Here is a 115,343-nt window from a genome sequence, read left to right on the forward strand (position 1 = left end):
GCAGGAGTGGGGCGTCCTCGTCTTCCTCGTCATCACCCTGATCATCGTCGACTACGTGTACTTCTCGAAGCGCGCGATCCCCGGCAAGTACCTCGTCCCCGGCCTCATCTTCCTCGCTGTGTTCCAGATCTACGTGATGATCAACACCGCCTACGTGGCCTTCACCAACTACGGCGACGGACACAACGACGCCAAGGAACCGGCCATCACCCAGATCCTGAAGACCTCGGATCGCCGGGTGGAGGGCACCCCGGAGTATCAGGTCACCGTCTTCGACCGCAACGGCCAGCTCGGCTTCGCGATCGTGGAGGGAGACCAGGCCCGGATCGGCGACGCCGAGACCCCGCTGGCAGACGCTCCGGATGCCGTCGTCGACGGTGATCGGGTCACCGAGGTGCCCGACGCCACGGTGCTCGCGCTGGCCGACATCCAACAGCGCCAGAACGAGGTGCTGGACCTGCGCGTCAGCGTGTCCGACAACCCGGACGACGGCTGGCTCAGGACGGACAACGGGGCCAGGGCCTACATCGCCAAGTCGCTGTTGGCCTACGACGAGGCCGCAGATACGTTCACCGACGCCGACGGCAAGGTCTACACGGCAGACCCAAGCCGTGGCCTGTTCGTCGCCGACGACGGAAGCAGCCTCTCACCGGGCTGGCGCGTGGTCGTGGGCTTCGACAACTTCGCCGCCATGTTCACCGACGCCCGGCTCGCGGGCCCGTTCCTGTCCTCACTGGTGTGGACGTTCGCCTTCGCCATCCTGTCTGTGCTCACCACGTTCGCCTTCGGGCTACTGCTGGCGGTGGTGTTCAACGACCCGCGCATCAAGGGGCGCACCCTCTACCGGGCCCTGTTCATCCTCCCGTACGCCTTCCCTGGCTTCCTGGCCGCGCTGGTGTGGCGCGGTCTGCTCAACCAGGAGTTCGGCTTCATCAACCAGGTCCTGCTGGGCGGTGCGAGCGTCCCGTGGTTCACTGACGGAAACCTCGCCAAGCTGGCCATCCTCGGGGTCAACCTGTGGCTGGGCTTCCCCTACATGTTCCTCGTCACCACCGGCGCCCTGCAGTCCATCCCCCAGGAGCTCACGGAGGCGGGCATCATGGACGGCGCCAGCCCGCTCAGGCGGTTCTGGAGCATCACGCTTCCCCTGCTGCTGGTGTCGGTAGCGCCGCTGCTCATCGCGAGCTTCGCGTTCAACTTCAACAACTTCTCGCTCATCTACATGCTCACCGGCGGCGGACCGAACTATCCGGGTGCCCCGGTGCCTGTCGGCGAGACGGACATCCTGATTTCGATGGTCTACGCCATCGCCTTCGAGGGTGGCAACCGGCAGTACGGCCTGGCCAGCGCCATGTCGATAGTCATCTTCCTGGTGGTCGGCTTCATCTCCTGGCTGGGATTCAGGCAGACCCGCAAGCTTGAGGAGATCATGTGATGGCCAAGAAGCTAGCCAACGGCGACAACGACACCCGTCTTCGTGGCGGCCGGTGGTGGAAGGAGGTCGGCTGGAGGCACGTCTTCGGGATCATCGTCATCATCTACTGCGTGTTCCCGCTGCTCTACGTGCTGTCGGCCTCGCTCAACACGAACGGATCCATCACGGGCTCCCTGCGGCTCTTCACGAGCTTCACCACCGAGCACTACGCCGAGCTGATGACCACTGACTATCCGAAGTGGGCGCTGCACTCGCTCTATGTCAGCGGACTGACGGCCATCGGTACGGTCCTCATGGGCGCGGCTGCGGCCTATGCGTTCAGCCGATTCCGGTTCAAGGGGCGCCGCGCCAGCCTGACCGCGCTGCTGATCATCCAGATGTTCCCGCAGATGCTGGCCTTCGTGGCCATCTTCCTGCTGGCGCTCACGCTGGGGGAGATCTTCCCGTTCCTCGGCCTCGGTTCGCACCTCCAGTTGATCGCCATCTACCTCGGCGGCGCGCTGGGAGCGAACACGTTCCTGATGTACGGGTTCTTCAACACCATCCCGATCGAACTCGACGAGGCCGCCAAGATCGACGGCGCCACGCATGCCCAGATCTTCTGGGGCATGATCATGCGCCTGGTCACGCCGATCCTCGCGGTGGTGGGTCTGCTCAGCTTCGTGGGCTCTTACGGCGAGTTCATCCTGGCCCGCATCGTGCTGGCCAGGCCCGAGAACTACACGCTCGCCGTGGGCCTGTACGTCTGGGGCTCCGACGAGCGCAACGCCCCGTGGTCGCTGTTCGCGGCCGGTGGCGTGCTGGCGGCCATCCCGATCATCGCCTTGTTCATGTACCTGCAGAAGTACATCGTCTCCGGCCTCACGGCTGGTGGCGTCAAGGGCTGATCGAAGGCTCTACCGATCCACGCCGGTGTGCGGGCGACCCGATGGGTCGCTCAGCCCACCGGCGTGGTCGCGTCTCGAGGCTCGGCGCCCGTATCCGGCTGGAGTGCCAGGTGGCACAGCCGGGGGCCGACGTCGATCCGACCCGCCGCCATCCCGCTCGCGCTCGCCTCGAGGTAGCCGTCGACGAAGCCCTGATGGATGGCGCACACGATCGGGAGCTCCCTGAGGCCCACCTCGGCCCGGAACGGGCAGCGCGTGAAGGTGAGCTGGTTTCCGACGGCGACGGTCCCGAACCCCCGCTCGGCGAGATGAGCCACCAGCCCCTCGACGGGTTCGGTGTCCTCGGGCTCGTCATCGACCATCGAACCGCCCCAGGAGCGCCCCGCCTGCTCGGCCAGCCGCGACCCGTCCGGCAGAGTGGCCACGAAGTTCTGGATCAGCACCTCGGTGAGCTCCATCAGGTGTGAGTTGCTGACGTTGGGGGAGTCGCTGGTGGCGGCGAACAGCAGCGGCGGGCGCCCTGCCTGCCCGAGCGGAGCCGCGGCGCTGACGGCGTAGCCCGCATCGCGCAGCCCTTCCAGGTGGAATCTGGCGGAGTTGCGGTGCAGCCCCAGCTGGTCCGCGACCTCGGCGACCGCCACCGGGCCTGCGGCGGATTGCAGCAACGCCAGCACGCGCGTGCGGGTGGGGCCGAGCCCGTGGGGTTCGCTGGTCACTGATCCAGTTTCGCATGCTCAGGGCACCCCTCCCGGGTCGGGGTAGCATGCGCCCATGCAGGAGTACCGATTGCTGGACAGCCACGGGAGGGTCGCACGCGACGTCCGCGTGTCCTTGACCGACCGCTGCAACCTGCGCTGCACCTACTGCATGCCCGCAGAGGGCCTCGCCTGGCTGCCCGTCGAGGAGACCCTCACCGACGACGAGGTGGTGCGCCTGATCCGCGTGGCCGTCGTGCGCCTGGGGGTGGAGCGGGTCCGGTTCACCGGGGGAGAGCCACTGCTGCGGCCCGGGCTGGAGCGCATCGTCGCTGCCGCGTCGGCAATGGAGGGTCCCGGCGGGCGCCCTGAGTTGGCACTCACCACCAACGGGCTTGGCCTGGACAAGCGCATCGCGGGGCTCAAGGCCGCCGGCCTGGACCGGATCAACATCTCGCTGGACTCGCTGGACCCCGTCCGCTACGCCCGGCTCTCCCGCCGCGACAGGCTGCACGACGTGCTGACCAGTATCGAGGCCGTCGACGCCGCCGGCCTGCGCCCGCTGAAGGTGAACTCCGTGATCATGCGCGGCGAGAACGAGCCGGACATCGTGCCGCTCGCAGCGTTCTGCCTGGCGAGGGGCTACCAGCTGCGCTTCATCGAGCAGATGCCGCTCGGTCCCAAGCATGAGTGGGACAGATCACAGATGGTCACCTCCCGGGAAATCCTCGATGCGCTGGAGACCCGCTTCCGCCTCACCCCGCTGGACGAGCCCCGAGGCGCGGCCCCCGCGGAGCTCTGGCGGGTGGACCCGGACGCCGAGCAGCCGGGCGGCACCGTCGGCGTGATCGCCTCGGTGACCAACCCCTTCTGCGCCGCCTGCGACCGGACGCGGCTCACCTCGGACGGTCAGGTCCGCAACTGCCTCTTCTCCAGGACGGAGACGGACCTGCGCGCAATCCTGCGCGGGGGCGGCTCGGACGACGACATCGTCGCGGCCTGGGCGGGCGCCCACGCAACAAAGTCGCGGGCCCACGGCATCGATGACATCGGGTTCGTCCAGCCCGCCCGCACGATGAGCGCCATCGGAGGATGACTCCCGAATCGCCCAGGGGCCGCTGCGCGATCGTGCTGGGCGGGGGGCGCTCGTCGCGGATGGGCACGGACAAGCTGGAGCTCACCGTCGGGAACCGTTCGCTGCTGCAGCGCGCCTGCGATGCCTCCCTCGGCTGGGCCGACCAGGTGATCGTCGCCTCACCCGTCCGCGCCGGGTTCCCGGACCAGCGCATCGTCTTCGTGCTGGAGGATCCTCCCTTCGGTGGCCCCGTGGCAGGCATCGCGGCGGCGGTGGCCGCCCTTCCCGGCGAGGCGGAGGAGGTGCTCCTGCTGGCGGGTGACCTGGCAGATCCTCACGCCGTCGTGGGAGCGCTGCGCGCGGCGCCGATGGGGGTCGACGGTGTGGTGCTGGAGGACGAAGAGGGCTGGCCCCAGCTGCTGGCGGGGCGTTACCGCGCGGCCGCTCTGAGGCTCGCCGTTGGCGGTGCTCCAGCCCTGCGCGACGTGTCCGTCCGTCGCCTCCTCGGGACTTTGGATCTGGCCCGGGTGGCAGCCCCGCCAGCCCTCGTCCGAGACGTCGACACCCCTAGCCAGGCGCGACTCGCCGGCGCTGAATTTCGCAACTACGACGGCGCGTAAGACTTTTTTCCGAGAAGTTTGGACGTACCGCTCTCCGGCATGGAAAGCTGACGCCCATGAGCACCGATTCCGCGCGCGTTGACGGCCCCGCCTCCGATGCCCTGCTGAAGCTTGGCCGCTTCTTCACCAAGTGGGACCAGACCGACGACGGCCGCGCCGTCTTCCGCCAGGGTGGCCGCGCGGGAGACGTCTTCTACCGCGACCGCTGGAGCCACGACAAGGTGGTCCGCTCCACGCACGGCGTCAACTGCACCGGCTCCTGTTCCTGGAAGGTCTACGTCAAGGACGGGATCATCACCTGGGAGTCCCAGCAGACGGACTATCCCACCACCGGGCCTGACCGGCCGGAGTATGAGCCCCGCGGATGCCCCCGTGGGGCCGCCTTTTCGTGGTACACCTACTCGCCCACCCGGGTCCGCTACCCGTACGGCCGCGGCGTGCTCATCGAGATGTACCGGGAGGCGAAGAAGCGCCTGGGCGATCCGGTGGCCGCCTTCCGTGAGATCTCCACCGATCCGGTCAAGCGCCGCCGCTACCAGCAGGCCCGAGGCAAGGGCGGATTGGTGCGCATCTCCTGGGAAGAGGCCCTGGAGATCTCCGCCGCCAGTTACGTCAACACCATCAAGTTCTACGGCCCGGACCGCTGCGTCTCCTTCTCGCCCATCCCGGCGATGAGCATGGTCTCCCACGCCATCGGCACCCGCTTCACGCACCTCATCGGCGGCGCGATGACCAGTTTCTACGATTGGTACGCGGACCTCCCCGTCGCCTCCCCGCAGGTGTTCGGAGACCAGACCGACGTGCCGGAGTCCGGCGACTGGTGGGATTCCACCTACCTGATGATGTGGGGCTCCAACGTGCCCGTCACGCGCACCCCGGACGCGCACTGGATGGCCGAGGTCCGCTACCGCGGCACCAAGGTGGTCACCGTGGCGCCGGACTACGCGGACAACGTGAAGTTCGCCGACGAGTGGCTGCCCGCCCAGGCCGGCACCGATGCCGCGCTGGCCATGGCCATGGGGCATGTCATCCTCAAGGAGAACTTCGTCGACAAGAAGGTCGAGTACTTCGACGACTACGTCAAGCAGTACACGGACCTCGGCATGCTGATCACCCTGGTGGATCACCCCGAAGGCCATGGGCTGGTGCCCGGCAAGTTCCTCACCGCCGCGGACCTGCCGGCCACCGCAGAGGTCTCCGACGCCGCCTTCAAGACCGTGGTGTGGGACGACGCCACCTCCAGCCCTGCGGTGCCCAACGGTTCCATGGGCTACCGCTACTCCGAGGACGGGGCCGGTCTCTGGAACCTGGACCTCGGCGAGATCCGACCCGCGCTCAGCCTCATCGAACAGGCCGACGCGCAGAAGGTGGAGATCTCCCTGCCGTGCTTCGAGGACCCGAAGGGGGAGGGCAGCATCATCCACCGCGGTGTCCCTGCCCGCGTGGTCGAGGGCAAGCTCGTCACCACAGTCTTCGACCTCATGCTCGCCCAGTACGGCGTGGGCCGCGACGGCCTCCCTGGCCAGTGGCCTGCCGGGTACGACGACGCCACAGTTCCCTACACCCCCGCCTGGCAGGCGGAGATCACCTCCGTGCCCGCCGAGGCGTGCCTCCGCATCGCCCGTGAGTTCGCGGCCAACTCGGAGGAGTCGAAGGGCCGCACGATGATCATCATCGGCGCCGGCATCTGCCACTGGTTCCACGCGGACGTGACCTACCGCGCCATCATCGCGCTGCTCATGATGACCGGCTGCATCGGCAAGAACGGCGGCGGCTGGGCGCACTACGTGGGCCAGGAGAAGTGCCGCCCCATGACGGGCTGGTTCAACATGGCCAACGCCACGGACTGGTCGCGGCCCCCGCGCACCATGATCGGCACCGCCTACTGGTACATGCACACCGATCAGTGGCGCACCGACGGCTTCTCGGCTGACCGGATCAAGTCCCCGCTGTCCACCGGCAGCCTCGACGGCACCCACTCGGCGGACGCCATCGCGCTGTCACACCGCCTGGGCTGGATGCCGTTCTACCCGCAGTTCGACGCGAACCCGCTGGACCTGGCGGACGAGGCGATCGCTGCCGTCGGACGCGGCGAGTACGAGACCCCGCAGGCCTACGTGGCCGCCAGGCTCAACTCCGGCGAGTTGAAGAGCGCCGTCGAGGATATCGACGCGCCCGAGAACTGGCCGCGCACCATGATCCTGTGGCGCTCGAACCTGTTCGGCTCCTCGGCCAAGGGCAACGAGTACTTCCTCAAGCACCTCCTCGGCACCCACAACAACGTGATGGAGAACGGTCACGGGGCTGACCTCCGCCCGGATGTGGTGAAGTGGCACGACGAGGCCCCTGAAGGGAAGCTGGACCTGCTGATCACCGCGGACTTCCGCATGACCAGCTCCACGCTGCTCAGCGACATCGTGCTCCCTGCCGCCACCTGGTACGAGAAGTACGACCTCAGCTCCACGGACATGCACCCCTTCGTGCACGCGTTCACGCCCGCGATCGACCCGCCGTGGGAGACCAAGAGCGACTTCGACGTGTTCGCCGAACTCGCGATCAAGCTCTCCGAGCTGGCCAAGGGACGCCTGGACACCCGCAAGGACCTGGTGGCGGTTGCGCTCCAGCACGACACCCCCGGCCAGATCGCCCAGCCGGGCGGCCATGTGCCCGACTGGCGAGGCACCGACCTGGAGGGTGTGCCCGGGAAGAACATGCCGGTGCTCGCCGTCGTTGAGCGCGACTACACGGCGATCGCGGACAAGCTGCTCACCGTCGGCCCGCTGGCGGAGAAGCTGGGCTTCACCGTCAAGAACATCACCTACGACGTGGGCCACCAGGTGACCAAGCTCGGCAAGCTGCACGGGGTGTACCCCTCCGGCCCGGCCGCAGGCCGCCCCGCCATCAACACCGACCAGCGGCTCGCCGAGGCCATCCTGATGTTCTCCGGCACCACCAACGGAGAGTTGGCCACGCAGGGCTTCCGCGACCTGGAGCGCAAGACCGGCCGCAGACTGGCGGACCTGTCTGAGGGGTCCGAGGAGAAGCAGATCACCTTCATCCAGACCCAGCAGTCGCCGCAGCCCGTCATCACCTCCCCGGAGTGGTCGGGGTCGGAGACCGGCGGCCGCCGCTACGCCGCGTTCACCATCAACACCGAGCGGCTCAAGCCATGGCACACGCTGACCGGGCGGATGCACTTCTTCCTGGACCACGACTGGATGGCCGACGCAGGCGAGCAGCTGCCGATCTTCCGGCCGCCGCTGGACATGGGCCGCGACTACGGCGAGCCCGAGCTCGGACCCAACGGTGAGAAGGCCATCACGCTGCGCTACATCACGGTGCACAACAAGTGGTCCATCCACTCCGAGTACCAGGACAACCTGTTCATGCTCAGCCTCGGTCGCGGCGGGCCGCAGGCCTGGCTCAGCGTCGCCGACGCCGCGAGCATCGGGGTCAGGGACAACGACTGGATCGAGCTGACCAACGCCAACGGAGTGTTCGTGGCCCGCGCCGTCGTCACGCCGAAGCTGCCGGACGGCATCTGTTACGTGCAGCACGCCCAGGAACGCACCATCGACGTGCCGAAGTCCGAGGCCACCGGCAAGCGCGGCGGCATCCACAACTCGGTGACCCGGATCCTTCTCAAACCCACCCACCTCATCGGCGGCTACGCACACCAGGCGTACGCCTTTAACTACATCGGCCCCACCGGCGTTCAACGAGACATCGTGTCGACGGTGCGCCGCCGCTCCCAGGAGGTCCAGTACTGATGGCCAAGCAGCGACGCGTGATGGCCCAGGTGGCCATGGTGATGAACCTCGACAAGTGCATCGGCTGCCACACCTGCTCGGTCACCTGCAAGCAGGCCTGGACCAACAGGGCCGGCACCGAGTACGTGTGGTTCAACAACGTGGAGACCCGCCCCGGGCAGGGCTACCCGCGCACCTACGAGGACCAGGAGAAGTGGCAGGGCGGCTGGGTCCGGACCAAGTCGGGGCGCCTCAAGCTGCGCTCCGGCGGCCGGTTCAAGAAGCTGCTCAGCATCTTCGCCTCCCCGGTGCAGCCCGAGATGAGCGACTACTACGAGCCGTGGACCTACGACTACGAGAACCTCATCCAGGCACCGCTCGGCGACGACTTCCCCGTCGCGCGGCCCAAGTCCCTCATCACGGGCGACGACATGGCCATCAAGGCCTCCGCCAACTGGGACGACGCCCTGGGCGGCATCCACGAGACCGGCCATGACGACCCGATCGTGAAGAAGCTTCGCGAGGACGCCAACCTGCAGATCAAGTTCGAGTACGAGAAGACCTTCATGTTCTTCGTGCCCCGGATCTGCGAACACTGCCTCAACCCCTCCTGCATGGCCTCCTGCCCCTCCGGCGCCATCTACAAGCGCTCGGAGGACGGCATCGTCCTGGTGGACCAGGACAAGTGCCGCGGCTGGCGTCAGTGCATCACCGGCTGCCCCTACAAGAAGATCTACTTCAACCACCGCTCCGGCAAGGCCGAGAAGTGCACCATGTGCTACCCCCGCCTCGAGGTGGGACTGCCGACGGTGTGCTCCGAGACCTGCGTGGGCCGGCTGCGCTACATCGGCATCATCCTCTACGACCCCGATCAGGTCACCAAGGCCGCCCTCGTCGACGACAAGGACCTGTACCAGGCCCAGATGGACCTGATGCTGGACCCGAACGACCCGCAGGTGATCGCCGATGCGAAGGCCAACGGGATCCCTGGCGACTGGCTGGCCGCCGCCCAGAAGTCACCCGTGTACGCCCTCATCAAGCACTTCAAGGTGGCGCTTCCGCTGCACCCTGAGTACCGCACCATGCCGATGGTCTGGTACGTGCCCCCGCTCTCCCCGGTGGTGGACCTGCTCAAGGCACAGGGCCACGACTCCGAGGCCGGCGGCAACCTGTTCGGTGCCATCGACACCCTCCGCATCCCCGTCGAATACCTCGCTGAGCTGTTCACCGCGGGAGACGCCGACGTGGTGACGGGCGTGCTGCAGAAGCTGGCCGCGATGCGCTCCTACATGCGCGACGTGACGCTCGGCCGAGAGCGGCAGCCCGAGCTGGCGCACGCCGTCGGCATGGAGCCCGCGGCCCTGGAGCAGATGTACCGGCTGCTCGCCATCGCCAAGTACGACGAGCGCTACGTCATCCCCAAGGCCCACGCCGAGCAGGCGCACAACCTGGAGGAGATGGGCTGCTCGCTGGACTTCGAGGGCGGGCCGGGCGCCGGGGGAGAGGGGCCGTTCGGCACCTCTTCAGGGCGCGTGGTCCCGGTGGCGATCGAGAGCTTCGCCGACGCGAAGGCCCGCCAGCTCGACGCGAGCGGAGCATGATGTCAGCGGTGGTGTTCCAGGCGGCCGGGCTGCTGCTCGGCTACCCGGACGAGGAGCTGCTGGATCGGCTCCCGGTGATCGAGGCCGCCGTCGCCGAGGCTGGTGCGGGAGAGTACTTCGCGCCCACCCTCGCGCACCTGCGCAGCATGCCGATCATGGAGCTGCAGAGCTGGTACGTGCAGGAGTTCGACCTGTCACGCCGGCACGCGCTGCACCTGACCTACTGGACCGACGGCGACACCCGCCGCCGAGGCGAGGTGCTGGCCGCCATCAAGCAGACCTACCGGGACTCCGGCCTCGTGGTGGACCTGGCCGGTGAGCTGCCGGACTACCTCCCGATGGTGCTCGAGTTCGCCGCCGTGGGGCACCCCCAGCTGGGGTTGGGGCTCCTCAACGCCTACCGGGCCAGCCTCGAGCTGCTCCGCATCGGCCTGGCGGAGGACAAGCTCCCGCAGTCCGGCGTGGTCGCGGCCGTCTGTGCCGCGCTCGGCGGGCCCTCGCCGCGCACCCGCTCCGAGGTCCGGGACCTGCTGGGCGGCCCGCCCACCGAGACCGTCGGCCTCGATCCCACCTTCCTGCCCTACCCGCAACTGCAAGGGAGCACGCGATGAACATTCTGCTCTGGGGAGTCCTGCCCTACGTGGTGCTGCTGATCCTCGTGGGTGGGCTGATCTGGCGCTACCGGTTCGATCAGTTCGGCTGGACCACGCGCTCGTCTCAGCTCTACGAGTCCAGGCTGTTGAAGATCGGCTCGCCCATCTTCCACTTCGCGCTCATCGCGGTGCTCATGGGCCACATCGTCGGCCTGCTGATCCCCAAGGCGTTCACGGACTGGATCGGCATCGATCAGCACACCTACCACGCCGGCGCCCTCTACGGCGGCGGGCTGGCGGGCGTCGCCCTGATCGTCGGCCTGGCCATGCTGATCTGGCGGCGGAGGTCCACCACGGCGGTGTTCAAGGCCACCACGTGGAACGACAAGATCATGTACCTGGTGCTCGCCACCGTGATCGGGCTCGGCATGGTGGCCACGCTCACCGGAGACACCACCCCCACGGGGGAGGAGCACAACTATCGCGAGACGGTATCGGTGTGGTACCGCTCCCTGTTCGTGTTCCAGCCCGACGTGGAGGCGATGGGGGCCGCCACCTGGCAGTTCCAGACCCACGTCGTCATCGGGATGCTGCTGTTCGCGATGATCCCCTTCACCCGCCTGGTGCACGCCTTCTCCGCACCGTTCCACTACCTGTTCCGCCCCTACATCGTCTACCGCTCGCGCGACGACTCGTCGCGTCGCTCCGAGACGGTCAAGGGTCGCGGCTGGGACCCCGTGGGTACCCCCGACAACAAGCGCGCCCAGCGCTGAGCTCCCTGCCGCCTTCCCCCTAGAGAGACACCCCACACGTGAGTAAGCACCTCATCGAGGTTGAGCCCGTCCACGAGACGGGCAAGGGCGCCGGCCGCGTCATGATCATGTCCACCCTCGCGTTCACGCTGATGTTCGCGGTGTGGCTGATGTTCGGCATCCTCGGCGTCCCCATCCAGAAGGAACTCGGCCTCACCGACGTGGAGCTGTCCTGGATCTCGGCCCTGGCCGTCCTGAACGGCTCGATGTGGCGGCTCCCGGCCGGCATTCTGGCGGACCGGATCGGCGGCCGGAAGGTCACGCTGTTCCTGCTGTTCGCCACCGCGCTGCCCGCCTTCCTGGTCTCGAAGGCCGACAGCTACGGGCTCCTGCTCGTGCTGGCCTTCCTCGTCGGCTTCGCGGGCAACCTGTTCTCCGTCGGCACCGCCTGGAACGCGGCCTGGTACTCCCGCAAGCGCCAGGGCCTCGCCCTGGGCGTCTTCGGTGCGGGCAACGTGGGCGCGTCGGTGACCAAGTTCATCGGCCCCCCGCTGATCGCAGGGACGGCGGGGGCCACCTTCGCGTTCGGCATCGAGGGCGGCTGGCGCCTGGTTCCGGTGATCTACGCCGTGCTGCTGGTCATCGTAGGGGTGGCCGTGTGGGTGATCGTGCCGCGCGTGGATCGCGCGCCCGGCACCAGCCGGAGCGTCCGCACCATGCTGCTGCCGCTCAAGCACATGCGGGTGTGGCGGTTCAGCCTCTACTACGTGGCGGTCTTCGGCGCCTACGTGGCGCTGTCGGCGTGGCTACCCAAGTACTACGTCGACAACTTCGACGTTGACCTCACCACCGCGGGTCTGCTCACGGCCACCTTCATCTTCCCGGCCTCGCTCCTGCGTCCCGTGGGCGGCTGGCTGTCGGATCATTTCGGCGCCCGTAGGGTCATGTACTGGACGTTCGCTCTGATGCTGCTCACCAGCGGAATCCTCATGATGCCCAACGGCCACATCGTCATCGAGCACGCCGACGGCTCCCAGACCGAGCACCTCGCCTACAGCCTCAGCCTCTGGATGTTCGCGGTGCTGGTGTTCCTCCTGGGCTGCGCCATGGGCCTGGGCAAGGCCGCGGTGTTCAAGCACATCCCCGAGTACTTCCCGGAGAACGTCGGCTCGGTCGGCGGCCTCGTCGGCACCCTCGGTGGCCTCGGCGGGTTCGTCCTTCCGCCGCTGTTCGCCTACACCAAGCTGTGGTCGGGGTTCCCCACGTCCACCTTCTTCGTCCTGTTCCTCCTCACCGTCATCTGCGCGGTGTGGATGCACCTCACCATCGTCAAGATGCTGCACGACAAGTCACCCGAACTCGCCGGCACCATCGAACTTCCCCTTGAGGAGTCCGCAGTATGAGTACCAAGAAGTTCGAGACCAAGGGCGACTGGCTCCAGGCCTGGGACCCGGAGGATCCGGAGAAGTGGGACAGCAGACTCGCCTGGAACACCCTCACCATCACGACCTTCACGCTGACCCTGGCCTTCGTGGCCTGGTTCCTCCCCAGCGCCATCGTGCCCAAGCTCAACGCGCTCGGCTTCGACTTCACCAAGGAGCAGCTCTACTGGATGGCCGCCATGCCCGGCCTGTCCGGCGGAATCCTGAGGCTCGTGTGGATGGTGCTGCCGCCCAAGATCGGCACCCGCAAGATGGTGACCCTGACCACCCTCCTGCTCATCCTGCCGGTCCTCGGGTGGGGCTTTGAGGTCACCAACCCTGACGTGCCCTACTGGCGGCTCTTGGGTCTGGCGTTCCTCTCCGGCATCGGCGGCGGTGCGTTCTCCGGATTCATGCCCTCGACCTCGTACTTCTTCCCCAAGCGCCTCCAGGGCACCGCGCTGGGCCTGCAGGCGGGCATCGGCAACTTCGGCGTGTCGCTCGTGCAGCTCATGACGCCCTGGCTGATCACCTTCGGCATGTTCGGGTTCCTCGGCTCGCAGCAGATGTCGTTCGCGGGCAGGGACCCCGTCACGGTCTGGTACCAGAACTCGGCGCTGGTCTACATCCCGTTCATCATCGTCGGCGCCATCTGGGCCTACATCGCGCTGCGGTCCGTGCCGATCAAGGCCAACATCAAGCAGCAGTTCGACATCTTCTCCAACCAGGACACCTGGTGGATGACCATCCTCTACATCATGACCTTCGGCACCTTCTCCGGGCTCGCGGCCCAGTTCGGCCTGCTGATGCTCAACCTCTACGGGGCGGGCAACGCCGCCATCGTCGAGGGCGCTGGGGCCACGGCCACGATGCTCGTCGACGGCTACACGCTGCCGGATCCGGTGAAGTTCGTCTTCCTCGGGCCGCTCGTCGGTGCCGGGGCCCGTATCGTGTTCTCGCCGCTGACTGACCGGATGGGTGGCGCCATCTGGACGCTCATCTCCGGCATCGGCATCCTGGGCTCGATCCTCTTCACGATCCCGGCGCTCACACCGGACACCTCCAGCGCTGCCGCGCTGCAGGGCGGGTTCAACCAGTTCCTGTGGGGCATGCTGCTGATCTTCCTGTTCTCCGGGATCGGCAACGCGTCCACGTTCAAGCAGATGCCGATGATCTTCGAGAAGCGGCAGGCGGGCGGCGTGATCGGCTGGACCGCGGCCATCGCGGCCTTCGGACCGTTCCTGTTCGGTGTCGGCCTGACCATCATGAGCCCCACGATCTTCTACGCGATCGGCGCTGTCTGGGCCGTGATGTGCATCGCGATCACCTGGTTCCGGTACGCCCGCCCAGGCGCGCCGAAGCCCAGCTGACCCCCCGCGTTAGGGTGTGCGTGTGAAGCAACTCGCAGGGGTGACGGCCGACGACGTCGACGTCGACGCGCTGACGGCGTTCGTCTCCGATGACCGCGCGGGAGCCGTCGTCACGTTCGGCGGCATCGTGCGCAACCACGACCACGGGGTGGCGGTCACGGGCATCGAGTACGTCGGGCATCCGACGGCGGAGGCCGTGATGCGGGAGATCGTCGCCGAGTTCGAGGGCCGAGAGGGCGTGCACGCGATCGCGGCGCAGCATCGCGTGGGCACGCTGGGCATCGGGGGGGTGGCGCTGTTCGTGGCTGTCGCGGCGTCCCACCGGGCGCAGGCGTTCGGTTGCGCGTCGGACCTGGTGGAGCGGGTCAAGGAGCGGCTGCCGATCTGGAAGAAGCAGTTCCTCGCCGACGGCACCCACGAGTGGTCGCAGTGCCCGTGAGGAGTGGCCCGACGTGCTGAGCGTCGAGGAGTACCTGGGGCGGGTGCTGGCGTTGGCCTCGCTCCTGCCAGCCGAGGCGACGCCCGTCGGTGAGGGTCGCGGACGGGTGCTGACGGAGGACCTGACGGCGCGGGTGGCGGTCCCCCCCTTCGACAATTCGGCCATGGACGGGTTCGCGGTGCGCGCCGCCGACGCGACGCCCGGGGCCGTCCTCAGCGTGGTCGGCGACATCCCTGCCGGCGCCACTTCCACGCCGACGGTGGGGCCCGGGGAGGCGGCCCGGATCATGACGGGCGCGCCGATGCCACCGGGGGCGGACGCCGTCGTCCCGGTGGAGGCCACCGACCAGCCGATGGGCGCCGCACCGCTGCCCGATCGCGTTGTCGTCAGCGAGGCAGCGGTGCCGGGCCGGCACGTGAGGCGGGCGGGTGAGGACGTGCGCGCGGGAGACACCGTCCTGCCCTCCGGGACCGTGTGGGGGGCAGAGGCCGCGTCCGCGGCGGCGTCGATCGGCTTCGGGTCAGTGCCGCTGCGTCGGAGGCCGCGTGTCGCGGTGCTGTCGACCGGCTCCGAGCTTGCGCCCGCCGGTGAGCCACTCGGCTTCGGCCAGATCCCGGACTCCAACTCGATCCTGCTCGCCGGCCTCGTGGAGAGGTTCGGCGGCCGGGTCGTCCTGCGGCGATCGGTGCCCGACGACGGCGCCCAGTTCGCGCGGGTGCTCGACGAGGCCTCCGCCGCCGCGGACGTGGTGGTCACCTCCGGCGGGGTGTCCGTGGGGGCGTTCGAGGTGGTACGGCAGGTGGTCGAGGGCGAGATCGAGTTCGTCAAGGTGGCGATGCAGCCGGGCAAGCCGCAGGCCTGCGGCGCACTGCGTGACCGTGACGGGCGCCCCGTGGCCTTCCTGGGTCTGCCCGGCAACCCCGTCAGCGTGTTCGTCTCGGCCTGGGCGTACCTGCGCCCGCTGCTGGCCGCGTTTCAGGGCCTTCCCACACTGTGGCCGTCCACCCAGCTCCCCGTCGCCGAGGGGTGGCACAGCCCGCCGGGGCGTCGGCAGTACACGCCGGTGCGCATCGTCGACGGCGCGGTGCAGCCCTCGCACCGGCTCGGCTCAGGCTCCCACCTGGTGGCCTCGCTCCACCTGGCCGACGGCCTCGCCGTCGTTCCGGAGCTCGTGGAAGCGGTCAGCCCGGGCGATGTCGTGGCGGTCCACGGCCTCACCTGACCTGAGGAGTGACGCCGGGTGCCGGCTGCGACACCCGACGTCACTGCCTGCCGCGCTCGGCGGTCAGGCGGCGGGTTGGTCCATGGATCGGCCCGTCTCGAGCAGGGTCTTGAGCCCCGACAGTGCCCACGGCCATCCACCGCCACCGGTGCCCGGATCCGCGCCGCCCGTGACCTCGGCGAGCAGCTGCGGGTTGTTCGTCACGTCGTGGGTGAGGACGACCTGTGTCAGGCCGCCCGGGTATTCGGTGAGCTCCCAGGTGACGCGGGTTGCCTCTGCCTCCGGGTACCAGGCGGGCGCCCAGTCCAGGACGAGCCGTCGCGGCTCGTCGATCTCCACCACTGAGCCGTTGACCGCAACCTCGCCCATCCCCATCTGCTTCATTTCGTCGGTGGTGAGGTTGCGGTACACGCCCCCGGGTCGGGGGTCGATCTCGACGTCTCCGCCGTAGCCCCAGCGAGACGTGTACTCCGATGTGGTGATGGCGTCCCAGATCTTCTGCGCCGGGGCGTTGATGTAGATGCTGTAGATGACGGTGTTGTTCATGGTTCAGCCTTTCGAAGGGTCGTCCTCGACGACGTGTTTGAGCTGCAGCAGCACGGAGGCGATGCCCGCTCGTTCGGTGTACTTGCCGATCCACCGTTCGTGGATCTGTTGGATCGGGACCGGGTTGAGGTGGTGGAGCTTCTCCCGGCCTTGCCTTCGCGTGGTGACGACGCCGGCGTCCTCCAGGATGCGGAGGTGCTTGGCGACGCCGAACCGGGTCATCTCCGCCCGGGTCTGGACGAGGTCCGTCAGCTCCGCGAGCGAGCGGCCGTCCCGCTCGAAGAGCGCGTCCATCAGCAGCCGGCGGATGGGATCCGCCAGCGCCTTGAACACGAGGTCGTCGTCCATACCGCGACAATATGTGACCGATAGGTCACCTGTAAAGCCCCGGGTTGGCCCCGGTCATGGAACCTGACACGCTTGCGCCATGGAGTTCACGCACCTTGATGCCCGCGGCGAGGCCCGCATGGTCGACGTCACCGCCAAGCAACCCACGGTCCGCTCGGCCACCGCCGTCGCCTCCGTCCGTTGCTCGGCGGAGGTGGTTGAGGCGTTGCGCACGGGAACAGTGCCGAAGGGCGACGTGCTGGCCGTCGCCCGGGTCGCGGGGATCGCGGCGACGAAGAGGGTCCCGGATCTGCTGCCGCTGGCACACGTGATCGGCGTGCACGGCGCCGTCGTCGACCTGTCGATCGTCGACGAGGGGGTCGCCATCGAAGCGACGGTGCGGACCGCGGACCGGACCGGCGTCGAGATGGAGGCGCTGACGGCGGTGACTGTCGCGGCGTTGGCGGTGGTGGACATGGTCAAGGGCGTGGACCGTTCGGCCGAGATCGTGTCGGCGCGGATCACCGCCAAGAGCGGGGGGCGCTCAGGCGACTGGAGCCGGCCCGCGGATTCCTGATTACTGGCTGGAGGGCCGATTGAGGTCGTGATCAGCGCCGTCGAGCTGGTCGACGATGTGGACGAGCAGCGGGGCCAGCACTGAGAGTGCGTCGCGGGCCCCACCCCGGGAGCCGGGGGCGTTGTAGACGAACGCGCGGTTCTCGTTGTGGTCGATCACCCCGGCCAGGCCCCGGGAGAGCCACGACAGCGGAGTGTTCGCCGCGCCCAGGCTGCGGACGGCCTCCGCCACCCCCGGCACCTCGTAGGTGAGCAGGGACCGGGTCGCCTCGACGGTGACATCCCGCGGGCCCACTCCCGTCCCGCCCGTGGTGATGACCACGCGGGCGCCGTCGGCCACCGCGAGCCGGATCTCTGTGGCGATCACCTCGGCCTCGTCCGGCACGATGACCGGCTCCGTCACCTCGAATCCCAACTCCTTCAGCGCGCGACGGATGATCGGGCCCGAACGATCCTCGTAGACGTTGCCCGAGGCGCGATCCGAGCAGGTGATGACGGCGGCTCTGTGACTCATGGCCCCAGCCTATTCCGGCGCGAAGGCCGACAGGACCAGACCCACCGATCCGCAGGAGCGGAGTGTTAGGGTCAAGCATGACGCAGATGCGGATCTCGGCGGCGGCAAGCCTTCTGGGGGTGAGCGACGACACGGTCCGTCGCTGGGTTGAGGCCGGCCGTCTGCCGGCCAGCGCCGACGAGCAGGGGAGACGGGTCGTCGACGGCGCCGCGCTGGCCGCGCTCGCCCAGGAGCTCGCCGATGGAGGGCTGGACGACCTGGACGGGGGAGCGGGGACGCGATCAGCGCGCAACCACCTCACCGGGATCGTGACGAAGGTGACCTCGGATCTGGTGATGAGCCAGGTGGAGCTGCAGTGCGGCCGCTACCGCATCGTCAGCCTGATCTCCACCGAGGCGGTGCGGGAACTCGGGCTCGAGGTCGGCTCGGTGGCCACCGCTGTCATCAAGGCGACGAACGTGTCGATCGAGGGGCTCAGGTCGTGAACAGGTCCGCGGCACTGCTCGTCGCCGCGTTGGCACTCACGGGCTGCGGGCAGCCTTCGTCGACGAGCCCGGTCGTGTTCGCAGCGTCATCCCTGAGTGAGGTGCTGCAGGACGTGGGCGCCGAGGCCACCTTCAGCTTCGACGGCTCATCCGGGCTGCTCGACCAGCTGGCGGGTGGAGCCCCGGCCGACGTGTTCGCCTCGGCCGACCGCGCGGTGATGCAGCGCGCCGTCGACGCGGGTCTCCTCGCAGACGATCCGGTGATGTTCGCCACCAACCGGCTGGTGATCGCCGTGCCGCGAGGCAATCCGGCCGGGGTGACGGGATTCGACGAGTCGCTGAATCGCGGGAAGCTCGTGGCGTGCGCGGTGGAGGTGCCGTGCGGGGCCGCCGCACACAGGCTGGCCGACGCGGCCGGGCTGGAGCTCCGTCCCGTCTCCGAGGAGAGCAGAGTGGCCGATGTCCTCGGCAAGGTCGCCTCCGGGGAGGCCGACGCCGGCCTCGTCTACGCTACCGACGCCGTGGCCTCGACCGCCGTGGAGAGCATCGAGATCGCCGGTGCCGGCGGCGATCCGAACACCTACTGGGTGGCGGTGGTGGCCGACGCGCCCCACCCCGCCGCGGCTGAGGACTTCGTCGACGGGCTGACCGGGCCCTGGCAGGAAGACCTGCGCGCGGCCGGTTTCGGGCCGCCGCAGTGACCGCAGCGGCCCTCCCGCGCTGGGCGTGGGCGCCTTTCGCCGCTGCGATGGCGGTCCTCGTCGTGCCGCTGGTCGGCCTGTTGGTGCGGGTTCCCTGGGGGAGGTTGGGTGAGCTGCTGGGCTCCGAGCGGGCCCGTGACGCGCTGGCGCTCAGCCTCGGCACCTGCCTGGCCAGCACCGTCGTGGTGCTCCTCCTCGGCGTCCCGACGGCGCTCGTGCTGGCGCGGTCGCGGGGCCGGTGGGTCGGCGTGGCGCGGACCGTCGTGGCGGTGCCGATGGTGCTGCCGCCCGTCGTCGCGGGGCTTGCGCTGCTCGCCACCCTCGGGCGGCGCGGCCTCATCGGCGCGCCGCTGGGGGTGCTCGGGATCGAGATCGGCTTCACGACCGCCGCCGTGATCGTGGCGCAGACCTTTGTGGCCCTGCCCTACCTGGTGGTCTCGCTCGAGGGCGCCTTGCGCTCCGCGGGCACCGACTACGAGCGGGCCGCCGCACGGCTCGGCGCACGCCCCACGCACGTGTTCGGGCGGGTCACGGTGCCGTTGGCCACCCCCGCGATCCTGTCTGGCACCGCGCTCGCATTCGCCCGGGCGCTCGGCGAGTTCGGCGCCACCCTGACGTTCGCCGGGTCCCTGCAGGGCGTGACCCGCACGCTGCCGCTGGAGATCTACCTGCTGCGGGAGTCCGACGCCGAGCTGGCCTTGGCGTTGGCGCTGGTGCTGTTGGGGGTCGCGGCTGTCGTCGTGAACGTGTCGATGCGGACGGGGCGCACCGATGCCTGAGGCCATCCGGGTCGACGCGGCGGTCGCGGACCGTGGCCTGGCCGTCGAGGTGGGCATCCCCGAGGGCGCGACTGTCGCGGTGGTGGGCCCCAACGGCGCGGGCAAGTCCAGCCTGGTCCAGCTGCTCTCCGGCGACCTGCGCCCCACCAGCGGCCGCGTGAGCGTCCACGGACTGGAGCTGTCCGGGCCGGAGGGACACGTGGCCCCCTACCAGCGGCGGTTCGGCTACGTCGAGCAGCGTTCCCTGCTGTTTCCCCACCTCGACGTCCTCGACAACGTCGCCTTCGGGCTTCGCGCCCGCGGCGTGTCGCGGGCGGCCGCGCGGGCCCGGGCGGCCGACGAGCTGGCCGCCGTCGGGTGCGCCGACCTGCGGCGGCGTCGCCCGAGGTCCCTCTCCGGCGGGCAGGCGCAGCGGGTTTCCCTGGCCCGCTCCCTGGCCATCGATCCGGAGGTGATGCTGCTGGACGAGCCGCTGGCCGCGCTCGACGCCACCGTGGCGCCGGAGGTCCGGGTGCTCCTCAGGCAGCGCCTGCGCGGGATCACCACCGTGCTGGTCACCCACGACTTCCTCGACGTGGTGACCCTCGCGGACCGGGTGGTGGAGCTGAGCGAAGGCCGCGTCGTCGCGGAGGGGGACGTCGACGAAGTGTGTCAGCGCCCCACGAGCGCCTTCCTGGCCGGCTTCGTCGGGGTCAACCTGCTGCATGGCGAGGCCACGGGCGACGGCGGGGTCCGGCTGGACGAGGGGATCATGGTGGCGGGCATCTCCGCGGGCCCTCTGCCGCCGGGGCCGGCCCGCGCCGTGTTCGCGCCCACCGCGGTCAGCGTGTTCCGGGAGGCCCCGCACGGGAGTCCGCGCAACGAACTGCCCGCCCTGGTGGTGGGAATCGAGGACAGGTGGCCCGTGCAGCGGGTGACGCTGGACGTGGTGGGGCAGCGGGTCGCTGCCGACCTGACCCCCTCCGCGGTCCGCGACCTGGGCTTGGCGCCCGGTGATCGGGTGGTGGCGGTGATCAAGGCCACCCTGGTGTCGCTGTACCCGTCGTCCGCCTGAGCATCGGCCCACCGGAGGAGGGGACGGCGCCCGGAACGGCGCCAGCGGGTAGAGTCTGCCGCGTGCTCGGCTACGACGGTCCCAAGGAAGAATGCGGCGTGTTCGGTGTCTGGGCGCCCGAAGAGGACGTGGCCCAGCTGACGTTCTTCGGCCTGTTCGCGCTGCAGCACCGAGGCCAGGAGTCCGCCGGCATCGCGGTGAGCAACCTCCAGCGCATCATGGTTTACAAGGACATGGGCCTGGTCAGCCAGGTGTTCAATGAGGCCACGCTGAAGTCGCTTCCCGGCCGGCTGGCCATCGGTCACACCCGCTACTCGACGACGGGGGCCAGCGTCTGGCACAACGCGCAGCCCACCTTCCGCGCCACGCACGCCGGTGGACTGGCCCTGGCCCACAACGGCAACCTCACCAACACCCACGAGCTCGAAGCGTGGTTGGCGGAGCTGGACCCCACCGAGCGGGTGCCGGAGAAGAAGACCATGGACTCCACCAACGACACGTCGCTGGTGACGGCTCTCATGGCCAGCTTCGGCGAGGAGCCCATCGAGCAGGTGGCGATGAAGGTCCTGCCCCGCCTGAAGGGCGCCTTCTGCCTCACCTTCATGACCGAACGCACGATCTTCGCGGCCCGAGACCCGCAGGGCATCAGGCCCCTGGTCCTCGGGCGTCTGTCCAACGGTTGGGTCGTCGCCTCCGAGACTGCGGCGCTGGACATCGTGGGCGCCAGCTTCGTGCGTGAGGTGGAGCCCGGCGAGTTCCTCGCCATCGACGAGCGCGGACTGCGGTCCGTGCGTTTCGCCGAGGCCAAGCCGAAGGGCTGCATCTTCGAGTACGTCTACCTGGCCCGCCCGGACACCACCATCGCCGGACACGGCGTGCACACGGTCCGGGTCCGGATCGGCCGGAAGCTCGCGGAGGAGTACCCCGTCGACGCCGACCTGGTGATCCCGGTGCCGGAGTCGGGGACGCCCTCGGCCATCGGCTACGCGGCTGCCTCGGGCATCCCCTACGGGCAGGGCCTGGTGAAGAACGCCTACGTGGGCCGCACCTTCATCCAACCCAGCCAGACCATCCGCCAGCTCGGCATCCGGCTGAAGCTCAACCCGCTGCGCGAGGTGATCGAGGGCAAGCGCCTCGTCGTCGTCGACGACTCGATCGTGCGGGGCAACACCCAGCGCGCCCTTGTGCGGATGCTGCGCGAGGCCGGCGCCCGCGAGGTCCACGTGCGCATCTCGTCGCCGCCGGTGAAGTGGCCATGCTTCTACGGCATCGACTTCGCCTCCCGGGCCGAGCTGATCGCACCGGGCCTGACGGTGGAGGAGATCCGCCGCTCCCTCGGCGCAGATTCCCTTGGCTACATCTCGCTTGAAGGCCTGACGGAGGCCACCCACGTGCCCGCCGACAACCTGTGCCGTGCCTGCTTCGACGGGAACTATCCCGTCGCGATCCCGCCGGCCCAGGCCGAGCTGCTGAGACTCGAGGAGAGATAGTGGAGAAGAGTGCCTACGCCGCCGCCGGCGTCGACATCGAGGCGGGCGACCGCGCCGTCGAACTGATGAAGGCCCACGTGGGCCGCACCCGTCGGCCTGAGGTGTTGGGCGGTCTCGGCGGCTTCGCAGGGTTCTTCGACGCCTCGGCGCTGAAGGGGTACCAGCATCCGGTGCTGGCCACCTCCACCGACGGCGTGGGCACCAAGGTGGCCATCGCCCAGGCCCTGGACAAGCACGACACCATCGGCTTCGACCTCCTCGGCATGCTCGTCGACGACCTCGTGGTCTGCGGCGCCGAACCGCTGTTCGTGACCGACTACATCGCCTGCGGCAAGGTGGTCCCGGAGCGGATCGCCGCGATCGTCAGCGGGATCGCGGACGCGTGTGTCGCGGCGGGCTGCTCCCTCATCGGAGGGGAGACGGCCGAGCACCCCGGCCTCCTCGAGCCGCACGAGTACGACATCGCCGGCGCGACGACGGGCGTGGTGGAGCGCTCTAAGATCCTCGGGCCCGAGCGGGTGCGCACGGGCGACGCGGTCATCGCCATGGCCTCGTCCGGTCTGCACTCCAACGGCTACTCACTGGTCCGCCACGTCCTGCTGAACCAGGCGGGCTGGGACCTCGGGCGCCACGTCGACGAGCTCGGCCGAACCCTCGGCGAGGAGCTCCTCGAGCCCACGAAGATCTACGCGCTCGACGTGCTGGACCTCATCAGCACCGTCGAGGTGCATGCCATGAGCCACATCACCGGCGGCGGGCTGGCCAACAACCTGGCCCGCGTCATCCCCAACGACATGGCCGCGGTGCTGCGCCGCTCCAGCTGGACCCCGCCCGCGATCTTCCAGATCGTGCAGACGGTGGGCGGGCTCAAGCAGGCCGACGTCGACGCCACCCTCAACATGGGCGTGGGCATGGTGGCGATCCTGCCTCAGCATGAGGTCGACGCGGCCCTGGCGGCGCTCGCCGCACGCGGTGTCCGCGGGTGGGTGCTGGGCGAGATCCAGGCCTCCGAGGGGCCTGGCGAGGCGTTCCTCCTGTAGCTGCACTGCGCAGCCCCACCGTCGTCGGCGCGACGGGGGGTCGCTAGGGTGCCAGCCATGGGCACCATCGCTGAGACGCTTGCCAGCGTCATCCCCATCGTCCTGCTGATCGCGCTCGGCATCCTCCTGCGCCGCCTTCGGGTGCTGGACGACGCCGTGGTCGAGGGCCTGAAGCGCCTCGTTGTCAGCGTGGTGCTGCCGGCGGTGCTGTTCACCGCATTCCTGTCGATGGAGTTCCGGGCCGAATACCTGGCGCTCATCGTGATCATCCCCGTCGCCTGCGTCCTGCTGCTCGGCATGGGTGCCGTGGCGCGGCGCGCTCTGGGGGCGCCGCCCGTGGCCACCTTCCTGTTCACCGGGTTCGAGTTCGGCATGGTGGGGCTGGCGTTGTACGCGGCAGCCTACGGACTCAGTAACGTGCCGACGGCGGCGATCGTCGGTCTGGGGCATGAGTTCTTCATCTGGTTCATCTTCGTGACGCTCCTGAAGCGTCAGAGCGACGGGGCGGTGTCGCTGAGCGAGACTCTCGCCTCGTTCGTGAAGTCGCCGGTCATCCTCGCGATCTTCGCCGGGCTGGCGCTCAACAGGCTCGGCGTGGCCGAGACGCTCGCCGCGAACCCCTTCTCGGCCGGGGTGCTGGGCGCGCTCGGCTACCTCGCCGCCGTGATCGTGCCCGTCATCCTGCTCATCGTGGGCTACGGGACCAGGCTGAGCCGCGCCGGAGTCCGGGAGGCGGCCCCGCTGGTGGCCGTCCGCTTCGTGGTCTGCCTGATCCTGGCGCTGGTCCTCTCCGAACTCGTCGTGGGTCGCTGGCTAGGCCTAGACCAGTTCGCCCAAGCGGCGGTCTTCATGCTGTTCATCCTTCCGCCGCCGTTCATCGTCCCGATCTTCCTGCCCGCCCACAGGCGCGACGAGGTGGCCTACTCCAACAACGTGTTGAGTCTGTATACGGTCGTCAGCGTGGTGACGTTCGTCGCCTACGTGTTCGCCACCGTCGGCTGAGGCCTGCCCCGCGGGTCGTGACGCGCGTTGCCCGATCAACCCTGCTGTCCGGTGCAGGGAGCCGTGACCCGAGGCCCGAGCGGCCGTTGTCCACGGTCTGCACGTCCTCCGGACTCGGAGGGTGGTTGGGTGGTGAGGCCGCCCGTGCCTCGGCTCCCGTCTCCCTGCACTGGCTTGGCCTGCGGCGTGGCCGGGTTCGGGTGTGGCCCGTCAGGGCGGCCCTGGCTTGAGTTCCTCGAGGCGGAGGGCAGTCAGGTGCTCGTCGGGTTTTGCACCGCTGCGCAGTGCCGCCCTGTCGTCCCCCACCCTCGCGAAAGGGCCCGTCATCGGCTGTGTGTTGGGTGGATCTGGTGGCGACTACGAACCCAGATCTACCGATTTGGTAGCGGGCCCAGACGCGGGGGCCCTTTTCTCACCGACCGGAGCGAGGCCGTCGGGCGGTTGGGTTCATGGGCTCAGGGTGGTTTCGACGCGGGCTGCGCCGCTCCGCGGCTATGCCCGGCTCAACCCGCGGGGGGCGGCTTCAGACGCCGGGGTCTTTGGTCGCAAAGTCGTAACCCCAGTGACAAACCGTGAGGTGCAGCGAGGGTGCGGGACGTCAGGGCGGCACTGCGTAGCGGTGCTCAACCCGACGATCACCCGGCTGGCTCCCGCCTCAGCAGGCTGTTGCCAGGGCCGCCCTGACGGGCCACACCCCAACCTGGCCACGCCACAGCAGAAGGCGGCGGGGAACCGGGATCCGCTGCACGGGCGGCCCTCAGAGGCGCCGCAGGCCCCGACCACCTGGTCGTGTCTGGCGACCAGGGGACCCGGCCACCTCGGGCCGCCCGTTCAGCGGAACCCGGATCCCCGCACCCAGACGGTGGACCAAGGCGAGGCGGACCAGGGCGAGGCGGACCCGGGCGAGTGGGTTAAGTCCGAGGGAAGGTCACGATACGACCCTTCGAGACGCTCCACGGTCGCTACGCGACGCGGAGCTCCTCAGGGAGCGAAGATGGCGCGGCGGGCGGTCAGGTGCGGAGCCAGACGGTGGTCTCGCCCGGAAGCTCGTCTCCCCACGGGCCCGAGGCGACCAGAATCTCTCCCTCGGGCAGCGGAACCGGATCCTTGCCGAAGTTCGACACCACCTCCCAGCCGCCCGACCGCCGGAACCGCAGCACCTCGTCGTAGTCGGTCGGGATCCACACCATGGACTCGTCTGTCTGCAGCTCCCGCCGCAGCTGCGCCGCCCGTCGGTACATCGACAGCGTCGAGCCCGGATCCTCGGACTCCGCCTCGACGGAGTAGTGCCCGAACCACAGCGGCTGCGGCAGGTGCGAGCCGTCGTCGCCGAAGCCGAACGACGACCCGGACCGCGTCCACGGCAGCGGCACCCGGCAGCCGTCGCGGCCCACCTCCAGCTCACGGTTGCGGAAGAACGACGGGTCGGCCCGCATGGAATCGGGAATCTCCGCCACCTCCTGGAGGCCGAGCTCCTCGCCCTGGTACAGGTAGGCCGAGCCGGGTAGCGCCATCAGAAGCAGCGTCGCCGCACGCGCCCGGCGAAGGCCAGTGGCCGCGTCGATCAGGACAGGGTCGCCGCCGGCCATCAGCCAGTCGCCGCCGTGCTTGCGCAGCGGCGTCCCGTCGGGGTTGGTCCCAGGGAACGGGGTGCCGTAGCGGCTGGCCGACCGGATCGTGTCGTGGTTGTTGAGCACCCAGGTGACCGACGAGCCGGACACGGCCGCGACACCCAGGCACTCGTCGATGATCCGGTGGAAGGTTGCCGCGTCGTAGTTGGCGAGCTGGAGGTCGAAGAAGAACGACTGCCCCAGCGTGGACGGGCTCGCGTAGAGCGGCACGCGTGACGAGTGCACCGCGGCCTCCGCGACGGCGGTGCGCGGCGGGTCGTAGGAGTTGAACACCCCGCGCCACTCGGCGTAGATCTCCTGGAGCTCGTCGCGGTCCCACGTGGGATGGCTGCCGTCCCTCGGGTGGGCCTCGAGCTCGGCCTGCGTGGGCAGGGGCTCCGTCAGGTCCTTGGCGAGCATGTGGGCGGCGTCCACGCGGAAGCCGTCGACGCCGCGATCGGCCCAGAAGCGCAGGATGCTGAGGAACTCCTCCCGGACCTCATCGCTGGCCCAGTTCAGATCCGGCTGCTCGACGGCGAAGGTGTGGAGATACCACTGTCCGTCGGCCACCTGCTCCCAGGCGCTGCCACCGAAGATCGAGACCCAGTCCGTGGGCGGCTCGGAGCCGTCCGGGCCGGTGCCGTCGCGGAAGATGTAGCGCTCCCGCTCGGCCGATCCGGGGCCCGCCGCGATCGCCTGCTGGAACCAGTCGTGCAGGTTCGAGGTGTGGTTCGGCACGATGTCGATGAGGATCCGGATGCCACGCGCGTGCAGCCCGGCGGCGAGCTCGTCAAAGTCATCGAGGGTGCCGATGCGCGGGTCGATTCCGCGGTAGTCGATGACGTCGTAGCCGCCGTCGGCGAGGGCGGAGGGATAGAAGGGGCTCAGCCACACCGCGTCGATGCCGAGGCCGGAGAGGTAGTCGAGCCGCGAGGCTATGCCGCGCAGGTCGCCGATGCCATCGGCGTTGCTGTCGGCGAAGCTGCGGGGGTAGATCTGGTAGACGAGGGCTTGGCGCCACCATTGGGCGCTCTGGTCGGAGACCAGGGTCGCCTGGTCCGTGATGTCCTGCATGGGGGAAGGTCCTTCAGTGGTGAGGGTCAGCGGGTGGCCAGGCGGAGGATTCGGGACTCCCACGGCGCGAGCGACGAGGGGTCGGCGGCATCGTGGGTGGCCAGGATCAATTCGGCGCCGTCGAGGCTGGGGAGGGCGTCGAACGGGAGTTCCGCCGAGGTCGACGAACAGTTGGCGAGGACGAGCAGTGTGGTGTCGCCCAGGGTGCGGGTGAACACCCAGAGCTGCTCGTGCTCGGGCAGAAGCAGCTCGAAGCGGCCCTCGCGGACCACCTCGTCGGTGTGTCGAAGCGCGATCAGACTCTGGAAGTGGGCGAACACCGACGCGGGGTCGAGGCGGGCCGCCTCGGCGTTGATGTCGCGGTAGTTGGGGTTGGCCGGCAGCCAGGGCACGCCGGTGGTGAAGCCCGCGTGCGGGCCGTCGTTCCACTGGACGGGGGTGCGTGCATGGTCGCGGCTCTTCGCGGCCAGCGAGCGGAGGATCTCGGCCTCGGCGGTGCCCATGGCCGTGGCCAGGGTGTGGTGGTTCAGCGATTCGACGTCGACGTAGTGCCCGATCTCCGTGAAGGGGGAGTTCGTCATGCCGAGTTCTTCACCCTGGTACACGTACGGGGTGCCCTTGTGCAGGTGCAGGACGGTGGCCAGCGTCTTGGCGGAGTTGACGCGGTGCTCGGGGGAGTCGTCGCCGAAGCGGGACACTGCCCGCGGCTGGTCGTGGTTGTCGAGGTACAGCGAATTCCAGCCCGATTCCGCCAGACCGTACTGCCACTGGGCAAGGTTGCCCTTCAGCGCGGGCAGGGGCAGTGCCATCAGGTCCCACTTGCTACCGGAGGCCTGGTCGAGGCTGACATGCTCGAACGTGAAGACCATGTTCAGCTCCCGCCGGGCAGGGTCCGTGACCCGCCGGGCCAACTCAACGGTCGCGCCGGGCATCTCGCCGACGGTGAGCAGATTCTGGTCGTCGAGGCCCACCTCGCGGTTCATTTCGGCGAGGAACTCGTCGAGACGGGGACCGTTGGCGATCTGGCGGAAGTCCGCCGAGCCGGGCTCGATCGGGCCGCCGGAGGCGAGGTCGTGTGGCTTGGAGATGAGGTTGATCACGTCCATCCGGAAGCCGTCGACTCCGCGGTCCACCCACCACCGCATCATGTCGTAGACGGCTTCGCGAACCTCGGGGTTCTCCCAGTTGAGGTCCGGCTGCCCGGGGCTGAACATGCTCAGGTAGTACTGGCCGCTGGCCGGGTCGAACGTCCAGGCCGACGGCGCGAAGGCCGCGGCGCTGTCGTCGGGCTCGGCGCCAGGCGTGCCGGGCTCGTGTCCGGGACGGGCGGGGCGCCAGTAGTACCAGCTCCGCTTGGGGGAGGCCGGGTCGCGGGACTCGACGAACCACGGGTGCTGGTCCGAGGTGTGGTTGACCACCAGGTCCATGACCAGCTTGATCCCGCGCCAGTGAGCCTGGGCGAGGAGCTCGTCGAGGTCCGCGAGGGTTCCGAACAGGGGATCGATGTCGCGGTAGTCGCTGATGTCGTAGCCGTTGTCCACCTGCGGCGAGCGGTAGACGGGCGACAGCCAGATGACGTCGACCCCGAGCTCGGCCAGGTGGTCGAGGCGGCTGGTGATGCCTGGGATGTCGCCGATGCCGTCGCCGTTGGAGTCCTGGAACGAGCGGGGGTAGACCTGGTAGACCACCGCGGAGCGCCACCAGCCGTCCGGGCGGGAAGCTGGGGCGGTCTGATGGCGTTCTGCGGTCATGGTTCTCCTTGGTGCGGTTGGTGGTGGGTCGGATGACTACTTGATGGCGCCCTGCGTCAGGCCGGACATCACCCAGCGCTGCGCGAACAGGTAGACGACGATAGCCGGGGCCATGGCCATCAGGTACGACGCGAAGCTCACGTTGTAGCTGTTGCTGAACTGCGTCTGGAAGATGTTGTTGACCACGGGGATCGTCTGCCATTCCGGTTGGGAGATGATCAGCGAGGGCATCATGAAGTCGTTCCAGGAGCTGAGGAAGGCGAAGATGCCCACCGTGGCCGCCATGGGCGACAGCAGGGGGAAGATCAGCTTCCAGAACACCTGCCAGGTGCTCGCGCCGTCCATGCGCATGGACTCCTCGAGCTCCAGCGGGATGGAGCGGAGGAAGGTGCTGAACAGCAGGGTGTTGAACGCCAGCCCGAACACGATGTGGAGAATCGCGACCCCGAAGTAGTTGTCCAACCCCAGCAGGCCGGTGAGCCGCACCTGCGGCAGCGCGACCACCGGGAACGGGATGAACATGGCGGCGAGCAGGTAGTAGAAGGAGTACTTGAAGGGCTTCCGGTCCCAGTTGCGCACGATGGCGTAGGCGGCCATCGACGACACGAGGATGGCACCGGCCACGGCCACCAGGGTCACGATCAGGGAGACGAGGAAGGCCCGGGGGAAGTTGGTCAGGCTCCACGCCTCGACGAACCCGCTGAAACTCCATGGGTTGGGGAGGCTGAACGCGTTCAGGTCGGTGGACTGCTGGGTGGTCTTGAAAGCCATCGAGATGGTCACGTAGAGCGGCACGAGGACGGTGACTGCGGCGAGGATCAGCAGGATGGTGGCGGTCCAGTTGACCTTCTCCTGGCCGACCCGCCCGCGGCGCGACGCCGCAGTGGGGGCCGGGACGCCGACGGCGACGGTGGCGAGTGGGGTGCTCATGACCCGGACCTTCCCTGGGTGAGGCGCAGCTGCAGCAGCGCGATGACGATGGTGATGACGAAGAAGACGGCGGCGTTGGCCATCTGGTAGGCGTAGTCTCCGCCGCTGAAGCCGGCGAAGATGGTGAACGCGACGCTGCGGGTGGCGGTGCCGGGGCCGCCCTGGGTCAGGCCGACGATCTGGTCGTAGACAGCCAGGTAGCCCTTGAAGCCGAGGATCATGTTGATGCCCACGTAGCCGGCCACCAGCGGCAGCGTGATGTGCCACAGGTTCTTCGCCGGGGTGGCACCGTCGATCGAGCTGGCCTCGTACACCTCACCGGGGACCGTCATGAGGCCCGCGATGTAGATCAGCATGGCGCTGGGCACCGAGCCCCAGGTGGTGACCAGGACGATGGCGAACCACGCCCAGTCCGGGTTGGCCAGCAGGCTCGTCGAGAGGCCGTCGATCCCCAGTGCCGCACCGATCTGCGGCAGCGAGTTGTTGAACAGGAAGCGGAAGACGAACGAGTAGATGATGGCCGAGATCACCATGGGGATGACGAAGACGGTGCGCAGCGGGTTGGTGAACTTGATCTTCGAGGTGAGCCCGAGGGCCAGGAAGAAGGCGATGACGTTGACCAGGATGACGGTGACGGCGGCGAACAGGAGGGTGAAGCCGTAGGACGAGAGGATGTTCTCGTCGCGGAAGAGGGCCACGTAGTTGCGGAAGCCGATCCACTCGAAGTCGCCGAAGCCCATCGAGTTGGTGAAGCTCATCGTGATGCCCTCGACGGCTGGGTAGGCGATCATCAGGGTGAACACCGCGACGGCGGGCACCAGGAAGAACCAGTAGACGGGTTCGACGGGGCGTCTCGGCCCTGTCTTCGCTGCGGGCGCGCTGGCCCTGGACGGGGTTGACATGCGTGTGACTCCTTTGTCTCAGGCGCGGAAGGCGAGCCGGGCCCAGTCGCGGTCCAGCTGCGCGAGCAGCGGTTCCGGCTCAGCCCCGAGGGCGATCGACTGGAAGTAGTTGGGGGCGGGGATGTTGTTGGGGATGAACTGCGACGGGCCCATGTAGAACCGGCCGCTGTCGTAGTACTCCTGCATACCGATGATCCGCTCGTCAGTGACCGGGGGAGCGTTCTTCGTGGTGCCGAAGCCCAGGAACTCGGCGTTGTAGGGGTTCTGGATCTCCGGCTTCATGAGGTGCTGCAGGAAGGCGCGAGCGCCCTCCCGCCCGTCGGCCACCTCTGGCACCCACAGCGAGAGGTCGATGTTCACGCGCACCCTGAGGTCCTCGGGGTTGTCGGTCGCGGGGAGGGGGAAGGTGCCGAGGTCGAGGTCGTTGCCCACCTTCTCGAACTCCCCGAAGGCCCAGGGGCCCTGGAGGATCATGGCCGCGGCGCCGTTGGCGAAGGCGGTGTTGCCGTCGCCGTACCCGCGGCTTCCCGCGTCGTCGTTGATGTAGGCCGTCAGCTGGACCATCTTCTGGACCGGCTCGAGCATGGTGCGCTGGAAGGAGACCTCCGAGTCGGGGCCGACGTCTGCGCCGATCTCGTTCATCTTCCGGTAGAACTCGGCGATGTCGAGCATGCCGCCGGCGGTGTAGTCGAACCAGCCCTGCATGATGGTCCACGGGTCCATGAACGTGGCGTAGAACGGCGTGACCCCGGCGCCCGTGAGGCGCTCGCAGACGTCGATCAACGCGTCCCAGGTGGTGGGGACCTCGACGCCGTTGTCGGCGAAGATGCGCTTGTTGTAGATCACGGAGGCGGCCATGGCGGAATAGGGCAGGACGCTGATGCGATCCTCGTACTGGGGGTAGGACTTCGACAGCTCGATGATGTCCTCGCGGATGGTGGCAGCCTCCGGAAGGTCGGACAGGTCCGAGAGGGCGCCGCGCTCCATGAACCTGGCCATTTCCAGGTTGTAGTTGAGCAGGCCGAGGTCCGGCGGGTTGCTGCGCACGAAGCTCGCGGACAGGTTCGTTGAGATGTCGTGCAGGATCCGGTACTGGTCCTGAGAGGCGGTGAAGTCTGCGGCCAGCTGGCGGAAGTAGGGCACCGCCTCCGGCTTGGACTGGTGGAAGAGGATGGTCTGCTGCCCGCCTGAGGAGCAGCCGGTCATCCACGGGAGGGTGCTGGCCCCTCCCACCGCGGCGAGCGACTTGAGGAAGGTGCGCCGGGGTGGGGCCCAGGAGGCGGGGGTCCGCCCCAGGGGAGGCGTCGGTGAGGGGTGAGGCACGTCGTTGTCCCTTCGTCGTCGGTGACTGTTTTGTTTTTCGACTAATAGATTTAACTATCGAAGAAAGTCATCTGGGTCTAGAATGCATCACGATTGAGGGATCGTCAAGGGGGTGTTGCGCATGAGTGTGGGTGAGGCCCCGGCACGCCGCCGCGCGAGCACAGCAGCGGTCCTCGAGTATGGGTGGGATTCCGGCACCTTCGGCGCGGATCACGTCATCGCCGCCCTCGGAATGACCCGCTCCACGGCTCTCTCGGCCCTCGACGAGCTGATCGACGTCGGCCTGATCGACGAGCTGACGAGCTCCGCAGGGCCCGGCCAGCGGCTGGGAAGGCCGGCGCGACGTTTCGAGCTGCGCGGGGAAGCCGGGCTGATCGTGGGCCTCGATGCCGGCGGTCGACGCTTCACCGCGATCGCCGCAGATCTCACCGGCCGGATCCTCGCCCGGGAACACCTCGACCTCACCAGCTTTTTCGAGCTCGTCGATCCGGACCCGGCCATCCGGCGTACGGCGGCCCTCCAGGCCATCGACGCGGTGCTGGCCGCTGCCGGACGCGGCCGAGATGAGGTGATCGCGGTCGGGGTGGGTGTGCCTGCCCCGGTGGACGGATTCGGGGCCTCGCCCGCGCACCCGTCCGGCTTCTGGAGCTACATGAACGCAGGCCTGCAGGAGGCGTTGAGCGCGGAGTTCCCCGTCGTGCGCGTCGAGAACGACGCCGCACTCGCGGCCTTGGCCGAGGGGTTCCTGGGGGAGGCGCGGGGGCGAGAGCACTACGTCGCGATGCTGTCCGGGCTTCGCCTGGGCTCAGGCGTGGTCCTGGAGGGCCGGTTGGTGCGCGGCGCGCACGGCGGCGTCGGGGAGCTCGAGGCGTTGGCCTATGTCTCCGGTGTCGGCGGCACCTGGGGCCTGGGCTACCTGGCGGAGCAGTGGCTGAGGGCGCAGCTCGGGATGGGTGTCATTCCTTCCGGCCACCCCTGGTTCGGCCTGAGTGACGGCGCCATCACCGGCGAGGCGGTCCTCGCCCACGCGCGGCTGTCGGACCCGGTGGCGCGGCCGCTCGTGGAGGAGCTGGGTGGGACGCTGGGGCGGATCTGCACCGTGGTGTCGCGGTTCTACGATCCCGAGGTCATCGTCGTCTGCGGGGCGATCGCCACCGCCCTGGACGAGGTGATCGAGATCGCCGTCGGCCACATGGCCGGTGAGCTGGAGCTGCCGCCACCGGCCGTCCTCGCCTCGCGATCGGGTGGTGACGTGGTCTCGCTGGGAGCGCTGTCCGCCGCCCGCGAATCGGCTCGCGAGATCGTGCTGCCGTTGCTGACCACTCGCCGCCTCGCTGCCCGCGACCCCGCCATTTGATTAGCCAAGATAATGAACTAGGCTAAGTAGTCCCCGCGAAAGGACTGCATGCCGGACTACGACCCTGAACTTCTCTCCCTGGCCAACGACCTGCGCGTCGCGTGCCAACGCATCTCCCGCCGAGTGCGGTTCGAGAGCACCAGCGATGTCGCGCCGCATCAGTTCTCGGTGTTGGTGGCCGTTCACCAGATCGGCCCGCAGACACCCACGCAACTCGCGGCCCGCGACGCCGTCAGCACGCCGTCGATGACGCGCACGGTGAACTGCCTGGCGGACCGGGGGTTGGTGGAGCGCTCGCCCCATCCCGACGATGGGCGCCAGATCCTGGTGCGGATCACGCCCGAGGGTAGCCGCGTGGTGGAGGAGACCATCGCCAGCCGCGACACCTGGATGCTCGCTCACATCGCAACCCTCGACGGCGGGCAGCTGGAGCTGCTGAGGCGGGCGACGTCGCTTCTCAGTGAGGTGTCCCATGCGGAGTGAGCGCGGGCGCATGTTCGCCTCGTTCGCCGTGCGCAACTACCGGGTGTTCTTCGCCGGGGCCCTGATCAGCAACATCGGAACCTGGGTCCAGCGGGTGGGTCAGGACTGGCTGGTCCTCACCGAGCTGACCGACGGCTCGAGCGCCGCGCTGGGCCTGGTCACCGCGCTGCAGTTTCTGGCCATCCCGGTTCTCGCCCCCTACGCAGGCGCGTTGGCGGACCGCCTCCCCAAGCGGCGACTGCTCCTGGTGACCCAGGGCCTCCTCGGTCTCACAGCGCTGGCCTTGTGGGCCGTCGTGGCGCTGGGCGTGGTGCAGCTGTGGCACGTGTTCGTGTTCGCGTTCCTCCAGGGCGTCATCACCGCCTTCGACAACCCGGCGCGACAGTCGTTCGTCTCCGAGCTGGTCGCCCCCGAGCTCCTCCCCAATGCGGTGGGGCTGAACTCGACGTCGTTCAACGGGGCCCGCCTCATCGGGCCCGGGGCAGCCGGCCTCCTCATCGCCGCCTTCGGGGTGGGACCCACGCTGCTGATCAACGCGCTCAGCTTCGCGGCCATGCTGGTGGCGGTGGTGGCCCTGCGCCCGAGTGAGCTCCGGCCGTCGAGGAGGGTCAAGGCGAGGGGTGCCACGGTGGATGGGCTCCGCTATCTCCGTGACCGCCCGGACCTCGTGGTCCTCATGGTGATCGTGTTCGCACTCGGCACTTTCGGCATGAACTTCCAGATCTACAACGCCACCATGGCCACCGAGGTGTTCGGCAAGGGGGCCCAGGAGTACGGGCTGCTCGGCACCGTCATGGCGATCGGCACGCTCGGGGCTGCGCTCGTCGCAACCCGGCGCACTCAGCCGGGCCTCCGCACGGTGCTGCTCGCGCTGGCCGCTTTCGCCGTCAGCACGGCCCTGCTGTCGACCGCGCCCACCTTCACCCTCTACGCCGTTCTCCTGGTGCCCTGCGGATTCTTCGCGCTCACCGTGATGACGACGGCGAACGCCGCCGTGCAACTCGGCACGGCGCCCGAGTACCGGGGCCGCGTGATGGCTGTCTACGTGGCCATTTTCACGGGCGGAACACCGCTCGGCGCGCCGCTGATCGGATGGCTCGGCGAGCTCTGGGGGCCACGGGCCATGGTGCTCACCGGCGCGGTGGCCACCGGGATGGCAGCCCTGGCGGTGCTGGCCTACCTGGTGACGCACGACGGCGTCCGGCTCGCGATCGAGCGGGGATGGCCGCTCCGGCTGAGGGTGTGGACCGCGCAGCGCGAGCCTCAGGCGGTGGGCCGCTGAGCCAGTTAATTGACAGTTCAACTAAGAGGGGCTAGGCTGGTTCTACATTCAACGACCTACCGCACGCCGCCACGAGGAGACGCCCATGACCACCGCCCTGAATCAGCTCGCCGGGAGCTACACCATCGACCCCAGCCACACCGAGATCGGCTTCACCGCCCGTCACGCCATGGTGACCAAGGTCCGTGGCGCCTTCACCGACTTCTCCGGCAGTGCGTCAACGGGCGCCGGTCTGAGCTCCCCGGCCCTCGACATGACCATCAACGCCGCGTCGGTCGCGACGGGAAGCGCGGACCGCGACGGACACCTTGTCTCTCCCGACTTCTTCGACGTCGAGCAGTACCCCACCATCCGCTTCGCCTCCTCCAGCATCACCGCCCCCGCTGACGACACGCTGCGCGTCGAGGGCGACCTCACTATCAAGGACGTCACGCGCCCGGTGGTCATCGACTTCGACTACGACGGCGCGGCCACGGACCCGTTCGGCAACGAGCGCGTCGGGCTGTCAGGCTCGGTGATGGTCAACCGCAAGGACTTCGGCCTGGTGTGGAACGCGGCGCTGGAGACCGGTGGAGTCCTCGTCTCGGAGAATGTGAATCTGGTCTTCGAGGTCTCCGCCATCAAGGACCCCACGGTGTCCGTCGAGGCGGTCGCCGACGAGACTGTCGCGGTGGAGCCCGTCACGGCCGCCCCGGCCACCGAGCAGGCGGCCCCCGCGGCTCAGGGTGGGTTCGCGGGTTGGCTGAAGAGGCTCTTCGCCTGAGCGGTCCAACCCCCTCACTCTCATCACGCGACAGGCGCCGCCCGCATCGGGCGGCGCCTGTCGCGTCGTGTGTCGAGAGCCTCAGCAGAGGGCGTCGATGATCTCGTTCAGGGTCTGCGAGGGGCGCATCACCGCGACCGTCTTCGCCTCGTCGGGGCGGTAGTAGCCGCCGATGTCGGCAGGCTTGCCCTGCACGGCCAACAGTTCCCCGACAATGGCTGCCTCGTTGGTGCTCAGCGACTCCGCGATCGGTGCGAACACCGCCGCCAACTCGGCGTCGTCGGTCTGGGCGGCCAACTCCTGGGCCCAGTACATCGCAAGGTAGAAGTGCGATCCGCGGTTGTCGATGCCGCCGAGCTTCCTGGTGGGTGACTTGTCCCGGTCAAGGAAGGTGCCCGTGGCGCGGTCCAGCGTGGAGGCGAGGATGCCGGCGCGTGCGTTGCCTTCCGTCTGGGCGAGGTGCTCGAAAGAGGCGGCCAGTGCCAGGAATTCGCCGAGCGAGTCCCATCGGAGGTAGTCCTCGGTGACGAGCTGTTGCACGTGCTTCGGGGCGGACCCACCGGCGCCTGTCTCGAACAGGCCCCCGCCGGCCATGAGCGGCACCACCGACAGCATCTTGGCGGAGGTGCCCAGCTCGAGGATGGGGAACAGGTCCGTGAGGTAGTCGCGGAGCACGTTGCCGGTCACGGAGATGGTGTTCTCACCCTCGCGGAGGCGTTCGACCGTGAATTTCGTGGCCTCCACGGGGCTCATGATCTCGATCTGGAGCCCGTCGGTGTCGTGATCTGCGAGGTAGGCGCGCACCTTCTCGATGAGCTGACGGTCGTGCGCCCGCTCCGTGTCCAGCCAGAAGACCGCCGGCCATCCGGTGAGTCGGGCGCGGGTCACAGCCAGCTTCACCCAGTCCTGGATGGGGGCGTCCTTGGTCTGGCAGGCCCGCCAGATGTCACCGGCCGCGACCGTGTGGCTCATCAGTACGGTGCCGGACTGGTCCACGACCTCGACCACGCCGTCCGACGCGATCTCGAAGGTCTTGTCGTGCGAGCCGTACTCCTCGGCCTTCTGCGCCATCAGACCGACGTTGGGCACGGTGCCCATGGTGCGCGGATCAAAGGCGCCGTGGGCCTGGCAGTCCTCGATCACGGCCTGGTACACACCGGCGTAGGACGAGTCCGGAAGGACGGCGAGGGTGTCGGCCTCCCCGCCGTCGGGGCCCCACATGTGGCCCGACTGCCGGATCATGGCGGGCATCGATGCGTCGACGATGACATCGGAGGGAACATGCAGGTTGGTGATGCCCTTGTCCGAGTTCACCATGGCCAGCTGGGGTCCGTCGGCAAGGCCCTTCTCGAACGCGGCCCTGATCTCGGCCCCGTTCGGCAACGGGTCCAGCCCGGCGAGGATGGCGCCCAGCCCGTCGTTGGGGGACAGGCCCGCCGCGGCGAGGTCCGCGCCGTAGTGTTCGAACACGTCGGGGAAGAACGCCCGGATGACGTGACCGAAGATGATGGGGTCCGAGACCTTCATCATCGTGGCCTTGAGGTGGATGGAGAACAGGACTCCCGAGTCCTTGGCGGCGGCCACCTGGGCGCGCAGGAACTCATCCAGCGCCTCGGCCCGCATGACGGTGGCGTCGATGACCTCGCCGGACAGCACCGACAGGCCGCTCTTCAGCACGGTCTCCGTGCCGTCGGTGGCGCGGTGCCGGATGGTGAGGGTGTCCGCCGACGGAAGGACCACGGACTGCTCGTTGTGGCGGAAGTCGTCCGCCTCCATGGTGACAACGGCGGTCCTGGAGTCTGAGGTCCATGCGCCCATCCGGTGCGGGTTCTTCCTGGCGTAGTTCTTCACCGACTCCGGCGCGCGGCGGTCCGAGTTTCCTTCGCGCAGCACCGGGTTGACGGCCGAGCCCATCACGCGGTCGTAGCGTGCGCGGACCTCACGATCCGCGTCGCTCTGGGGATCTTCGGGGTAGTCAGGCAGCTGGAATCCCTGGGACTGCAGCTCGGCCACCGCGGTCTTGAGCTGTGGCACGGAGGCCGACACGTTGGGCAGTTTGATGATGTTGGCGTTCGGCGACTTGGCCAGCTCGCCGAGTTCGGCCAGGGCGTCGTCGATCCGCTGATCCTCGGGGAGGGTGTCGGTGAACTGGGCGAGGATCCGTCCCGCCAGTGAGATGTCGCGGGTCTCCACGTCCACCCCGGCCTGGCCGGCGTAGGCGTTGATGATGGGGAGGAACGAGTACGTGGCGAGCAGCGGGGCCTCGTCGGTGAGGGTGTAGATGATCTTGCCCATGTTGCGATGAACTCCTCGAGGGTTGGATGCCTCAGCCTATCGCTGCCCGGATGCGTTCGACGGCGGCGAACGCCGCCGCCCAGCGATAGGGCGCTCTTTGGAGGAACCCGCCGGATTGGGTAGCCTGTACCCACGAGTATCTGACAGATTCCGCGGCCAACCCGCGATGGACAAAGCAAGGGGGTCGACCCGATATGGGGCGCGGCCGTGCAAAGGCGAAGCAGACAAGGGTGGCCCGCGATCTGAAGTATCGCTCGGTGTCCACCGATTTCACGTCCCTGGAGCGCGAGCTCAGGGGCGATGCTGTCGTCGACGAGACCAACAACGACATCCCCGAGGCCTACGCAGAGACGACGGGCGAGGACGACGACTACGACGACGATCAGTTCGAGCGCCACACCTCCTGAGGCTCCGCACCCGTGGGTGCCGGACACCGAGCTGCCTGGTTACGAGCAGCTGGTCATTCCTCTGCCGGAGGAGCCGACGTACGCCCTCGAGCCTGAGGGCAGTCTCGTTGCCACGCTCGTGCGGCGCAACGCACCCACGGGTCGTCGCGCCGTCCTGTATCTCCACGGCTGGAATGACTACTTCTTCCAGGCCCACCTGGCCGACGAGATGGCCGGCCAGGGCTACGACTTCTACGCCGTGGATCTTCGCCGCTACGGCCGATCGCTGCGCGGCAAGCAGTTGGCCGGCTACATCGTTCACCTGACGGACTACTTCCACGAGCTTGACCGGGCTCTCGCCATCCTCGTCGACGAGGGGCACGACGACATCGTGCTGATGGGTCACTCGACGGGCGGCCTCATCGCCTCCCTCTGGGCGGACCAGCGCCCGGGCGTGTTCTCGGCGCTGATCCTCAACGCGCCCTGGCTCGAGCTGCAGGCCAACTCCCTGCTGCGCCCAGCCACCCAGCCGATGTTCAGCGCTGCCCGCGCCGTCGTGGCCACCACAGCCCTGCCGCAGATGGACACCGGCTTCTACCGCCGAACCATCTCAAAGGCTGAGGAGGGCGAGTGGGCGTACAACGCCAACCTCAAAGGTGACCCGGCGTTCCTGATCCGGGTGGGGTGGATGGCGGCCATCCTCGAGGGGCACGCGAGCGTCGCCGCCGGCCTCTCTATCGACTGCCCCGTCCTGGTGGCCGTCTCCGGGCGAAGCGACTTCCGACGAGTGTGGGCCGAGGAGTTCCGCCTGGCGGACGTCGTGCTGGACGTGGACCGGATTGCGGCCCGTGCCCCCCAGCTGGGCAACTTCGTCGTCATTGCCCGGATCCCGGATGCGGTCCATGACCTGGTTCTGTCAGGGGCCGACGTTCGGGCCAAGGTGTTCGCGGAGTACTCGCGCTTCCTGCGCTGCTACGCGCGCTGACCTCGCCGTAGAATCTCCCAAACTCGGCATCTACTACTGCGTGTAGCACTACCATGCGTCGTAGGAGTGATTGCCTTGACCGCGAAGACCGGCGTCCGCGCCTGGATGACGAAGCCGCGGCTGCTCATCGCAGCAGCGGTGTTCGTCGTGGGTTCGCTCATCGGCGTCGGCCTGTTCACCTTCGTTTACGCCCGCGGCATCTCCTACCTCGGCAACGACCCGGCATCCTGCGTCAACTGCCACGTGATGGAGCGCCAGTACGACGCCTGGCTGGCGGGTAGCCACACCAACGTGGCGACGTGCAACGACTGCCACGCTCCCCACGACAACCTCGTCAACAAGTACTACGTCAAGGCCGACAACGGGTTCTGGCACGGGTTGAAGTTCACCACCGGCTGGTACCCCGAGAACATCGAGATCCGTGATTCCAACCGGGCGGTGACGAACGAGGCGTGCCTCTACTGCCACTCGGATTTCACGAGCGATATGCGAATGACAGCCGGCAGCGAGCAGGTCAACTGCACCCGTTGCCACGTCGACGTCGGGCACAGGAGCAGGTGAGGCACACATGACTACCACCGAAGAACCCCAGGCAACGCCGGAGAAGAGGAAGCGCAACCGCTGGATCGGCATCCTCATCGTGGCGATAGCGATCACCGCCGTCGTCACGGCGGGCATCACCGCGCTGCTGGCGAACGTCATCGAGCGCATGGGTGAGGCCAGCGACTCGTTCACGAAGGTGGTCGAGCTCGACGACACCGTCGTCGACCCGGCTGTCTGGGGCCAGAACTTCCCCGCCCAGTACCAGTCCTACCTGGAGACGCAGCAGATGGGGGGAACCACCCACGCGGGTTCGGTCGAGGAGGAGCGCACGCCCACCGCGACCGATCCGCGGACCATCGTGTCCACCAGCAGGCTGGAGGAGGATCCGCGGCTCACGGACATGTGGGCCGGCTACCCGTTCTCCGTGGACTACCGCCACGCCCGCGGGCACGAGTACATGCTCGAGGACCAGCGCTACACTCTGCGGGTCACCGAGTTCGACCAGCCCGGCACCTGCCTCAACTGCCACGCCTCCACTGTCGCGCTCATGGACGAGCTCGGCGACGGCGATCGCGAGGCCGGTTTCACGGCGATGAACCAGATGTCCTACGCGGATGTCACGCAGCTCGTCGAGCACCCGGTGGCCTGCATCGACTGCCACGACCCCGAGACCATGGAGCTGCGGATCACCCGCCCGGCGTTCGAGAAGGGGATCGCGGCGCTCAAGGCCAGCGAGGGTGTGGAGGACTACGACGTCAACCGTGACGCCACGCGTCAGGAGATGCGTAGCTTCGTGTGCGGCCAATGCCACGTGGAGTACTACTTCGAGAAGGACACCAAGGAGCTGACGTTCCCCTGGACCAAGGGCCTGGACATCGACCAGATCTGGGAGTACTACCTGGAGGACGGTCACAAGGACTTTGAGCACGCCACCACGGGAGCCCAGGTGGTCAAGGCGCAGCACCCCGAGTTCGACATCTTCTGGTCCAATTCGGTGCATGCGGCCAACGGCGTCAGCTGCGCCGACTGCCACATGCCCTACGAGGCTGAAGGCGCGCGGAAGGTCACCGACCATCACATCCAGTCGCCGCTACTGGCCGTGAACTCCTCCTGCATGACCTGCCACCACACCAGCGAGGAGGAGATGACCGAGCGCGTTGTGGGCATCCAGGACCAGTTCATCGGCACCCGCGACGTGGCCTTCGACTCGCTCGTGGCGCTGATCCGGGCACTGGAGACGGCGCAGACGGACGGCACCCCGGCGGAGGCGATCGAGCAGGCACGCGAGTTCCAGAACAAGGCGAGCTTCTACCTGGATTACGTGTACTCCGAGAACTCCTACGGGTTCCACGCGCCGGCCTACATCCAGCGGATCCTCGCGGATTCGCTCGACGCGTCGCGCAAGGGTCAGCTGGTCCTCAGCGGAGTCGACATCACCACTCTGGAGCCCTCCGACATCAGCGCGGAGAACGAGAAGAAGTCCGAGGAACGTGGAGCCTGACACCAGCGCGCGGCCCGGGGCCCCCGACACGGTCGAGGGCCCCGCGGACGCGCACACCCAACTCCTGCTGGACTTCCTCGCCACGGCCCCTGGGCCGCTGCGGGACTGGGCCGACGCCCGCGCGGACGAGGCGCGAGCGCTCGCCTCGTCAGCGCAGCCGGAACCCCCGTCGATCACGCCCACCGGGGTCCACGACGCGGCAGACCTCGCCTTGGCCGAGCTGGGGGAGCACGACGACGAGCCCCGCCGTCGCCCCGTCGTCCACACGCCGGCGGACAAGCCGGTGGCCCTGGTCACGTCGGTGCCCAGAAAGTCCGGGTTTCTCGTGCCATTGCTGGGCGTGCTGCTGGTTGCGGCGGTGGTCTACGGGGTGTTCCGGCTGGGTCTCCCCGCGGACACCGCGGCTCCCGCGACCACGGAGGCAACCCAGGCGTCGGCCACCGACAGCGTGGCCCGCAGGGCCGAGCTGGAGGCCACGCTGGCGGACAGCCCGGAGGATGTCGCAGCCAACCTCGAACTCGGCGTGCTCACCTTCAACGACGGTGATGTGAAGCGGGCGGAGCAGCTCTGGACGACGGTGACAGAGGTGGACCCCAGCAATCCGCAGGCCTGGTTCAACCTGGGGTTCGTCCACCTGTCGGAGGATCCGCCCAATGCCGAGGCGGCTCAGGCCGATTGGCAGAGGGTGCTCGACGTGGCGCCGGATTCGGACCTGGCGGCCACCGTGCGCTCCCACCTGGATGCGTTGGCCGCCTCAGCGGCCTCCCCGTCCCCGTCCAGCGAGGAGTGAGGGGCCGTGCGCGAGCTGTTCAGCTGGATCTACCGGGTTCTGCGTTCGAAGCTGCTGGGGGTTCTGGTCATCCTGGCGATGGCCGTGCTGTCGTTGCTGGGCACCCTGATCGTCCAGGCCCCCTCGGGGCTGGACACCCTCGCCAGAGCAGACTGGCTAGAGTCCGTGCGGCCCCGCTACGGCGGATGGACGCCCGTCCTCGAGTTCCTCGGCCTGTTCGGGCTCTGGACCTCCCCGCTGTTCCTCGCAGTGACGGCCCTGCTGGCGATGTCGATCATCGCCTGCACCGTGCACCGGCTTCCGCAGCTGTGGGAGCGGGCCACCCGTCCCCGGACGCATGTCACCGACAAGTTCTTCGAGCATGCCCAGTACCGGGCGGAGATGACGCTGCCGCTGAGTCCGCAGGAGGCGGTCGGCCACGTGCGCTCCGTGCTGGGTGGCCAGCGCTACCGCTTCCTTGCGGATGAACGGCTCGCCGCCCCCGCCGTCGGCCTCTACGCCGACCGGTTCAGGTGGGGCCCCTTCGGCACGGCCATCGCCCATGCCGCCATGGTGGTCATCCTGGCGGCCTTCGGGGTGTCCGCGTTCACCGGCTTCGAGCAGAACCTCGACATCTCCGTCGGCGAGAGCGTCGAGGTGGGCCACGGCACCGGTCTCACGGTCACCGCCCAGTCCTTCAAGGACTCCTACGACGACGCCGGCCGCCCCACGGACTACGTGAGCCACCTCGTCGTCACCCGCGACGGTGCCGTGCTTGATGCCCGCGACGTCCGGGTCAACTCGCCGCTGGTGGTGGAGGGCACCGCGCTTCACCAGGCCTCCTTCGGGATCGCGGCCCGCATCCGCATCGCCGACGATGCCGGCGCCACCCTGTTCGAGGGATCGGTCCCGTTGAAGTGGCAGAGCAACGACGGGCGCTACGCCATCGGCAAGGTCACCCCGGAGGCCGCCGGCACCGAGGTACTGGTCGTCACGCCCGCCTCCGGTGCGGTCGACGCGGCCATCACCGCGGGGAGCGCCGTCTTCGAGCTCTACGACGTGGCCAGCGGCGAGAAGATCGACGTGTTGCCCGTGGAGCAGGGGGAGACCGCTTCCGGGGACGGGCTGCAGCTCACCTTCGAGCGGGAGCAGCGCTACACCGGCATCATTGCCCGCCAGGACCCGGGGGCGATGTGGATGTGGGTGGGCTCGGCCCTGCTGGTGATCGGCATGACGATGACCTTCACGCTGCGCCACCGCCGCCTCTGGGTGCGCGCCGTGCCGGAGGGGGATCACACGATGCTGCGCATCGCCTCCGCCGAGAAGTTGGACACCACCTTCGAGCGGCACTTCCGTGCCCTCGTGGAGCAGATCGACGCGACCGCCCCGGACGCTGCTGAGAAGGAGCCTGTTGATGCTCGAGTTCGCTGAATATCTGGTCACCGCCGCCGCGGTCTTCGTCCTGCTGGGCCTGGTCAGCGGCATCGCGCTGGTCACCTCGCGCCGCAGGAATGCCGTGGCGACGGTCAGCGTGCGCGCGAAGGTCAGTGTGGGTGGTGCCGCGTTGGCTCCCGCGCAGTCCGAGGCGCCCGTACAGGCCGGAAAAGGGACCAGCCTGGGATGGTACGCCACGGCGTTCCAGGTGATCGCCTTGTTACTGCTGACGGCCTACATGGTGATCCGGATGAGCCTCACCGGGCACGGGCCGTTCGCGAACCAGCACGAATTCGCCGTCGCCTTCACGTGGGGGATTCTGTTGGTCAACCTGTTCTTCGGGTTGCGCTACCGGATCAGGATGCTGTCGCTGGTCGTGCTGCCCGTGGCGGCGGCCATGCTGGTCTACGCGCTGAGCCTGGACACCGGGGTCCGGCCCTTGATCCCTGCCCTTCAGAACAACCTGCTGCTGACCCTGCACGTCGGGTTCGCCATCATCGCCTACGGCGCCGCCTGCGTGTCCTTCGGCGCGGCCGTGCTCTACCTTCTCCACCCTCACATCACCCGCGTCCACCTGCCGCGGCAGGAGGTCCTTGACGATGTGGGTTACCGGGCGGCCGTCATCACCTTTCCTCTGCTCACCATCATGATCGTGCTGGGCTCGGTGTGGGCGAGCACCGCGTGGGGTCGCTACTGGGGTTGGGACCCGAAGGAGACCGCAGCGCTGGTCACCTGGCTGGTCTACGGCGCGTTCCTGCACGCCCGGGTCGTGCGGGACTGGCGAGGCACCAAGGCCTCCTGGCTGCTCGTGATCGGGTTCCTCACCATCCTGTTCGCCTACTTCGGCAACCACTTCTTCGGAGGGCTGCACTCTTATGCCTAGCAACCGGGCCCGGGGGCGCCTCCTTGGCACTCTGGGGCTCGCTGTGCTCGTCGCGCTGGTCGTCGGCGGTATCTACCTCATCAAGGGTGGGGCGGCCAGTGAGGCGGCCTCCACGGGGCAGGCGGTGCCGCTCCAGGGGCCGTCCGTCGGGGCCCTCGCCCCCGGATTCAGGGCATTGGACATCGACGGGGCCCCGGTCTCGCTCGAGGACTATGCCGGCCGACCCGTATGGCTGCTGTTCCAGGCCACCTGGTGCTCGATCTGCCGCGCGGAGCTTCCTGATGTGGAGGAGGCGTCGGATCGCATCGACGTGGTGGCCATCTACCTGCGCGAGGACCGCGAGCTGGTGACCGACTACGCGGCGCGGATGGGGCTGAGCATCAGGAGCGTGCCGGACCCGATCGGCGAGATCTCGCTGCGTTACCTCGCCTCGTCAGTGCCGACGCACTACTTCATCAACGCCGACGGGACGGTGGCGGACATCCGCAAGGGTGCGCTATCCCCGGACGAGATCGATGAGGCCCTCGCGCTGCTCAGTGTGGGCTAGAACCGAAAGAACCCCGCCGGGGCGGGGTATCGGTGGCCAGGGCCGGGATCGAACCGGCGACCTTTCACTTTTCAGGCGAACGCTGCTACCAGCTGAGCTACCTGGCCAGATGGCCGGGCGTTTAAGCCGACCTAGCGACCCCGACGGGACTCGAACCCGCGACCTCCGCCGTGACAGGGCGGCGCGCTAACCAACTGCGCTACGGGGCCAATTTCTTGACCTGCTGGCCGTGCCAGCCCGGTAACTATAGCGTGAGTGATTCCCTCAAGGGAAATCGACCGAAACGCCTTGTCGTTACCGTTTCAGCCCACTCCGCGGGGGAGTGGACAGGAGCATCCCCAACGGGATTCGAACCCGTGCTGCCGCCGTGAAAGGGCGGAGTCCTAGGCCGCTAGACGATGGGGACCAGCTAGGCAGAGTCTAGAGACTCGCGGCGGGACCGCGCAAACGGGGGGCGGAAACTGGAGCGAGTTGAGGGCCTGTGGGACGTGCGGAACGGCGCCACCCTGGGGGGAAGGGCGACGCCGTTCGCACCGACCCAGCTTACCCGTAGGTGTTGATGTGGACGTGGTTGTAGTGGTTCGCGTTGTCGCTGCCACGGTCTGCCATCAGCCGCCACCCCTCGCTGGAGCGCTGAACCGACCAGATCTTCTGCGCGAAGATGATGTAGTTGATGTTGTACTTCGAGGCGTTGGCCTTGTAGTAGTTCGCGATCTCCCAGCCGAGGGCCTGGTTGCTCGAGTAGCTCGGGATCATCACGTCGACGGCGCGGCCCGCGGGGTGGTCCGGCGTGACATCCTGCCGCCAGCCGTACATCGTCTTGATCGCGGGGTAGCGGTTCCAGATGTCGCGGACGATGGCCTGGACGTTGGTGTTGGTCTGGTCGAGGCCGCTCGAGTAGCCGCGGTTGAGGGTGGTGCTGCTGCCGCTGGAGGCCGTGCTCTCGGAGGGTTTCGTCGTTGACAGGTAGCGGGCCGTCACCCAGCGGACGGCGCCGTTGACGACGGCCTGGGCCCGCCCGTTGGTGACCAGGCCGGTGACCCGCACCTCGCCGCCCCTGGGGATCTCGCCCACGTAGGAGGTTCCGCTGCTTGCGGTCCAGATGTTGAGCACCGTCGTGGCGTAGCGGACGGTGGTGGCGGGCAGGGCGGGCGCTGTGGGGGCCGGCGTGCTGGCGCTCACGGCCACCAGATACTTCGCGTTGACCCACCTGACGGCGCCCTTGTAGACCACCTGGGCCATGCCGTTGGTCACCACTCCGGTGGTGTCGAGGATGGTGCCAGCCGGCACGTCGCCGAGGTTGACGAAGCCGGTGTAGGGCGTGGTGCGGATCATGAGGGCGGCAGTGGCCCGCCCCTTGCCGGTGACTGCAGGGAGTTGGCCGTAGGCGGCCGCCGCGGTCGCGCTGATGTACTGCGAGGCGGCCCACAGAAGCTTGCCGTTGTGGGACACCTGGACGTAGGCGCCGCTGACCTTTCCGGCGAGCTGGAGTGCTGTGCCGCGCTGGACGACGACCGAGACCGCGTCGGACAGCGAGGGCCCGACGCGCAGGTTGAGGTTGGCCGTGGTGTACACGGTGCCGGTCGATGAAGTGGTGCTGCCGTTGGAGGTGGTCGACGACGGCGTCGAGGCGGCGGTGCCTCCGTTGAGGTAGGCGCTGGCGACGTAGGCCGTCCGCCCCTGGTAGGTCACCGTCGTCCACCCGTTGGAGGAGCCCTGGCTGGGAAGGCTCTGGCCCTTCTGCAGGACGGCCAGGCGCGTGCTGGAGACGGTGGGGGCTGTGCGGATGTTGACGTTGGTGGTGGCGGTCACGTTGGCGATCTCCGCGTCCGCCGCCGGCCCGATGGCCAGCGTGCCCAGCCCTTGGACCAGGACGGCGATGCCTGCCGCGGCACCGATGCCGCGCAGGCCTTTGAATGCTGTTCTCACGTCTCTCCTCGCACTTACTTCGGGAGGTCGGACGTGCCGCTTCCTCGGGGCTCCGTAGCCCCCGACACGTCCGGCCACTGCCCCGGAGACTAAGAGCGATCCTCATGATCGGACAACGAGCGCTGAGAATTGGGTGAGAGGATGCAAGCCGACACGTCGTCTGCGGGGTAAGAATTACAGCCGTGGGATTTTGGGGGATGGTGACGTTCTCAATGGACTTGACTAGGCATTATGGTGGAGCGCCTGGCCGAAAGTTGAGGCTGAGTGTGCAGTGAGAAACTCTTGGATGCCTCAGAATCAAGGTGAGCTCAACTCTCGGTTGAGGTTCACTGTCATGGGTTGAGGTTCAGGGAAGATCCCGGGGGTCCACCCAGGTCCGCTTGAGGGTGCTGAACCATGTGGCGGCCCGCCCGTATGCCTGCTCGGGGAGGTAGCCCGATCTCAGATCCTCGGACGGGACCGGGGCGACGCCCAGGAGTTCGGCCAGCCGCGTCCTGTCGCGGGAACCCGCCACTGCGGCCACCACAGGCAGGGCGAGCGCCCTGCGATTGGCAGTCAGCGTCGTGAGCACCTCAGGGTGGAACCCGGCGGCGACGATGGCCAACGGGTGCTCATCACTGGCTCTGCCCAGGGGGGCGAGGAGTTCGCGCATGGCTGTCACGTCGCCGTCGACGACGAGGATCAGCGGCTCGCTGTGCGCGGCGCCGTCGCGGTGGTTCGCGAAGTCTGCATGGGCGTGCCCGAATCCGAACCCTTCGCCCGCGGGCGAGAGCGGGGCCGGTCCACGTCCGGACGCAGGGGCGGGCATGGCGTCGATCTCGTCCTGCGTGAGGTAGTGCGGAACGTGGCGGTCCACGTCGTCGAGGCCGCGTCGCGGGGCGGGCTCGTCGGCGCCGGTGGCGCGGCGACGCGAGCGGCGGTCAGCCAGCGCGGCGAGCGCGAGCAGCGCGCCGCCGAGGATGACGGCGACGATGAACCAGGACCACGCGGGCATGTCCCCAGCCTGCCACGGCCTGGGACCGGTACACTGCTGACGCCCCTATAGCTCAGTCGGTAGAGCAGTGGACTTTTAATCCATGGGTCGCGGGTTCGAGCCCCGCTGGGGGCACTCGGGGCATCAGGCGGTGAACCAGCGCACCGCGTAGGGCGGCAGCGTCATCGTCCAGGGCGTCAGGTCCCACTGGGTGTCGTCGAGCAGCTCCCGCGCCGTCTCGCCCAGCGTTTCGCTGACGCACGCCATGGGGACCGTGATCTCCACGGGAGCGAAGTTGTACACCTGCACCATGGGGCCGATGGGGTGGTTTCGCTTGACCGCCAGCACCCTCGGATCCCCCGTTTCGAGGAACTCGGCCTCCCGCGAGGCGTGCAGGTGCGGAAGCTGCCGCCGCACCGACAGCACGTGGCGCAGCCAGGCGTTGACCCGGGCCGGGGCGGAGGTGGGGTTGTCGCCGAGTGCGGCCACCGCATCCCAGTCCATCACGGGACGATGCACCCAGCGGTTGTCGTCGGCGTGTGCCGGGTCGCGGGCGAAATCGTGGTCGTTGAGCATGGCCACCTCGTCGCCCATGTACAGCAGCGGCACCCCGCCCCAGCCACAGATGACGGCGTGCAGGAGGTTGATCCGCGCGATCGCGAGCTCCTCGTGATACGGGTTGCCCGACTCCAGCGCGGCCTCCAGGCCGGCGAGGGAGGCCAGCGAGCCTGAGATGCGGCGGTCACCCGTGGCCGGGTTCGCCTGGAACACCAGTCCGCGCGCGAACGAGTCCGGGTGCTCGCCGGAGTAGAAGTCGCTGAGGTAGCTCCGGTGGGCGAACCCGTTGAGGCCCGCGGTGGCGGCGTCCACGTCGTCGATGGCCCAGCCGATGTCGTCGTGGCAGCGGATGTAGGTGCCCCAGGTGGCCGTGGCCGGCTTTGCCGGGAATCCGCCGAGCGCCCGACGCAGCAGAGTCGTATCGTGCGTGGCCAGAGTCGACCACAGCTGCGCCATCAACGAGTTGTGGTACGCGATGTCCGAAACCTTGCCGTAGTGCTCGCCCTCGCCGAAGTAGCCGATGAGGTCCTTCGGCCCCACGATGGCCTCGGCCTTGAACGCGGCGGCGGGGGCGGCAATCCGCACCGCCGCGCGCAGAGCCTGCGTGAGTGCGTGCACCGGCGGCTGGTTCTGGCAGTTGGTGCCCATCTGCTTCCAGATGAAGGCGATGGCGTCCAGCCGCATCACCTCGACGCCGCGGTTCGCGAGGTCCAGGATGATGTCCAGGTATTCGACGAAGACGTCCGGGTTGGCCCAGTTCATGTCCCACTGGTAGTCGTTGAAGGTGGTCCACACCCACCCCGCCAGGTCCTCGTCCCACGTGAAGTTGCCGGGTGCGAAGTCCGGGAAGATCTCCGGGAGGGTGGCCTCATAGCGGTCCGGCATCGTGCGGTCCGGGAACACCATGAAGTACTCCCGGTACTTCTGCTCGCCGGCGCGGGCGCGCACCGCCCATTCGTGTTCCCGCGCCACATGGTTGAGCACCAGGTCCACCACGAGCGAGATCCCATCGCCGCGCAGCCGCGCGGTGAGGGCCTCAAGGTCATCCATGGTGCCGAGGTCCGCGCGTACCGTGCGGTAGTCCGCCACGGCGTAGCCGCCGTCGTTGGCGCCCTCGCGGGGCTGGAGCAGCGGCATCAGGTGCAGATAGGTGACGCCGAGGTCCTGCAGGTAGTCCAGGTGCTCTGCGATGCCGTTGAGGGTGCCGGCGAAGCGGTCGGTGTAGGCGACGTAGCCCACCTGCGTGGGGAGCTGGAGCCAGTCCGGGCGCAGTAGCCGCGCCTCGTCCAGCTCGCGCAGATCATCGGTGCGGGCGTCGAACTTTGCACGGACCAGGTCACGGACCCGATCCGTCAACTCCCATGAGCGTTCGCCGTACACGTTCTCCAGAGCCGCGATCAGCTCGGCGCCGTAGCGCTCCCACCTGAGGTCGAATGTCGTCTTCACCGTCCCACACTAACGCTCAGGGCTGGGCCGTGAGTGGCATCCAGGGGGGTTCCATCGCGGGCGTGGCCGGGTGCCGCTCCCAGGTGGTCCACCACAGTTCGGCGCCTTCCGGCAGGGGCGTGCCATGGGTGGAGCGGACGGCGTCGCGGAGCTCGATCTTCGCGCTGTTCAGGGCGAGGAACTGCCGACGGCTGGGCTCCGGCGCCTCCAGCAGCTGCTCCTCCAGGCGGACGATGCGGGTGCGCAGCGCGATGATGCGACTGTGGAGTGCCTCGGCCGACTCGTCCAACCCCAGATGCTGCTCGGCTGCCCGTAGCCAGCCGTAGTCGCGATTGATGCTCATCAGGCCCGGGTGCACGGTCATGGAGTCGTGGACACTGAACTCGGGGAATACGACGACGGCACCGGCGGAGTGGGCGTAGGCCATCTCGTCTCTGCCGGCCTCGTCGATGAGGATCTCAGTGGAGCGCATCACGACGCTGAACACGTCCGCGGCGGCCATGCTCGGGCGGCGGGGCACGCCCATGGCCTGTGACGAGATGACGTAGTTGCGGGCGGCCCCCATCTGACCGATGGCCAGCTCGGCGGGGATGTTCTCGCGGGCGCCGCCGTCGACATAGGTTTCGCTCCCGATGGGCACGGGGCGGAAGACGGCGGGGATGGCGCAGGAGGCCAGCACGCCGACGGCCAGGTCATGGTCCGTGTCGTCGACGGAGGTGTTGGTGCGGTCGACGAGGGAGCCGCTCTCGGTCATGAACCGCAGCTCGCCGGACTCCAGGGCCACCATCGCCACCCGCAGCGTCACCCCTGATGCGGCCACGCGCGCCGGGTCAAACGTGTGCGGATCCAGCAGCTCGGCCAGCATCGGGCCCGGCCGGAACATCGAGCGGGAGCGGTCCAGGCCCTGCCAGATGGAGCCGAGGCCGCTGCCGATGCGGGGCAGCCGGCCCAGGTGGGCGGCGATGCCTGACAGCGCGGCCAGTGACCACTCGGATCTGGTGTCCTCATCGGGCGTGAGCGCCATCTCGAGCGGCCCGGGTGGCGTCTCGGGAGAGCTGGGCTGAGAGCTCGTCTGGCTCGTGCGGCGGAAGGGAAGGAGGGGTGGACGCTGCCGCTGGGTCGGCGCGACAGGCCGCGCCGCCATCACTTCGAGCCAGACGGGTGCCTCGGACTGGAAGCGTTCGTACCAGGGGCGGGGCGTGAACATGTCGGCTGAGGTGGTCATGGCCATCCAGATGTCGTTCATGCGGGCCAGGTACCGCTGCTGTCCCTCCCTCGTGGCGTCCTGGGCCAGGGCCGACGCGAGGATGGCCCCGGCCGAGGCGCCGACGAAGATGCTCGGCGTGAAGGTGTCGTCGTGGGAGTAGAGGTAGTCCAGCGCGCCGAGGTGGAAGCTCGCCCGCGAGCCGCCGCCCGAGAGTGTGCAGGAGACCGTTTCGGGTCGCGGGCTCTGCCCGAAGAACGGAAGTCCGAACCAACCCTTGACAGCCATTCCACCAAGCGTACTCAGCACGTGGGTCGGGCGTCGGCCAGCGCGGGGCGGGCTCGCCTGTCCTGCCGCTGAGAATGTCGCTAGGCTCCAGGCAGCTTGTGGGCGAGGAACCCGGTGTGACTCCGGGGCGGTTCCGCCACTGTGACGTCGTTGATCGACCAGCCAGACACTCTCCACAGGTGCATCCGACCGGTCTACGGGGCGAGAACCCCGAGGAGGAAACCCGCGAATGACCGATTCGCCCACGCGCATCGCGCTTCTGTCCACGTCCGACACGGACCTGTTGTCGGCCCGCGCCAGCGGGTCGAGATACACGTGGGCCAATCCCGGACGCACGACCGACGGCGTGCTGACCCGCCTCGTCGAGGACGCCGACCTGGTGGTGGTGAGGCTCCTCGGCTCCCCACAGGACCTCTGGCCGGGAATCGCCCACGCGCGGACCATCGGAACCCCGCTGGTGATCCTCGGCGGTGAGCACCAGCCGAGCCCTGAACTGATGGAGCTGTCGACGGTGCCGATGAGGGTCGCGGCGGAGGCGCACCGCTACCTGGCGGAGGGCGGCCCGGCGAACCTGGCCGAACTACACTCCTTCCTCTCCGACACCGTCCTGCTCACCGGTCTCGGCTTCGACCCTCCCAGCGTGATCGCCGCGTGGGGCTACGCGCCTCGACCCGCCGTTGATCCGGCGCTTCCGCGCATCGGCATCCTCTACTACCGGGCCCACGAGGCCAGCGGCAACAATGCCTTCGCGCACGCGCTGGCCGACGCCGTCGATGAGACCCGTGAAGCTGTCGGCGTCCCGATCTACGCGGGGTCGCTTCGATCCGCTCCTGACGCCCTCTATGAGGCGCTCGGCACCTTGGACGCGCTCGTCGTCACCGTGCTGGCCGCCGGTGGATCCGTCCCCGCCACCGCAGGGGCCGGCGGGGAGGACGAGTCCTGGGACGTCGCCCGGATGGCCGCACTGGACATCCCTGTGCTCCAGGGTCTGTGTCTGACCGCGTCGCGCGCCGAGTGGGAGGCCTCGTCCGAGGGTGCGACGCCGCTCGACTCGGCCAACCAGATCGCGATTCCCGAATTCGACGGGCGCATCATCACCGCACCGTTCTCGTTCAAGGAGATCGACGAGCAGGGCCTCCCCGCCTACGTAGCGGACCCGGAGCGCACCGCCCGCGTGGCACGCGTCGCGGTCAACCACGCCCGGCTCCGCAGCATCCCCAACGCGCGAAAGCGCGTGGCCCTGGTGCTGTCGGCCTATCCCACCAAACACTCCCGCATCGGCAACGCGGTGGGGCTCGACACCCCGGTCTCCGCGATCCGTCTGTTGCGCCTTCTCCGCGCCGAAGGCTACGACCTGGGGCCGGACGACGACACCGCCGACTTCCCGATCCACCACCTGCTGGACCTGGGCGACGACACCGCGGCCGGGGACGCGCTCATCCACGCCCTCATCGCCGCCGGCGGTCAGGACGAGGAGTGGCTCACCTCAGCTCAGTTGACGGGGGCGCACGTCCGCATCCCGGCCGCCGATTACGACGCGTGGACCGCGCGCCTGCCCCCCGACCTGCGCGCCTCCATGGTGGCCGCCTGGGGGGAGTCGCCCGGCACTTTGTTCGTCAACGAGGCCGGGGAACTGGTGCTGGCGACGCTGCAGGCAGGCAACGTCATCGTCCTCATCCAACCGCCGCGGGGCTTCGGCGAGAACCCTGTGGCGATCTATCACGACCCGGACCTGCCGCCCAGCCACCACTACCTCGCCGCCTACCGGTGGCTTGAGCGCGGCTTCAGGGCCGACGCGGTGGTTCATCTGGGCAAACACGGCTCGATGGAGTGGCTCCCCGGGAAGAACGCCGCCCTCTCCGCCTCCTGCGGCCCGGATGCCGCGCTCGGCGACCTGCCCCTGATCTACCCGTTCCTGGTCAACGACCCGGGTGAGGGAGCCCAGGCCAAGCGCCGGGCCCACGCAACGATCGTCGACCACCTCATCCCGCCGATGGCCCGGGCGGAGACTTATGGCGACATCGCCCGGCTCGAGCAACTCCTCGACGAGCACGCCAACATCGCGGCCATGGACCCGGCGAAACTCCCCGCGATCCGCGGCGAGATCTGGCAGCTGATGCGCTCGGCTGAGATGCACCGGGACCTGGGCCTCGAGGAGCAGCCCCACGCCGAGGAATTCGATGACTTCCTGCTCCACGTCGACGGCTGGCTCTGCGAGATCAAGGACGCCCAGATCCGTGACGGTCTCCACATCCTGGGTGCCGCCCCCACCGGTGAGGCCCGCGTCAACCTCGTGCTGGCCATCCTGCGGGCGACGCAGGTCTGGGGAGGTGTGGGGGACGCCGTCCCTGGTCTGCGGGCTGCGTTGGGCCTCACCGATGGGGCAGACCTGGCGGCCGTCGATCTGGCCGAGTCCCAGGCGCGTGATCTCATCCACCGTGCGGAGGCGGCGGGCTGGGACCCATCCGCGGTCTCGACGCTCCACACGGACGCCAGAGTCGGGCGCGTCCTCCGCTTCGCCGCGGAGCAGGTGGTCCCCCGCCTGGCCTCCACCACGGACGAGCTCACGGCCGTCGTCCATGCGCTCGCCGGTGGCTTCGTCCCCGCCGGCCCATCAGGGTCGCCGCTGCGCGGGCTCGTGAACGTGCTGCCCACCGGGCGCAATTTCTACACCGTGGATCCTCGGGCGGTGCCGAGCCGTCTGGCGTGGCAGACGGGGCAGGCGATGGCCGACTCCCTGCTCCAGCGCCACCTGGACGAGGCCGGCAGCTACCCGCCGTCGGTAGGGCTCTCGGTCTGGGGCACCAGCGCCATGCGCACCTCCGGCGACGACATCGCCGAAGTCCTCGCCCTGCTCGGCGTGCGGCCGGAGTGGGACGAGGCCTCGCGGCGGGTGTCGCGGCTGACGGTGGTGCCGCTGGAGGAGTTGGGCCGCCCCCGGATCGACGTGACGCTTCGCATCTCAGGGTTCTTTCGTGACGCGTTCCCGCACGTGGTCGCGATGCTCGACGACGCCGTCGGCATGGTCGCCGGCCTTGACGAACCCGACGAGATGAATTTCGTGCGTGCTCACGCCCGCGCAGATCTCGCGGTGCACGGCGACCACCGCCGGGCGACCACGCGTATCTTCGGCTCGAAGCCCGGCTCCTACGGCGCCGGGATCCTGCAGGTGATCGAGTCCGGCAACTGGCGCGATGACGCGGACCTCGCCGAGGTGTACACGGCCTGGGGTGGCTTCGCCTACGGCCGCGGTCTGGACGGGTCCCCGGCGGCCGAGGACATGCGGACCAACTACAGGCGGATCGCGGTGGCGGCGAAGAACATCGACTCCGCCGAGCACGACATCGCGGACTCCGACGACTATTTCCAGTACCACGGCGGGATGGTGGCCACCGTGCGGGCGCTGGCCGGGACGGCGCCGAAGGCGTACGTCGGGGACTCGACCTCACCGGACTCTGTCCGTACCCGCACCCTCGCCGAGGAGACGGCGCGCGTATTCAGGGCCCGCGTGGTGAATCCTCGATGGATCGCGGCGATGCAGCGCCATGGCTACAAGGGGGCCTTCGAACTCGCCGCGACCGTCGACTATCTGTTCGGCTTCGACGCGACGGCCGGCGTGGTCCATGACTGGATGTACGACCGGTTGGCCCACGCCTACGTCCTCGACGGCCCCACTCAGGAGTTCCTGCGCAGGTCGAACCCCTGGGCCCTGCGAGGGATCATCGAGCGTTTGCACGAGGCCGCGGAGCGCGGCCTGTGGGCGGAGCCAGACGCCGACACCCTCGCGGCCATGCGTGAGGTCTACCTCGAGGTCGAGGGTGAGCTGGAGGACGACACATGAGAGGATCGGTGAGGGTGCGGATACTCGGTATCGGTATGGGTGCGCACCATGTGACGCCGGAGGTGTCGCGGGCTCTCTCTGAGACCGACTACGTGCTCGCAGCCAGGAAGCGCGACGACGACGGGCTGCTGGCGGCCCGCCGGGCCATCGCCGCCGCCCACGGCGTCGAGGTGGTGGAGGTACCCGACCCCGAGCGCGACCGGGACGCTCCCGCGGACTATCCGGCCGCGGTCAGAGCCTGGCACGCTGCCCGGGTCAGCGCCTACGAGGAGATCCTGCGTGCCCGGCGTGGCGCCGCCGCCTTCCTGGTCTGGGGTGACCCGGGCCTCTACGACTCGACCATCCGCATCGTCGAGGGGATCGCGGCGAGGCTCCCGCTCAGCTACGACGTGCTGCCGGGGATCAGCGCCCCGCAGGTGCTGGCGGCCCGGCACCGGATGGTCCTCCACCCCGTGGCGGACCCGGTGCACGTCACGACGGCGCGGAGGCTGCGCCAGGACATCGCGGCGGGCCAGAGGAACCTCGTGGTCATGCTGGGTGGAGCGCCCGCCCTGGAGGGTCTCGATGACTGGTCGATCTGGTGGGGCGCCAACCTCGGCGCGGACTCCGAGGAACTGGTGGCCGGCCGGGTCGCGGAGGTCAGCCGCGACCTGACTGCCGCGCGGGAGCGCGCCCGGGCCAGCGCAGGCTGGGTCATGGACATCGCACTCCTGCGTGCCCCCGATGGGTCCGCCCCACCGCTGGAGGGCGGTGCCGGATGAGAGTGCTCATTCTTGGTGGCACCAGCGAGGCGCGCCGCCTGGCCGCGCGGCTCGTCGAAGCTGCGGGCGTCGATGTCACCACCTCCCTGGCCGGCCGCGTCGCTGCCCCGCGACTGCCGCCGGGGCGCGTGCGCACGGGAGGTTTCGGTGGCGTGGAGGGCCTCCGTTCCCAACTGGTGGACTACGACGCCGTCGTGGACGCCACCCACCCCTTCGCGCTGGGGATGACCGCGAACGCGGTCGAGGCGTGCCGCGCCGACGGTGTGCCGCTGCTCAGGCTGGAGCGGCCGGGCTGGTCGCCCGATCCGGCCTGGTGCTACGTGGACGATCACGAGACGGCGGCCGATACCGCCGCCCAGGCAGGTGCCCGGCCGTTGATCACCGTCGGACGACAGGAGCTCGCGCGCTACGTGCCGGCGCTGTCAGAGCGTGCAGTGCTGGCCCGCGTGGTGGATGCGCCCGACTTCACGGTGCCGCCGGCCTGGGAGGTGGTGCGGAGTCGTGGCCCGTACCCGCTCGATGACGAGCGGGCGCTCATGCGCCGCCACCGCACCGATGTTCTGGTCACGAAGGACTCGGGTGGGACCTACACCAGCGCGAAGCTGGAAGCGGCCGCGGAACTCGGCGTGACGGTGGTGATGGTGCGTCGGCCACCGGGCCCTCAGGGCGTGCCCACTGTGGTGGACGTCGACGCGGCGCTGGCCTGGTTGCTGCGGAGGGTGTGAGCCCCGCAACCGGCGGCCTCACCACTCGATACCGCGCTGACCTTTCTGCCCCGCGTCCATCGGGTGTTTCACCTTGGTCATCTCGGTGACCAGGTCCGCCATCTCGATCAGACGTGCATCGGCGCCGCGCCCGGTGATGATGACGTGCTGTCGTCCCGGGCGGCTGGCCAGGGTGGTGACCACGTCCTCCACGTCGACCCATCCCCACGTCATGGGGTAGGTGAACTCATCGAGGATGACCAGGTCGTGCCTCTGGTCTGCGAGCCTTCGCTGGACCTCCAGCCACCCCTCGCGGGCGGCGGCCCGATGGTCCTCCACCTCACCCTGTTTGCGGGTCCACGACCAGCCGGCGCCCATCTTGTGCCATTCCACGGGGCCCCCCTCGCCGGTCTCGTCGTGGAGCCGCCCGAGGCGTTCCAGGACGGTCTGCTCGCCGATGCGCCACTTGGCCGACTTGACGAACTGGAACACACCGATGCGCCAGCCCTGGTTCCACCCACGCAGCGCGAGGCCGAAGGCCGCCGTGGACTTGCCCTTGCCCTCGCCGGTGTGGACGACGAGAAGCGGCTGGGTGCGTCGCTGGCGTGTGGTGAGTCCGTCGTCGGGGACGGACAGCGGTTGGCCTTGGGGCATCAGGCGGCTCTTCTCATGTGGGTGTGGACCGTGGAGGTGAGGGCGTCCGCGGTGACCTCCGCCACCGGGACGTGTCGGGCGCCGAGCCGATCAGCCAGGCGCGCCGCGAGGCCGAGCCGCAGCGGGCCGCTCTCGCCGTCGATGACGACGCTCATCACGCCCAGCCCCGCCAGGTGCGCGGCTGCCAACTCGGAGCGGGCCAGCGCGTCGGCTCCGCCGGTGGCGCGCCCGTCGGTGACGACGATGAGGAGAGGACGCAGGCGTGGGTCGCGGCGGCGCTCACGCGTCAGTACGGCTGCCGCCTCAAGGAGCCCCTCCGCCAGCGGCGTCCGGCCCCCCGCGGACAGATCGTCGAGGCGGGCCGCCGCCACGTCGACGGAGTGCGTCGGCGGCAGGACCAGATCCGCCCGCCGACCCCGGAAACTGATGAGCCCCACCTTGTCCCGCCGCCTGTAGGCGTCGAGCAACAGCGAGAGGATCGCCGTCTTGACCTGGCCCATCCGCTTGCGGGCTGCCATGGACCCCGAGGCGTCGACGCAGAAGAGGATGAGGTTGGCTTCGCGGCCCTCCCGGACCGCAGTGCGGGCATCCTCCGGCCGCAGCATGACCCGTCCTTGGGGGTCGCGGTCCGGAGCGCGCCCGGCGGCGGCCAGCAGGGTTTCGACGAGGTGCAGACCCCCGCCGGCGCCCACCGCCCGGCTGGCCCCGATCCGACGGCCGGTCTCGCTGATGGCCCGGCTGCGGCGCCCGGGCGCCCCGTGGCCAGTTCCCTGCACGACGAATGCCTTCGGCCTGTAGGGCTCCCCGCTGGAGACCCGGCTCTCGGGGGATGCTTCCGGTGCCGGTGCTGCCTCCGCCGTGTCCTTGCCCTCGCCATCGATCGGCGGGCTGGCCTCCATGGGGGGCTGCGGCGCCGGATCGGTGCCGGTGGGGTCCTGCGGATGAGGGCTCTCGTCGCTGGGATCCGACGGCGTGGAGTCGTCGTCGCGGGGCGGGTCGTCGTCGCGGGGCGGGTCGTCCGGCGGAGGAGAGTCGCGCCCGAGAATGTCGTCGAGGAGTTGCTCGTCGAGCCCGGGCGCGTCAAACGGGTTGCGCCGCCGCCGGTGCGGCAGGGCCAGGAGAGCCGCCCGGCGGATATCGGCGCGCGTCACTTCCGTGCGCCCCTCCCAGGCGGCATGGGCCACGGCGGTTCGGGCCGTGACGAGGTCGGCGCGTAACCCGTCGACCTCGAACGCCGAGCAGATCTCGGCGATCTTCAGCAGGGCGGCGTCGGACAGCACAACCGAAACGACCCTGGTGCGCGACGCCTCGATCCGGCGGGTGAGTGCCTCCTCCGCGGGCCGGTACCTCTCTGCGAAGCTGACCGGGTCCCCGTCGAAGGCCATCCGCCGCCGGACGACCTCGGCCCGCAACCCGGGTTCCCGGGGGGCCGCGACCTCCACGGTGAGGCCGAAGCGGTCCAGGAGTTGCGGGCGCAACTCGCCCTCCTCGGGGTTCATGGTCCCGATCAGCACGAAGCGCGACAGGTGCTCCACGGAGACACTGTCACGCTCCACGCTCACCCGCCCCATCGCGGCCGCGTCCAGCAGCAGGTCGACAAGGTGATCGTGCAGGAGGTTCACCTCGTCGACGTACAGCAGGCCCCGGTGGGCGCGGGCGAGCAGGCCGGGCTCGTATTCGACGCGCCCGTGGGACAGCGCCCGCTCCAGGTGCAGCGAGCCGAGCACGCGGTCCTCAGTCGCCCCGACGGGGAGTTCGACGAGCCGCACGGGCCGGCCCACCGTCTCCGCCCCGGGCCCGAAGGGACCGTCCGGGGAGGTCGATGCCGGGTCGGCCGGGTCAACCGAGAACCGGTCCGCGGCGTAGACCCTCACGTGAGGGAGGACAGCTGTCAGCGCACGCACCGTGGTTGATTTGGCGGTCCCCTTCTCGCCGCGGATGAGGACCCCGCCGATTTCGGGGGAGATGGAGGCCAGGACCAGCGCCAGGCCCATGTCATCCATCGCGTCGGTGTCGCAGCCGAGAACGGCAGGGAAAGGAAAGTGCACCGGCATGTGAGGCTCCCGCTCGTGTGGCCATGGTCATGATCGGGCGCGAGGCCGGTCTTCGGACTTGCCTGGTCCTTCGCTCACGCGAAGGCCGGGTTCACCGCAGCGGGCCTGTGCCGGACTCTCACCGACTTCCCAGATTCTCCCCGTCACCCAAAGCCACCGTCTCCGATGGTTCGGCTTTCCGGGGCACCTCGTGCCTATGCCCACATGATAACGTCCTTTGTCGTGTCCGACGGAACCCGCGCGGCGGTTGGCCGCACCACCGGCCGGGTGATCGTCGTCGGCGTTGCGGCCGACGGTGTGCACGCGGTCAGCGAGGAACTCGCCGGATCCGGGACCCTGGTCGTCGGTGCGGCGCGGCACCTGGGTCTACTGCCCCCGGTCCGCGGGCAGGCGCGGCTCCCCCTACCCTCTCCGCTGAGGGCCGGGCTGGCTGAGATCGTCACCGCTCACCGCGACACCACGGTGGTGGTGCTGGCATCCGGCGACCCGTTGGTCTCGGGCATCGGCTCCGTCCTCATCGACATCCTCGGCCCCGACAGCGTCGAGATCCGACCTGCCGTCTCATCGGTGGCGTTGGCCCGGGCGGCGATGCGCTGGCCGGCGGAGTCCCACGGCCTGGTCAGCGTGGTGGGGCGTGACGTGTCGGTCGTGCTGCGGGACCTGGCGCCCGGCCGACGCCTCCTGGTGCTGTCCTCGGACGAGCTCACGCCGCGGCTCCTCGGTGCGCTCCTCGTCGAGGCCGGATACGGCTCGTCGCTTCTCACGGTACTGGGGAATCTCGGCGGCGACGAGAGCCGGCTCGACCTGGACGCCTTCGCCGCGGCCGCGGGCGTGGTCGCGGAGTTCCCGCGGCTCAACATCGTTGCGATCCAGTGCGTCGGGGAGCTGATCGCCGGGTGGACGGCGGGTGTGCCCGACAGCCTGTTGACGGGGGTGGAGACCCCCCTCCCTCGCGACGTCCGGGCATCGGCTCTGGCGCTGTTGGGGCCGGTCCCCGGCGGACGGCTGTGGGACATCGGCCGGGGCGCGGGTCCCGTGGCGGTCGAGTGGCTCCGCGCCCATCCCACCTGCCTCGCCACGGCCGTGGTGCCCGATGCGGCGGCAGCCGGGCCGATCGGCGGCCTCGCCGCCCGGCTCGGCGTACCACGGCTGCCGGTCGCGGTCGGGACGGCGCCGTCGGTCCTGGCTGGCCTGGCCCGGCCGGACGCTGTGCATCTCGGCCCCGGCGCGGCTGCAGCCCGGCTCGCTGCCGTCTGTCTTGGCGCGCTTCGGCCCGGCGGACGGCTCGTCGCACACGCCGTCGGGGAGGGGGAGGCTGCGCGGCTGCTGGAACTGCAGCACCGATTCGGGGGACAGCTCACCCGGATCGGTTGTGAGGTGCGGACGCCCTCGGGGTGGGTGCCCGGCTATGCGGTCACGCGGTGGGCGCTGACGATCGCCTGACCACAGGCTGCCTGCTGCGCGCCCGATCCCTGTCGTACAGGTAGGACTCGCCGCCCGAGGTCGGGTCCAGAGCCGGCCCAACCAGGATCACCGCCGCCTGCCGGAGCCCCGCGCTCTCGACGGCGTCCGCTATGGTCGCGACCGTCGCGGTGAGAATCTGCTGCTCCTGCTGGCTGGCCCGGTAGACGACGACGGCGGGGCAGCCCGCGCCGTACTCGGGCTCGATCTCCGCCATGAGGCTCCGCACCGTCGTCATGGCCAGGTGGAGCACGAGGGTGGCGCGGGTGGCGGCGAACGCGGCGAGCGACTCGGTGGCGGGCATCAGCGTCGAGCGGGCCTGGGTGCGGGTGAGGACCACAGACTGCGCCAGCAGCGGTACCGTCAGCTCCCGCCCGATCGCGGCGGCCGCGGCAGCGTAGGCGGGAACACCGGGGGTGACGTCCCACGGGACCCCGACCGCGTCGAGGCGTCGGGTCTGCTCCGCGAGCGCGGAATACAGCGACGGGTCACCGGAGGTGAGCCTGACCGCGACCCGGCCTGCGCGGTGCGCGGCCACGAGGTGGCCGGTGATCTCATCCAGGTCGAGGTGCTGCGTGTCCACGAGATCCGCTGACGGGCCTGCGTGTGACAGCACGTCGGGGTCCAGATAGGTGCCCGGATAGAGCACGACATCCGCGCCGGCGAGCAGGCGCGTGGCCCGTACGGTCAGCAGATCAGCGGCCCCGGGACCGGCCCCGACGAAGTGGACGCTCACCGCACGAACCTCGGGGTCCATACGCCGGCGGGCCCTACGCGGGTTGCCGAGGCGCCCACAATGAGGAGGCACTTCATGTCAATCGACGCCGGATCCAGCTCGCCGAGCGTGGTGACCGTGAGGGATTCCTCTCGTCGCCCGATGTCGCGGCCCACCACCACGACGGTGTCGCGGGCCCGGTGTTCCAGAAGTATGCGACGTGCCTCGGCGATCTGGGTGCTTCGGGTCCGCGAGGCAGGGTTGTAGATGGCCAGGACCAGATCGGCTTCAGCGATCGCGCGCAGCCGACGCTCCACCACTGCCCAGGGCTTGAGCCGGTCGGACAGGCTGACCACTGCGAAGTCGGCGCCGATCGGGGCCCCGGCGCGGGCGGCCACCGCCTGCACCGCGCTGACGCCGGGGAGAACGCGGATCCGCACGTCGGCGTAGACCGGATCCTCGGCCGCCTCGAACACGGCGGCGGCCATGCCGAAGATGCCGGCATCGCCCCCCGACACCACCGCGACCCGCTCGCCCGCGCGAGCGAGGTCGAGGGCGAGCCGGGCCCGTTCGACCTCGACGGTGTTGCCCGACGCATGCCGCGTCAGACCCACCCGGTGCGGGACCCGGTCCACGTAGGGTCCGTACCCGACGACGTGGTCCACGTCACTCAACGCCGTGACCGCCTCGCCCGTCATCCAGTCCTCCGGCCCAGGTCCGAGCCCGACGACGAGGACCTCACCGGTCTGCGAGGTGCTCAGCCCCGGCGTCGTCGGCTCGACGCCCTCGCCCTCGCCGTCGCGGGACCGGGTGCCGTTGAGTGAGTCGCCGGTGACGACGATGAGCGAGAAGTAGGGCACCTCGTCGGCCTGCACCGCGCTCACGGGCATCCAGCGCTCCTGACTCAGCGAGGCGCGCTCCACGTAGACGGCGTCGTTGAGCCGGCCCGAGACCTCCAGCGCGCGGCGGACCGCCGGGAAGGTGCGACCCAGCTTCATGATGATCGCTCCGTCCGTGTCGGCGAGGCGCCGGGCGAGTTCCTGCTCGGGGAGGGTTCCCGGGAGCACGGTCAGCACGTCGGTCTGGCGCACCAGGGGGCTGCGGATCGCGGCGGTGGCGGCGGCGAACGCCGGCACGCCGGGAACAATTTCGGTGTCGAAGTCCACGGCCAGCCGGTCAGACATGTACATGCAGGACCCGTAGAGCAGCGGGTCACCCTCAGCGAGCAGCACGACATCGCGCCCTGCCCGGAGATGCCCGGAGATCCGCGCCGCGGAGTCCGCGTAGAAGGCGGCCATGGCGCCCTCGTAACCGCCGGGGTGGTCCGTCTTCCCTGTCGTCAGCGGGTAGGTCAGCTGCTCCTCCACCACACCCGGCCGGAAGAGTCCGCCTGCGGTGCGGCGGGCGTTCGACTGGCGGCCCGCGGCGGCGTGGTAGGCCACCACGTCGGCGCCCTGGATGAGCCGCGCGGCCTTGAGTGTGATGAGCTCAGGGTCGCCGGGGCCGACTCCGACACCGTAGAACCGCCCGCTCATTCCTGCTCCAGTGCCAAGGCGTTGAGCGCCGAGGAGGTCATGGCCGATCCGCCCCGTCGGCCCAGGACCGTGAGATACGGGATGTCGATGCCGTGTCTGTCGTGAAGATCGATCAACTCCTGCTTGGACTCCGCTGCGCCGATGAAACCCACGGGGCAGCCGACGATCGCGGCGGGCCGGGGGGCGCCGTCGATGATCATTTCCAGGAGGTGGAACAGCGCGGTGGGGGCGTTGCCGATCGCGACGACGGCACCCTCGAGGAGCGGCTCCCACAGCGAGACCGCCGCCGCGGTGCGGGTGGTTCCCCAGGCCTTGGCGAGATCTGCGACGCGGCCGTCGTTGAGGAAGCACAGCACCTCGTTGTCGCGGGGTAGCCGACGGCGGGTGACGCCGGCGGCCACCATGGTGGCGTCGCAGAGGATGGGCGCCCCCGCCTCGAGGGCCCCTCGGGCGGCCGAGACGAGCTGCGGATGGATCACCAGGTCGCCCACGAGGTCAACCTGACCGCTGCCGTGGATCATCCGCACGGCCACCTTCTCGGCGTCCGGGGGAACGGAGGCGAGGTCGGCCGCGAGGCGGATGGCGGCGAAGGAGTTGACGTAGATGTCCTGGCCCTCGCCGATGTAGTCGTAGTGCCTGGTGGGCCGGGTCGGGTGCGTCATGCTGATTCTCCTCGGGGGACGAGCACACCCCGCCAGGGTGTGACGATGACTTCGGGCGCGCCGTCGGCCAGTGCGGCGATCTCGGTGCGGTCGAGCCCGTTGTCCGGCACGGGAACGTGCCTGCCCCCTGGTACCTCTCCGTAGGGGAGCGGCGCAGCCGGGGTCGGTAGCCGCGGATCCGGCGGGGCCGGGGCGACGAGGGGGGCGGCCAGTTCGCTCACGTGCCAGGGCGCCGTGGGTCCGGAACCACGAGTGGCGAGGAACCGTAGGGCCAGGGCCGCGAGGCTCTCCGGCGCCGCGGCAATGGGGACTACCTCGCCCCAGTCACCGCCGGCGCGCAGTTGCCCCGTGTCCGCGTCCAACGCGATGAAAGCGAGGTCCGAGCGACGCTCCATGAGGTCTCCCCGCCCGTCGTCGAGTACGACGAGGAACCGGCCCGGCAGGTCGGCCAGGCGCGGCGTGCCCTGCAGCAGGGAGTCGAAGGCTGCCGAGACCGGGCGCAGGTCCGCCCGGCCCCCGGCCAGTCCGCTCTGCGGTGAGACCATCACGTTGCGGACGAGTTCATGCGAGCGGCTGGGCAGAAGACCGGTGCTCTCGAGGGCGGCCAGTGCTTCCGCGTCGAGGCAGTCGTCGGTGCCGGGGAAGGCACGCACCTGCAGGTTGGCGCGCCCGGTGACGCGCACGCGACCATCGCCGAACCGCTCGGCCACCTCAGCGAGGGCGATCAGGGACCGGGTGGCCACGCGGCCACCGATGATGCGCAGGCGCACCAGGAGGCCGTCGTCGGCAGACCACGGACGCAGCGCGCCTGGGCACTGGTCTCGTCGGTCGCGGAGAAGTGTCATGGCAAGGAGGCCCTTCGGTCCGAGGCCCTTGCGCGGGGCCGCTCTGAGACCTGGCGGCGGTCGCCGCAAGGGCCAGCAGGTCTTCGGACTCGGGATCATTCGGGTCGGGGCGCCTTCCCGGGTATCACCCAGTGGCTGCCATCTCTGGCGTGCTCCGACCGTCACCCTCACCGCTGCGCGTCAGTCCCGGAATCGCACCGGGTTCCCTGACTCCGGGATGCGGAGTACGACTGGCAGCCGTCACCCTACCTCCTTTGCGCCGACACGACCCCTGGTCGTGGTCCCGACGAACTCAGTGCGGAGAATCTCAACCCGGAACTTTCCCCGGGCGGACGGTTGAGCGAAGAGTGATGCTCCTGTGCGTAGTCGTCAGTCGCTGTGCCGCGTTCTTTGAGCGTCGAGGCCGCTTCTCGGCGCCTCGGCCAGCAGGTGAGGGGGCGTGGCTGAGAGGGCCAGGCTCACGTTTTCGAGGCTTCGGAGCGGTTGCACTCCGCGCCTGGCCTTCTCACTCAGCGGGGACCGTTGGTTGAGCCGGGCGGCGTGGAGCGGGATCGACGCGCGTCAGCGTCGAGACCTTTCCGTGCCCGGTTCATGGGCTGGGGGAGCCCCAGATGGCGGCACTGCGTTCGATGAGGTTGTCGAGGCTGTGTTCGGCGTGCTTGTGGCGGGCGCTGTGGGTGTCCGGGTCTGGCGGTTCCGGTTCCCAGCCATGGGGGTCGTGTGGGCAGGGTGGTGCCCCTGCTTGGAGGTTGAGTTGTTGGAGTCGGTGGCGTTGGTGCTGGCGGGGTCGGCGGGCGGGGTCGATGTGTCGGGGTGGGGTGAACCATGGCAGGCCGGTGGCGGGGTCGAGGTGGACCCGCCACTGGGATTCCTCTGATTGGAGGGGGTCGGGTTCGACGAGGCGGTGGTGGTGTGGGCAGAGCAGAACTCCGTTGGCTAGGCAGGTGTCCCCGCCGGACCACCAGGGGATGATGTGGTGCGCCTGGCACGGTGCCGGTGGGGTGGTGCAGCCGGGGAATACGCATCCCTGGTCCCTCTGCACGATGGCGGCGCGGAGGGCGGGGGTGAACAGGCGGTGGGTGCGGCCGACGTCCAGGGGGCGGGAGGTGGTGCCTAGCACCATGGGGATCAGGTCGGCGTTGCAGGCCAGGCGACGTGCGTCGCTGGCCGAGAGCCGGTCGCCGCCCGCGCCGAGCAGTGTCACGTTGCCGAGGCCGGTGATGAGGGTGTCGTAGTCCATTGTGATGTGGACGTGGGGGCGGTCCACCCCGTGTGAGGGCAGTGTCCCGCCTCTGGCGGCGTGCTGGGTCAGCAGCACCAAAGCGTCGGCGCGGCGGGCGTCTCTGGTGGGCGTTTCGCTGGTGGCCGTGTACTTCGAGGCCGGAGGCATCAACGCATCGAGCTGGGCCGTCAACAGGGCGGCGTCGGCGAGCGGGAGCTGGCCCGTGATCCGCATCGAGCCGTGGTGGTCCGGGGCGAGGCGCAGGAACCTGTTCCGGTGCGCGGCGCGCTCCTCCCGCGCGAGGCGCTTGGCCTCGTCGGCGTCGGCGCGGTCTGGGTCGATGACCTCGGTCAGGCGTGAGGCGAGGGTCCGCAGCTCGGAGGGGCCCAGCTCGTCGACCCAGGTCAGGATCTCCCTCTGGCACAGCTCCAGCTCCGGCACGCTCAACCGGGCCGGCAGTTTCCGCAGCCCATCGGTGATCGCTTCGGCCTGCGCAGCCGAGATCAGCCCGGCCTGCAGGGCGTCCAGGATCAGGCGGAACCGTTCGGAGAGGTCTACGGCCAGCCGGATCGACGCCTTGGCCTGCGTCGGGGTGTGACGGGTCGATGAGGTGACGGCGTCGAGGACCTTGGCGGCCTCGGGCATGAAGCGGGCCTGGTCCAGCACGGCCAGCCGGAGCCCGGCCAGATGTGCCTCGGCCTCCGCAAGGGCCTCCAGGAAGCCGCTCACGCTCTCCGGGCCGGCGGCGGTGGCGGCACGGGCGGAATCCCAGGCGGCAGCCATGAACTGCTGCTCAAGCTCCCACACCCCCGCGTCGTTCATACGCACTATTACATCGTCCCCCACTGACAGAAACGGATCCAGAAGAGCCCCTTCGGCACCTACTTTGGTCACAGTTTCATAACGCTTCTGGCGGGTCTCTCAGACCGGAAACACCCCCGTCAAGGCTCGACGGTCCGAGGGGTGGCAGTGCCGGAGTTCCGCTCGGGTAACGGGTCACGCGACGCCCTACCATCGGATGGCTCGGGCCCACCATGCCCTCCCCGGTAGTGCCGCGGAGTGCCGCAGTTAGTCTCCACTGCGTGAGCGACGAACGATCGATCGGGATGGCGACGCCCGCCGAGATGGCCAGGCTGGTGCAGGACGCCATGCTTTACAAGGCACAGGCGACCGTCCCGAGGACCTTGCTTCTCTCGTTGACCGGCGGCGGCTACATCGCGCTCGGCTTCGTGTTCTACGTGACCACGCAGGTGGGGGCGGAGGCGATGCCGTGGGGCGTGGCCAAGCTGCTCGGGGGTGTGGTGTTCAGCGTCGGCCTGATCCTCGTCGTCCTGACCGGCGCGGACCTGTTCACGTCCACCACGATGACGCTGATGCTCAAGGCCTCGGGGCACCTGTCCTGGTGGAGGCTGCTGCGGCACTGGGGCCTGGTCTATCTCGGCAACGCCGCGGGCGCCCTGACCATCGTCGCGCTGATGATTCTCGGCGGGGTGCAGCACAGCGCCGACGACGCCTGGGGTCAGGTGGTGCTCGCCTCCGCGAGCCACAAGCTCGACCATTCGTTCGTTCAGGCGCTCGCGTTGGGGATCGCGTGCAACCTGCTCGTGTGCCTGGCGGTGTGGGCGGCGTTCTCCGGGCGGACCACCACCGACAAGATCCTCGCGCTCATCGGGCCGGTGGCGCTGTTCGTCGCCACCGGGTTCGAGCACTCTGTGGCCAACATGTTCCTGGTGCCGCTGGCCATCCTCATCCAGCCGGAGCTGGCCCCCGTCGGGTTCGAGCCCCTGACCTGGGGCCACTTCCTTACCGCCAACCTGATCCCGGTGACCCTGGGGAACATCATCGGTGGCGGCCTGATGATCGGGCTGTTCTACTGGCTGGTCTTCCGCCCGAAGCGCGACGCCGCCCGTTGAGTCGGACGCACCGCCACCGTCATGGACCGAAGGCTCCGGCCCCAGATGAAGCCCTTCCCGATGGAGCACCGACGCGGCCGACCTGACTCCCAGCCAGTTTGCTGAGCGGCTATGAGTCGGGGTTGCTTGAGCTCTGGGCGAGTGCGAGCACCGCAGTCACCAGGTCGGTGATTCCGGGCTCTTCGATCGGGAAGTGTCCGCACTCCCGGAGCATGACGACTCTTCCCGGCGAGGCCAGCCGCCGTAACACGCGCATGCTCAGTTCGACGGGCGTCCAGGCGTCCAGGCTGGGATGTAGCAGCAGCACCGGTGTTCGCATCGACTCCGGCGGGACGTGCCGGTAGTGCATGTAGGAGGCCAGGAACCCGACGGGGACGGCGACGCCGCCCCCGAGGGAGTCATTCGCGCACAGCTGCGACAGCCCAGGGTTGCGGCTCATCATCGATAGGGGCGCCACCCAGCGCATCGGAACCATCGCCGTCTCGATCCGCCCACGGGCCAGGGTCGCAAGCGGGCCTGCGAGGATCCCCAGCGGCCCAAAGCGCGTCAGATGCGCGCGGACGCGCCAGTCGCGGGGATCGAGAAGGCAGGTGGCCGCCACCGTCATGGCACGCCCGGATCGGGCGGCGACCTCGTAAGCCAGCATGCCGCCGATGCTCGCGCCGAACAGGATCAGCGGCCGCTCGTCGTCCTCGGCATCGACGAAATCGATGAGGAGCTCTACCCAGTCGTCGTAGCGCACAGCACCGGGTCTGGGGGAGGTCGTCCGACCGTAGAGGGGGAGGTCGACGGCGGCGACGTCCAGCCCTCGCTCGGCAAGGAGCGCGGCCAGGGGCCAGAGGGCTCCGCTGTGGCCTCCTGCGCCGTGGATCACCAGCACCCTGACCGACAGTTCAGGACGGCGGGCTCGGGCGATGTGGACTTTGTGGCCGCGCCAGTTCCACCAGGTCTCCTGCGGTTCCAGCCCTGCGGCCGAGCGACGTCCGGGTGGCAGGAACGAGGCGTAGGGATTGGCCGTCACGCTCTGACGCTACCAACTGCCCGGGGGTGTCCTGGGCTCATCCCGCAAGGGCGGAGCCAATAGCAGCTACTAAGCGTCAGCGAGAGCGCAGCGCACGACTCTGCCACCAAGAACCGGGTTGATGAGCGGCGCAACGGCCGCCCAGGCGTTGCCCACGGCGGGCCAACCGACCACCGGCAGTGACCGATCCGGTGACGGGTCTTCTCTACCGCCCAGCGTGGAGGTGTTCGTAGAGCATGGCGGGGAGGGCCTTGGAGAGTTCGCTGTACAGGTCCTGGTCGCTGAAGATGTCGTAGACGAGCAGCGGGGTGCGGTCGCGGACGCCCATCACCGCGTCAATGAAGGCCTTGGGCAACGCCGGCGATTCGCTGAACTGCTGCGCGGTGTTGGCCCTGGCCTGGCTGGCGAGGGTTTCGTCGTGGGCGAGGTTGACGACGATGCTGGACATGGTGCCAGCCACGACGCCGGGGCCGTACTTGTCGCCGAAGCGTTCGTTGAGTTTGGTGATGATCTCGTCGAGGGCGCTGCGGTGCTTCTCGTGGATGGTGCCGGATCCGATCGCGGTGATCGGGTCCAGGCCCGGCCCCTCTGCGAGGGTGAGCTTCACGGAGTCGCCCTGGGCGATGGTGTAGCCGGTCAGCTTGACCTGCGAGATGTCGACTGGGTCCTCGATGGTGGCGGTCGAGAGCCTGGGCAGGGTCCGACGGAGGAAGAAGTGCAGCCGTGGCAGGTCGGTGTCCTCGAGGTTGCGGGCCTGGGAGATGAAGTCGTAGAACTTCACGAAACCGGCCGCGTCGGACTTGAACAGCTTCAACTCGTCCATGACCGATCGGTCGTCGTGGATGAACGCTTCCTGCCATCGCTTCGTGAACCGCTTGACGGCGGGCTCTGTCGCGGCGTGGAGTGCGCTGTTGGACTCGACCCCGCCCTCTAGGGCGGCGTCGAATGCCTGCTCGACCTCGGACCAGTGGTAGATGCCGGCGGAGTCGAGCTTGGTCTTGAGGTCGTAGACGAGGTTCGGGTCCGTGGTCGCTGTGAGGGTTGCCTTGCGGTAGTACGGCAGGAACGCTTCGAGGATCGCCTCGGGTTCATTGACGAAGTCAAGGACGAACGTCCTGTCCTTGCCCGGGTAGGTGCGGTTGAGGCGCGACAGGGTCTGCACGGCCTGCACGCCGCCGAGCTTCTTGTCGACGTACATCGCCACCAGGCGTGGCTGGTCGAATCCGGTCTGGAACTTCTCGGCCACGATCATCACGTTGTAGACCGCCGGCTTGAACGCCTCGGCCAGATCGGAGGTCCACACGCCTGGGTTCTGCGTCTTCTCCGTCAGGCCCTCGCCGACGTCGTCAGGGTCGTCGACGGTGCCGGAGAACGCCACCAGCGCTCTGACGTCCTGGATGTGGCCGTCGGCGAGGTAGGCGTCGAGGTACTTCTTCCACCGCACCGCCTCCTTGCGGGAGCCGGTGACCACCATCGCCTTGGCCTTGCCGTCCAGGAGGGGTTGGACGAAGGTGCGGAAGTGGTCGACGACGATCTTGACCTTCTGCGAGATGTTCGTCGGATGCAGCCGCACGAACCGCACCAGCGCCTTCACCGCGGTGGACTCGTCAACCCCACCGGGCGCGTCGTAGTCCTGGCCCGGATGCTGGAGCTGCCACGCCACCTTGTAGGGGGTGTAGTTGGTCAGCACGTCGAGGATGAACTCCTCCTCAATGGCCTGCTGCATCGAGTACAGGTCGAACGGCTCCGGCAACTCCCCACCCTCGGGAATCCGCCCGAACAGCTCGAGAGTCTTGGCCTTCGGTGTGGCGGTGAACGCGAAGTACGAGATGTTCGCGGCGTGCGCGGCGACCTCCATCGCCCACTGGAGGTAGGCCTCGGCGTCCACCGGGGCTCCCTCGGCGACGGCGGCGAGCTCGTCGGGCGAGAGGACCTTGGTCAGCGCGCCGGCGGTGGAGCCGGTCTGCGACGAGTGGGCCTCGTCGGCGATCACCGCGAACCGGCGCCCCTGCAGTTGCTTCTCGGTGCTGATCAGCTTGATCAGCGCCTCGAACGTCTGGATGGTGACGATCACGATCTGCTTCCCACCGGTCAGCGCCGCGGCGAGCTCCTTCGACTTCGACTCGCCGTCGGCGCGGGTGATGGACTTCACCACCCCCGCGTGGCGCTCGAACTGGCCAATCGCGTCCTGGAGCTGCTTGTCCAGCACCGTGCGGTCGGTCACCACGACGACCGTGTCGAAGACCTTCGCGTTGCCCTCGTCGTGGAGTTGGGAGAGCTGGTGCGCGAGCCACGCGATCGAGTTGGTCTTGCCCGAACCGGCCGAATGCTGAATCAGGTACCTCTGGCCGGAGCCCTCGGCGCGGGCATCCTCGACGAGGCGGGTCACGGCCCGCCACTGGTGGTAGCGGGGGAACAGGATCTTCTCCACCCGGGTCTTCTTGCCAGTGTCGTGATCGACCTCGGTCTCGACCTGGGTGTGCATGAACGAGCCGATGATCCGCAGCCACGTGTCGCGCTGCAGAATCTGCTCCCAGAAGTACGACGACGCCGACCCGTCGGGGTTCAGCGGGTTGCCCTTGCCCTCATCGCTGCCCTGGTTGAACGGCAGGAACCGCGTCTTCGGCCCAGCCAGCCGGGTGGTCATCGCCACCTCGGAATTCGACACCGCGAAGTGCACCAGGGCGCGGCGGCCATACGCGAACAGCGGCTCCCCGGCCGGGCTCCGGTCGAACTGGTACTGCTTCGTGGCGTTCGACAGGGCCTGTGTGAAGTCCGTCTTCAGCTCCACCGTCGCCACCGGCAGCCCATTGACGAACAGCACCAGGTCGAGCGCCTTGTGCGGATGCTTGGCCGAGTAGCGGACCTGCCGCATCACCCGCAGCCGCATCTTCGAGTAGTCCTGGAGCGTGTCCGGGTTGATCGACGTGGCGGGCTGGAACTGCGCCATCCGCACCTTCACCGTGCCACCCGTCGGCGGCACGACGCTGAACCCGCCGCGCAGCACCTGGAGGGTGCCGCCGTTCTTGAACGGGTCGTTGTCCAGCGCCTTCGCCAGGCGCTTCAGGAGCAGCGCCTTCGCCGCCTCCTGCCGCAACTGACTGTCAGAGGGGCGGACGACCTTCGCGTACTCGGCCGGCTGCGTATCCTCGAACCAACCCAGGACGTCCTCCGGGAACAGCGCGAGCGCCCGGTCATACCCCGCGTCGGTCGGCGAGTACAGCCAGCCGTTCGCCGCGAGGTGCTCGGCGATCTCCGTCTCCAGCACCGATTCCAGATGCGCCCCAGCCAATCCGCTCATGCGCTCACCCCTACGTCGATCTTGCCCGTTACCGCGGCGGAAATCAGCGCCGCGCGCCGCTCACGCGCGAGATCGGCGCAGCGCATTGCGTTCGTCATGGCTGCGTTGATGTGCGCAGTTTGCTCTTTCACATAAGCGACGATCGCACGCTGTTCCTCCAGCGGAGGCACCGGGATGCGGAACGCGCGCACAGTCTCCTGGTTGATGTTCGGCTGACCGCCGCCGACAGCCTTGAGCATTAGTCTCTCGCGGCTGGCCTGCAATGCGAGCTCAACGTACTCCACGTCGCAGCCGGTGGGACGAGATAGAGCACACACCGCCTGATTGCTCGCCGCGGGCACTCTCAAGATGGCGGTACGTCCAATAGTGGCGCCGTACATGGCGATGAGTAGCGCGCCCTCTGGATGGAGTCGGAGAGCCGGCGTCGTCGCAAGAATCTCCGCACTTACGCCACGGAGAGTTGCCGTGATCTCTGCCTCCCGCAGTTCACCCGTCGTGACCCAGGGGACGTCCGAATGATCGGCGTCGAGAATCTGCTCAGGGGCGGGCGTCGTCCCGCTTGCTGTACTGCCGAATAAGAACGATAGGCGGAGCATTCGCCAGCGCATGGGTATGGGCCCTACCTGTTCGTCACCGGAGTCAACAAGATCTTCATCGGAACGGATTCCAGTGGTGGTGGCGTTGCGAATTACTGTGGCGCGTCGTTCTGTGAGGAGGGCGATGAGTTCTTCGTTCTTCGCGATGAACGCGTCGATCTGGGCCGTCTCCCGATCCAGGAAGTCCGCAATCGTTCGCTGATTGGCAGCATGGATGTCGGAGATTGGTAGGCGTGCGACCTTCTCTGCGGTGAAGTGTGGGATGGTGGCCGTGCTAACGAAGGACTCAATCTCTCCCGAGAGTAGGGCAGCCTGTACTGCGTAGTCGATGAACCTCGCGTCAGCCAGACCTGACTTTGGGCGGACCCGCACGATCGAGTTCTGGAAGCCCCATCCGTCAAGATCCTGGTCCAGCACGGCGGAGCGCCCGTACCCAGCGCCGCCCTCGACGACGACCACGTCGCCACGCCGAAGTGTTAGGGTTTTGAGTTCGGCGGACGAGAACCACATGCGTTGATCCGGGAGCTCGATCACGCGTCCACCTGGTTGGACGTGCGCAGCTCTCAGGTAGGGAGCCAGGACATGTCCCTCAGCACCGGATGACTGAACCATCTTGCCCAGTGCGCAGCTGGCCAAGCGTTTCAGCTGTACGCGTCGCGGGATAGACACAGTTACCGCTCGACCTCGGTGAGCATGGCCCGGAGGTCGTTCATCACGGCTTCGAGTTCGCGGTCGATCTCTTCCAGGGGTCGCGGCGGGACGTAGGTGTAGAAGTGGCGCGTGAAGGGGATCTCGGCGCCTTCTTTGGTCTTGGCGTGGTCGATCCAGGCGTCCGGGGCGTAGGGGAGCACCTCGCGGTACAAATACTCGTTGACGTCCTGGTCCCAGGGCACGTTCTCGGTGTCACGGAGAGAGGTGTCGGGTTCGGGGTCGCCGGCGGCGTCGGTGCAGACGCCCGCCGCGTCGTCCTGCTCGCCGAGCGCAACGGTGACCGCCTTGAGGATCGGCGCGGCGAGCTTCAGCCCCTGGGCCGCGGTGGCTGTCTTGAGGGCCTTGTGGAACTGGTCGCGGTTCGTCCAAACCGCGTCCCCGTCGAGCGATTCGAGGGCGGCGCGCAGGCTTGCGGCGTCGTCGTCGATGAGCTTCTGCACGGGCTTGGCCTCGAAGACCAGGTCGATGGCGTCTGGGGTGGCCTGCCAGCGGAGCCTCAGAGGGCGTTCGACGGTGACGGTGCGGTAGAGGAAGTCCTCGTTGCGGAAGATCTTCGAGTGCTCGCCATCGGTGAAGCCGGAGTAGAGGGTGACGATTCGGGTGATGTCGGCCGGGGTGAGTTCGTTGCGCTTGGAGCCCAGGCCCTTGCGAAGCTTGCCGTAGAACTCGCGGGCATCGATGAGCTGGACCGTGCCCTCGCGCTCGGGGTCCTTGCGGTTGGTGAGGATCCAGATGTAGGTGGAGATGCCGGTGTTGTAGAACATGTCCTTCGGCAGGCCGATGATCGCCTCGACGAGGTCGTTGTCGAGGAGCCACTTGCGGATGTTCGACTCGCCGCCGCCCGCGCCGCCGGAGAACAGGGGCGAGCCGTTGAGGACGATGGCCATGCGGGAGCCGCCGTAGGCGGGCTTGCGCATCTTCGAGACGAGGTGGAGCAGGAACAGCATCGCCCCGTCGGACACGGCGGGGGTGCCTGGGCCGAAGCGGCCGACGAAGCCCAGCGTCTTGTGCTCGTTGTCGACCATATCGCGCTGATCCTTCCAGTCGACGCCGAAGGGCGGGTTGGAGAGTGCGTAGTCGAACTTCTTGTCGGGGAAGTGGTCCTCGGTGAGGGTGTCGCCGAGGCGGATGTTGTCGACGTCTTGACCCTTGATGACCATGTCGGCCTTGCAGATGGCGTAGGAGGAGTCGTTGTAGTCCTGCCCGTACAGGGCCAGCTGGATGTCGGGGTTCATGCCGCGGAGGTGTTCGTCGGCCACCGACAGCATGCCGCCGGTGCCGGCGGTGGGGTCGTAGATCGAGCGCACAATGCCTGTCTTGGACAGGGCGGCGTCGTCGGTGGCGAACAGCAGCTGCACCATCAGCGAGATGACCTCGCGCGGGGTGTAGTGATCGCCGGCGGTCTCGTTGGAGCGCTCGTTCGCCCACCGGATCAGCTCCTCGAACACCAGCCCCATCTGGATGTTGGAGACCGTGTTGGGATGGAAGTCGGCCTGGGCGAACTTCTCCGTGACGGCGAACAGCTTGTTCTTGTCGGCCAGCTTGTCCAGGGTCTTGTCGAAGTCGAAGCGGTCGAAGATGTCGCGCACGTTGGGGGAGAAGCCTGCGATGTAGGCCGCGATGTTGGGGCGCAGGTCCTGAGGGTCGGCGACGAGCTTGGCGAAGTCGAACGGGCTGGTGTTGTAGAACTGGCGGCCCGAGGCGGTGGTGAGTTTCACGTGGCGGAGCATCTCCGGGAGCCCCTCCGCGTCGGGGGCAGCATCGAGCACGGCTTGCTTGGTCTCGGCCAAGACGGCGTCGAGGCGGCGGAGCACCGTGAACGGGAGGACCACCGAGCCGTACTCGGATGGCTTGAACGGACCTCGCAGTGACTCGGCGATGTTCCAGATGAACGAGACGTGATTCACCACGAGGGATACTCCTACGGCGTTGCGGCTTCGGTCCGCGCACGGACGCGCGGGCTTCCATCTTGGCGCACCAGTCGTCCACCGGGCCGGGGACCCACCGGTGGCGCGTGAGTCGGCCAGCCGCCCCTGGTCCCTGGGGAGCTCGCGTAGCTTCGACACACGCTGCGCCGCTGCGCGGCTTGGCCTGGCTCACCCAGCGGGGGTGGGACCGCCCCGGGCCCGCGGGGAGCTCACGTGGCTTCGACACACGCTGCGCCGTTTCGCGGCTTGGCGTGGCTCACCCAGCGAAATGGCGACACCCAGCGGGAACGGCCTGGCGTGGCTCACCCTGCTGTACCGCTGGTTGAGCCGGGCCGCGAGGAGCGAAGCGACGCGCGCCCGTGTCGAAACCAACGTGAGTTCACCAGCGACTCGCGGGCAGGTCCTCGAACCGGGTGCCAGAGGCTTCGACGCACGCTGCGCCGCTTCGCGGCTTGGCGTGGCTCACCCAGCGGGGGGCGGCTTGGCGTGGCTCACCCAGCGGAACCCCCGCAGGTTGAGCCGGGCCGCAAGGAACGCGAGCGACGCGCGCCCGCGTCGAAACCACCCAGGGCTTCGGGCAATCTCACCCGAGTGCGATGTCCAAAGCTTTCCAGTCGATCCCAGCCGGTGCGAGCGCCAGAATGGAGGCAAGCAGCCCCTGCCGCGACACTCGCACGGCCTGGTCCTCCGCGTTGACCAGGATGTCGGTGAAGAACCGGTCAGCCGCGGTCACTACGTCGCCCATGCGGTCCAGCAGCGCGGGGATTGACGCGTCCGCTGTGCCGGCCACGACCGCTTCCACAGCCGTCCTCAACTCCACCTCGGCCGGTTCGGTCAGAAGCGCGGCGTCGTAGGACGCGGCTGTCTCCGCAGGCAGGATCCGCGACACCCGCACCAGCGTGGCCACCAGGGCCCGGAGGCGGGGGTCCGCCTGGGCGGCGTCCAGCTCGCGGAGGAGCCGTGCGGCACGCCCGGGCGCGTCGGCCGCGGGCAGGATGGCCGCGACCAGATCGGCCGAGGTGCCCTCGTCGCGCAGCAGCTGCGCGAAGCGCCCGACGGTGAACTCCAGCGCCGCGTCGACGGCATCCTCGGCCACCTCGATGCCCTGCTCAGCCAACCGCTCGACGGCGGCCTCCAGCCCGGCCCGCACCGTCAGCGTCTCCAGCGGCGTGCCAACCGACTCGCGCAGGATCCGCACCACGCCCAGTGCGGCCCGGCGCAGCCCGAACGGGTCCGACGAGCCCGTCGGCTTGGCCCCGAGCGCGAACATCGCGGCCAGCAGGTCGAAGCGGTCCGCCAGCGCCAGCAGCGCGCCCGGGGTAGAGGCGGGCACCGGGTCCGCGGAGGTGTGCGGCTGCTCCATCTCGTAGAGCGCATCCGCCACGGCCTGGGTCTCGCCCTTGCGGACGGCGTACTCGCGGGCGATGAAGCCTGCCAGCGAGCTCATCTCCACCACCATCTGAGTGGCCAGGTCGAACTTGGCCAGCTTCCCGGCGCGGGTGAGCGTCGTGCGGGCCTCGCCGGCCAGGCCGACGCGGTCCGCGAGCTTCTCGGCCACGTCCGCGATCCGACGGGCACGGGTGCCCACGGAGCCGAGCCGCTCCTCGAAGGTCAGCTTGTCCAGGCCCGGCACGAAGCCGTCCACATCCGCTGCTTCCAGGTCCGCGTTCCAGAAGAACAGCGCGTCCTCGTAGCGCGCCCGGATGACCGACTCGTTGCCGGCCCGGACCACGTCGTCGTCGCACAGCCCGTTGGCCATGGTGACGAAGTGCGGGGCGAGCGCGCCGTCGCGGAAGACCGGAAGGTAGCGCTGGTGCTTGCGCATCACGGCAGTGAGGATCCGCTCCGGCAGCTCCAGGTAGCGCTCGTCGAAGTGGCCCAGCACGCCGCGGGGGTCCTCGACCAGGTTGGTGATCTCGTCGATCACAGAAGCCTCGGCCTCCACGTCCACGGTGCCGCCGACACCGGCCGCCAGGGCGACGGCCTGCTCAACGACGGAGGCCCGCCTCTCGGCGGTGGACAGGGTGATTGCGCCTGAGGCGATGGTCGGCAGCAGCTCCGAGGCGGAGGCCACCTCCACCCAGCCGACGCGTGCGCCGTCAGAGCGGGTGCCTGTCTCCTCGCCGGAGACAGCGCGCTGCAGGTAGGTGGTCCTCCCGGCGGTCAGCCCGGAGACCGTGGCGGGCACGACCGCATCGCCCCACAGCGCCACCATCCAGCGGATGGCCCGGGAGAACGACAGCGAGGCATCGCTCCAGCGCATGTTCTTCTCGGCGCGCAGGCCGGAGACGATGTCTGTCAGCGCCTCGCCCGCGACATCCAGCACGTGCCTCCCCGCGACAGTCACAGACACCGCGGCGTGTTCCTGGCCGCCGATCTCGGCGCGCACCACCTGCGAAGCCTCGACGCCCTGGCCCCGCATGAAGCCCTGCAGCGCCTTGGTCGGGTTCCCGTCGGCGTCGAACGCAGCGGCCCATTTCGGCCCCTTGCGCAGCTGCTCGGCGTCCGGCTCCTGCGCCCCCACGGCCTCCACCACCGCGACGATGCGGCGCGGCGTGCCCTCGACGGTGATCGCGCCGTGCGCGAGCCGGGTGGCCGCCAGCTTCGCGGTGAGCGCCTCACGCACCGCGTCCACGGTCTGCGGGACGACGTGCGGGGGCAGTTCCTCCACGCCGATCTCGAACGCCAACGTCTGAGGCTCCGTGCCGAGTGCCGCACGGTCCACCTCGGGCGCCGGCGCCGACTCGTCGACAGCGGCCTCGCGCATCAGCGGGAAGCCCAGCTCCTCGCGGCGCTCGATCCACAGGGCCGCGGTGTCGCGCATGAGGCGGCGCATCGTCGCGAAGGCCTTGGCGCGCTCGGTCGTGGAGATGGCGCCGCGCGCGTCCAGCACGTTGAAGGCGTGGCTGGACTTGAGGATGTAGCCGTGGGCGGGCACGGGGAGCCGGGCCTCGACCATCCGGGTGGCCTCGCCCACGTAGGTCTCGTACAGGCGACGGTTGGCCTCGACGTCCGCGTCGTCGAGGTAGTAGCGGCTCATCTCGTATTCCTGCTGGCCGAAGGCCTCGCCGTAGGTGACGGGGCGGCCGTCGGAGGCGATGGAGTAGACGATGTCCTTGAAGTGCGTGACCCCCTGCTGCGCCATCAGGATCCGCTCCACGCCGTAGGTGAGCTCCACGGGGATCGGGTCCAGGTTCTGCCCGCCCACCTGCTGGAAGTAGGTGAACTGAGTGATCTCCATGCCGTCCAGCCACACCTCCCAGCCGAGGCCCCAGGCGCCGATGGCCGGCTGCTGCCAGTTGTCCTCGACGAAGCGCACGTCGTGCTTGGACAGGTCGATACCGAGCGCCTCCAGCGAGCCCAGGTACAGCTCCTGGGGATTGCCGGGCTCGGGCTTGAGGATCACCTGGAACTGGGTGTGCATCTGCAGCCGGTTGGGGTTCTGCCCGTAGCGGGAGTCGTCCGGGCGCACCGACGGCTCCACGTAGGCCACATCCCACGGCTCGGGGCCGAGGACACGCAGCACGGTGGCCGGGTTCATCGTCCCCGCCCCCACCTCGGAGTTGAACGGCTGCCACGTGAGGCAGCCCTTCGAGGTCCAGTAGTCGGACAGGCGGCGCAGGGCGTCTTGCATGGTCAGCACCCCTGCAGGTTACCGAGTTCTTCGGCTGACCGCCCACCCGACTATGGGATGCTGGGGCCGGTCCCACGGAGGTGCACGTCACATGAAGATCCTGATCCCAGATACCTACACCGGTCCCCTCCCGCGCATCGACGGCGCCGAGGTGGTCGTCGTGCCGGGGGACCGGCCGGTCCCCGAGGAGCATGTCGATGCCGAGGTCCTTGTGGTGTGGGGTCAGAGCGACGACGTCCTGCCCGACGCCGCGCGGCGGATGACCTCCCTCCTGCTGGTGCAGGGGCTCGCCGCGGGGCCCGACAACGTGCGGGCGGCGGGCTTCCCGCCCGGGGTGATCCTGTCCAGCGGGGTGGGGCTGCACGACGGCCCCGTCGCCGAGCATGCGCTGGCACTGACCCTGGCGCTGGTGCGGATGCTGCCGATGGCGATGCGCAACCAGCACGACCACCTGTGGGACGGCGAGTTGGGCGGTGCCATGCTCGAGCGGGCGCACGACGGGCGGATCATCTCCCTCGACGGCGCCAAGGTGACCATCTGGGGCTTCGGGTCCATCGCCGCCAGGCTCGCGCCGCTGCTGCGGGCGCTCGGCGCGTGGGTGACGGGAATCGCGCGCTCGACCGGACCCAGGCACGGATTCGACGTGTTCGACGAGGACGCGCTCCCGGAGGTGCTGGCCGACACCGACGTCCTCATCATGATCCTGCCCCGGCATGAGACGACGCACGCGGCACTCAACGCCCGGCGCCTGGCCCAGTTGAAGCCCTCGGCGCTGGTGGTCAACGTAGGCCGCGGGGCCACCGTCGACGAGGCTGCTCTGCTCGACGCGGTCCGGTCCGGGAAGGTGGCCGCGGCCGCGCTGGACGTGACAGCGATCGAGCCGCTGCCCGCCGAGTCGCCGCTGTGGGACGAAGCAGACGTGCTCATCACGCCGCACGTGGCCAGCGGCCGCCCACAGGAGGCGCACCGGCTGATCGAACTCAACGTGGCCGCGCTGTGGGGCGACGGCGAACTGCGCAACGTGCTGAACCGATGAGACCCATGACCCGCTGGTCCGCTTTGATCCAGCGCCCCTGAAGGCGTCAGGATTGGCCCATGCCTGAAGCCCGCGTCGATCTCACGAAGTTCGCCTGGTTGTCGATCGCCGCGGCGCTCGTCACCATCGCGCTCAAGACCGCCGCGTGGCTGATCACCGGATCGGTGGGCCTGCTCTCCGACGCCGCGGAGTCCGTCGTCAACCTCGTGGCGGCGGTGGTCGCGCTGTTCGCGTTGAGGGTCGCGGCGAGGCCCGCGGACAAGAACCACCACTTCGGGCACTCCAAGGCCGAGTACTTCTCCTCGGCCATCGAGGGCGTGATGATCTTCGTGGCGGCGGTGGTCATCGTCGGGTTCGCCATCGAACGCCTGATCGTCCCGCGACCGCTGGAGGAGATCGGGCTGGGCCTGATCATCACCGTGGGCGCCTCACTGATCAACGGCGCCGTCGCCGTCGTCCTGCTCAGCGCGGGCGCCCGGCACAACTCGATCACGCTGCGCGCCGACGGTCACCACCTCATGACCGATGTGATCACCTCCGCCGGCGTCGTCGTCGGCATCGGCCTCGTGTGGCTCACGGGCTGGAACTGGCTGGACCCGCTCGTCGCACTCCTGGTGGGCGTCAACATCCTGTGGACCGGATGGCGCCTGGTCTCCGAATCGGCCTCCGGGTTGATGGATGAGGCCTTGCCGAAGGAGACCAACGCACGCCTCCGGGAGATCCTCGCCGCCCACGAGGAGGAGACGGTGAAGTTTCACGCCTTCCGCACCCGCATCTCAGGGGCGCGTGCGTTCATGGAGTTCCACATGCTGGTGCCCGGTGCGTGGTCCGTGCAGCAGGGGCATGACGCGATGGAAGACCTCGTGGACCTGATCCAGGCGGAGTTCACCGAGCTACGGGTGATCGGCCACCTGGAACCGATCGAGGATCCGCGCAGCTACGAAGACATCCACATCGACTGAGCCCCCCGTCGGGTCCGTCAGGGGGCGTCGGCGAGGCGGTGGACGTGCTCGTGGATGATCCTCCACACCGTCTCGTCGCGCATCGGGCGGAAGTGGCCGGGCACGTCGAGATCGACGTTGACGGCGCCCACGAGGCGCGAGCCCTCGGGGATCACCTGGTCCCAGGCAGGCGCCAGAGACACGATGTGCGCGTTGACCGACGCCTCGTCGGCCAGCCCCCGCAGGACCGGATTCCCGGGAGAGAACAGCCCCAGCGGGGAGCGGGCCACCAGCCCGTGCAGCCGCCTCCCGATCGAGGAGCCGCCGAACGGCGTGGCAACGGCCACCAGACCCAGGGCCACCCCGTCGTCGCCCTGACGCAGCAGGACCGCCTTCCCGATGAGGCCGCCCTTCGAATGGGCAACCAGCACGCAGCGGCGGATCCCCCGCTGGCGCAGCACCGCCAGGCACCGCTCGGCCGAGGCGTCGAGGTTGTGCAGGTTCCAGCCGAGGGTCTCCACGAACTCGACGGGGTGGCCGTGCCGGCCGAGCCACCGGGCCAGGGGCGCCAGGTAGCTCCACGGCTCCAGGATGCCGGGCAGCAGCACGACAGGAATGTCGCGGCAGGGGGAGTGGGGCGCACCGCCGGACTGGTGGCTCCAGCGGCTGACGCGTCGCCACAGCGCGGCGGCCATGTCCCCGCCGGCGATGCCCCAGTCGATGGCGGCCCCCCGTGCCCGACGTGCGGCCGCCCGGACCCGGATCACGTCAGCCCTGCGATGTCGAGGCAGGCCGACACCACCCGCTGCGGATGCGTCACCATCACCTGGTGGGAGGCGCCAGGCACAATGTCGACGGTGACGCGCACCCCGCCCGCGAGGTCGCGGAGGATCCCCAACCAGGGCCCCGGCGCCAGCCGGTCATGCTCGCCCGCGATGATCGCCAGGTCGTTGCGGACCTCGGCGATCCGCTCCTCCAACGGGTAGGCCAGCATCGCGGGAAAGGTGTCGATGAACCAGCGCGGGCCGCAGCTGAGCCAGGCCCGCACGGAGGGCCAGGCCGACGCAGGGGTCTCCTTGGCCGCGGCCTGCAGGAACCGCCGCACCACAGTCGGGGCCCGGCGCTCGGCGCCGTTGACCACCGGGCCGATCAGGACCGCGGCCGTGGCGATCGAGGGTCTGCGGCGCAGCGCCTCCACCACCACCTGCACCCCCATCGAGTGCCCCACCAGGACGGCGTCCGCCAGGCCCAGGCGCTCGATGGTCTCGTTCAGCACCAGCGCGAAGCTGGCGATTCGAAGGGTTCGCTCCGGGGTCGCGGCGCGCCCGAAGCCCGGCAGATCCACCGTGACGACGCGGGCATGCGGCCGAAGGTGGCGGGCCAGCTCGCGGAAGTACAGCGACGACACCCCCAGCCCGTGCACCAGCACGAACGCCTTCTCAAGCGGCTGCGCGTCCGGACGGGAGTCCAGGACCACGACGGTGAGGTCGCGGATCTGGAGGCTGCTCGGGGTGAAGCCCTCGTCATCGGTCACATCAGCGATCGTGCCACAGTGCCGTACCGGTCAGCGGACGTGCTTGGCCGCCGTGGTGAGAATCAGGGCCATGGAGACCGCGCCGGGGTCGATGACGCCGACGGAGCGCTCGGCAACCAGTGCCGCACGGCCCTTCTTCGCCACCATCTCCTTCGTGGCGTCCCGGCCTGCCTCGGCGGCCCTCGCGGCCAGGGTCAGGGCCTCGCGCAGGTCTCCACCCAGGGCGGCCACGTCATCGAACGCATCCGCGGCGGGGGCCAGCGCGTCCACCATCGTCTTGTCGCCCACCTTGGCGCGGCCACGCACCACGACCCCGTCGAGGCCGGCGCGCATCGCGCGGGCAACGCCCACGGTGGTGACCTGCTGGGGCCACGCGGCGCCCGCCCGGAGGAAGAACGTGCCGAACAGGGGCCCCGAGGCGCCGCCGACGGTGCTGACCAGGGTCATGCCCACCAGCCGGAGCGCCTCCGCGGCGGTGGGCGCCTCGTCGAAGTTGATCGTCAGCGCGGACTCGGTGCCGCGCCTCATGTTCGTTCCGTGGTCCCCGTCCCCGAGGATCCGGTCCAGCTCATCGAGCTCGTCGCTGCGCGCCACGAACTCGCGGGCGCAATCGCGGAGCCACTCGGACACCGCGCCCACCGCTCCAGGCATGACTCACTCCTTCATCCGACAATCGCCGGGTCACTCTCAAGGCTAATACGCCGGGGCCAGCGGCAGGCTCAACGGAGGCCGCGGAGGAAGTCCTCGTCGTCATCCGGGGCGCTGGGGCCACGGTCCAGGGGCCGCTTCTTCGTGACGGGACGTCCGAGCAGCAGCCAGGCCACGGGGCCGACGACAGGGAGCCCGACGACGGCGAACGCCCACAGCCAGCGCGGCATGGCGCGCACGCGGTAGCCCCGCGCCTGCGCCACTTCGACGACGCAGTACACGGTCAGCATCACGATCGCAATGATCAAGAGGACCCGGGTCACCACGCCATCCTACCTGGCGTCGCGGGGTGGCTAGGGTGGCGCAATGGAGCAGTGGATCGACGCCGTGCGACACCTCCTCGACGACGGCGAGGGCCTGTGGCTCGCGGACGGGGCAGGCACGGCGCCGGCCGGTCACGCGGTGGTCGGCACCTCCGGCTCCACCGGGCAGGCCAAACACGTGCTGCTGTCCCGCGAGGCGCTCGCGGCGGCGGCCGATGCGGCCCACGGGCGGCTGGGATTCCGCGCCACCTGGCACCTCACGCTGTCGCCCCGATACGTGGCGGGCCTCATGGTGCTGGTGCGCGGCCTGAGGGGAGACGGGGTCCGGGCCGCGGACCCGACGCTCGCGGGCCTGGCGCCCGTGGCGGGCCGCAACGCGGTGTCGATCGTGGCCACGCAGCTCTACCGCGCACTTGAGGCGCCCGCCCTCGCGGCGACGCTGGCGCGGTTCGATGCTGTGCTGGTGGGGGGCTCCGCGCTGAGCCCCCAGCTGCGCGCCCGGGCCGAGGCGGTGGGGATCCGGGTGATCGAGACCTACGGAATGAGCGAGACCTGCGGAGGCGTGGTGTGGGACGGGGTGCCGCTGCCCGGCGTCGGCGTGCGGCTCGGACCCGAGGGTCGCGTGTCGGTGGCGGGGCCAACCGTGTTCAGCGGCTACCTCGGCGAACCCGGGCTCACCTCAGAGGCGTTGCGCGACGGCGCGGTCCTCACCCGCGACCGTGGCCGCTGGGTGGATGGTCGCCTCCACATCGACGGCAGGATCGACGACGTGGTCATCAGCGGCGGCGTCAACGTGGACCTCGCCCAGGTCCGTGCCGCGGCCCGCGGCCTGGACGCGGACACCGAGGTGCTGGCCGTCCCCGACCACGAATGGGGGGTGCGGCTGGTGCTCTTCGCCCGTCACGGAGGCCTGGACCAGTGGCGCGAACGGCTCCGCCCTGCACTCCCGGCCGCCGCCCTCCCGCGGCAGCTCGTGCTCGTCGACGCCCTGCCGCGGACCGCCGGTGGCAAGCCGGACCGCGAAAAGCTCCTAGAGTTGCTCCGGTCATGAACGAGACTCTCTCCGTCTGGGTGGCCGGCGCCCGCCCGCGCACCCTGCCCGCCGCCCTCGCCCCCATCCTCGCCGGGGCCGCCAGCGCGCTGGCGCTCGGCCACCAGGACTGGGGCCTCGCCGCCCTCTGCCTCCTGGTCGCTCTGGCGCTGCAGGTGGGCGTCAACTACGCCAACGACTACTCCGACGGGGTGCGCGGCACGGACGACGACCGCGTCGGGCCGATACGGCTGGTGGCCTCGGGCCTCGCGTCGGCCCGGGCGGTGAAGCTGGCCGCGTTCGCGGCCTTCGCGGTGGCCGGGATCACCGGCCTCACCGTCGTGGCGCTCACCGGCCACTGGTGGCTGCTGGCCGTCGGGGCACTGTCCATCCTGGCCGCCTGGTACTACACCGGCGGGGACACCCCCTACGGCTACCTGGGCCTGGGCGAGGTGATGGTGTTCGTGTTCTTCGGGCTGGTGGCCACCCTCGGCACCTGCTACGTCATAGGTGGCTCCGCACCGCTGCACGCCTGGCTGGCGGCCACCGCCGTCGGATCGCTGGCCAGCGCCATCCTGGTGGCCAACAACCTCCGCGACATCGCCACCGACACGCTGTCAGGCAAGATGACGCTTCCGGTGCGGCTGGGGGACCGGGGCAGCCGGATCTTCTTCACGGTGCTGGCCGCGGTGGCGGTGGCCGCGACACTCGGGTTCGCCGCCCTCACCACGTGGTGGGCCCTCCTCGGGTTGATGGGCGTCCTGCTCCTCATCGCCCCCCTTCGCCTCGTCCTCGGCGGCGCCGTCGGGCGTGACCTCATCCCCGTCATCGCCTCCACGGGCATGGCCGAGATCGGCATCGCGGCAGGCCTGCTGGTGGGAACCTCCCTGGTATGAGGCTCCACGTCTACGACGTCGCGCTGCGGGTGCCGTTCCGCGGGTTGAGCCGGCGCAGCGGGATCCTGTTCCGGGGCCCGGCCGGGTGGGCCGAATGGAGTCCCTTCCCCGAGTATGGCGATGAGGAGGCCGCCGCCTGGCTGAGGGCGGCGCTGGAGGCGGCCGAGCTCGGTCACCCGGGCGCGGTGCGAGACAGCATCGAGGTCAACGGGATCGTGCCCGCCCTGGCCCCGGGGGAAGCAGCGGCCCGCGCGGTGGCCTCCGGGTGCCGCAGCATCAAGATCAAGGTCGCCGAGCGGGGCCAGGGGCTCGACGACGACGTGGCGCGGGTCGCGGCCGTGCGCTCGGCCCTCCCTGAGGCCAGGATCCGGGTGGACGCCAACGGCGGCTGGAGCCTCATCCAGGCCCGTGACGCGCTGCGCGAACTGGCCGTCCACTGCCTCGAATACGCCGAGCAGCCGTGCACCACGGTCGAGGAGCTGGCCAGGCTGCGCGCCATGAACCTGGGCGTGCCCATCGCCGCAGACGAGTCGATCCGGCGCGCGTCGGACCCGCTGCGGGTGCGCGACGCGGGGGCGGCCGACATCGCCGTGCTCAAGGTGCAGCCGCTCGGCGGGGTGCGCGCCTGCCTGCGCCTCGCCGAGGAGATCGGGCTCCCGGTGGTGGTCTCCAGCGCGGTGGAGACCTCCGTCGGCCTGCGGGCCGGGGTGGCGTTGGCCGCCGCCCTGCCCGAGCTGCCCTACGCCTGTGGCCTGGAGACGGGTCGGCTGCTCGACGGCGACGTGGTGGGCAGGCCCCTGCTCCCGAAAGCGGGAACGATCCGGGTGCGCGACGTCGAGCCTGAGCCCGAGCTACTGGAGCGGCACGCCGCCGGCCCCGAGCTCACCCGCGTCTGGTTGGATCGGTGGCAGCGGGTCCGCCGCGTGGTGGAGGAGGGGCGATGAGCAGCATCGAGCTCGGCGCGGTGGTCATCGACGCGCTCCTCGGCATGGGCGTCACGGACGTGGTGCTGGCACCAGGGTCCCGCAGCGCCGCCCTCGCCCTCGCGGCCGACCGGGCGGACAGGGCCGGGGCGCTGCGGCTGCACGTGCGCATCGACGAGCGCGTGGCCGGCTTCACGGCGCTGGGGTTGGCGAAGGAGTCCGGCCAGGCGGTCGCGGTGATCACCACGTCGGGAACCGCTGTGGCCAACCTGGCCCCGGCCGCGATGGAGGCCCGCGCCTCAGGCGTGCCCCTGGTGCTGATCACCGCGGACCGCCCCGCGCACCTCGTCGGCACCGGGGCCAACCAGACCGCAGACCAGGTGGGCGCCTTCGGGCCCTCCGCGCTGGGCGTGGTGCGGCTGTCGTCGGAGTCCGGCGACGCCGACGCGTGGGCGGCGGGCGTGCACCGCGCCGTCGTGCTGGCCGAGGGGCGACGGTCGCGGCAGCCGGGTCCGGTGCAGCTCAACGTCGAGTTCGCGACCCCGCTGCTCGGGGAGTTGCCGCCGCTGAGCAGCCGGGGGCTGGAGGTGTCGCGGTCGGGCGGCCACACCTCCGTCGAGCTGGACGGGCGCCGCACCGTGGTGCTGGTGGGAGACGCGACGCCCGCCGTCGGGGTGGAGGCGCGGGCCCTCGCCGAGGTCTCCGGCGCTCCGCTGCTGGCCGAGCCGTCGTCGAACGCCCGGAGCGGCCCCAACGCCATCGCGGGCTACCGCGACCTGCTGGCCGGCGTCGGGGCGGACATCGAGCGGGTGATCGTCGTGGGGCATCCCACGCTGTCGCGGCCGGTGACGGCGCTGCTGTCGCGGGCGGACGTGGAGCTGGTCGTGGTGGCCTCTTCGGCCTCCTGGATCGACCCCGGCCACCGCGCGGACGTCGTCGCGGACCGGGTGCTGCTCGGGGATCAGGATCCCGCCTGGCTTGCGCGCTGGCGGCCCGCTGACGCCGAGCCTGGGCTGCCGGAGGGCCTCACGCAGCGCCACGTGGCCGACGCGGTGCTGGCCTCGCTGGGCGCCGGTGACGACCTGGTCCTCGGCTCCAGCTCGATCATCCGGGCGGCGGACCTGTCCCCGATCTCCCCGGCACCACCGCGGGTGTTCGCCAACCGGGGGCTGGCGGGGATCGACGGCACGGTGGCCACCGCCACGGGCATCGCGCTCGCTGGGCGGCGCCCCACCACCGTGCTGCTGGGCGACCTCACGCTCCAACACGACCTCGGCGCCCTCGTCCGCCCCGCCCAGGAGCCGGCGGCGCGGCTGCGGATCGTGGTGGCCGACGACGGCGGTGGGTCGATCTTCCACGGGCTCGAGCAGGGCGCGCCGGCCTACGCGGACAGCTTCGAGCGGGTCTTCGGCACCCCCCAGGGAGTGGACCTGGCGGCGGTGGGCAGCGCGCTGGGTTGGCGCTCGCGGATGGTGCGGACCCAGGGGGAGCTCGCCGAGGCGCTCGCCGGTGACGCCGAGCTGATCGTGGCCGGGCTAAGCCGGGGCTGAGCCCACCCCGGGCGCGGCGTCGAGCGCCGTCAACCACTCCCGGACCGCGAGGGTGGCCCGGACGTCGTCCTCGTTGTACTGCAGCACCCGCTCGCGGGCGGAGGCCCGCGCCTCGGCGGTGGGTCCGCTGACCGCCTCCCGGAACCAGCTCTGTGAGGCCAGGCCGCCCGGCTCCTCGTCGCGCCACGCGAACTTCGCGCCCCGCGTGGCCACCACCTTGAGCCCCAGGCCGTCCACGCCGACGAAGTTGTCCCGCACATAGCTGAACAGGTCCACGAAATGCGTGCGGATCAGCCGGCACGCCTCCTTCAGCGCCGGGCTGCCGCTACGCTCCGCCAGGCGGTGCAGGTGAACGGTCTCGTAGTCGCTGTAGTGGAACACGCGAAGCCGAGGGTGCCTCGCCACCATCGCCAGCAGCCACTCGGCGAGCTCCTCGGCGAGCTCGAACTCCGCACGCCCGGCCAGCGCCTCGAACCGGCTGAACTGCACGTAGCGCGACTCGCCGGCCCCGTCCACGCCGGTGACCAGTGCCCCCCACAGGTAGACGCTGCCGTCATCTGCGGTCTCGATGTCCAGGTCCACCTCGACGGCGGCCCGGGGGACCCCGATGGGCTCGACGCTCACCCGCTCCAGCTCCACACCGTTGGCCAGCATCCGCGCCCGCCGCGCCGCCTGGCGGAGCCGCTGCTCCGGGCGGTCGCGGTGCTGGGTGAGGGGCAGGTAGCGGGGCAGGAGCTCCTCGACGTCCGCCTCGGCCAGCTGAGCCACCGTGGTGATGCCGAGGCTCATCAGCGTCTGCAGCTCGCGGACGTCCAGGGGGGCCTTCGAGATGCGCAGCGAGAGGTCGTCGTCGTCGATCCGGGTGCGGCAGACCGACCACCACGAGCACCACTCGCACTCCTTGACCCGGATGGGCCGCACCACCGGCGGCGGGTCGTCCACCCCTGTCCGTTCGGAGGCCTGCTCCGCCACGTAGACGCGGAACTGGTGCTCGTGGTCGTAGCGTTCCAGCGCCGAGCGGAGCTTGTGCCCGGCCGAGCGTGAGTAGGTGCGGATGAACTTGGCTGTGAGATCCACCCAGGTGGCGGTGGGCTCCGCCCCGGCGGCCCTGTCGTCGCCGACGACAGCCGCGAGCGCCTCGGACGAGGCGAAGCCGCAGGATTCGAGGAGCCGCCAGTGGTGCGCCAGCTCGAGCAGCGCGCCCTCCCGGTAGACGCGGTAGCGCTGGTCCGGCAGCACCTCGAGGCCGTGGATGTCTCCGAGCGGCGACCACCGGAGTGCCGTGGCGCCCACCTGCTTCTCGCGGACCCGGTACGGCTTCACCTTCAGCGGCCAGTAGCCGGGCGCGCCCGAAGGCGTGTCCGCGCCCCGGATGAGGGCGTCCGGGCGCCCGCTGCGGTGCCCGTCCAGATCCAGCGGCAGTACGCCCCCGACGATGACCGGTGCTCCAGCGCCCATGGCGTGCAGGCAGGCGGCCTCACGCTCCGTCCACGTGGCGCCCTGTGCGTGGAGGGACCGGAGGTCCACGGCCCCCTCGCTGTCCTCGACGAGGCGGTTCAGTACCTCGTCGCGGAAGTCCGAGCCACCTTGGAAGGACTCCCGCAGTGACTCGTCGTTGGGCTTCTCAGGCTGCTCCGCCGTGGGATCGAAGGTGTGGAAGGTCTTCACCGGGCAGCTGCGCGCCGCGTAGGCGTCAAGGACGAAGCCACTCACGTCAGGCGTTCCAGCCGCGATGCAGCGCGACGATGCCCCCCGCGTGGTCCTGCCACTCCACGTCCTGCCATCCCGCCTCGGACATCAGGGCGGCGAGGCCCGGCTGGTCCGGCCAGGCGAGGATGGATTCGGCCAGATAGCCGTAGGCCACGGGGTTGCTCGACAGCTTGGCGATGGTGGGCAGAGCCGCCACCAGATAGTTGGTGTAGACGTGCCGGAACACCGGGTTCCGTGGCGTGGAGAACTCCGCTATCACCAGCCGGCCTCCGGGCCTGGTCACCCGTCGCATCTCGACGAGGGCATCCAGGGTGCGCTCCACGTTGCGCAGTCCGTAGGAGATGGTCACGGCGTCGAAGGTGTGGTCCGCGAAGGGCAGCGCCAACGCGTCCCCCGCCACGAAATCCAGGTGGGGCTGCTGCAGCCGGCCCTGGGTGAGCATGCCCAGCGAGATGTCCGAGGCCACCACGTAGGCCCCGGCCTCCGCGAGCACTGCCGACGACGTGCCGGTGCCGGCGGCCAGGTCCAGGATCCGCTGCCCGGGCCGGGGGGCGATGGCCGCGACCGTGGCGCGGCGCCAGGCGTGCACCTGGCCGAGACTCAGGACGGAGTTGAACAGGTCGTAGCGCTTGGCTACGCCGTCGAACATGGCGGCCACCTCGCCGCGCCGCTTCTCCATCGTCGCCCGCTGATTCTGCATTGCTGCAGCCTAGTGTCCTGCGCCAGGAGTTCGTTGATGGGTGACGGTGTTCCAGGGGATGGATCGCAAGGCCGACGAGCGAAGTAGCACTTGGTCGTTCGTCGAGTGAGGAGAACGCGGCGAGGCGCCTCTGGGGTGCCGTCAATCGCAGCGAACTCCTGGTGCAGGACACTCGTGGTCATCCCCGACAGCCCGCCCGGTCCCACGGCATGCTTGAGCTGTGACCGACCCGAGCCCGCGGGGGACCCGCCTCGTCCTGGTCCACGGGTCGATGTCCTCCTCGGCGCAGTGGGCCGACTATCCGGCGCTGCTGCCCGAGTTCGACGTGGTGGCGGTGGACCTGCCGGGCCACGGGTCGCGGAGGGCCGAACCCTTCTCGACGCCCGCCGCGCTGGCCGCCATCTCGCTCGCGGCGGGGGATCGGCCAGTGGTGCTGGTGGGCCACAGCCTCGGCGGCTACCTCGCTGGCCTGGCCGCCGCCGGGATGGGGGAACGCGTCGTCGGCCTGGTCCTCATCGGGGCCACCGGCAACCCGAGGGGGAGAGTGGCCGGGCCGTACCGGGGCTTCGCCTGGCTGACCCGGCGCGTGAGCCACCGCCACCTCAGCCGGATGCGCGTGGCCGTGGCGCGCCGCCTCGGGGTGCGGGAGGGTCTGCTCCCTGGTGACGCGTCGTACGCGGACCTGCCCGCGATCTGGCGGGCCGTGGCCGACGACTGTCCCCCTCGGATCCTGCGGGGGCTCTCCTGCCCGGTCCTGTTCATCAACGGGCGCTACGACCAGATGCGCATCGACGAGCGGCGCTACCTGAGCGTCGTGCATCGGGGCGAGCTGGCGATCGTTCCGGGCGCCACACACTTTTCGCCGCTCACCCACGCCCCGGTGGTCGCGGACCTGATCAGGTCTTTCGTCGCCCGTCTGTGACACCCGCCCCAGCGAGCGGGGGGTGCCGATGTGCCCCCTCCTTCGTTGATGGGTCACAATGGCCAGCGTGGCTAAGAAAGACGTCGTACTCCAGGTAGACAACCTCAAGAAGGCCTATGGGCCCGTGACCATCATCGAGCACTTCAGCATGAAGGTGCACGCGGGCGAGGCGGTCGCGCTGACCGGCCGCAACGGCGCGGGCAAGTCGACCGTGCTGCGCTGCCTCGTCGGCGCGGACAGGCCGGACGAGGGCACCGTCACCGTCAACGGCACGAAGGTGACCGAGACCAACCCGGTGATCCGGCGCGCCCTCGCCACCGTCATCGACGACCTGGACTTCTTCCCGGACCTCAGCGTCGTCGAGCACCTGGACCTGCTCGCCCGCGCGCACGGGCTGCACGACCCTGACGCCCTCGTCGACGAGGTGCTCGAAGAGGTGCAGCTGGTGCCGCAGGCCGGGCAGCTGCCCAGCACGCTGTCGTCTGGTCAGCGCCGCCGCCTCGCCTTGGCCACCGCGTTCGTGAGGCCGCGCCAGCTGCTCGTGCTCGACGAGCCGGAGCAGCGCCTCGACGTCGAGGGTGTGAAGTGGCTCGGCGAGCGCCTGAAGGCCGAGCTGGCCGGCGGCCTGGCGATCGTGCTGGCCAGCCACGAGCCGTCTCTGCTTGAGGCCATCGGGGCGCGCGAACTCCGCCTGGAGGGCGCCCGATGATGGACCAGAGGCTGACGGAGGTCGGCGTCGTCGACGAGAAGCAGCTCAAGCTGCTGATGCGGGACTGGCGCAGGGGGCGCGCGGACCGCAATCTGTGGCAGGCGCTCTCCGACGGCTACGTCACGGTGTTCTCGATCGTGCTGATCGGCGCCATGCTCGTCTCCTCCATCCTTCAGGCCCAACAGACCGCCTCGGTGTGTGTGACCGACGGGTGCCTCGCCGCGCGCGGCCTGCTCCCGTGGGCCTCGGTGGCGGGGGTGCTGGCGTTCACGCTGGTGGTGGCCAGGCTGTTCGGGCCCGTGGTGGCCTCGGCGGCCGAGGGATTCTGGCTGATGGACGGACCCACGGACCGCCGCCGGCTCCTGCTGGGTCGCCTGGTCGGGGCCATCGCCGCCGCGGCTGTCGCGGGTGCTGTCGCGGGGGCGCTCATCGCGTCCCTGACCGGATCGGGCATCGCCGAGATCGGGATCTGGGCGCTGGCCGGTGGGCTCGGCGCGGCCGGGCTGATCGCGTTCGCCGCCGCCGAGCAGGGGCTGGACAGGCATTGGATCGTCACCGGTGTGCAGTGGATCATCGGCGCCGCGGCCATCGGCACCATGGTGCTGCTCGTCAGCGGCGCGGCGGGCTGGGTCAGCCTCGGCGGCCTCACCGAGCTGGCAGTCGAGCTGGCCTACATCATCGCGGGCGTCGGTCTGCTCCTCATCGTGGTGGCGGGGGCGCTCGCCGCCAAGCGGCTGCGCAACATCCGGCGGCAGCGCCTCACCTCAGGCGGGTCGCTGCTCAGCGGCCTCCAGGGCGCGGCGTTCGCGCTGGAGTTCGCGCTCATCCGCGACATCCTCGTCGAGGCGAAGTCCAAGAAGCGGGGCCACGTGCGCCCCACCCGCGGAGTCGGCTCCGGCCTCACCGCGTTGGTGATGCGCGACGTCCAGCGGCTGTGGCGCCAACCGATGCCGCTGATCACGCTGATCGCGACCATGGTGATCCCCTACGCGGTCCAGGCGCTCGGCCTCGCCATGCTCAACCCGCCAGTCTCGGCGCTGGTGCTGCTGGCAGCGCTCGTGCCGTTCATGAACGGGCTGCGGGTGCTCACCCGCACCAAGGGCCTGCAGCGCTGCTTCCCGTTCGATCCCGGCCAGATCAAGCAGGCCTCCATGATCGTCCCGGCGGTGCTGGCGCTGCTGTGGACCATCGGCGTCTTCCCGGCGTTCCTCGGGGTGGCCGGGGGAGTGGAGTCGGACCCGGTGACGGCCGCGTCGTCGGCCCTGGTCACCGGCATCGCCGGACTGCTGGCCGCGGTGCGGTGGGTCTCGGCCAAGCCGGCCGACTACTCGGGCCCCATCGTGGCCACCGGCATCGGGGCGATGCCCCCGGGGCTGCTGTTCTCATTGGTCCGGGGGGTGGACATCGTCGTGCTGGTGACGCTGCCCATCGTCTTCAACTGGCCCGTGTGGATCTCGCTGATCATCGCCCTGATCGCCTTCTTCCTGCTCCGTTCCGGCCTCGACCGGGACGCGATGATGGAGCAGCAGGCCGAGCAGAAGAGGCTCCTCGACGAGGAGAAGGCCCGACGCAGCGGTGGCACGGCACCCGGAAAGCAGAAGATCCAGGTCCAGCGGAAGCGCTGATCGGGCGGCCTCAGGCCAGGCCGAGGGCCTGCAGCATCGGAATGAACTTCGCCCCGGTCTCTTCCAGCTCGGCCTCTGGCGAGGAGTCCGCGACGATCCCGGCGCCGGCGAACAGCTGGATCTCCTCCGGGCTCTCGGCGCGGACCTGGCCGCCGCGCAGCGCGATGGCCCACTCGCCGTCGCCCTGGGTGTCCACCCAGCCCACCGGCCCGGCGTAGCGACCGCGGTCCAGTGACTCCAGCTCGGAGATGATGTCCAGGGCGAGGTGCGTGGGCGTGCCGCAGACGGCCGCGCTGGGGTGCAGCGCGGCCGCCAGCGTCAGCGCGCTGGCCGGCATGCTCACCACGCCGGTGATGTCGGTGGAGAGGTGGAGCACGTTGGGCAGCTTGAGGACCGACGGCGACTCGGGCACGTTCATCGCCTGGCAGTAGGGCGCCAGAGCCGAGGCCACGGACTCGACGGCGAACTCGTGCTCCGAGATGTCCTTCTGCGAACGGGCCAGCTCGGCCGCCTTCGCCAGGGGATCGGTGCCCTCGGCGTCCCGCCAGACGGTTCCGGCCAGGACCCGCGAGGTGACCAGCCCGCCATGGCGGCGGAGCAGCAGCTCAGGGGTGGCCCCGACCATGCCGTCGACGAGGTACGCCCAGGTCATCGGGTACCGGGCCATCAACTCGCCGAGGATGTGGCGGAGATCCAGCGGCGCATCCGCCCGGACACGCAGGTCCCGGGCCAGCACCACCTTGTGCACCTCGTTGCGGCGGATCAGTTCCACCACCTCGCCGACGATGTCGGTCCAGACGCGCTCGCTCATCGACCCGCCCACCAGGTCGACGCCCGTGGGACGCGAGGTGGGTTCTCCGACGGGGGGGAGAGAGGTGGTCCGGTGAGACTCGCCGAGGCGGGTCATCCAGGCCGTGCCTCCGCGGCGCCCGACGATCACCTCGGGCACGATCAGCGCCGATCGGTCCTCGGACCGGTCCGGGTCGAACGTGAAGCTGCCCACCGCCAGGGGACCCGTGCCGAACTCACCGGGCATCTCGGAATCGTGATCGATCTGGCTGGAGATCTCGTCCCACCAGACGTCGGCGGCCTCGAGCGTGTCCGTCTCGAAGCGGGCCACCTCGCCGAGGGCGACGAACCCTTCGCCGCGGCGCACGAAGGCGAAGCCAGGCGCCGACTCCGGCAGGAACCGCTCGAGCGGGCCAGGGTCTGCGATGGCGACAGTTGTCGCGCGCATCCTCGCGCTGCCGAAGTCCAGAATCACCTTCGCGAGCATAGCCGCGCACTGGGCACGAGGCCACCCGGCAACGCGGTTCGACGCGATGGCGCGGCCGATAAACGCCCGGCTAGGGGCGATGGATTACGCAACGTAGTAGTGGTGTAAATGGAAGCAGAGCGCCTTGTCATGCGCGGTTGGCCTGTTCCCGGTCGGTTGGCCGAAATCTCGGGGCACCCCCTAGACTGACCACGAGATCCGCCGCCGATGACAGGAGTCACGCATGTCGTTCGCCAAGCCTGATGGCGCGGCGCCCGCCGATACCCCCACCGAGTCAGACGTCATCGTCGTTGGCGCCGGGCCGGGAGGATCGTCGACGGCCGCGTACCTGGCACGGCACGGACTGACCGTGACGCTCCTCGAGAAGTCGCACTTCCCGCGCGAGAAGGTCTGTGGTGACGGCCTCACCCCGCGCGCCACCCGGGCCCTGACCCGGATCGGGATCGACACCTCCGAGGCGAACGGCTGGCTGCACAACAAGGGCCTGCGCGTCTACGGCGGCCGCACCGAGCCCTTCGAGCTGGCCTGGCCGGACCTCACTGACTTCCCGCCCTACGGGCTGGTCCGTCCCCGCTCTGACTTCGACGACATGCTCGCGCGCCACGCCGTCGCGCAGGGGGCCACCCTCATCGAGGGCGCCAACGTCGACGGCGCCGTGCTCGACGACCGCACCGGCCGCATCACGGGCGTCACCACCAAGGACGGGCGCTCCTTCAGCGCCCCCTACGTGGTCGCGGCCGACGGAAACTCCTCCCGCCTCGCGGTTTCGATGGGCGTCACGAAGCGCGACGACCGCCCCATGGGCGTGGCCGTGCGCACCTACTACACGTCGCCGCGCACCCACGACGACTACCTGGAGTCCTGGCTGGAGCTGTGGGACGGCAAGCCGCACGCCTCCACCCTGATGCCCGGTTACGGCTGGGTGTTCGGCATGGGCGACGGGACGTGCAACGTGGGCCTCGGAGTGCTCAACACGTCCAAGAGCTTCGGGCACACGGACTACCGCGCGCTCCTCAAGACGTGGCTGGACAACACGCCGGAGGAGTGGGGATTCAGGGACCAGAACATGGTGGGGAAGGTGCAGGGCGCCGCCCTGCCCATGGCGTTCAACCGCCAGCCCCACTACGGCCGGGGTCTCGTGCTGGTCGGTGATGCCGGCGGCATGGTCAACCCCTTCAACGGCGAGGGCATCGCCTACGCGATGGAGTCCGCCGAGATGGCCGCCTCAGCCCTTGCTGAGGCGTTTTCGCGCGGGGCCGGCACAAGGTCGGCGGAGAAGGCCATGCAGGCCTACCCCGCGGAATTGAAGGCGAGCCTGGGTGGCTACTATCGCCTCGGCACCATCTTCGTGAAGCTCATCGGTGACCCGCGGATCATGCACCTGTGCACCAAGTACGGGTTGCCCCGCAAGACCCTGATGCGCTTCGTGATGAAGCTGCTCGCCAACCTCACCGACTCGCATGGCGGTGATGCCATGGACCGCATCATCAACGGGCTGTGCAAGGCCGCGCCCTCGGCCTGACCGGAAGGAAGTAGCACGGATATGAATTACTACATCCCGATCGTGGGCATGGTGGTCCTGGCCACCGCCTTCGTCGTGATCTCGATGTCGCTCAGCCTCGTCGTCGGCCCCCGGCGCTACAACCGGGCCAAGTACGACAGCTACGAGTGCGGCATCCAGCCCACCCCGCAGCCCGTGGGCGGCGGCCGATTCCCGGTCAAGTACTACATCACCGCGATGCTGTTCATCATCTTCGACATCGAGGTGGTGTTCCTCTTCCCGTGGGCCGTGGCCTACCGGCAGTTGGGGACCTTCGCCGTCGTCGAGATGATCGTCTTCATCGTCACCGTCTTCATCGCGTACTTCTATGTCCTGCGCCGCAACGGCCTTGACTGGGACTGAGGGGAAATCTCACCATGGGTATCGAAGATAAGCTCCCCAGCGGCATCCTGCTGACCACCGTCGAGGGCGTGTTCGGCTGGCTCCGCAAGGCCTCCTTCTGGCCGGCGACGATGGGCCTGGCCTGCTGCGCCATCGAGATGATGGCCTACGGCACCCCGCGCTACGACGCGGGCAGGTGGGGCCAGGAGGTGTTCCGCGCCTCCCCGAGGCAGGCGGACCTGATGATCGTCTCCGGCCGCGTGTCCCAGAAGATGGCTCCCGTGGTGCGCCAGGTCTACGACCAGATGCCCAACCCGAAGTGGGTCATCTCGATGGGCGCCTGCGCCTCCTCGGGCGGCATGTTCAACAACTACGCCGTCGTCCAGGGCTGCGACCACTTCCTCCCCGTGGACATGTACATCCCCGGCTGCCCGCCCCGCCCGGACATGCTCATCGAGGCCATGTTCAAGCTGCGCGAGAAGGTCCAGAACCGGCCCATCGGCCCCAACGAGGTGACCGCCATCGAAGAGGCGGAGCAGGCAGCGCTGGTGGCCCCCGCCAAGGTCGAGATGAAGGGACTCATGCGATGAGCGAGACCCAGCCCGAGCAGAACCTGCCGGCCGAGGCCGCCGCCCCCACGTCCCAGCCCGTGTTCGCCAGGCAGGAGGGCATGTGGTCCCGCGGGTCCGGTGACACCTCCGGCTACGGTGGCATGGTCCGCGACCTCGCCATGCCCGGGATCTCTGAGGGCCCCTTCGGGGAGCCCTTCGACACCATCCAGAGCCGCGCCCTCGCAGTTCTGCCGGGGCTGGCGGACGCCCGCTTCCTGTTCGATCGCGGCGAGCTGACCATCTACGTGCCCCGCGAGCAGCTCCTCGACGTCGTGCGCCAGTTCCGCGACGACGCCCACCTGCGCTTCGAGGTGTGCGTGTCGGTCTCCGGCGTGCACTACCCGCAGCAGAAGGGCGCCGAACTCCACGCCGTCTACCACCTGTTGAGCTACACGCACAACCGTCGCGTGCGTCTCGAGGTGACCTGCCCGGAGGAGGATCCGCACATCCCCTCGGTGGTGGCCACGTACCCGATGACGGACTACCACGAACGCGAGACCTGGGACATGTTCGGGATCGTCTTCGACGGGCACCCGTCGCTGACCCGCATCCTGATGCCCGACGACTGGCAGGGCCACCCGCAGCGCAAGGACTACCCCCTCGGCGGCGTCGACGTCGAGTACAAGGGCGCCAAGGTTCCCTCTCCCGATAACCGGAGGAAGTACTCCTGATGAGCACGCACGCAGCCACCGAAGACGTCTTCGCCGGGTCGACGGAGGAGAAGACGGACCGCGTCTACCTGGCGCAGGGCGGCGACTGGGCAGATATCGCCTCCGAGCAGGCCGAGCGCGGCGACGAGACCATCGTCGTCAACATGGGCCCGCAGCACCCGTCGACACACGGTGTGCTCCGCCTCCTCCTCGAGATGGACGGCGAGACGGTCACCTCCATCCGGCCAGGGATCGGCTTCCTGCACACCGGCATCGAGAAGAACATGGAGTACAAGACGTGGACCCAGGGCGTGACCTACGTCACGCGCATGGACTACGTCGCGCCCCTGTTCAACGAGGCCGTCTACTGCCTGGCGGTCGAGCGGCTGCTCGGCATCACCGACGACGTGCCTGAGCGGGCCACCATCATCCGGGTCCTGGTCATGGAGCTCAACCGGATCGCCTCCCATCTGGTGGCCATGGGCACCGGCGGCATGGAGATCGGCGCCCTGACCGTCATGACGGTGGCCTTCCGCGAGCGCGAGATGATCCTCGACTTCCTCGAGGGGCTCTCCGGCCTGCGGATGAACCACGCCTACATCCGCCCCGGCGGCGTCGCCAACGACCTCCCGGAGGACGGCCTCAGCCACCTCCGCACCGTCATCGACTGGCTGAAGAAGCACCTGCCCGAGTACGCCATCTTCTGCAACGAGAACCCCATCTTCATCGGGCGCCTCTCCGGCGTCGGCGTGATGGACCTCACCGCCGCCACCATGATGGGGATGTCCGGGCCGCCGCTGCGCTCCACCGGGTACGACTTCGACCTGCGCAAGACCCAGCCCTACTGCGGCTACGAGACCTACGACTTCGACACCGTCACGTGGGACTCCAACGACGCCTACGGACGCTTCCGGATCCGCCTTCAGGAGTGCTGGGAGTCGCTGAAGATCGTTGAGCAGTGCTTCGAGCGCCTCGAGCGCACCCAGGGTCAGCCCGTGATGGTGGCCGACACGAAGATCGCCTGGCCGGCGCAGCTCTCCGTGGGCGCGGACGGACAGGGCAACTCCAACGAGCACATCAAGCACATCATGGGCGAGTCCATGGAGGCGCTGATCCACCACTTCAAGATCGTCACCGAGGGTTTCAAGGTGCCGGTCGGCCAGGTGTACGAGGCCATCGAGTCCCCGAAGGGCGAGCTGGCCTGTCACATCGTCTCCGACGGCGGCACCCGCCCCTACCGGGTCCACTTCCGGGACCCCGGCTTCAACCACCTGCAGTCCATTCCCGCCATGTGTGAGGGCGGCATGATGTCCGATGTCGTCGTCGCGATCGCCAGCCTCGACCCCGTCCTTGGAGGTGTGGACCGATGAGCGGCCACTTTGCCAGCAACTTCCCCGAGTCCGGCTCGGTGGACTACTCGGATCAGTCGACCAACATCGACGACACCACGATCGACGAGCTCCGCGAGCTCGCCGGCCGCTACCCGCAGCCGCGTTCAGCGCTGTTGCCGATGCTGCACCTGGTCCAGTCGGTCGACGGCCGGGTCAGCCCCCGCGGCATCGAGGTCTGCGCGGACGTCCTCGGCATCACCACCGCCCAGGTCTCCGGCGTCGCCACCTTCTACACCATGTACAAGCGGCGCCCCGCAGGCAGGCACCACGTGGGGGTCTGCACCACCGCGCTGTGCGCCGTCATGGGCGGCGACGCCCTCCTCGACCGCGCCAAGAAGCGCCTCGGCATCGACGAGAACCAGACCACCCCGGACGGTCAGGTCTCGCTCGAGCGGCTCGAGTGCAACGCGGCCTGCGACTTCGCGCCGGTGGCGATGGTCAACTGGGAGTTCTTCGACAACATGGACCCCGCGAAGCTCGACGAACTGCTCGACGCCCTGATGTCCGGCGAGGAGGTCGTCTCGCCGCGCGGCGCCACGCTCACCTCGTGGCGCGAGGCCGAGCGCGTGCTGGCCGGCTTCCCCGACGGCCGCGCCGACGAAGGGCCCTCCGCAGGCCCCGCATCGCTGCTGGGCCGCGAGATCGCCCGCGAGAACAACTGGACCGCGCCGTCGGCCCCCACCAGGCCGGCCGCTCAGAAGCCGGAGGCCGCCAAGTGACCGATCTGCTGACCCCGGTCCTGTCCAACCACTGGGGCGAGGACAACTCCTGGAAGCTCTCGCGCTACGAGGCCACCGGCGGCTACCGCGCGCTTCGCAAGGCACTGGCCATGCAGCCCGCGGACGTGGTGAGCCTCGTCAAGGAGTCCAACCTGCGGGGCCGCGGCGGCGCAGGCTTCCCCACCGGCATGAAGTGGTCCTTCGTGCCGCAGGACAACCCCAATCCGAAGTACCTCGTGGTCAACGCCGACGAGTCCGAGCCCGGCACCTGCAAGGACATGCCGCTCATGCTCGCCACCCCCCACACCCTCGTCGAGGGCGTGATCATCTCCTCCTACGCCATCAACGGGCACACCGCGTTCATCTACTGTCGCGGGGAGGTGCTGCACGTGATCCGGAGGCTCCAGCAGGCGGTCCGGGAGGCCTATACGGCCGGCTACCTGGGCAAGAACATCCTGGGCACCGGATACGACCTGGACATCATCGTCCACGCCGGCGCCGGCGCCTACATCTGCGGCGAGGAGACGGCGCTGCTGGATTCCCTCGAGGGTCGTCGCGGCCAGCCCCGGCTGCGCCCCCCGTTCCCCGCCGTCGCCGGCCTCTACGCCTCGCCGACGGTGATCAACAACGTCGAGTCCATCGCCTCGGTGCCCGCGATCCTCGCCAACGGCGCGGACTGGTTCAAGGCCATGGGATCCGAGAAGTCCAGCGGCTTCACCCTCTACTCGCTGTCCGGACACGTGGCCCGGCCCGGCCAGTTCGAGGCCCCGATGGGGATCACGATGCGCCAGCTCCTGGAGTTGTCGGGCGGCATCCGTGCCGGACACGAGCTGAAGTTCTTCACTCCGGGCGGTTCCTCGACGCCGATCCTGACCGCCGAACACCTCGACGTCCCCCTGGACTACGAGGGGATGGCCGGGGCCGGCACGATGCTGGGCACCAAGGCCCTGCAGGTCTTCGACGACACCACCTCCATCGTGCGCACCACGCTGCGCTTCGTCGAGTTCTACAAGCACGAGTCCTGCGGCAAGTGCACCCCCTGCCGCGAGGGCTCCTGGTGGCTGGTGCAGATGCTGATGAGGTTCGAGGCCGGCACCGCCCAGGAGGGCGATGTGGACAAGATGCTCGACATCTGTGACAACATCGGCGGGCGCTCGTTCTGCGCCCTCGCCGACGGCGCAGTGGCCTGCGTCACCAGCGCCGTGAAGCACTTCAGGTCTGAGTTCGAGCTGGGCTATCACACCCCGGCCCAGGAGCTGTTCCCCTACGAGAAGAGCGCGCTGTTCGCCGTGGAAGGAGACCTCTCATGAGCGTCGACACGAAGACGACGACCGGCGAGGAGCTCGCGCCGAAGCCGGAGCAGGTCACGCTGACCATCGACGGCACGCAGGTGAGCGTCCCCAAGGGCACCCTCATCATCCGGGCCGCCGAGATGATCGGCACCGCCATCCCGCGGTTCTGCGACCACCCACTGCTGGACCCGGTGGGCGCCTGCCGCCAGTGCATGGTGGACATCCCCGACGCCGGCAACGGCCGGGGGTTCCCCAAGCCGCAGGCCTCCTGCACCATGCCGGTGGCCGAGGGCATGAAGGTCAACACCCAGGTCACCTCGCCGGTCGCCAAGAAGGCGCAGGTGGGCATGCTGGAGCTCCTGCTCATCAACCACCCGCTGGACTGCCCCATCTGTGACAAGGGCGGGGAGTGCCCGCTGCAGAACCAGGCGCTCTCGCACGGCCCGGGGGAGAGCCGCTTCCGCGAGCTGAAGCGCACCTTCCCCAAGCCGGTGAGCATCTCCGCGCAGATCCTGCTGGACCGCGAGCGCTGCGTGCTGTGCGCACGCTGCACCCGCTTCTCGGAGCAGATCTCCGGTGATCCGTTCATCGCCTTGGTGGAGCGCGGCGCCCTCCAGCAGATCGGCACCTACGAGCAGGATCCCTACGACTCCTACTTCTCGGGCAACGTGGTGCAGATCTGCCCCGTCGGGGCCCTCACCTCCGCGGCCTACCGCTTCCAAGCCCGCCCCTTCGACCTGGTGTCGACGACGGTGACCTGCGAACACTGCGCCTCCGGCTGTGAGTTGCGTGCGGATCAGCGCCACCACCAGGTCAAGCGTCGCCTCGCCTCGGAAAACCCGGAGATCAACGAGGAGTGGAGCTGCGACAAGGGCCGCTTCGGCTTCATGTATGGCCGCGGCGATGACCGGATCACGCACCCCCTCGTGCGCCGCGACGGCGTGCTGCGGCCCGCCTCGTGGCCAGAGGCCATCGACGCAGCCGTTGACGGGCTGACGGCCGCAGGCGCCTCCGTCGGCGTCCAGACCGGCGGCCGGCTCACCGTCGAGAACGCCTACGGGTATGCCAAGTTCGCGCGCGCCGTCCTGGGCACCAACAGCGTGGACTTCCGCTCGCGTCCCGCGTCCTCGGAGGAGGCCGAGTTCCTCGCCGCCCGCGTGGCCGGGCAGCACCTCACACAGTCGGTCACCTACTCCGATCTGGAGAGCGCGTCCCACGTGGTGCTCGTCAGCTTCGAACCCGAGGACGAGTCGCCCATCGTGTTCCTCCGCCTCCGCAAGGCGGTCCGGAAGAACCGGCTCAAGGTCACCACGCTGGCGCCCTTCGCGTCGCGGGGCTCCGAGAAGCTCGCCGCCACCGTCGTCCCCGTCGCCCCGGGCGGCGAGGTCGCGGCTCTGGACGGGCTCACCGATCTCGACGCCGGCACGGTGATCCTGGTGGGTGAGCGCGCCGGAACACTCCCAGGCCTGCTCAGCGCTGTCGCGGCCAAGGCTGACGCCACGGGCGCCCGCCTCGCGTGGATCCCACGCCGAGCCGGCGACATCGGCGCGATCGAGGCCGGCTGCCTCCCCGGGCTGCTGCCCGGGGGACGCCCGGTCAGCGACGCCGCGGCCCGGGTGGACGTGGCGTCCCACTGGGGCCTGCCGTCGCTGCCTTCGGAGACCGGCCTGTCCGCCGATGAGCAGTTCTCCGCCGCCGCGGACGGGACCCTCGCGGCGCTGGTCGTGGCCGGTGTTGACCCCTCAGACCTCGCCGATCCCGCAGCCGCCCTCAACGGGCTGGAGAAGGCGGGCTTCGTGGTGAGCATCGAGCAGCGCATGTCGCCGGTCACCGAGCGGGCGGACGTGGTGTTCCCCGCGGCCCTCCTGGAGGAGCAGTCCGGCCACTTCCTCAACTGGGAGCACCGCCACGGCCGCGTGAAGGTGGTCAACAAGAACCTCACCTCGCCGATGACGGACCTTCGGATCCTCGCCGCCCTCGCGGACGCGCTCGGATCCAACCTCGGCTTCCGAGCCTCGAAGCAGGCCTACGCGGACATGGCTGAGCTGGGCACCTGGGAGGGTCAGCGGGCGATGGCACCCACCACTCGTGCTGCCGCCCCCTCCGCGCCCGGCCTCCTCCTGGCCGGGTGGCGCGAATTGCTGGACGCCTCGCAGGGCAACGACTTCGAGCTGGCTCTGCGCGCCACGGCCCGCCCTGCGGTCGCCCGCGTCTCCGCCGCCACCGCCGAGCGCCTCGGCGTCGGCGAGGTGGCCACCGTCGAAGCCGGGGGAGTGTCCGTCGTCCTTCCGGTCGAGGTCACCCCGGACATGGCCGACGACGTGGTGTGGGTTCCCCTGAACCCGAACAGCGCCGAACGCCTCCCCGTGACGCCCGGCGCACCCGTCCGTGTGACGGCCGTCTCAGTGGATGAAGGAGTCTGAGCCATGAACATCTTCTTCCAGGACCCCTGGTGGCTGATCCTGATCAAGGTGGTGGCGGTCTTCGTCATCCTCCTGGTCTGGACCATCTTCAACGTCTGGTACGAGCGCCGCCTCGTCGGCAAGATGCAGCACCGCCTGGGCCCCATCATGAACGGCCCGTTCGGCCTGGGCCAGGCCTTGGCGGACGGCGCGAAACTCCTCGTCAAGGAGGACTTCCGCCCCAAGAACGCGGACAAGGTGGTGTTCAACCTCGCCCCCATCCTCACGGCCGTGGCGGCCTTCACCATCTGGACCGTGATCCCCTTCGGCGGGGAGGTGGAGATATTCGGCGTCACCACCCGCCTCCAGGTGACCGACCTGCCGGTGTCCGCGCTGTTCATCCTCGCGATAGCCTCGATCGGCATCTACGGCATCGTCCTGGCGGGGTGGGCTGGTAACTCCACCTACTCCTTCCTCGGCTCGATCCGCTCCACCGCCCAGATGATCTCCTACGAGATCGCGATGGGGCTGTCCATGGTGGCGGTGTTCCTGCAGGCGGGATCGATGTCGACCTCGCAGATCGTCGAGGCGCAGCGGGAGACCATCCTGTTCCGCGTCCCGCTCACGGACATGACCTTCGACCCGGGCATCACCGGCTGGTACGCCATCCTGCTGTTCCCCTCCTTCGTGATCTACGGCATCTCCATGGTGGGCGAGACCAACCGCGCACCCTTCGACCTGCCGGAGTGCGAGTCGGAGCTGGTCTCGGGCTACCTCACCGAATACTCGGGTTTCCGGTACGCCCTGTTCTTCCTCGCCGAGTACATCAACATGGCCACTGTCTCGGCGGTGTGCACGACGCTGTTCCTCGGCGGCTACCTGCCCCCGTGGCCGCTCAACCTCATCCCGTTCCTGAACAACCCATGGCTGGGCCCGATCTTCTTCATGATCAAGGTGCAGCTGCTCATCTCGGTCTTCGTCTGGCTCCGTGGCACGCTGCCCCGCTTCCGGTACGACCAGTTCATGAACCTCGGATGGAAGGGACTCATCCCGATCTCGCTGGTGTGGATCCTGATGATCGCCATCGCCCCCGGATACACCATCGGCCTGGGCCTGGCGCTCGTCGTGGTGGTGTATCTCATCTTCGGCGGCAAGGACCGCGTCTCCGACGAGCCGGAGCCCTTTGTGGCACCCGACGGCGAGATCTTCGACGCGTTCGCCGGTGGCTATCCCACTCCGCCACGTCCAGGCCAGCTGCTTCCCGAATTCGCCGGCGTCGTCTCCGGCCGCGGGGATGACACGACCGAGCCGGCCGAGCCGGCCGCCTCCGAAGGGAAGGAATCCTGATGGGACTACTTGACCCGTGGGCCGGTTTCGGCGTCACGTTCAACACGATGTTCCGCAAGACCTTCACGCAGTCCTATCCGCACAAGAAGGGCGCGGAGAAGGTCACCATGCCGCGTTTCCACGGCCGCCACCAGCTCAACCGCTGGCCGGACGGCCTGGAGAAGTGCGTGGGCTGCGAGCTGTGCGCGTGGGCCTGTCCCGCGGACGCGATCTACGTCGAGGGCGGCGACAACACCGACGACGACCGCTACTCACCCGGAGAGCGCTACGGCAGCGTCTACCAGATCAACTACCTGCGCTGCATCTTCTGCGGCCTGTGCATCGAGGCCTGCCCCACGCGGGCGTTGACGATGACCAACGACTTCAAGCTCTCCGACGATTCGCGCACCAAGCTGATCTACGAGAAGCAGGACCTGTTGGCTCCTCTGCTCAGTGGCATGGAGCAGCCCCCGCACCCCCGCAGGCTCGGGGACGACGAGCAGTCCTACTTCCTCGGCCTGCCGGAGACCGGCAAGCCGGACACGCGCACAGCCACCACCACAGGAGCGGCCCAATGATCCCCCTGATCCCGCTGGTGACCGCCAGCGAAGTGGCCTTCTGGGTGTGCGCCCCCATCGCGGTGGTGTGCGCGCTCGGTCTCCTGCTCGCGCGCAAGCCGGTCCACTCCGCCATCTTCATGGCCGGAGTCATGGTCAGCCTGGCTGTGCTCTACGCCGCCAACGACGCCCCCTTCCTCTTCGTCATCCAGATCATCGTCTACACCGGCGCCATCCTCATGCTGTTCCTCTTCGTGGTGATGCTCGTCGGCGTGGACTCCACCGACTCGGTGGTGGAGACCATCAAGGGTCACCGCGTCTCGGCCGTGCTGGTTGCCCTCGGCCTCGGCGCCCTGCTGGTGATGGGGGTCGGACAGTTCGCTGTCAACGGCGCTCCCGCCGGGCTGACGGAGGCCAACGCGGAGTACGGGGGCAACATCCCCTCGCTCGCCGCGCTGCTGTTCAGCAAGTACGTGTTCATCTTCGAAGCCACCGCCGCGCTGCTCATCACGGCCGCCGTCGGGGCCATGATCCTTGCGCACGGCGAGCAGCTGTCGAAGAAGACTTCGCAGACCGAGTCCCTGCAGGAACGCGTCCGCGCCTACGCCGAGGACGGCGTGCACCCTGGTCCGCTGCCCAGCTCGGGCGTGTTCGCGCGCCACAACGCCATCTCCACCCCGGCGCTGCTCCCCGACGGCTCGGTCGCGGAGAAGTCGGTGTCCAAGACGCTCGCCATGCGTGGGGCGATCGTGGACGTCAACGAGCTGCGCGCGCCCACCACCGCGGCCTACGCCGCCATCGCCGGCAAGACCGACGAGATCGAAGGAGACGACGAATGAACCCCGAGGGCTACCTGGTTCTCTCGGCGATCCTCTTCGCGATCGGCGTCGCGGGCTTCCTGCTGCGCCGCAACGCGATCATCGCCTTCATGAGCATCGAGCTGACGCTCAACGCCACCAACCTCGCCTTCGTCGCCTTCGCCAACTATCACGGAAACCTCGACGGACTCGTCGCGGCCTTCTTCGTGATGGTGGTGGCGGCCGCCGAGGTCGTGGTGGGCCTGGCGATCATCGTCGCCGTGTATCGTGCCCGCCGCTCGGCTTCGGTCGACGACGCCAATCTGATGAAGTTCTAAGGGGTTTAGAAGCGTGCAACTCCTCGAATCCGTTTCCGCCCTGTCCGCATCGGGCGCCATGTCCTGGCTGCTGATCGCGATCCCACTGGCCACCGCGGCGTTCCTGCTGCTGGCCGGCGGGATGAGCGACTCCTGGGGCCACCTGCTGGCCACCCTCGCTCCCATCGTGTCCTTCGCACTGGGCCTCGTGCTGTTCATTCAGCTCCTGACCAGCCCCGCGGACGCGCGGCACCTCGATGTGTCCGTCTACGAGTGGATCGCCACCGGCGCATGGACCATCGAGTTCGGCCTGCTGGTCGATCCGCTGTCCATCCTGTTCGTGCTCCTGATCACCGGCGTCGGGTCCCTGATCCACGTCTACTCGATCGGCTACATGGCCCACGACGACCGGCGCCGTCGGTTCTTCGCCTACCTCAACCTGTTCATCGCGGCCATGCTGACGCTGGTGCTGGCGAACAACTACCTGGTGCTGTTCCTCGGCTGGGAGGGCGTCGGTCTGGCGTCGTTCCTGCTGATCTCCTTCTGGGCGCACAAGCCCTCGGCCGCGGCCGCCGGCAACAAGGCGTTCATCGTCAACCGCGTCGGCGACCTGGGCCTCAGCATGGCGATCTTCACCATGCTGGCCATGTTCGGCAGCGTGAACTTCGCAGACGTCAACGCCGGGGCCGCGTCGCTGGACCCGGTGTGGGCCACGCTCATCGGCCTGTTGCTGCTGCTGGGCGCCGCCGGTAAGTCCGCGCAGGTCCCGTTGCAGTCCTGGCTGCTTGACGCGATGGAGGGCCCCACCCCGGTGTCGGCCCTCATCCACGCCGCCACCATGGTGACCGCGGGCGTCTACCTGGTGGTCCGCTCAAACGCCATCTACGCGCAGACGGAGGTGGCCACCACGGCCGTCGCCATCGTCGGCACCGTCACCCTGCTGGCGGGCGCCTGGATCGGCTCGTCGAAGGACGACATCAAGAAGGTCCTCGCCGGCTCCACCATGTCCCAGATCGGCTACATGATGCTCGCCGCGGGCCTCGGCCCGGCAGGAGCCTCCTTCGCCATCTTCCACCTGCTGACCCACGGCTTCTTCAAGGCCAACATGTTCCTCGGCGCCGGCTCCGTCATGCACGGCATGAACGACGACGTGAACATGCGCCACTACGGTGCCCTGGCCAAGAGCATGCGGGTCACCTTCTACACGTTCGCGATGGGCTACCTGGCCATCATCGGCTTCCCGTTCACGTCCGGCTTCTACTCCAAGGACCACATCATCGAGGCCGCGTTCCACGAGAACACGGTCATCGGGGTCCTGGCGCTGCTCGGCGCCGGGGTGACGGCCTACTACATGACGAGGCTGATGATGATGACGTTCTTCGGCGCCAAGCGCTGGGAGAAGGACGTGCACCCCCACGAGTCGCCACTGGTCATGACCGTGCCCCTGATCGTGCTCGCCGTGCTGTCCATCGTCTCCGGACTGTTCATGAACGGCTGGATCCAGGGGTGGCTCGAGGAGTCCACCGGGCAGCATCCCCACGAGACCGGCCTGTTCACCTTCACCCCGGTGGGCCTGCTGACGATGGCCGTGGTGGCCGTCGGTGTCGCCATCGGATGGTTCCTCCACCGCCACGACATCCCCGTCGACGCACCCGCCACCGCCAACCCCCTGGTGCTCGCGGGCCGCAACGACCTGTACGGCGATGCCTTCAACGAGCACGCCATCGTCCGCCCCGCCAAGGGCCTGGCCACCGGCCTCGCATGGTTCGATCGCGGCACCGTCGACGGGGCCGCGATGGGCAGCGCGAGCCTCGCCACCGGCCTGGGTGCCTGGCTGCGTAGGAGCCAGAACGGCTACGTGCGCAGCTACGGCCTCATCCTCGGTGTCGGCGTCCTCGTCCTCGCGGGCGTCGTCATCATCGGGCAGCTGGGCTAAGGAGAATCTGAAGATATGCCATTGCCACTACTGACCATCCTTGCCCTGGTGCCGCTCGTCGGCTCGCTTGTGCTGTTCATCGTGAAGGGCCAGGCCGGCAGGCTGATCGGCTACGGCTTCGCGCTCACCACCGCCATCCTGGGGGTGCTCGCCGTCGTGTTGCAGGCCCGCGGCGTGCCGCTGGCCGAGGAGGTCGCCTGGATCCCGCAGATCGGGGCGCACTACGCCCTGGACCTCGACGGCATGGGCGCCATCCTCGTCCTGATGACCGTCATCCTGGTGCCGGTGGTGCTGCTCGCCGAGTGGCGCGTCGGCGAGGCACCCGAGGCCCGCTGGGGCGCCGAGACCTTCTTCGCCCTGGCGTTGATGCTGCAGTCGTTCGCCCTGTTCGTCTTCATGGCCTCCGACATCCTGGTGTTCTACGTGGCCTTCGAGGCCACCCTCATCCCGACCTACTTCCTCATCGGCGGATTCGGCGGCCCCAAGCGGGCAGCCGCGGCGATGAAGTTCCTGCTCTACTCCCTGGCCGGCGGCCTGGTGATGCTGGTGGCCGTGGCCGGTGTGTACGCCGTGACCGCAGCCGCGGGCAGCCCCAGCTTCCTCATCGGGGATCTGGTCGGCGTCGAGATGAGCACCGACATGGGGCGCTGGCTCTTCCTCGGCTTCTTCTTCGCCTTCGCGGTGAAGGCGCCGCTGGCGGGCCTGCACACCTGGCTGCCGGACGCCGCCGAGCAGTCCACCCCCGGCACCTCCACCCTGCTGGTGGGCGTGCTAGACAAGATCGGCACCTTCGGGATGCTGAAGATCTGCCTCGTGGCGTTCCCCGAGGCCACCCAGTGGGCCACCCCGGTGATCCTCGTCTGGGCGATCGTGTCGGTGCTCTACGGCGCGTTCATGGCCTTCGGGGCCACGGACCTGCTCCGCCTGGTGTCCTACACCTCGATCAGCCACTTCGGGTTCATGGTCTTCGGCATCTTCGCCCTCACCACCCCCTCCATCAGCGGCTCGATCTTCTACATGCTCAACCACGGGCTGTCGACGGCCGCAATGTTCCTCGTCGTCGGATTCATGATCCGGCGCCGCGGCTCGCAGCACATCGACGCCTTCGGCGGCGTGCAGAAGGTGGCCCCGGTCCTGGCCGGCGTCCTCCTGATCTCCGGCCTGTCCGCACTGGCGCTGCCGGGCATGGGCAGTTTCGTCTCCGAGTTCCTGGTCATGGCCGGCGCCTGGCAGGTGTACCCGGTGCACACCGCAGTCATCACGCTGGGCATGGTGATGGCCGCGGTCTACGTGCTGCGCATGTACAAGACCACCATGACCGGACCGGTCACGGACCAGGTCGCCACCCACGTCACACACGACCTCAGCGCTCGCGAAAAGGCCGTCGTGGCTCCGCTCCTCATCCTGCTCATCGTCTTCGGGTTCGTCCCGAAGCCGGTGTTGGCGATGGCTGACGACACGGCCGCCCAGATCATGGCCATCGTCGGTGTCGAGGATCCCGCCCCGCAGGTCAAGGAAGGCAACCGATGATCAACCTCCTGGAGATCGCCGCTCCCACCCTGGAGTGGATGCTGCTGTCGCCGTTGCTCGTGATCCTGGCCGCCGCCTGTCTCGGCGTGCTCGTGGAGGCCCTTGCACCGCGTGAGCTGCGCTACGTCATCCAATCGGCCCTGGCTGCCCTCGCGGTGCTGGTGGCGCTGGGCCTGACCATCCTCAACTGGATCCAGGCCGCCCCGCAGATCGCGGCCATGGGCGTCCTGGCCATCGACCAGCCGGCCTTCTTCTTCTGGAGCCTCCTCCTGGTCTTCGGGCTCGGGGGAGTGGCCCTGTTCGCGGAGCGCGGCCTGGGCAACGGCCAGTCGGCCTTCGCCTCGTCGGCCGCCACGGTCCCCGGATCGCCGCTTGAGCGCGAGGCGGACAGGCTCCGCCGCGAACACACCGAGGTCTTCCCTCTTCTGCTGTTCTCGCTGTTCGGCATGATGATCTTCGCCTCCGCCAACGACCTGCTGACGCTCTTCGTGGCCGTGGAGATCTTCTCGCTGCCGCTCTACCTGCTGACCGGCATGGCCCGCAGGCGTCGCCTCCTCAGCCAGGAGGCCGCGCTCAAGTACTTCCTGCTCGGCTCACTGGCCTCCGCCATCATGCTCTACGGCATCGCGATGCTCTACGGCTACGCGGGCGCCTTCCAGCTGGCAGACATCGACGCGGCCATCGCCGCCGGCACCGGCAGTCACGCGCTCCTGCTCACCGGCATGCTGCTGACCGCCGTCGGGCTCCTGTTCAAGATCGGTGCCGTCCCGTTCCATGCCTGGACCCCGGACGTGTACATGGGAGCCCCGTCGCCCGTGACCGCCTTCATGGCGGTGGCCACCAAGACGGCCGCCGTGGCCGGCCTGCTGCGCGTGTTCTACGTGGCGCTCGGCGGCCTGCGCTGGGACTGGCAGCTGCTCTTCGCCGTGGTGGCCATCCTCACCATGCTGCTCGGCGCCACCGTCGCGCTGGCCCAGAACGACGTCAAGCGGCTCCTGGCCTACTCGTCGATCGCGCACGGCGGATTCATCCTCGTGGGCGTCGTGGGTGCGGTGCAGGCGGGCGACGACGTGAGCATCTCCAGCGTCGGTGCCATCGGGTTCTACCTGATGACCTACGGCGTGGCCACGCTCGGCGCTTTCGCCATCGTGACCATGGTGCGGCGCTCCGGCGGCGAGGCCAACAATCTCGACGCGTGGAAGGGCCTCGGCCGCCGGAACCCGGTGATCGCGGCTCTCATGACCCTGTTCCTGCTCAGCTTCGCCGGCATCCCGCTCACCGCGGGCTTCATCGGCAAGCTCGCCGTCTTCGCGGCGGCCTGGGCGGGCGGCTACGGCTGGCTGGTCCTCGTCGCAGTGGTGATGAGCGTCGTCGCGGCGTTCTTCTACCTCAAGGTCGTGGTGGCCATGTGGTTCCAGGATGAGGATGAGGCCACCGTCGGCACCGTGGAGACGCCGTCGCTGTGGACCTGGTCTGTGCTTGTTGTCGCCGGAGTGGTTACCCTTGTGCTCGGCCTCATTCCCGGTGGCGTCCTGACGCTCATCGCGAACGCGGCCCAGTTCATTCGATAACCCTGACTAGGAGACCCCGTGGCGGACGCCCCGCTCGATGAGCACCTGACCGCCCTTCTCGACGAGTTCGAGGAGCGGTTGGTGGACACGGCAGTGGCCAGCTCCCCGTTCGTGACGGAGGCGTCGCGTCACATCATCGCCGCCGGCGGGAAGCGCTTCCGGCCGCTCCTGGTGTTCCTCGCCGCGCAGTTCGGCGGCCCTGTGGACACCGACAACCTGATGCGCGCAGCGATGGTGATGGAGCTCACCCACGTCGCCAGCCTCTACCACGACGACGTCATGGACGTCGCGGACCTGCGCCGCGGCGCACCGTCTGCGAACCGCCTCTGGGGCAACTCGGTGGCCATCCTGGTTGGGGACTTCCTGTTCGCGCGCGCCTCGACGACGGTCGCGGAGCTGGGCGTCGACTACGTCCGCCTGCAGGCCGAGACGTTCTCGCGTCTCGTGCAGGGGCAGATCGCGGAGACCAGGGGCCCAGGCGAGGGGGAGGACCCGCTGGCGCACTACGTCCGGGTGATCGCGGACAAGACCGGTTCCCTGATCGCGGCGTCGGCGATCTTCGGCGGCATGGTCGCGGGGGCCAGCCGCGAGGTGATCGACGCGCTGGCGGCCTTCGGTGAGGAGGTGGGCCTGGTCTTCCAGCTCTCCGACGACCTCATCGACATCAGCTCCACCACCACGGGCAAGACCCCCGGCACGGACCTCCGCGAGGGGGTGCCCACCCTGCCGGTGCTCATGCTCCGAGCGTCGAAGGACCCCGCAGACGACGACATCCTGGCGATGGTCGACGGGGATCTCACCAGCGACGCGGTCCTGGCAGACGTGCTGGCACGGCTCCGGGCCCACCCCGTCATGGACCGGGCGAAGGCTGAGGTGGAGCGTCGCGCCGACCGCGCGCGCGCCCACCTCGCCCCGCTGCCCGACGGCGACGCCAAGGATGCGTTACTGAAGGTCTGCACCGACCTGGTGGACCGCACTGCGTAAGTGGCACTAGCCAGGCATCGTTCGGATCCGTGGCATGGCCGGGTTCCGCGTCTCCTGAGGGGGACCGGCCTTGCCCATGGGCGCCCTCGGCACGCCCAAACGCGGCGTGCCTTGCCCAACGCCCGACCCACCGCGACCGGTCCCCCTCAGGAGCCGCTCCCACCTGTCCGTGCGGGTCTCAACCTGGCCGCCTCCCCTCGGGAGACGCTCGCGCCTACCGAGCGCGGCTCCCACCCGGCGTGGTCAGAGGGTCATCTGGCGAAGGCTGGCAGGTCACGAGGGTGGGGGTCGGTGGGCGGCACTGCGTAGGGATGCCCAAACCCGAGGATCGCCGAACTGGCGTCCCGCCTGAACAAGCCCGGCCCAGGGCCGCCCACCGAGACGCACCCGAACCCGGGACGGCCACATGAGGACGACGCGTGTGCCAGAGAGCCGATGCCCGGGCGGCCCTCGCCAAGCCGGCCATCACCCATCGTGTGAAACAACGGGAGACCGCCCACAGCGGGCCGCCCGGGCATCGGCTCTCTGGCGCACGCCCATCGAGCAAACGGGCCAAATCGGCGACGGGCCGACCGCTCACCAGATGGTGACCCGGTCCTCCTCTGCCAGCCAGAGGTCATCGTCGGGCGTGACGCCGAACGCATCGTAGAACGGGTCCAGATTCCGCACGATCTGGTTGCAGCGGAACTCGTTGGGGGAGTGTGGGTCGGTAGCGAGCAGCACCTTCATCGCCTCGGGGCGCCGCTTCCCCCTCCACGCCTGCGCCCAGCCGACGAAGAACCGCTGAGCCGGGGTGAGCCCGTCGATCGGTTCGCCGTCGGGATCCCCGCCCGCCAGCAGCCAGGCCTTGTAGGCGATCCCCAGCCCGCCGAGGTCGCCGATGTTCTCGCCCACGGTGAGTTCCCCGTTGACCGAGCCGCTGTCCACGCCGTCCGGCACGAGGCCGTCGTACTGGGCGATGAGCCGCTTCGCCAGCGCCTCGAAAGCCTGCCGGTCCGCCGGCTGCCACCAGTCCCGGAGCCGGCCGTCCCCGTCGCACGTGGACCCCTTGTCGTCGAAGCCATGTCCGATCTCGTGCCCGATCACCGCGCCGATGGCGCCGTAGTTGACGGCGTCGTCGGCCCCGGCGTTGAAGAACGGCGGTTGCAGGATGGCGGCCGGGAACACGATCTCGTTGCGCAACGGGTGGTAGTAGGCGTTGACGGTCTGCGGGAACATCTGCCACTCGTCGAGGTCGATCGGTCCCCCGATCCGGCCCAGCGCGTAGTCCAGCTCGAAGGAGTTGGCGGCCATCACCGAGGCAACCAGATCGCCCGGGGTGACGACTAGGCCCGAGTAGTCGCGCCATTTCACCGGGTAGCCCACCTTCGGGGTGAACTGCTCCAGCTTGCGCAGCGCCTCGGTGCGCGTCTCGTCGGTCATCCAGGCCAGGCGCTCGATGGACCCGCGGTAGGCCGCCATCAGATTGCCCACCAGCACATCCATCGCCTGCTTGGCCTCCGGCCGGAAGTGCCGCTCCACGTAGGCGCGGCCGACGGCCTCCCCGACGACGCCCTCGACGAATCCGATAGCGCGCTTCCATCGCGGGCGCTGCTCCTCGTTGCCGTTGAGGGTGCGCTCGTAGAAGTCGAACCGGGCCTCGACGAAGTCCGACGACAGGTACGGGGAGAGGCCCGAGATCGCCTTCCATCGCGCCCAACTGCGCCAGGCGTCCAGCGGCGTCGAGGACAACAGGGGGGCGATGCCCTCAAGGAACGATGGCTGGGCGAGGATCACCTCGGCGAGCTTCCCGGCGGGGATCCCGGCACCGTCGATGAAGGCCGCCCAGTCGAAGCCGGGGGACGCCGCGACCATGTCGTCGTAGGCGGTGGGGTTGTACATGGCACGGAGGTCGCGGCAGCGCACGCGGTCCCAGTGGTGGGCGGCGATCGCGGTCTCCAGGTCCAGCACCGCCTGTGCCTGGGTGGCGGCGTCGTCGAATCCGGCCAGGGCGAGGACCCGGGTCACATGCGCCAGGTACTGCTCGCGGATCTCGGCGTGCTCGTCCTGGCGGTAGTAGGCCTCGTCCGGCAGCCCGAGGCCGCCCTGGGAGGTGAAGACGGCGTAGCGGGTGGGGTCACCCGGGTCCGACTCCTCATAGAGGTGGACCAGCGGGCTCAGCCCGTGGCGCAGCGACCATCCGAGGTGCCTGGCCATGGCGACGGGGGTGTCGATGGCGTCGATGGACGCGAACAAGGGGGCAAGCGGGGCGGCCCCCAGCGATTCGACGCGTTCGACGTCCATGAACGCCGCGTAGAGCGCCGCGACCTTCCCCTCGTCCGTGGTGACGTCGCCCTGGGGGAGCTCGCTGACGAGCGTCAGCACGTCCTTCTCCGCCTGCTCCACCAGGTCCACGAAACCGCCGGCCG

96 protein-coding genes, 4 tRNA genes and 3 riboswitches (2 of these 103 running past the window's edge) are annotated in these 115,343 nt (G+C 69.3%); of the genes, 63 read left to right on the forward strand and 37 right to left on the reverse strand.

Annotation, left to right across the window (positions count from 1 at the left end; translation table 11 throughout):
* Both H5399_RS06700 and H5399_RS06705 read left to right on the forward strand, forming a co-directional pair.
* A protein-coding gene (locus tag H5399_RS06700; RefSeq protein ID WP_255422094.1) for an ABC transporter permease subunit crosses the window boundary here: on the forward strand, positions 1 to 1,435 show its 3' portion. Its footprint begins 140 nt before the window's first position; 1,435 of the gene's 1,575 nt are visible here — the last part of the coding sequence; its start codon lies off the left edge, out of view; the stop codon is at positions 1,433 to 1,435.
* Complete coding sequence (locus tag H5399_RS06705; protein WP_182782250.1) at positions 1,435 to 2,322, forward strand: sugar ABC transporter permease; 888 nt, start codon at positions 1,435 to 1,437, stop codon at positions 2,320 to 2,322. Before H5399_RS06700 ends, H5399_RS06705 begins: the two co-directional genes overlap by 1 nt.
* A 50-nt stretch (positions 2,323 to 2,372) precedes the next feature.
* On the opposite strand, the gene H5399_RS06710 is transcribed toward H5399_RS06705, so the two are convergent.
* Positions 2,373 to 3,038: a helix-turn-helix domain-containing protein gene (locus H5399_RS06710; protein WP_182782251.1), complete on the reverse strand. Its 666-nt coding sequence runs from the start codon at positions 3,036 to 3,038 to the stop codon at positions 2,373 to 2,375.
* Positions 3,039 to 3,093: 55 nt separating this feature from the next.
* Here H5399_RS06710 and moaA point away from each other — a divergent pair, with 55 nt between their 5' ends.
* Genes moaA through glp form a run of 10 tightly spaced genes read left to right on the forward strand, consistent with a single transcriptional unit; the run spans position 3,094 to position 15,859 of the window.
* Positions 3,094 to 4,113 (forward strand): GTP 3',8-cyclase MoaA, encoded by a 1,020-nt coding sequence (moaA, locus tag H5399_RS06715; RefSeq protein ID WP_182782252.1) that lies wholly within the window; start codon positions 3,094 to 3,096, stop codon positions 4,111 to 4,113.
* Positions 4,110 to 4,712 carry a molybdenum cofactor guanylyltransferase gene (locus H5399_RS06720; RefSeq protein ID WP_182782253.1) on the forward strand — a complete coding sequence of 201 codons (603 nt, stop codon included), beginning with the start codon at positions 4,110 to 4,112 and terminating at the stop codon, positions 4,710 to 4,712. The genes moaA and H5399_RS06720 overlap by 4 nt, the downstream gene beginning before the upstream one ends.
* A gap of 56 nt (positions 4,713 to 4,768) precedes the next feature.
* Complete coding sequence (locus H5399_RS06725; RefSeq protein WP_182782254.1) at positions 4,769 to 8,482, forward strand: nitrate reductase subunit alpha; 3,714 nt, start codon at positions 4,769 to 4,771, stop codon at positions 8,480 to 8,482.
* Complete coding sequence (gene narH, locus H5399_RS06730) at positions 8,482 to 10,062, forward strand: nitrate reductase subunit beta (protein ID WP_255422095.1); 1,581 nt, start codon at positions 8,482 to 8,484, stop codon at positions 10,060 to 10,062. The genes H5399_RS06725 and narH overlap by 1 nt, the downstream gene beginning before the upstream one ends.
* Positions 10,059 to 10,673: a nitrate reductase molybdenum cofactor assembly chaperone gene (gene narJ / locus H5399_RS06735; protein ID WP_182782255.1), complete on the forward strand. Its 615-nt coding sequence runs from the start codon at positions 10,059 to 10,061 to the stop codon at positions 10,671 to 10,673. The genes narH and narJ overlap by 4 nt, the downstream gene beginning before the upstream one ends.
* A complete protein-coding gene (gene narI, locus H5399_RS06740) occupies positions 10,670 to 11,428 on the forward strand; it encodes a respiratory nitrate reductase subunit gamma (RefSeq protein ID WP_182782256.1) in 759 nt (252 codons plus the stop codon). Before narJ ends, narI begins: the two co-directional genes overlap by 4 nt.
* A 38-nt stretch (positions 11,429 to 11,466) precedes the next feature.
* On the forward strand, positions 11,467 to 12,810 hold the full coding sequence (locus H5399_RS06745; protein ID WP_370585700.1) for a nitrate/nitrite transporter: 1,344 nt from the start codon (positions 11,467 to 11,469) through the stop codon (positions 12,808 to 12,810).
* The gene (locus H5399_RS06750; RefSeq protein ID WP_182782257.1) at positions 12,807 to 14,198 is read left to right on the forward strand and encodes an MFS transporter; all 1,392 of its coding nucleotides are present in this window, start codon (positions 12,807 to 12,809) and stop codon (positions 14,196 to 14,198) included. The genes H5399_RS06745 and H5399_RS06750 overlap by 4 nt, the downstream gene beginning before the upstream one ends.
* 22 nt (positions 14,199 to 14,220) lie before the next feature.
* Positions 14,221 to 14,637: a molybdenum cofactor biosynthesis protein MoaE gene (locus H5399_RS06755; RefSeq protein ID WP_182782258.1), complete on the forward strand. Its 417-nt coding sequence runs from the start codon at positions 14,221 to 14,223 to the stop codon at positions 14,635 to 14,637.
* Between the two features lie 13 nt (positions 14,638 to 14,650).
* The gene (glp, locus tag H5399_RS06760; protein WP_182782259.1) at positions 14,651 to 15,859 is read left to right on the forward strand and encodes a gephyrin-like molybdotransferase Glp; all 1,209 of its coding nucleotides are present in this window, start codon (positions 14,651 to 14,653) and stop codon (positions 15,857 to 15,859) included.
* Between the two features lie 63 nt (positions 15,860 to 15,922).
* Here glp and H5399_RS06765 read toward each other — a convergent pair whose 3' ends face one another.
* Complete coding sequence (locus tag H5399_RS06765) at positions 15,923 to 16,405, reverse strand: SRPBCC domain-containing protein (protein ID WP_182782260.1); 483 nt, start codon at positions 16,403 to 16,405, stop codon at positions 15,923 to 15,925.
* Positions 16,406 to 16,408: 3 nt separating this feature from the next.
* Positions 16,409 to 16,753: a helix-turn-helix transcriptional regulator gene (locus H5399_RS06770; protein WP_182782261.1), complete on the reverse strand. Its 345-nt coding sequence runs from the start codon at positions 16,751 to 16,753 to the stop codon at positions 16,409 to 16,411.
* Positions 16,754 to 16,832: 79 nt separating this feature from the next.
* Here H5399_RS06770 and moaC point away from each other — a divergent pair, with 79 nt between their 5' ends.
* On the forward strand, positions 16,833 to 17,309 hold the full coding sequence (gene moaC / locus H5399_RS06775) for a cyclic pyranopterin monophosphate synthase MoaC (RefSeq protein ID WP_182782262.1): 477 nt from the start codon (positions 16,833 to 16,835) through the stop codon (positions 17,307 to 17,309).
* Here moaC and H5399_RS06780 read toward each other — a convergent pair whose 3' ends face one another.
* Positions 17,310 to 17,822 carry a molybdenum cofactor biosynthesis protein B gene (locus H5399_RS06780; RefSeq protein ID WP_182782263.1) on the reverse strand — a complete coding sequence of 171 codons (513 nt, stop codon included), beginning with the start codon at positions 17,820 to 17,822 and terminating at the stop codon, positions 17,310 to 17,312.
* 77 nt (positions 17,823 to 17,899) lie between these two features.
* Between H5399_RS06780 and H5399_RS06785 the strand changes: the two genes are divergently transcribed.
* From H5399_RS06785 to H5399_RS06815, 7 genes are all read left to right on the forward strand, one after another.
* Complete coding sequence (locus H5399_RS06785) at positions 17,900 to 18,307, forward strand: molybdopterin-binding protein (RefSeq protein WP_182782264.1); 408 nt, start codon at positions 17,900 to 17,902, stop codon at positions 18,305 to 18,307.
* Positions 18,304 to 19,008: a molybdate ABC transporter substrate-binding protein gene (modA, locus tag H5399_RS06790; RefSeq protein ID WP_370585701.1), complete on the forward strand. Its 705-nt coding sequence runs from the start codon at positions 18,304 to 18,306 to the stop codon at positions 19,006 to 19,008. The genes H5399_RS06785 and modA overlap by 4 nt, the downstream gene beginning before the upstream one ends.
* Positions 19,005 to 19,787 (forward strand): ABC transporter permease, encoded by a 783-nt coding sequence (locus H5399_RS06795; protein ID WP_370585702.1) that lies wholly within the window; start codon positions 19,005 to 19,007, stop codon positions 19,785 to 19,787. Before modA ends, H5399_RS06795 begins: the two co-directional genes overlap by 4 nt.
* Positions 19,780 to 20,841 carry a sulfate/molybdate ABC transporter ATP-binding protein gene (locus tag H5399_RS06800; protein ID WP_182782265.1) on the forward strand — a complete coding sequence of 354 codons (1,062 nt, stop codon included), beginning with the start codon at positions 19,780 to 19,782 and terminating at the stop codon, positions 20,839 to 20,841. The genes H5399_RS06795 and H5399_RS06800 overlap by 8 nt, the downstream gene beginning before the upstream one ends.
* 62 nt (positions 20,842 to 20,903) lie before the next feature.
* On the forward strand, positions 20,904 to 22,331 hold the full coding sequence (gene purF / locus H5399_RS06805) for an amidophosphoribosyltransferase (protein ID WP_182782266.1): 1,428 nt from the start codon (positions 20,904 to 20,906) through the stop codon (positions 22,329 to 22,331).
* Positions 22,328 to 23,371, forward strand: coding sequence for a phosphoribosylformylglycinamidine cyclo-ligase (purM, locus tag H5399_RS06810; RefSeq protein WP_182782496.1), 1,044 nt, complete (start codon positions 22,328 to 22,330; stop codon positions 23,369 to 23,371). The genes purF and purM overlap by 4 nt, the downstream gene beginning before the upstream one ends.
* Before the next feature lie 57 nt (positions 23,372 to 23,428).
* A complete protein-coding gene (locus H5399_RS06815; RefSeq protein ID WP_182782267.1) occupies positions 23,429 to 24,373 on the forward strand; it encodes an AEC family transporter in 945 nt (314 codons plus the stop codon).
* 1,010 nt (positions 24,374 to 25,383) lie between these two features.
* Here the strand turns inward: H5399_RS06815 and H5399_RS06820 are convergent.
* The 5 genes from H5399_RS06820 to H5399_RS06840 are packed head-to-tail and all read right to left on the reverse strand — an operon-like array spanning position 25,384 to position 31,846.
* Entirely contained in the window at positions 25,384 to 27,057 is a 1,674-nt protein-coding gene (locus H5399_RS06820) for a glycoside hydrolase family 13 protein (protein ID WP_182782268.1), read from the reverse strand.
* A gap of 26 nt (positions 27,058 to 27,083) precedes the next feature.
* Positions 27,084 to 28,808 carry an alpha-glucosidase gene (locus H5399_RS06825; RefSeq protein ID WP_182782269.1) on the reverse strand — a complete coding sequence of 575 codons (1,725 nt, stop codon included), beginning with the start codon at positions 28,806 to 28,808 and terminating at the stop codon, positions 27,084 to 27,086.
* A gap of 36 nt (positions 28,809 to 28,844) precedes the next feature.
* A complete protein-coding gene (locus H5399_RS06830; protein ID WP_182782270.1) occupies positions 28,845 to 29,738 on the reverse strand; it encodes a carbohydrate ABC transporter permease in 894 nt (297 codons plus the stop codon).
* On the reverse strand, positions 29,735 to 30,640 hold the full coding sequence (locus H5399_RS06835) for a carbohydrate ABC transporter permease (protein WP_182782271.1): 906 nt from the start codon (positions 30,638 to 30,640) through the stop codon (positions 29,735 to 29,737). Before H5399_RS06835 ends, H5399_RS06830 begins: the two co-directional genes overlap by 4 nt.
* 18 nt (positions 30,641 to 30,658) lie before the next feature.
* On the reverse strand, positions 30,659 to 31,846 hold the full coding sequence (locus H5399_RS06840) for an ABC transporter substrate-binding protein (protein ID WP_182782272.1): 1,188 nt from the start codon (positions 31,844 to 31,846) through the stop codon (positions 30,659 to 30,661).
* Between the two features lie 238 nt (positions 31,847 to 32,084).
* On the opposite strand from H5399_RS06840, the gene H5399_RS06845 reads away from it, so the two are divergent.
* The 4 genes from H5399_RS06845 (at position 32,085) to H5399_RS06860 (ending at position 35,848) form a co-directional block, all read left to right on the forward strand.
* Positions 32,085 to 33,320: an ROK family protein gene (locus H5399_RS06845; protein ID WP_182782273.1), complete on the forward strand. Its 1,236-nt coding sequence runs from the start codon at positions 32,085 to 32,087 to the stop codon at positions 33,318 to 33,320.
* Between the two features lie 48 nt (positions 33,321 to 33,368).
* Entirely contained in the window at positions 33,369 to 33,803 is a 435-nt protein-coding gene (locus H5399_RS06850; protein WP_182782274.1) for a MarR family winged helix-turn-helix transcriptional regulator, read from the forward strand.
* Positions 33,793 to 35,085 (forward strand): MFS transporter, encoded by a 1,293-nt coding sequence (locus tag H5399_RS06855; RefSeq protein WP_182782275.1) that lies wholly within the window; start codon positions 33,793 to 33,795, stop codon positions 35,083 to 35,085. Before H5399_RS06850 ends, H5399_RS06855 begins: the two co-directional genes overlap by 11 nt.
* Positions 35,086 to 35,170: 85 nt before the next feature.
* The gene (locus H5399_RS06860) at positions 35,171 to 35,848 is read left to right on the forward strand and encodes a YceI family protein (RefSeq protein WP_182782276.1); all 678 of its coding nucleotides are present in this window, start codon (positions 35,171 to 35,173) and stop codon (positions 35,846 to 35,848) included.
* Positions 35,849 to 35,929: 81 nt separating this feature from the next.
* Here H5399_RS06860 and H5399_RS06865 read toward each other — a convergent pair whose 3' ends face one another.
* Complete coding sequence (locus H5399_RS06865; RefSeq protein ID WP_182782277.1) at positions 35,930 to 38,143, reverse strand: NADP-dependent isocitrate dehydrogenase; 2,214 nt, start codon at positions 38,141 to 38,143, stop codon at positions 35,930 to 35,932.
* A gap of 194 nt (positions 38,144 to 38,337) precedes the next feature.
* Here H5399_RS06865 and H5399_RS06870 point away from each other — a divergent pair, with 194 nt between their 5' ends.
* From H5399_RS06870 to H5399_RS06905, 8 genes are all read left to right on the forward strand, one after another.
* On the forward strand, positions 38,338 to 38,550 hold the full coding sequence (locus H5399_RS06870; RefSeq protein WP_182782278.1) for a DUF3073 domain-containing protein: 213 nt from the start codon (positions 38,338 to 38,340) through the stop codon (positions 38,548 to 38,550).
* Between the two features lie 16 nt (positions 38,551 to 38,566).
* The gene (locus H5399_RS06875) at positions 38,567 to 39,514 is read left to right on the forward strand and encodes an alpha/beta hydrolase (protein ID WP_182782518.1); all 948 of its coding nucleotides are present in this window, start codon (positions 38,567 to 38,569) and stop codon (positions 39,512 to 39,514) included.
* 75 nt (positions 39,515 to 39,589) lie between these two features.
* Entirely contained in the window at positions 39,590 to 40,075 is a 486-nt protein-coding gene (gene nrfH, locus H5399_RS06880; protein WP_255422096.1) for a cytochrome c nitrite reductase small subunit, read from the forward strand.
* Between the two features lie 7 nt (positions 40,076 to 40,082).
* The gene (locus H5399_RS06885) at positions 40,083 to 41,558 is read left to right on the forward strand and encodes an ammonia-forming cytochrome c nitrite reductase subunit c552 (RefSeq protein ID WP_182782279.1); all 1,476 of its coding nucleotides are present in this window, start codon (positions 40,083 to 40,085) and stop codon (positions 41,556 to 41,558) included.
* On the forward strand, positions 41,548 to 42,348 hold the full coding sequence (locus H5399_RS06890) for a hypothetical protein (RefSeq protein WP_182782280.1): 801 nt from the start codon (positions 41,548 to 41,550) through the stop codon (positions 42,346 to 42,348). The genes H5399_RS06885 and H5399_RS06890 overlap by 11 nt, the downstream gene beginning before the upstream one ends.
* A gap of 6 nt (positions 42,349 to 42,354) precedes the next feature.
* Positions 42,355 to 43,758, forward strand: a complete 1,404-nt coding sequence (locus H5399_RS06895; RefSeq protein WP_220490873.1) for a cytochrome c biogenesis protein ResB — start codon at positions 42,355 to 42,357, stop codon at positions 43,756 to 43,758.
* Positions 43,742 to 44,644, forward strand: coding sequence for a c-type cytochrome biogenesis protein CcsB (ccsB, locus tag H5399_RS06900; RefSeq protein ID WP_182782281.1), 903 nt, complete (start codon positions 43,742 to 43,744; stop codon positions 44,642 to 44,644). Before H5399_RS06895 ends, ccsB begins: the two co-directional genes overlap by 17 nt.
* Positions 44,637 to 45,191 carry a TlpA disulfide reductase family protein gene (locus H5399_RS06905; protein ID WP_182782282.1) on the forward strand — a complete coding sequence of 185 codons (555 nt, stop codon included), beginning with the start codon at positions 44,637 to 44,639 and terminating at the stop codon, positions 45,189 to 45,191. The genes ccsB and H5399_RS06905 overlap by 8 nt, the downstream gene beginning before the upstream one ends.
* A gap of 33 nt (positions 45,192 to 45,224) precedes the next feature.
* On the opposite strand, the gene H5399_RS06910 is transcribed toward H5399_RS06905, so the two are convergent.
* From H5399_RS06910 to H5399_RS06930, 5 genes are all read right to left on the reverse strand, one after another.
* A tRNA-Phe gene (locus tag H5399_RS06910) sits at positions 45,225 to 45,298 on the reverse strand.
* A gap of 28 nt (positions 45,299 to 45,326) precedes the next feature.
* A tRNA-Asp gene (locus tag H5399_RS06915) sits at positions 45,327 to 45,400 on the reverse strand.
* A gap of 124 nt (positions 45,401 to 45,524) precedes the next feature.
* A tRNA-Glu gene (locus H5399_RS06920) sits at positions 45,525 to 45,597 on the reverse strand.
* A gap of 137 nt (positions 45,598 to 45,734) precedes the next feature.
* Entirely contained in the window at positions 45,735 to 47,120 is a 1,386-nt protein-coding gene (locus H5399_RS06925; RefSeq protein WP_182782283.1) for an SH3 domain-containing protein, read from the reverse strand.
* 346 nt (positions 47,121 to 47,466) lie between these two features.
* Entirely contained in the window at positions 47,467 to 48,114 is a 648-nt protein-coding gene (locus H5399_RS06930; protein ID WP_182782284.1) for a hypothetical protein, read from the reverse strand.
* Between the two features lie 41 nt (positions 48,115 to 48,155).
* On the opposite strand from H5399_RS06930, the gene H5399_RS06935 reads away from it, so the two are divergent.
* Positions 48,156 to 48,228, forward strand: a tRNA-Lys gene (locus H5399_RS06935).
* 9 nt (positions 48,229 to 48,237) lie between these two features.
* Here H5399_RS06935 and H5399_RS06940 read toward each other — a convergent pair.
* Both H5399_RS06940 and H5399_RS06945 read right to left on the reverse strand, forming a co-directional pair.
* On the reverse strand, positions 48,238 to 50,097 hold the full coding sequence (locus H5399_RS06940) for an amylosucrase (RefSeq protein WP_182782285.1): 1,860 nt from the start codon (positions 50,095 to 50,097) through the stop codon (positions 48,238 to 48,240).
* Positions 50,098 to 50,113: 16 nt separating this feature from the next.
* Positions 50,114 to 51,589 carry a patatin-like phospholipase family protein gene (locus H5399_RS06945; RefSeq protein WP_182782286.1) on the reverse strand — a complete coding sequence of 492 codons (1,476 nt, stop codon included), beginning with the start codon at positions 51,587 to 51,589 and terminating at the stop codon, positions 50,114 to 50,116.
* Positions 51,590 to 51,653: 64 nt separating this feature from the next.
* Positions 51,654 to 51,782: riboswitch (cobalamin riboswitch) on the forward strand.
* 36 nt (positions 51,783 to 51,818) lie between these two features.
* Here H5399_RS06945 and cobN point away from each other — a divergent pair.
* Genes cobN through H5399_RS06960 form a run of 3 tightly spaced genes read left to right on the forward strand, consistent with a single transcriptional unit; the run spans position 51,819 to position 56,916 of the window.
* On the forward strand, positions 51,819 to 55,430 hold the full coding sequence (gene cobN, locus H5399_RS06950; protein ID WP_182782287.1) for a cobaltochelatase subunit CobN: 3,612 nt from the start codon (positions 51,819 to 51,821) through the stop codon (positions 55,428 to 55,430).
* Positions 55,427 to 56,191 carry a precorrin-6A synthase (deacetylating) gene (gene cobF / locus H5399_RS06955; protein ID WP_220490874.1) on the forward strand — a complete coding sequence of 255 codons (765 nt, stop codon included), beginning with the start codon at positions 55,427 to 55,429 and terminating at the stop codon, positions 56,189 to 56,191. The genes cobN and cobF overlap by 4 nt, the downstream gene beginning before the upstream one ends.
* On the forward strand, positions 56,188 to 56,916 hold the full coding sequence (locus H5399_RS06960; protein WP_182782288.1) for a cobalt-precorrin-6A reductase: 729 nt from the start codon (positions 56,188 to 56,190) through the stop codon (positions 56,914 to 56,916). The genes cobF and H5399_RS06960 overlap by 4 nt, the downstream gene beginning before the upstream one ends.
* 18 nt (positions 56,917 to 56,934) lie before the next feature.
* Here H5399_RS06960 and cobO read toward each other — a convergent pair whose 3' ends face one another.
* Both cobO and H5399_RS06970 read right to left on the reverse strand, forming a co-directional pair.
* On the reverse strand, positions 56,935 to 57,549 hold the full coding sequence (gene cobO / locus H5399_RS06965) for a cob(I)yrinic acid a,c-diamide adenosyltransferase (RefSeq protein WP_182782289.1): 615 nt from the start codon (positions 57,547 to 57,549) through the stop codon (positions 56,935 to 56,937).
* Positions 57,549 to 59,543, reverse strand: a complete 1,995-nt coding sequence (locus H5399_RS06970) for a VWA domain-containing protein (protein ID WP_220489139.1) — start codon at positions 59,541 to 59,543, stop codon at positions 57,549 to 57,551. The genes cobO and H5399_RS06970 overlap by 1 nt, the downstream gene beginning before the upstream one ends.
* An 85-nt stretch (positions 59,544 to 59,628) precedes the next feature.
* Positions 59,629 to 59,776: riboswitch (cobalamin riboswitch) on the reverse strand.
* Positions 59,777 to 59,825: 49 nt separating this feature from the next.
* Here H5399_RS06970 and cbiE point away from each other — a divergent pair.
* Positions 59,826 to 61,046, forward strand: a complete 1,221-nt coding sequence (gene cbiE / locus H5399_RS06975) for a precorrin-6y C5,15-methyltransferase (decarboxylating) subunit CbiE (RefSeq protein WP_370585703.1) — start codon at positions 59,826 to 59,828, stop codon at positions 61,044 to 61,046.
* On the opposite strand, the gene H5399_RS06980 is transcribed toward cbiE, so the two are convergent.
* From H5399_RS06980 to H5399_RS07000, 5 genes are all read right to left on the reverse strand, one after another.
* Positions 61,018 to 61,821 carry a cobalt-precorrin-4/precorrin-4 C(11)-methyltransferase gene (locus H5399_RS06980; RefSeq protein ID WP_182782292.1) on the reverse strand — a complete coding sequence of 268 codons (804 nt, stop codon included), beginning with the start codon at positions 61,819 to 61,821 and terminating at the stop codon, positions 61,018 to 61,020. The two genes, cbiE and H5399_RS06980, sit on opposite strands and share 29 nt — an antisense overlap.
* A complete protein-coding gene (locus tag H5399_RS06985; protein ID WP_182782293.1) occupies positions 61,797 to 63,314 on the reverse strand; it encodes a precorrin-2 C(20)-methyltransferase in 1,518 nt (505 codons plus the stop codon). Before H5399_RS06985 ends, H5399_RS06980 begins: the two co-directional genes overlap by 25 nt.
* Entirely contained in the window at positions 63,311 to 63,976 is a 666-nt protein-coding gene (locus H5399_RS06990; RefSeq protein WP_182782294.1) for a precorrin-8X methylmutase, read from the reverse strand. The genes H5399_RS06985 and H5399_RS06990 overlap by 4 nt, the downstream gene beginning before the upstream one ends.
* Positions 63,973 to 64,821: a nitrite reductase gene (locus tag H5399_RS06995; protein ID WP_182782295.1), complete on the reverse strand. Its 849-nt coding sequence runs from the start codon at positions 64,819 to 64,821 to the stop codon at positions 63,973 to 63,975. The genes H5399_RS06990 and H5399_RS06995 overlap by 4 nt, the downstream gene beginning before the upstream one ends.
* A gap of 56 nt (positions 64,822 to 64,877) precedes the next feature.
* Positions 64,878 to 65,071: riboswitch (cobalamin riboswitch) on the reverse strand.
* 339 nt (positions 65,072 to 65,410) lie between these two features.
* Entirely contained in the window at positions 65,411 to 66,865 is a 1,455-nt protein-coding gene (locus H5399_RS07000) for an HNH endonuclease signature motif containing protein (protein ID WP_255422147.1), read from the reverse strand.
* 260 nt (positions 66,866 to 67,125) lie between these two features.
* On the opposite strand from H5399_RS07000, the gene H5399_RS07005 reads away from it, so the two are divergent.
* Positions 67,126 to 67,956 (forward strand): formate transporter FocA, encoded by an 831-nt coding sequence (locus H5399_RS07005; RefSeq protein ID WP_220490875.1) that lies wholly within the window; start codon positions 67,126 to 67,128, stop codon positions 67,954 to 67,956.
* A gap of 109 nt (positions 67,957 to 68,065) precedes the next feature.
* On the opposite strand, the gene H5399_RS07010 is transcribed toward H5399_RS07005, so the two are convergent.
* The 5 genes from H5399_RS07010 to H5399_RS07030 all read right to left on the reverse strand — a co-directional run bounded on the left by H5399_RS07010 (position 68,066) and on the right by H5399_RS07030 (position 79,147).
* On the reverse strand, positions 68,066 to 68,977 hold the full coding sequence (locus H5399_RS07010; protein ID WP_182782297.1) for an alpha/beta hydrolase: 912 nt from the start codon (positions 68,975 to 68,977) through the stop codon (positions 68,066 to 68,068).
* Between the two features lie 205 nt (positions 68,978 to 69,182).
* Positions 69,183 to 72,278, reverse strand: coding sequence for a type I restriction endonuclease subunit R (locus H5399_RS07015; protein WP_182782298.1), 3,096 nt, complete (start codon positions 72,276 to 72,278; stop codon positions 69,183 to 69,185).
* Positions 72,275 to 73,408, reverse strand: coding sequence for a restriction endonuclease subunit S (locus H5399_RS18480; protein ID WP_182782299.1), 1,134 nt, complete (start codon positions 73,406 to 73,408; stop codon positions 72,275 to 72,277). The genes H5399_RS07015 and H5399_RS18480 overlap by 4 nt, the downstream gene beginning before the upstream one ends.
* A gap of 137 nt (positions 73,409 to 73,545) precedes the next feature.
* The gene (locus H5399_RS07025; protein WP_182782300.1) at positions 73,546 to 75,495 is read right to left on the reverse strand and encodes a class I SAM-dependent DNA methyltransferase; all 1,950 of its coding nucleotides are present in this window, start codon (positions 75,493 to 75,495) and stop codon (positions 73,546 to 73,548) included.
* 601 nt (positions 75,496 to 76,096) lie between these two features.
* Positions 76,097 to 79,147 carry a glycine--tRNA ligase gene (locus H5399_RS07030; protein ID WP_220490903.1) on the reverse strand — a complete coding sequence of 1,017 codons (3,051 nt, stop codon included), beginning with the start codon at positions 79,145 to 79,147 and terminating at the stop codon, positions 76,097 to 76,099.
* Positions 79,148 to 79,238: 91 nt separating this feature from the next.
* On the opposite strand from H5399_RS07030, the gene H5399_RS07035 reads away from it, so the two are divergent.
* Together H5399_RS07035 and H5399_RS07040 are read left to right on the forward strand one after the other, a co-directional pair.
* A complete protein-coding gene (locus H5399_RS07035) occupies positions 79,239 to 80,183 on the forward strand; it encodes an NAD(P)-dependent oxidoreductase (protein WP_182782302.1) in 945 nt (314 codons plus the stop codon).
* Between the two features lie 59 nt (positions 80,184 to 80,242).
* Entirely contained in the window at positions 80,243 to 81,145 is a 903-nt protein-coding gene (locus tag H5399_RS07040; RefSeq protein ID WP_182782303.1) for a cation diffusion facilitator family transporter, read from the forward strand.
* 17 nt (positions 81,146 to 81,162) lie between these two features.
* Here the strand turns inward: H5399_RS07040 and H5399_RS07045 are convergent, their stop codons facing one another.
* From H5399_RS07045 to H5399_RS07060, 4 genes are all read right to left on the reverse strand, one after another.
* Entirely contained in the window at positions 81,163 to 81,891 is a 729-nt protein-coding gene (locus tag H5399_RS07045; RefSeq protein ID WP_182782304.1) for a triacylglycerol lipase, read from the reverse strand.
* The gene (locus tag H5399_RS07050) at positions 81,888 to 82,658 is read right to left on the reverse strand and encodes an alpha/beta fold hydrolase (protein ID WP_182782305.1); all 771 of its coding nucleotides are present in this window, start codon (positions 82,656 to 82,658) and stop codon (positions 81,888 to 81,890) included. The genes H5399_RS07045 and H5399_RS07050 overlap by 4 nt, the downstream gene beginning before the upstream one ends.
* Positions 82,659 to 82,688: 30 nt before the next feature.
* The gene (dhaL, locus tag H5399_RS07055; protein WP_182782306.1) at positions 82,689 to 83,309 is read right to left on the reverse strand and encodes a dihydroxyacetone kinase subunit DhaL; all 621 of its coding nucleotides are present in this window, start codon (positions 83,307 to 83,309) and stop codon (positions 82,689 to 82,691) included.
* A gap of 68 nt (positions 83,310 to 83,377) precedes the next feature.
* Positions 83,378 to 83,629, reverse strand: a complete 252-nt coding sequence (locus H5399_RS07060; protein ID WP_182782307.1) for a PLDc N-terminal domain-containing protein — start codon at positions 83,627 to 83,629, stop codon at positions 83,378 to 83,380.
* Between the two features lie 43 nt (positions 83,630 to 83,672).
* Here H5399_RS07060 and H5399_RS07065 point away from each other — a divergent pair, with 43 nt between their 5' ends.
* The 4 genes from H5399_RS07065 to menD are packed head-to-tail and all read left to right on the forward strand — an operon-like array spanning position 83,673 to position 88,028.
* Positions 83,673 to 84,680, forward strand: a complete 1,008-nt coding sequence (locus H5399_RS07065; RefSeq protein WP_182782308.1) for an AMP-binding protein — start codon at positions 83,673 to 83,675, stop codon at positions 84,678 to 84,680.
* Positions 84,677 to 85,555, forward strand: coding sequence for a 1,4-dihydroxy-2-naphthoate polyprenyltransferase (locus H5399_RS07070; protein ID WP_182782309.1), 879 nt, complete (start codon positions 84,677 to 84,679; stop codon positions 85,553 to 85,555). The genes H5399_RS07065 and H5399_RS07070 overlap by 4 nt, the downstream gene beginning before the upstream one ends.
* Entirely contained in the window at positions 85,552 to 86,499 is a 948-nt protein-coding gene (locus H5399_RS07075) for an o-succinylbenzoate synthase (RefSeq protein ID WP_182782310.1), read from the forward strand. The genes H5399_RS07070 and H5399_RS07075 overlap by 4 nt, the downstream gene beginning before the upstream one ends.
* Complete coding sequence (gene menD, locus H5399_RS07080; protein WP_182782311.1) at positions 86,496 to 88,028, forward strand: 2-succinyl-5-enolpyruvyl-6-hydroxy-3-cyclohexene-1-carboxylic-acid synthase; 1,533 nt, start codon at positions 86,496 to 86,498, stop codon at positions 88,026 to 88,028. The genes H5399_RS07075 and menD overlap by 4 nt, the downstream gene beginning before the upstream one ends.
* Here the strand turns inward: menD and H5399_RS07085 are convergent.
* Both H5399_RS07085 and H5399_RS07090 read right to left on the reverse strand, forming a co-directional pair.
* Positions 88,014 to 89,741, reverse strand: a complete 1,728-nt coding sequence (locus tag H5399_RS07085; protein ID WP_370585704.1) for a TM0106 family RecB-like putative nuclease — start codon at positions 89,739 to 89,741, stop codon at positions 88,014 to 88,016. The two genes, menD and H5399_RS07085, sit on opposite strands and share 15 nt — an antisense overlap.
* 1 nt (position 89,742) lies before the next feature.
* Complete coding sequence (locus H5399_RS07090) at positions 89,743 to 90,438, reverse strand: demethylmenaquinone methyltransferase (RefSeq protein WP_182782312.1); 696 nt, start codon at positions 90,436 to 90,438, stop codon at positions 89,743 to 89,745.
* A gap of 220 nt (positions 90,439 to 90,658) precedes the next feature.
* Between H5399_RS07090 and H5399_RS07095 the strand changes: the two genes are divergently transcribed.
* Genes H5399_RS07095 through H5399_RS07105 form a run of 3 tightly spaced genes read left to right on the forward strand, consistent with a single transcriptional unit; the run spans position 90,659 to position 93,694 of the window.
* Complete coding sequence (locus tag H5399_RS07095; RefSeq protein WP_182782313.1) at positions 90,659 to 91,360, forward strand: alpha/beta fold hydrolase; 702 nt, start codon at positions 90,659 to 90,661, stop codon at positions 91,358 to 91,360.
* A gap of 58 nt (positions 91,361 to 91,418) precedes the next feature.
* On the forward strand, positions 91,419 to 92,069 hold the full coding sequence (locus H5399_RS07100) for an ABC transporter ATP-binding protein (RefSeq protein WP_182782314.1): 651 nt from the start codon (positions 91,419 to 91,421) through the stop codon (positions 92,067 to 92,069).
* Positions 92,066 to 93,694: a DUF6297 family protein gene (locus tag H5399_RS07105; RefSeq protein WP_182782315.1), complete on the forward strand. Its 1,629-nt coding sequence runs from the start codon at positions 92,066 to 92,068 to the stop codon at positions 93,692 to 93,694. Before H5399_RS07100 ends, H5399_RS07105 begins: the two co-directional genes overlap by 4 nt.
* Positions 93,695 to 93,704: 10 nt before the next feature.
* Here H5399_RS07105 and H5399_RS07110 read toward each other — a convergent pair whose 3' ends face one another.
* On the reverse strand, positions 93,705 to 94,958 hold the full coding sequence (locus tag H5399_RS07110; RefSeq protein WP_182782316.1) for an isochorismate synthase: 1,254 nt from the start codon (positions 94,956 to 94,958) through the stop codon (positions 93,705 to 93,707).
* 235 nt (positions 94,959 to 95,193) lie between these two features.
* Here H5399_RS07110 and H5399_RS07115 point away from each other — a divergent pair, with 235 nt between their 5' ends.
* Genes H5399_RS07115 through H5399_RS07190 form a run of 16 tightly spaced genes read left to right on the forward strand, consistent with a single transcriptional unit; the run spans position 95,194 to position 112,935 of the window.
* Positions 95,194 to 96,492, forward strand: a complete 1,299-nt coding sequence (locus H5399_RS07115) for a geranylgeranyl reductase family protein (RefSeq protein WP_182782317.1) — start codon at positions 95,194 to 95,196, stop codon at positions 96,490 to 96,492.
* Between the two features lie 21 nt (positions 96,493 to 96,513).
* Positions 96,514 to 96,873: an NADH-quinone oxidoreductase subunit A gene (locus H5399_RS07120; protein WP_182782318.1), complete on the forward strand. Its 360-nt coding sequence runs from the start codon at positions 96,514 to 96,516 to the stop codon at positions 96,871 to 96,873.
* A 14-nt stretch (positions 96,874 to 96,887) separates the two neighbouring features.
* Entirely contained in the window at positions 96,888 to 97,442 is a 555-nt protein-coding gene (locus H5399_RS07125; RefSeq protein WP_182782319.1) for an NADH-quinone oxidoreductase subunit B family protein, read from the forward strand.
* A complete protein-coding gene (locus H5399_RS07130) occupies positions 97,439 to 98,134 on the forward strand; it encodes an NADH-quinone oxidoreductase subunit C (RefSeq protein ID WP_182782320.1) in 696 nt (231 codons plus the stop codon). Before H5399_RS07125 ends, H5399_RS07130 begins: the two co-directional genes overlap by 4 nt.
* On the forward strand, positions 98,134 to 99,483 hold the full coding sequence (locus H5399_RS07135; protein ID WP_182782321.1) for an NADH-quinone oxidoreductase subunit D: 1,350 nt from the start codon (positions 98,134 to 98,136) through the stop codon (positions 99,481 to 99,483). The genes H5399_RS07130 and H5399_RS07135 overlap by 1 nt, the downstream gene beginning before the upstream one ends.
* On the forward strand, positions 99,480 to 100,223 hold the full coding sequence (gene nuoE / locus H5399_RS07140; protein ID WP_182782322.1) for an NADH-quinone oxidoreductase subunit NuoE: 744 nt from the start codon (positions 99,480 to 99,482) through the stop codon (positions 100,221 to 100,223). Before H5399_RS07135 ends, nuoE begins: the two co-directional genes overlap by 4 nt.
* A complete protein-coding gene (gene nuoF, locus H5399_RS07145; RefSeq protein ID WP_182782323.1) occupies positions 100,220 to 101,533 on the forward strand; it encodes an NADH-quinone oxidoreductase subunit NuoF in 1,314 nt (437 codons plus the stop codon). The genes nuoE and nuoF overlap by 4 nt, the downstream gene beginning before the upstream one ends.
* Positions 101,530 to 103,938 (forward strand): NADH-quinone oxidoreductase subunit G, encoded by a 2,409-nt coding sequence (locus H5399_RS07150; protein WP_182782324.1) that lies wholly within the window; start codon positions 101,530 to 101,532, stop codon positions 103,936 to 103,938. Before nuoF ends, H5399_RS07150 begins: the two co-directional genes overlap by 4 nt.
* A 3-nt stretch (positions 103,939 to 103,941) precedes the next feature.
* On the forward strand, positions 103,942 to 105,264 hold the full coding sequence (nuoH, locus tag H5399_RS07155; RefSeq protein WP_182782325.1) for an NADH-quinone oxidoreductase subunit NuoH: 1,323 nt from the start codon (positions 103,942 to 103,944) through the stop codon (positions 105,262 to 105,264).
* Entirely contained in the window at positions 105,264 to 105,821 is a 558-nt protein-coding gene (gene nuoI / locus H5399_RS07160; RefSeq protein ID WP_182782326.1) for an NADH-quinone oxidoreductase subunit NuoI, read from the forward strand. The genes nuoH and nuoI overlap by 1 nt, the downstream gene beginning before the upstream one ends.
* Positions 105,818 to 106,639, forward strand: a complete 822-nt coding sequence (locus tag H5399_RS07165; RefSeq protein ID WP_182782327.1) for an NADH-quinone oxidoreductase subunit J — start codon at positions 105,818 to 105,820, stop codon at positions 106,637 to 106,639. Before nuoI ends, H5399_RS07165 begins: the two co-directional genes overlap by 4 nt.
* Complete coding sequence (gene nuoK, locus H5399_RS07170) at positions 106,636 to 106,935, forward strand: NADH-quinone oxidoreductase subunit NuoK (RefSeq protein ID WP_182782328.1); 300 nt, start codon at positions 106,636 to 106,638, stop codon at positions 106,933 to 106,935. The genes H5399_RS07165 and nuoK overlap by 4 nt, the downstream gene beginning before the upstream one ends.
* 58 nt (positions 106,936 to 106,993) lie before the next feature.
* On the forward strand, positions 106,994 to 108,850 hold the full coding sequence (nuoL, locus tag H5399_RS07175) for an NADH-quinone oxidoreductase subunit L (RefSeq protein WP_182782502.1): 1,857 nt from the start codon (positions 106,994 to 106,996) through the stop codon (positions 108,848 to 108,850).
* A 15-nt stretch (positions 108,851 to 108,865) separates the two neighbouring features.
* On the forward strand, positions 108,866 to 110,380 hold the full coding sequence (locus H5399_RS07180) for an NADH-quinone oxidoreductase subunit M (RefSeq protein WP_182782329.1): 1,515 nt from the start codon (positions 108,866 to 108,868) through the stop codon (positions 110,378 to 110,380).
* Entirely contained in the window at positions 110,377 to 111,951 is a 1,575-nt protein-coding gene (nuoN, locus tag H5399_RS07185) for an NADH-quinone oxidoreductase subunit NuoN (RefSeq protein ID WP_182782330.1), read from the forward strand. The genes H5399_RS07180 and nuoN overlap by 4 nt, the downstream gene beginning before the upstream one ends.
* An 18-nt stretch (positions 111,952 to 111,969) precedes the next feature.
* Positions 111,970 to 112,935 carry a polyprenyl synthetase family protein gene (locus tag H5399_RS07190; RefSeq protein ID WP_182782331.1) on the forward strand — a complete coding sequence of 322 codons (966 nt, stop codon included), beginning with the start codon at positions 111,970 to 111,972 and terminating at the stop codon, positions 112,933 to 112,935.
* Positions 112,936 to 113,511: 576 nt separating this feature from the next.
* Here H5399_RS07190 and H5399_RS07195 read toward each other — a convergent pair.
* On the reverse strand, positions 113,512 to 115,343 hold the 3' portion of the coding sequence (locus tag H5399_RS07195) for a M13 family metallopeptidase (protein WP_182782332.1). Its footprint extends 118 nt past the window's final position; 1,832 of the gene's 1,950 nt are visible here — the last part of the coding sequence; its start codon lies off the right edge, out of view — the gene reads right to left on this strand; the stop codon is at positions 113,512 to 113,514.

This window comes from Tessaracoccus sp. MC1627, assembly GCF_014164725.1.
Lineage (GTDB): Bacteria > Actinomycetota > Actinomycetes > Propionibacteriales > Propionibacteriaceae > Arachnia.

Bases quoted from the DNA above. Each gene is read 5' to 3' on its own strand.
- nuoL (WP_182782502.1), top strand. From the start codon at position 106,994: ATGTCCTGGCTGCTGATCGCGATCCCACTGGCCACCGCGGCGTTCCTG.
- H5399_RS06865 (WP_182782277.1), bottom strand. From the start codon at position 38,143: ATGGGCAAGATCATCTACACCCTCACCGACGAGGCCCCGCTGCTCGCC.
- H5399_RS06885 (WP_182782279.1), top strand. From the start codon at position 40,083: ATGACTACCACCGAAGAACCCCAGGCAACGCCGGAGAAGAGGAAGCGC.
- H5399_RS06980 (WP_182782292.1), bottom strand. From the start codon at position 61,821: ATGGACCCCGAGGTTCGTGCGGTGAGCGTCCACTTCGTCGGGGCCGGT.
- H5399_RS07165 (WP_182782327.1), top strand. From the start codon at position 105,818: ATGATCCCCCTGATCCCGCTGGTGACCGCCAGCGAAGTGGCCTTCTGG.
- H5399_RS06840 (WP_182782272.1), bottom strand. From the start codon at position 31,846: ATGACCGGCTGCTCCTCAGGCGGGCAGCAGACCATCCTCTTCCACCAG.
- cobO (WP_182782289.1), bottom strand. From the start codon at position 57,549: ATGCCCCAAGGCCAACCGCTGTCCGTCCCCGACGACGGACTCACCACA.
- narI (WP_182782256.1), top strand. From the start codon at position 10,670: ATGAACATTCTGCTCTGGGGAGTCCTGCCCTACGTGGTGCTGCTGATC.
- H5399_RS07000 (WP_255422147.1), bottom strand. From the start codon at position 66,865: ATGAACGACGCGGGGGTGTGGGAGCTTGAGCAGCAGTTCATGGCTGCC.
- H5399_RS06930 (WP_182782284.1), bottom strand. From the start codon at position 48,114: ATGCCCGCGTGGTCCTGGTTCATCGTCGCCGTCATCCTCGGCGGCGCG.
- nuoK (WP_182782328.1), top strand. From the start codon at position 106,636: ATGAACCCCGAGGGCTACCTGGTTCTCTCGGCGATCCTCTTCGCGATC.
- narJ (WP_182782255.1), top strand. From the start codon at position 10,059: ATGATGTCAGCGGTGGTGTTCCAGGCGGCCGGGCTGCTGCTCGGCTAC.
- H5399_RS07130 (WP_182782320.1), top strand. From the start codon at position 97,439: ATGAGCGAGACCCAGCCCGAGCAGAACCTGCCGGCCGAGGCCGCCGCC.
- nuoH (WP_182782325.1), top strand. From the start codon at position 103,942: ATGAACATCTTCTTCCAGGACCCCTGGTGGCTGATCCTGATCAAGGTG.
- H5399_RS06855 (WP_182782275.1), top strand. From the start codon at position 33,793: ATGCGGAGTGAGCGCGGGCGCATGTTCGCCTCGTTCGCCGTGCGCAAC.
- H5399_RS06770 (WP_182782261.1), bottom strand. From the start codon at position 16,753: ATGGACGACGACCTCGTGTTCAAGGCGCTGGCGGATCCCATCCGCCGG.
- menD (WP_182782311.1), top strand. From the start codon at position 86,496: ATGAGCAGCATCGAGCTCGGCGCGGTGGTCATCGACGCGCTCCTCGGC.
- H5399_RS06870 (WP_182782278.1), top strand. From the start codon at position 38,338: ATGGGGCGCGGCCGTGCAAAGGCGAAGCAGACAAGGGTGGCCCGCGAT.
- nuoI (WP_182782326.1), top strand. From the start codon at position 105,264: ATGGGACTACTTGACCCGTGGGCCGGTTTCGGCGTCACGTTCAACACG.
- H5399_RS06960 (WP_182782288.1), top strand. From the start codon at position 56,188: ATGAGAGTGCTCATTCTTGGTGGCACCAGCGAGGCGCGCCGCCTGGCC.
- H5399_RS07040 (WP_182782303.1), top strand. From the start codon at position 80,243: ATGCCTGAAGCCCGCGTCGATCTCACGAAGTTCGCCTGGTTGTCGATC.
- H5399_RS06970 (WP_220489139.1), bottom strand. From the start codon at position 59,543: ATGGGCCTGGCGCTGGTCCTGGCCTCCATCTCCCCCGAAATCGGCGGG.
- H5399_RS07015 (WP_182782298.1), bottom strand. From the start codon at position 72,278: ATGAGCGGATTGGCTGGGGCGCATCTGGAATCGGTGCTGGAGACGGAG.
- H5399_RS07125 (WP_182782319.1), top strand. From the start codon at position 96,888: ATGGGTATCGAAGATAAGCTCCCCAGCGGCATCCTGCTGACCACCGTC.
- H5399_RS06765 (WP_182782260.1), bottom strand. From the start codon at position 16,405: ATGAACAACACCGTCATCTACAGCATCTACATCAACGCCCCGGCGCAG.
- H5399_RS07065 (WP_182782308.1), top strand. From the start codon at position 83,673: ATGGAGCAGTGGATCGACGCCGTGCGACACCTCCTCGACGACGGCGAG.
- H5399_RS07120 (WP_182782318.1), top strand. From the start codon at position 96,514: ATGAATTACTACATCCCGATCGTGGGCATGGTGGTCCTGGCCACCGCC.
- H5399_RS07030 (WP_220490903.1), bottom strand. From the start codon at position 79,147: ATGCAAGACGCCCTGCGCCGCCTGTCCGACTACTGGACCTCGAAGGGC.
- ccsB (WP_182782281.1), top strand. From the start codon at position 43,742: ATGCTCGAGTTCGCTGAATATCTGGTCACCGCCGCCGCGGTCTTCGTC.
- H5399_RS06995 (WP_182782295.1), bottom strand. From the start codon at position 64,821: ATGACACTTCTCCGCGACCGACGAGACCAGTGCCCAGGCGCGCTGCGT.
- moaC (WP_182782262.1), top strand. From the start codon at position 16,833: ATGGAGTTCACGCACCTTGATGCCCGCGGCGAGGCCCGCATGGTCGAC.
- narH (WP_255422095.1), top strand. From the start codon at position 8,482: ATGGCCAAGCAGCGACGCGTGATGGCCCAGGTGGCCATGGTGATGAAC.
- H5399_RS06785 (WP_182782264.1), top strand. From the start codon at position 17,900: ATGACGCAGATGCGGATCTCGGCGGCGGCAAGCCTTCTGGGGGTGAGC.
- H5399_RS06945 (WP_182782286.1), bottom strand. From the start codon at position 51,589: ATGGCTGTCAAGGGTTGGTTCGGACTTCCGTTCTTCGGGCAGAGCCCG.
- H5399_RS06800 (WP_182782265.1), top strand. From the start codon at position 19,780: ATGCCTGAGGCCATCCGGGTCGACGCGGCGGTCGCGGACCGTGGCCTG.
- H5399_RS06990 (WP_182782294.1), bottom strand. From the start codon at position 63,976: ATGACGCACCCGACCCGGCCCACCAGGCACTACGACTACATCGGCGAG.
- H5399_RS06705 (WP_182782250.1), top strand. From the start codon at position 1,435: ATGGCCAAGAAGCTAGCCAACGGCGACAACGACACCCGTCTTCGTGGC.
- H5399_RS06850 (WP_182782274.1), top strand. From the start codon at position 33,369: ATGCCGGACTACGACCCTGAACTTCTCTCCCTGGCCAACGACCTGCGC.
- H5399_RS07105 (WP_182782315.1), top strand. From the start codon at position 92,066: ATGATGGACCAGAGGCTGACGGAGGTCGGCGTCGTCGACGAGAAGCAG.
- H5399_RS06830 (WP_182782270.1), bottom strand. From the start codon at position 29,738: ATGAGCACCCCACTCGCCACCGTCGCCGTCGGCGTCCCGGCCCCCACT.
- cobN (WP_182782287.1), top strand. From the start codon at position 51,819: ATGACCGATTCGCCCACGCGCATCGCGCTTCTGTCCACGTCCGACACG.
- H5399_RS06905 (WP_182782282.1), top strand. From the start codon at position 44,637: ATGCCTAGCAACCGGGCCCGGGGGCGCCTCCTTGGCACTCTGGGGCTC.
- H5399_RS07180 (WP_182782329.1), top strand. From the start codon at position 108,866: ATGCCATTGCCACTACTGACCATCCTTGCCCTGGTGCCGCTCGTCGGC.
- H5399_RS06780 (WP_182782263.1), bottom strand. From the start codon at position 17,822: ATGAGTCACAGAGCCGCCGTCATCACCTGCTCGGATCGCGCCTCGGGC.
- H5399_RS06820 (WP_182782268.1), bottom strand. From the start codon at position 27,057: ATGCAGGACATCACGGACCAGGCGACCCTGGTCTCCGACCAGAGCGCC.
- H5399_RS07150 (WP_182782324.1), top strand. From the start codon at position 101,530: ATGAGCGTCGACACGAAGACGACGACCGGCGAGGAGCTCGCGCCGAAG.
- H5399_RS06815 (WP_182782267.1), top strand. From the start codon at position 23,429: ATGGGCACCATCGCTGAGACGCTTGCCAGCGTCATCCCCATCGTCCTG.
- H5399_RS06825 (WP_182782269.1), bottom strand. From the start codon at position 28,808: ATGACCGCAGAACGCCATCAGACCGCCCCAGCTTCCCGCCCGGACGGC.
- H5399_RS07115 (WP_182782317.1), top strand. From the start codon at position 95,194: ATGTCGTTCGCCAAGCCTGATGGCGCGGCGCCCGCCGATACCCCCACC.
- nuoE (WP_182782322.1), top strand. From the start codon at position 99,480: ATGAGCGGCCACTTTGCCAGCAACTTCCCCGAGTCCGGCTCGGTGGAC.
- H5399_RS06985 (WP_182782293.1), bottom strand. From the start codon at position 63,314: ATGAGCGGGCGGTTCTACGGTGTCGGAGTCGGCCCCGGCGACCCTGAG.
- H5399_RS06725 (WP_182782254.1), top strand. From the start codon at position 4,769: ATGAGCACCGATTCCGCGCGCGTTGACGGCCCCGCCTCCGATGCCCTG.
- H5399_RS07070 (WP_182782309.1), top strand. From the start codon at position 84,677: ATGAACGAGACTCTCTCCGTCTGGGTGGCCGGCGCCCGCCCGCGCACC.
- H5399_RS07090 (WP_182782312.1), bottom strand. From the start codon at position 90,438: ATGCAGAATCAGCGGGCGACGATGGAGAAGCGGCGCGGCGAGGTGGCC.
- H5399_RS06720 (WP_182782253.1), top strand. From the start codon at position 4,110: ATGACTCCCGAATCGCCCAGGGGCCGCTGCGCGATCGTGCTGGGCGGG.
- H5399_RS07100 (WP_182782314.1), top strand. From the start codon at position 91,419: ATGGCCAGCGTGGCTAAGAAAGACGTCGTACTCCAGGTAGACAACCTC.
- H5399_RS07075 (WP_182782310.1), top strand. From the start codon at position 85,552: ATGAGGCTCCACGTCTACGACGTCGCGCTGCGGGTGCCGTTCCGCGGG.
- cobF (WP_220490874.1), top strand. From the start codon at position 55,427: ATGAGAGGATCGGTGAGGGTGCGGATACTCGGTATCGGTATGGGTGCG.
- dhaL (WP_182782306.1), bottom strand. From the start codon at position 83,309: ATGCCTGGAGCGGTGGGCGCGGTGTCCGAGTGGCTCCGCGATTGCGCC.
- H5399_RS07135 (WP_182782321.1), top strand. From the start codon at position 98,134: ATGAGCACGCACGCAGCCACCGAAGACGTCTTCGCCGGGTCGACGGAG.
- H5399_RS06860 (WP_182782276.1), top strand. From the start codon at position 35,171: ATGACCACCGCCCTGAATCAGCTCGCCGGGAGCTACACCATCGACCCC.
- nuoN (WP_182782330.1), top strand. From the start codon at position 110,377: ATGATCAACCTCCTGGAGATCGCCGCTCCCACCCTGGAGTGGATGCTG.
- H5399_RS07035 (WP_182782302.1), top strand. From the start codon at position 79,239: ATGAAGATCCTGATCCCAGATACCTACACCGGTCCCCTCCCGCGCATC.
- H5399_RS06845 (WP_182782273.1), top strand. From the start codon at position 32,085: ATGAGTGTGGGTGAGGCCCCGGCACGCCGCCGCGCGAGCACAGCAGCG.
- H5399_RS06835 (WP_182782271.1), bottom strand. From the start codon at position 30,640: ATGTCAACCCCGTCCAGGGCCAGCGCGCCCGCAGCGAAGACAGGGCCG.
- moaA (WP_182782252.1), top strand. From the start codon at position 3,094: ATGCAGGAGTACCGATTGCTGGACAGCCACGGGAGGGTCGCACGCGAC.
- H5399_RS06750 (WP_182782257.1), top strand. From the start codon at position 12,807: ATGAGTACCAAGAAGTTCGAGACCAAGGGCGACTGGCTCCAGGCCTGG.